The 115,343-nt window shown below is 51.4% G+C and carries 109 protein-coding genes (2 of these 109 cut by a window edge); 65 read left to right on the top strand and 44 right to left on the bottom strand.

Annotated features, from left to right (window positions below; all coding sequences use genetic code 11):
• The 4 genes from uvrD to ACJJII_RS06040 all read left to right on the top strand — a co-directional run.
• Positions 1-345, top strand: the 3' end of a protein-coding gene (gene uvrD, locus ACJJII_RS06055) for a DNA helicase II (RefSeq protein ID WP_444918622.1). 1,860 nt of this gene lie to the left of the window's left edge; only the last 345 of its 2,205 coding nucleotides appear in the window; its start codon lies beyond the left edge, outside the window; it ends in the stop codon at positions 343-345.
• 232 nt (positions 346-577) lie between these two features.
• Entirely contained in the window at positions 578-1,717 is a 1,140-nt protein-coding gene (locus ACJJII_RS06050) for a TRAP transporter substrate-binding protein (protein ID WP_444918621.1), read from the top strand.
• Positions 1,718-1,835: 118 nt separating this feature from the next.
• Positions 1,836-2,597 carry a hypothetical protein gene (locus ACJJII_RS06045; protein ID WP_444918620.1) on the top strand — a complete coding sequence of 254 codons (762 nt, stop codon included), beginning with the start codon at positions 1,836-1,838 and terminating at the stop codon, positions 2,595-2,597.
• A 50-nt stretch (positions 2,598-2,647) separates the two neighbouring features.
• Positions 2,648-3,562 (top strand): hypothetical protein, encoded by a 915-nt coding sequence (locus ACJJII_RS06040; protein WP_444918619.1) that lies wholly within the window; start codon positions 2,648-2,650, stop codon positions 3,560-3,562.
• Positions 3,563-3,669: 107 nt separating this feature from the next.
• On the opposite strand, the gene ACJJII_RS06035 is transcribed toward ACJJII_RS06040, so the two are convergent.
• The 3 genes from ACJJII_RS06035 to ACJJII_RS06025 all read right to left on the bottom strand — a co-directional run bounded on the left by ACJJII_RS06035 (position 3,670) and on the right by ACJJII_RS06025 (position 6,178).
• The gene (locus tag ACJJII_RS06035) at positions 3,670-4,059 is read right to left on the bottom strand and encodes an acyl-CoA thioesterase (protein ID WP_108735392.1); all 390 of its coding nucleotides are present in this window, start codon (positions 4,057-4,059) and stop codon (positions 3,670-3,672) included.
• A 188-nt stretch (positions 4,060-4,247) separates the two neighbouring features.
• The gene (locus ACJJII_RS06030) at positions 4,248-5,609 is read right to left on the bottom strand and encodes a TRAP transporter large permease (RefSeq protein ID WP_444918618.1); all 1,362 of its coding nucleotides are present in this window, start codon (positions 5,607-5,609) and stop codon (positions 4,248-4,250) included.
• Entirely contained in the window at positions 5,606-6,178 is a 573-nt protein-coding gene (locus ACJJII_RS06025; protein WP_444918617.1) for a TRAP transporter small permease subunit, read from the bottom strand. Before ACJJII_RS06025 ends, ACJJII_RS06030 begins: the two co-directional genes overlap by 4 nt.
• A gap of 183 nt (positions 6,179-6,361) precedes the next feature.
• On the opposite strand from ACJJII_RS06025, the gene ACJJII_RS06020 reads away from it, so the two are divergent.
• The 7 genes from ACJJII_RS06020 (at position 6,362) to ACJJII_RS05990 (ending at position 13,483) form a co-directional block, all read left to right on the top strand.
• Positions 6,362-7,414, top strand: a complete 1,053-nt coding sequence (locus ACJJII_RS06020) for a PstS family phosphate ABC transporter substrate-binding protein (RefSeq protein ID WP_282930607.1) — start codon at positions 6,362-6,364, stop codon at positions 7,412-7,414.
• Positions 7,415-7,575: 161 nt separating this feature from the next.
• On the top strand, positions 7,576-8,955 hold the full coding sequence (gene pstC, locus ACJJII_RS06015) for a phosphate ABC transporter permease subunit PstC (protein WP_444918616.1): 1,380 nt from the start codon (positions 7,576-7,578) through the stop codon (positions 8,953-8,955).
• The gene (pstA, locus tag ACJJII_RS06010) at positions 8,948-10,234 is read left to right on the top strand and encodes a phosphate ABC transporter permease PstA (protein WP_444918615.1); all 1,287 of its coding nucleotides are present in this window, start codon (positions 8,948-8,950) and stop codon (positions 10,232-10,234) included. Before pstC ends, pstA begins: the two co-directional genes overlap by 8 nt.
• Positions 10,235-10,336: 102 nt before the next feature.
• On the top strand, positions 10,337-11,146 hold the full coding sequence (pstB, locus tag ACJJII_RS06005) for a phosphate ABC transporter ATP-binding protein PstB (protein ID WP_282934617.1): 810 nt from the start codon (positions 10,337-10,339) through the stop codon (positions 11,144-11,146).
• Positions 11,147-11,169: 23 nt separating this feature from the next.
• On the top strand, positions 11,170-11,871 hold the full coding sequence (gene phoU / locus ACJJII_RS06000; RefSeq protein ID WP_282930610.1) for a phosphate signaling complex protein PhoU: 702 nt from the start codon (positions 11,170-11,172) through the stop codon (positions 11,869-11,871).
• Positions 11,872-11,956: 85 nt separating this feature from the next.
• Complete coding sequence (locus ACJJII_RS05995; protein ID WP_444918614.1) at positions 11,957-12,271, top strand: antibiotic biosynthesis monooxygenase family protein; 315 nt, start codon at positions 11,957-11,959, stop codon at positions 12,269-12,271.
• A 291-nt stretch (positions 12,272-12,562) separates the two neighbouring features.
• Complete coding sequence (locus ACJJII_RS05990) at positions 12,563-13,483, top strand: putative porin (RefSeq protein ID WP_444918613.1); 921 nt, start codon at positions 12,563-12,565, stop codon at positions 13,481-13,483.
• Between the two features lie 53 nt (positions 13,484-13,536).
• On the opposite strand, the gene ACJJII_RS05985 is transcribed toward ACJJII_RS05990, so the two are convergent.
• On the bottom strand, positions 13,537-14,823 hold the full coding sequence (locus ACJJII_RS05985; RefSeq protein ID WP_444918612.1) for a M48 family metalloprotease: 1,287 nt from the start codon (positions 14,821-14,823) through the stop codon (positions 13,537-13,539).
• 72 nt (positions 14,824-14,895) lie between these two features.
• On the opposite strand from ACJJII_RS05985, the gene ACJJII_RS05980 reads away from it, so the two are divergent.
• The 4 genes from ACJJII_RS05980 (at position 14,896) to ACJJII_RS05965 (ending at position 17,201) form a co-directional block, all read left to right on the top strand.
• The gene (locus ACJJII_RS05980) at positions 14,896-15,375 is read left to right on the top strand and encodes a DUF4265 domain-containing protein (RefSeq protein ID WP_444918611.1); all 480 of its coding nucleotides are present in this window, start codon (positions 14,896-14,898) and stop codon (positions 15,373-15,375) included.
• Positions 15,376-15,454: 79 nt separating this feature from the next.
• Positions 15,455-16,231: a peroxide stress protein YaaA gene (yaaA, locus tag ACJJII_RS05975; protein WP_444918610.1), complete on the top strand. Its 777-nt coding sequence runs from the start codon at positions 15,455-15,457 to the stop codon at positions 16,229-16,231.
• On the top strand, positions 16,228-16,839 hold the full coding sequence (locus ACJJII_RS05970; protein ID WP_444918609.1) for a DUF938 domain-containing protein: 612 nt from the start codon (positions 16,228-16,230) through the stop codon (positions 16,837-16,839). The genes yaaA and ACJJII_RS05970 overlap by 4 nt, the downstream gene beginning before the upstream one ends.
• Positions 16,840-16,841: 2 nt before the next feature.
• On the top strand, positions 16,842-17,201 hold the full coding sequence (locus ACJJII_RS05965) for a hypothetical protein (protein ID WP_444918608.1): 360 nt from the start codon (positions 16,842-16,844) through the stop codon (positions 17,199-17,201).
• A gap of 12 nt (positions 17,202-17,213) precedes the next feature.
• Here ACJJII_RS05965 and phoR read toward each other — a convergent pair whose 3' ends face one another.
• From phoR to ACJJII_RS05945, 4 genes are all read right to left on the bottom strand, one after another.
• The gene (gene phoR / locus ACJJII_RS05960) at positions 17,214-18,593 is read right to left on the bottom strand and encodes a phosphate regulon sensor histidine kinase PhoR (protein ID WP_444918607.1); all 1,380 of its coding nucleotides are present in this window, start codon (positions 18,591-18,593) and stop codon (positions 17,214-17,216) included.
• Positions 18,594-18,677: 84 nt separating this feature from the next.
• The gene (gene phoB, locus ACJJII_RS05955) at positions 18,678-19,382 is read right to left on the bottom strand and encodes a phosphate regulon transcriptional regulator PhoB (protein ID WP_108735044.1); all 705 of its coding nucleotides are present in this window, start codon (positions 19,380-19,382) and stop codon (positions 18,678-18,680) included.
• Positions 19,383-19,492: 110 nt separating this feature from the next.
• On the bottom strand, positions 19,493-20,374 hold the full coding sequence (ubiA, locus tag ACJJII_RS05950; RefSeq protein WP_444918606.1) for a 4-hydroxybenzoate octaprenyltransferase: 882 nt from the start codon (positions 20,372-20,374) through the stop codon (positions 19,493-19,495).
• Positions 20,371-21,084, bottom strand: a complete 714-nt coding sequence (locus ACJJII_RS05945) for a chorismate--pyruvate lyase family protein (RefSeq protein WP_444918605.1) — start codon at positions 21,082-21,084, stop codon at positions 20,371-20,373. Before ACJJII_RS05945 ends, ubiA begins: the two co-directional genes overlap by 4 nt.
• Before the next feature lie 37 nt (positions 21,085-21,121).
• Between ACJJII_RS05945 and ACJJII_RS05940 the strand changes: the two genes are divergently transcribed.
• Positions 21,122-22,438, top strand: a complete 1,317-nt coding sequence (locus ACJJII_RS05940) for a dicarboxylate/amino acid:cation symporter (protein ID WP_413665904.1) — start codon at positions 21,122-21,124, stop codon at positions 22,436-22,438.
• A gap of 10 nt (positions 22,439-22,448) precedes the next feature.
• On the opposite strand, the gene recG is transcribed toward ACJJII_RS05940, so the two are convergent.
• Positions 22,449-24,554: an ATP-dependent DNA helicase RecG gene (gene recG, locus ACJJII_RS05935; RefSeq protein ID WP_444918604.1), complete on the bottom strand. Its 2,106-nt coding sequence runs from the start codon at positions 24,552-24,554 to the stop codon at positions 22,449-22,451.
• Complete coding sequence (locus ACJJII_RS05930) at positions 24,533-25,456, bottom strand: hydrogen peroxide-inducible genes activator (protein WP_282930624.1); 924 nt, start codon at positions 25,454-25,456, stop codon at positions 24,533-24,535. The genes recG and ACJJII_RS05930 overlap by 22 nt, the downstream gene beginning before the upstream one ends.
• A gap of 189 nt (positions 25,457-25,645) precedes the next feature.
• On the opposite strand from ACJJII_RS05930, the gene ACJJII_RS05925 reads away from it, so the two are divergent.
• Entirely contained in the window at positions 25,646-25,906 is a 261-nt protein-coding gene (locus ACJJII_RS05925) for a GlsB/YeaQ/YmgE family stress response membrane protein (protein ID WP_108735039.1), read from the top strand.
• Between the two features lie 142 nt (positions 25,907-26,048).
• Complete coding sequence (locus ACJJII_RS05920) at positions 26,049-26,933, top strand: sugar nucleotide-binding protein (RefSeq protein WP_444918603.1); 885 nt, start codon at positions 26,049-26,051, stop codon at positions 26,931-26,933.
• Positions 26,934-26,980: 47 nt separating this feature from the next.
• Here ACJJII_RS05920 and ACJJII_RS05915 read toward each other — a convergent pair whose 3' ends face one another.
• From ACJJII_RS05915 to ACJJII_RS05880, 8 genes are all read right to left on the bottom strand, one after another.
• Positions 26,981-27,364, bottom strand: coding sequence for a Rid family detoxifying hydrolase (locus ACJJII_RS05915; protein WP_413663831.1), 384 nt, complete (start codon positions 27,362-27,364; stop codon positions 26,981-26,983).
• 144 nt (positions 27,365-27,508) lie between these two features.
• Positions 27,509-29,626 (bottom strand): bifunctional GTP diphosphokinase/guanosine-3',5'-bis pyrophosphate 3'-pyrophosphohydrolase, encoded by a 2,118-nt coding sequence (spoT, locus tag ACJJII_RS05910; protein ID WP_444918602.1) that lies wholly within the window; start codon positions 29,624-29,626, stop codon positions 27,509-27,511.
• Positions 29,627-29,678: 52 nt separating this feature from the next.
• On the bottom strand, positions 29,679-29,942 hold the full coding sequence (gene rpoZ, locus ACJJII_RS05905) for a DNA-directed RNA polymerase subunit omega (RefSeq protein WP_444918601.1): 264 nt from the start codon (positions 29,940-29,942) through the stop codon (positions 29,679-29,681).
• A 98-nt stretch (positions 29,943-30,040) separates the two neighbouring features.
• Positions 30,041-30,661 (bottom strand): guanylate kinase, encoded by a 621-nt coding sequence (gmk, locus tag ACJJII_RS05900; protein WP_413663829.1) that lies wholly within the window; start codon positions 30,659-30,661, stop codon positions 30,041-30,043.
• Between the two features lie 223 nt (positions 30,662-30,884).
• Entirely contained in the window at positions 30,885-32,129 is a 1,245-nt protein-coding gene (locus tag ACJJII_RS05895) for a sterol desaturase family protein (protein WP_444918600.1), read from the bottom strand.
• Positions 32,130-32,463: 334 nt separating this feature from the next.
• A complete protein-coding gene (locus tag ACJJII_RS05890; protein WP_444918599.1) occupies positions 32,464-34,215 on the bottom strand; it encodes a S8 family peptidase in 1,752 nt (583 codons plus the stop codon).
• Between the two features lie 529 nt (positions 34,216-34,744).
• Entirely contained in the window at positions 34,745-35,299 is a 555-nt protein-coding gene (locus ACJJII_RS05885; RefSeq protein WP_444918598.1) for a rhomboid family intramembrane serine protease, read from the bottom strand.
• Between the two features lie 88 nt (positions 35,300-35,387).
• On the bottom strand, positions 35,388-36,275 hold the full coding sequence (locus ACJJII_RS05880; protein ID WP_444918597.1) for a YicC/YloC family endoribonuclease: 888 nt from the start codon (positions 36,273-36,275) through the stop codon (positions 35,388-35,390).
• Positions 36,276-36,384: 109 nt separating this feature from the next.
• On the opposite strand from ACJJII_RS05880, the gene rph reads away from it, so the two are divergent.
• A complete protein-coding gene (gene rph / locus ACJJII_RS05875; protein ID WP_444895659.1) occupies positions 36,385-37,104 on the top strand; it encodes a ribonuclease PH in 720 nt (239 codons plus the stop codon).
• Positions 37,105-37,170: 66 nt separating this feature from the next.
• On the opposite strand, the gene ACJJII_RS05870 is transcribed toward rph, so the two are convergent.
• Positions 37,171-37,938 (bottom strand): exodeoxyribonuclease III, encoded by a 768-nt coding sequence (locus ACJJII_RS05870; RefSeq protein WP_413663823.1) that lies wholly within the window; start codon positions 37,936-37,938, stop codon positions 37,171-37,173.
• Positions 37,939-38,052: 114 nt separating this feature from the next.
• Between ACJJII_RS05870 and pyrE the strand changes: the two genes are divergently transcribed.
• The gene (gene pyrE / locus ACJJII_RS05865; RefSeq protein ID WP_413663822.1) at positions 38,053-38,706 is read left to right on the top strand and encodes an orotate phosphoribosyltransferase; all 654 of its coding nucleotides are present in this window, start codon (positions 38,053-38,055) and stop codon (positions 38,704-38,706) included.
• Between the two features lie 47 nt (positions 38,707-38,753).
• Positions 38,754-39,350, top strand: coding sequence for a hypothetical protein (locus ACJJII_RS05860; RefSeq protein WP_444895661.1), 597 nt, complete (start codon positions 38,754-38,756; stop codon positions 39,348-39,350).
• A 64-nt stretch (positions 39,351-39,414) separates the two neighbouring features.
• Here the strand turns inward: ACJJII_RS05860 and slmA are convergent, their stop codons facing one another.
• The 4 genes from slmA to coaBC all read right to left on the bottom strand — a co-directional run bounded on the left by slmA (position 39,415) and on the right by coaBC (position 44,845).
• Positions 39,415-40,023: a nucleoid occlusion factor SlmA gene (gene slmA / locus ACJJII_RS05855; RefSeq protein ID WP_444918596.1), complete on the bottom strand. Its 609-nt coding sequence runs from the start codon at positions 40,021-40,023 to the stop codon at positions 39,415-39,417.
• A gap of 111 nt (positions 40,024-40,134) precedes the next feature.
• A complete protein-coding gene (gene argB / locus ACJJII_RS05850) occupies positions 40,135-41,052 on the bottom strand; it encodes an acetylglutamate kinase (protein ID WP_413663820.1) in 918 nt (305 codons plus the stop codon).
• A 146-nt stretch (positions 41,053-41,198) separates the two neighbouring features.
• Entirely contained in the window at positions 41,199-43,574 is a 2,376-nt protein-coding gene (locus tag ACJJII_RS05845; protein WP_444918595.1) for a phosphomannomutase/phosphoglucomutase, read from the bottom strand.
• Positions 43,575-43,639: 65 nt separating this feature from the next.
• Positions 43,640-44,845 carry a bifunctional phosphopantothenoylcysteine decarboxylase/phosphopantothenate--cysteine ligase CoaBC gene (gene coaBC, locus ACJJII_RS05840; RefSeq protein ID WP_444919260.1) on the bottom strand — a complete coding sequence of 402 codons (1,206 nt, stop codon included), beginning with the start codon at positions 44,843-44,845 and terminating at the stop codon, positions 43,640-43,642.
• A gap of 148 nt (positions 44,846-44,993) precedes the next feature.
• Here coaBC and radC point away from each other — a divergent pair, with 148 nt between their 5' ends.
• The 7 genes from radC (at position 44,994) to ACJJII_RS05805 (ending at position 49,686) form a co-directional block, all read left to right on the top strand.
• Complete coding sequence (radC, locus tag ACJJII_RS05835) at positions 44,994-45,668, top strand: RadC family protein (protein ID WP_444918594.1); 675 nt, start codon at positions 44,994-44,996, stop codon at positions 45,666-45,668.
• Positions 45,669-45,883: 215 nt separating this feature from the next.
• Entirely contained in the window at positions 45,884-46,120 is a 237-nt protein-coding gene (gene rpmB / locus ACJJII_RS05830; RefSeq protein ID WP_020413982.1) for a 50S ribosomal protein L28, read from the top strand.
• A gap of 36 nt (positions 46,121-46,156) precedes the next feature.
• Positions 46,157-46,312 (top strand): 50S ribosomal protein L33, encoded by a 156-nt coding sequence (gene rpmG / locus ACJJII_RS05825; protein ID WP_020413983.1) that lies wholly within the window; start codon positions 46,157-46,159, stop codon positions 46,310-46,312.
• A 97-nt stretch (positions 46,313-46,409) separates the two neighbouring features.
• On the top strand, positions 46,410-47,225 hold the full coding sequence (gene mutM / locus ACJJII_RS05820; protein ID WP_444911810.1) for a bifunctional DNA-formamidopyrimidine glycosylase/DNA-(apurinic or apyrimidinic site) lyase: 816 nt from the start codon (positions 46,410-46,412) through the stop codon (positions 47,223-47,225).
• Positions 47,226-47,296: 71 nt separating this feature from the next.
• Positions 47,297-47,449, top strand: coding sequence for a DUF5993 family protein (locus ACJJII_RS05815; RefSeq protein WP_444895664.1), 153 nt, complete (start codon positions 47,297-47,299; stop codon positions 47,447-47,449).
• An 11-nt stretch (positions 47,450-47,460) separates the two neighbouring features.
• A complete protein-coding gene (locus tag ACJJII_RS05810) occupies positions 47,461-48,009 on the top strand; it encodes a disulfide bond formation protein B (protein ID WP_444918593.1) in 549 nt (182 codons plus the stop codon).
• An 84-nt stretch (positions 48,010-48,093) separates the two neighbouring features.
• The gene (locus ACJJII_RS05805) at positions 48,094-49,686 is read left to right on the top strand and encodes an amidohydrolase (RefSeq protein ID WP_444915168.1); all 1,593 of its coding nucleotides are present in this window, start codon (positions 48,094-48,096) and stop codon (positions 49,684-49,686) included.
• Positions 49,687-49,732: 46 nt separating this feature from the next.
• Here ACJJII_RS05805 and ggt read toward each other — a convergent pair whose 3' ends face one another.
• From ggt to rsmD, 3 genes are all read right to left on the bottom strand, one after another.
• On the bottom strand, positions 49,733-51,457 hold the full coding sequence (ggt, locus tag ACJJII_RS05800; RefSeq protein WP_444918592.1) for a gamma-glutamyltransferase: 1,725 nt from the start codon (positions 51,455-51,457) through the stop codon (positions 49,733-49,735).
• A 62-nt stretch (positions 51,458-51,519) separates the two neighbouring features.
• Positions 51,520-51,996, bottom strand: coding sequence for a pantetheine-phosphate adenylyltransferase (coaD, locus tag ACJJII_RS05795; protein ID WP_282930647.1), 477 nt, complete (start codon positions 51,994-51,996; stop codon positions 51,520-51,522).
• 86 nt (positions 51,997-52,082) lie between these two features.
• Entirely contained in the window at positions 52,083-52,673 is a 591-nt protein-coding gene (gene rsmD / locus ACJJII_RS05790) for a 16S rRNA (guanine(966)-N(2))-methyltransferase RsmD (protein ID WP_444918591.1), read from the bottom strand.
• 283 nt (positions 52,674-52,956) lie between these two features.
• Here rsmD and ftsY point away from each other — a divergent pair, with 283 nt between their 5' ends.
• The 6 genes from ftsY (at position 52,957) to trmB (ending at position 58,282) form a co-directional block, all read left to right on the top strand.
• The gene (gene ftsY / locus ACJJII_RS05785; protein WP_507015501.1) at positions 52,957-54,129 is read left to right on the top strand and encodes a signal recognition particle-docking protein FtsY; all 1,173 of its coding nucleotides are present in this window, start codon (positions 52,957-52,959) and stop codon (positions 54,127-54,129) included.
• 36 nt (positions 54,130-54,165) lie between these two features.
• Positions 54,166-54,852 (top strand): cell division ATP-binding protein FtsE, encoded by a 687-nt coding sequence (gene ftsE, locus ACJJII_RS05780; RefSeq protein WP_444918590.1) that lies wholly within the window; start codon positions 54,166-54,168, stop codon positions 54,850-54,852.
• Positions 54,833-55,849 carry a permease-like cell division protein FtsX gene (gene ftsX / locus ACJJII_RS05775; protein WP_108735012.1) on the top strand — a complete coding sequence of 339 codons (1,017 nt, stop codon included), beginning with the start codon at positions 54,833-54,835 and terminating at the stop codon, positions 55,847-55,849. Before ftsE ends, ftsX begins: the two co-directional genes overlap by 20 nt.
• Before the next feature lie 222 nt (positions 55,850-56,071).
• Positions 56,072-56,926 (top strand): RNA polymerase sigma factor RpoH, encoded by an 855-nt coding sequence (gene rpoH / locus ACJJII_RS05770; RefSeq protein WP_282930650.1) that lies wholly within the window; start codon positions 56,072-56,074, stop codon positions 56,924-56,926.
• Between the two features lie 108 nt (positions 56,927-57,034).
• Complete coding sequence (locus tag ACJJII_RS05765; protein WP_282930651.1) at positions 57,035-57,412, top strand: DUF423 domain-containing protein; 378 nt, start codon at positions 57,035-57,037, stop codon at positions 57,410-57,412.
• Between the two features lie 84 nt (positions 57,413-57,496).
• Positions 57,497-58,282 carry a tRNA (guanosine(46)-N7)-methyltransferase TrmB gene (trmB, locus tag ACJJII_RS05760; protein WP_444918589.1) on the top strand — a complete coding sequence of 262 codons (786 nt, stop codon included), beginning with the start codon at positions 57,497-57,499 and terminating at the stop codon, positions 58,280-58,282.
• Between the two features lie 73 nt (positions 58,283-58,355).
• On the opposite strand, the gene ACJJII_RS05755 is transcribed toward trmB, so the two are convergent.
• Entirely contained in the window at positions 58,356-59,366 is a 1,011-nt protein-coding gene (locus ACJJII_RS05755; protein ID WP_413663809.1) for a hypothetical protein, read from the bottom strand.
• A gap of 203 nt (positions 59,367-59,569) precedes the next feature.
• Here ACJJII_RS05755 and ACJJII_RS05750 point away from each other — a divergent pair, with 203 nt between their 5' ends.
• Positions 59,570-60,508 carry an outer membrane beta-barrel protein gene (locus ACJJII_RS05750; protein WP_282930654.1) on the top strand — a complete coding sequence of 313 codons (939 nt, stop codon included), beginning with the start codon at positions 59,570-59,572 and terminating at the stop codon, positions 60,506-60,508.
• Between the two features lie 86 nt (positions 60,509-60,594).
• Here ACJJII_RS05750 and ACJJII_RS05745 read toward each other — a convergent pair whose 3' ends face one another.
• On the bottom strand, positions 60,595-62,514 hold the full coding sequence (locus tag ACJJII_RS05745) for an ABC-F family ATP-binding cassette domain-containing protein (RefSeq protein ID WP_444918588.1): 1,920 nt from the start codon (positions 62,512-62,514) through the stop codon (positions 60,595-60,597).
• Positions 62,515-62,622: 108 nt separating this feature from the next.
• On the opposite strand from ACJJII_RS05745, the gene ACJJII_RS05740 reads away from it, so the two are divergent.
• The gene (locus ACJJII_RS05740) at positions 62,623-63,117 is read left to right on the top strand and encodes a TIGR02444 family protein (protein ID WP_413663807.1); all 495 of its coding nucleotides are present in this window, start codon (positions 62,623-62,625) and stop codon (positions 63,115-63,117) included.
• A 115-nt stretch (positions 63,118-63,232) separates the two neighbouring features.
• Here ACJJII_RS05740 and ACJJII_RS05735 read toward each other — a convergent pair whose 3' ends face one another.
• Positions 63,233-64,195: a histidine kinase gene (locus tag ACJJII_RS05735; protein ID WP_444918587.1), complete on the bottom strand. Its 963-nt coding sequence runs from the start codon at positions 64,193-64,195 to the stop codon at positions 63,233-63,235.
• 457 nt (positions 64,196-64,652) lie between these two features.
• Between ACJJII_RS05735 and bamJ the strand changes: the two genes are divergently transcribed.
• Positions 64,653-65,441, top strand: coding sequence for an FKBP-type peptidyl-prolyl cis-trans isomerase (bamJ, locus tag ACJJII_RS05730; RefSeq protein WP_444906864.1), 789 nt, complete (start codon positions 64,653-64,655; stop codon positions 65,439-65,441).
• A 134-nt stretch (positions 65,442-65,575) separates the two neighbouring features.
• Here bamJ and rsd read toward each other — a convergent pair whose 3' ends face one another.
• The 9 genes from rsd to rpmE all read right to left on the bottom strand — a co-directional run bounded on the left by rsd (position 65,576) and on the right by rpmE (position 72,523).
• The gene (gene rsd / locus ACJJII_RS05725; RefSeq protein ID WP_413663804.1) at positions 65,576-66,043 is read right to left on the bottom strand and encodes a sigma D regulator; all 468 of its coding nucleotides are present in this window, start codon (positions 66,041-66,043) and stop codon (positions 65,576-65,578) included.
• 169 nt (positions 66,044-66,212) lie between these two features.
• Complete coding sequence (locus ACJJII_RS05720; RefSeq protein WP_444918586.1) at positions 66,213-66,899, bottom strand: LrgB family protein; 687 nt, start codon at positions 66,897-66,899, stop codon at positions 66,213-66,215.
• Entirely contained in the window at positions 66,896-67,282 is a 387-nt protein-coding gene (locus ACJJII_RS05715) for a CidA/LrgA family protein (protein ID WP_413663802.1), read from the bottom strand. Before ACJJII_RS05715 ends, ACJJII_RS05720 begins: the two co-directional genes overlap by 4 nt.
• A 36-nt stretch (positions 67,283-67,318) precedes the next feature.
• Positions 67,319-67,810 carry a disulfide bond formation protein B gene (locus ACJJII_RS05710; protein WP_282930663.1) on the bottom strand — a complete coding sequence of 164 codons (492 nt, stop codon included), beginning with the start codon at positions 67,808-67,810 and terminating at the stop codon, positions 67,319-67,321.
• Positions 67,807-68,409 (bottom strand): acyl carrier protein phosphodiesterase, encoded by a 603-nt coding sequence (locus ACJJII_RS05705; protein ID WP_282930664.1) that lies wholly within the window; start codon positions 68,407-68,409, stop codon positions 67,807-67,809. Before ACJJII_RS05705 ends, ACJJII_RS05710 begins: the two co-directional genes overlap by 4 nt.
• A gap of 34 nt (positions 68,410-68,443) precedes the next feature.
• Complete coding sequence (gene gshA, locus ACJJII_RS05700) at positions 68,444-70,072, bottom strand: glutamate--cysteine ligase (protein WP_413663800.1); 1,629 nt, start codon at positions 70,070-70,072, stop codon at positions 68,444-68,446.
• Positions 70,073-70,112: 40 nt separating this feature from the next.
• Positions 70,113-70,544, bottom strand: a complete 432-nt coding sequence (locus ACJJII_RS05695; protein ID WP_444918585.1) for a hypothetical protein — start codon at positions 70,542-70,544, stop codon at positions 70,113-70,115.
• Positions 70,545-70,674: 130 nt separating this feature from the next.
• Positions 70,675-71,928 (bottom strand): malic enzyme-like NAD(P)-binding protein, encoded by a 1,254-nt coding sequence (locus tag ACJJII_RS05690; protein ID WP_108734997.1) that lies wholly within the window; start codon positions 71,926-71,928, stop codon positions 70,675-70,677.
• A 382-nt stretch (positions 71,929-72,310) separates the two neighbouring features.
• Positions 72,311-72,523: a 50S ribosomal protein L31 gene (rpmE, locus tag ACJJII_RS05685; RefSeq protein ID WP_108734996.1), complete on the bottom strand. Its 213-nt coding sequence runs from the start codon at positions 72,521-72,523 to the stop codon at positions 72,311-72,313.
• A gap of 353 nt (positions 72,524-72,876) precedes the next feature.
• On the opposite strand from rpmE, the gene ACJJII_RS05680 reads away from it, so the two are divergent.
• The 7 genes from ACJJII_RS05680 (at position 72,877) to ACJJII_RS05650 (ending at position 81,605) form a co-directional block, all read left to right on the top strand.
• Positions 72,877-75,090, top strand: a complete 2,214-nt coding sequence (locus tag ACJJII_RS05680) for a primosomal protein N' (RefSeq protein ID WP_444918584.1) — start codon at positions 72,877-72,879, stop codon at positions 75,088-75,090.
• An 82-nt stretch (positions 75,091-75,172) separates the two neighbouring features.
• Positions 75,173-75,751 (top strand): SPOR domain-containing protein, encoded by a 579-nt coding sequence (locus ACJJII_RS05675; protein ID WP_413663797.1) that lies wholly within the window; start codon positions 75,173-75,175, stop codon positions 75,749-75,751.
• 165 nt (positions 75,752-75,916) lie between these two features.
• Entirely contained in the window at positions 75,917-76,456 is a 540-nt protein-coding gene (hslV, locus tag ACJJII_RS05670) for an ATP-dependent protease subunit HslV (protein WP_108734993.1), read from the top strand.
• 73 nt (positions 76,457-76,529) lie between these two features.
• Positions 76,530-77,846 (top strand): ATP-dependent protease ATPase subunit HslU, encoded by a 1,317-nt coding sequence (gene hslU, locus ACJJII_RS05665; RefSeq protein ID WP_282930670.1) that lies wholly within the window; start codon positions 76,530-76,532, stop codon positions 77,844-77,846.
• A gap of 4 nt (positions 77,847-77,850) precedes the next feature.
• Positions 77,851-78,225 carry a gamma-butyrobetaine hydroxylase family protein gene (locus ACJJII_RS05660; RefSeq protein ID WP_444918583.1) on the top strand — a complete coding sequence of 125 codons (375 nt, stop codon included), beginning with the start codon at positions 77,851-77,853 and terminating at the stop codon, positions 78,223-78,225.
• Between the two features lie 265 nt (positions 78,226-78,490).
• Entirely contained in the window at positions 78,491-80,026 is a 1,536-nt protein-coding gene (locus ACJJII_RS05655) for an alkaline phosphatase (protein ID WP_444918582.1), read from the top strand.
• 16 nt (positions 80,027-80,042) lie between these two features.
• Positions 80,043-81,605, top strand: a complete 1,563-nt coding sequence (locus tag ACJJII_RS05650; RefSeq protein ID WP_444918581.1) for an alkaline phosphatase — start codon at positions 80,043-80,045, stop codon at positions 81,603-81,605.
• A gap of 55 nt (positions 81,606-81,660) precedes the next feature.
• Here ACJJII_RS05650 and ACJJII_RS05645 read toward each other — a convergent pair whose 3' ends face one another.
• On the bottom strand, positions 81,661-82,473 hold the full coding sequence (locus ACJJII_RS05645) for a CHAD domain-containing protein (RefSeq protein WP_444906875.1): 813 nt from the start codon (positions 82,471-82,473) through the stop codon (positions 81,661-81,663).
• Positions 82,474-82,596: 123 nt separating this feature from the next.
• On the opposite strand from ACJJII_RS05645, the gene ubiE reads away from it, so the two are divergent.
• The 8 genes from ubiE (at position 82,597) to tatC (ending at position 88,149) form a co-directional block, all read left to right on the top strand.
• Positions 82,597-83,346 carry a bifunctional demethylmenaquinone methyltransferase/2-methoxy-6-polyprenyl-1,4-benzoquinol methylase UbiE gene (gene ubiE, locus ACJJII_RS05640; RefSeq protein WP_108734987.1) on the top strand — a complete coding sequence of 250 codons (750 nt, stop codon included), beginning with the start codon at positions 82,597-82,599 and terminating at the stop codon, positions 83,344-83,346.
• A gap of 55 nt (positions 83,347-83,401) precedes the next feature.
• On the top strand, positions 83,402-84,031 hold the full coding sequence (locus ACJJII_RS05635) for a ubiquinone biosynthesis accessory factor UbiJ (RefSeq protein ID WP_444906876.1): 630 nt from the start codon (positions 83,402-83,404) through the stop codon (positions 84,029-84,031).
• 2 nt (positions 84,032-84,033) lie between these two features.
• On the top strand, positions 84,034-85,644 hold the full coding sequence (gene ubiB, locus ACJJII_RS05630) for a ubiquinone biosynthesis regulatory protein kinase UbiB (RefSeq protein ID WP_444918580.1): 1,611 nt from the start codon (positions 84,034-84,036) through the stop codon (positions 85,642-85,644).
• Positions 85,645-85,695: 51 nt separating this feature from the next.
• Positions 85,696-86,088 (top strand): phosphoribosyl-AMP cyclohydrolase, encoded by a 393-nt coding sequence (gene hisI / locus ACJJII_RS05625; protein WP_282934621.1) that lies wholly within the window; start codon positions 85,696-85,698, stop codon positions 86,086-86,088.
• A gap of 7 nt (positions 86,089-86,095) precedes the next feature.
• Positions 86,096-86,428 (top strand): phosphoribosyl-ATP diphosphatase, encoded by a 333-nt coding sequence (locus ACJJII_RS05620; protein ID WP_282930677.1) that lies wholly within the window; start codon positions 86,096-86,098, stop codon positions 86,426-86,428.
• Positions 86,429-86,516: 88 nt separating this feature from the next.
• Positions 86,517-86,780, top strand: coding sequence for a Sec-independent protein translocase subunit TatA (gene tatA, locus ACJJII_RS05615; RefSeq protein WP_444892350.1), 264 nt, complete (start codon positions 86,517-86,519; stop codon positions 86,778-86,780).
• Positions 86,781-86,809: 29 nt separating this feature from the next.
• Entirely contained in the window at positions 86,810-87,403 is a 594-nt protein-coding gene (gene tatB, locus ACJJII_RS05610) for a Sec-independent protein translocase protein TatB (protein WP_444918579.1), read from the top strand.
• A complete protein-coding gene (tatC, locus tag ACJJII_RS05605) occupies positions 87,400-88,149 on the top strand; it encodes a twin-arginine translocase subunit TatC (protein ID WP_413663789.1) in 750 nt (249 codons plus the stop codon). The genes tatB and tatC overlap by 4 nt, the downstream gene beginning before the upstream one ends.
• Before the next feature lie 308 nt (positions 88,150-88,457).
• Here the strand turns inward: tatC and ACJJII_RS05600 are convergent, their stop codons facing one another.
• Positions 88,458-88,631: a DUF3149 domain-containing protein gene (locus tag ACJJII_RS05600; protein ID WP_282930681.1), complete on the bottom strand. Its 174-nt coding sequence runs from the start codon at positions 88,629-88,631 to the stop codon at positions 88,458-88,460.
• 110 nt (positions 88,632-88,741) lie between these two features.
• Positions 88,742-88,975, bottom strand: a complete 234-nt coding sequence (locus tag ACJJII_RS05595) for a hypothetical protein (RefSeq protein WP_444918578.1) — start codon at positions 88,973-88,975, stop codon at positions 88,742-88,744.
• A gap of 71 nt (positions 88,976-89,046) precedes the next feature.
• Between ACJJII_RS05595 and ACJJII_RS05590 the strand changes: the two genes are divergently transcribed.
• The 6 genes from ACJJII_RS05590 (at position 89,047) to ACJJII_RS05565 (ending at position 99,964) form a co-directional block, all read left to right on the top strand.
• Entirely contained in the window at positions 89,047-90,192 is a 1,146-nt protein-coding gene (locus ACJJII_RS05590) for an aminopeptidase (protein WP_444918577.1), read from the top strand.
• Between the two features lie 220 nt (positions 90,193-90,412).
• Positions 90,413-91,831: a winged helix-turn-helix domain-containing protein gene (locus tag ACJJII_RS05585; RefSeq protein ID WP_444918576.1), complete on the top strand. Its 1,419-nt coding sequence runs from the start codon at positions 90,413-90,415 to the stop codon at positions 91,829-91,831.
• 388 nt (positions 91,832-92,219) lie between these two features.
• Positions 92,220-93,452: a BamB-related PQQ repeat family beta-propellar protein gene (locus ACJJII_RS05580; RefSeq protein WP_444918575.1), complete on the top strand. Its 1,233-nt coding sequence runs from the start codon at positions 92,220-92,222 to the stop codon at positions 93,450-93,452.
• 856 nt (positions 93,453-94,308) lie between these two features.
• Positions 94,309-96,261 (top strand): hypothetical protein, encoded by a 1,953-nt coding sequence (locus ACJJII_RS05575; protein ID WP_444918574.1) that lies wholly within the window; start codon positions 94,309-94,311, stop codon positions 96,259-96,261.
• Positions 96,262-96,622: 361 nt separating this feature from the next.
• Positions 96,623-99,430 carry a TonB-dependent receptor domain-containing protein gene (locus ACJJII_RS05570; RefSeq protein ID WP_444918573.1) on the top strand — a complete coding sequence of 936 codons (2,808 nt, stop codon included), beginning with the start codon at positions 96,623-96,625 and terminating at the stop codon, positions 99,428-99,430.
• Positions 99,431-99,565: 135 nt separating this feature from the next.
• Positions 99,566-99,964: a VOC family protein gene (locus ACJJII_RS05565; protein ID WP_444918572.1), complete on the top strand. Its 399-nt coding sequence runs from the start codon at positions 99,566-99,568 to the stop codon at positions 99,962-99,964.
• A gap of 494 nt (positions 99,965-100,458) precedes the next feature.
• Here the strand turns inward: ACJJII_RS05565 and gap are convergent, their stop codons facing one another.
• Together gap and tkt are read right to left on the bottom strand one after the other, a co-directional pair.
• Positions 100,459-101,466, bottom strand: coding sequence for a type I glyceraldehyde-3-phosphate dehydrogenase (gap, locus tag ACJJII_RS05560; RefSeq protein WP_444918571.1), 1,008 nt, complete (start codon positions 101,464-101,466; stop codon positions 100,459-100,461).
• 109 nt (positions 101,467-101,575) lie between these two features.
• Positions 101,576-103,576 carry a transketolase gene (tkt, locus tag ACJJII_RS05555; RefSeq protein WP_444918570.1) on the bottom strand — a complete coding sequence of 667 codons (2,001 nt, stop codon included), beginning with the start codon at positions 103,574-103,576 and terminating at the stop codon, positions 101,576-101,578.
• 258 nt (positions 103,577-103,834) lie between these two features.
• On the opposite strand from tkt, the gene ACJJII_RS05550 reads away from it, so the two are divergent.
• From ACJJII_RS05550 to ACJJII_RS05530, 5 genes are all read left to right on the top strand, one after another.
• On the top strand, positions 103,835-104,791 hold the full coding sequence (locus ACJJII_RS05550) for a metalloregulator ArsR/SmtB family transcription factor (protein WP_108734975.1): 957 nt from the start codon (positions 103,835-103,837) through the stop codon (positions 104,789-104,791).
• 72 nt (positions 104,792-104,863) lie between these two features.
• Positions 104,864-106,084: a methionine adenosyltransferase gene (gene metK, locus ACJJII_RS05545; protein WP_282930687.1), complete on the top strand. Its 1,221-nt coding sequence runs from the start codon at positions 104,864-104,866 to the stop codon at positions 106,082-106,084.
• Between the two features lie 107 nt (positions 106,085-106,191).
• On the top strand, positions 106,192-107,568 hold the full coding sequence (gene ahcY / locus ACJJII_RS05540; RefSeq protein WP_369974263.1) for an adenosylhomocysteinase: 1,377 nt from the start codon (positions 106,192-106,194) through the stop codon (positions 107,566-107,568).
• A gap of 64 nt (positions 107,569-107,632) precedes the next feature.
• Positions 107,633-108,463: a methylenetetrahydrofolate reductase [NAD(P)H] gene (metF, locus tag ACJJII_RS05535; RefSeq protein ID WP_444918569.1), complete on the top strand. Its 831-nt coding sequence runs from the start codon at positions 107,633-107,635 to the stop codon at positions 108,461-108,463.
• A 151-nt stretch (positions 108,464-108,614) separates the two neighbouring features.
• A complete protein-coding gene (locus tag ACJJII_RS05530; RefSeq protein WP_444918568.1) occupies positions 108,615-109,280 on the top strand; it encodes a pseudouridine synthase in 666 nt (221 codons plus the stop codon).
• Positions 109,281-109,342: 62 nt separating this feature from the next.
• On the opposite strand, the gene ACJJII_RS05525 is transcribed toward ACJJII_RS05530, so the two are convergent.
• Positions 109,343-111,697, bottom strand: a complete 2,355-nt coding sequence (locus tag ACJJII_RS05525; RefSeq protein ID WP_444918567.1) for a Tex family protein — start codon at positions 111,695-111,697, stop codon at positions 109,343-109,345.
• Between the two features lie 293 nt (positions 111,698-111,990).
• Between ACJJII_RS05525 and ACJJII_RS05520 the strand changes: the two genes are divergently transcribed.
• Both ACJJII_RS05520 and ACJJII_RS05515 read left to right on the top strand, forming a co-directional pair.
• A complete protein-coding gene (locus ACJJII_RS05520; protein WP_444918566.1) occupies positions 111,991-113,241 on the top strand; it encodes an efflux RND transporter periplasmic adaptor subunit in 1,251 nt (416 codons plus the stop codon).
• Positions 113,241-115,343 carry the 5' portion of an efflux RND transporter permease subunit gene (locus tag ACJJII_RS05515; protein ID WP_444918565.1) on the top strand. The gene runs 1,029 nt beyond the window's last position, so only the first 2,103 of its 3,132 coding nucleotides appear in the window; its start codon is at positions 113,241-113,243; the stop codon falls past the right edge of the window. The genes ACJJII_RS05520 and ACJJII_RS05515 overlap by 1 nt, the downstream gene beginning before the upstream one ends.

Here is a 115,343-nt window from a genome sequence, read left to right as displayed (position 1 = left end):
GCGGAAAACCGGCGTCTGTTTGGCAGCGAAACCTATAACAGCCCTTCCCGCTTTATCGGCGAAATTCCGCCCAAGTTTGTACAAGAAGTGCGCCTGAAGACCGAAATTTCCCGCCCGCTCTACCAGGCGGATTACGGCAAGGTAGGCCAGTTTTCCGACCCGGCGCCAGACTTCGATGATTTGCCCCCGCTGGTCCTGGGCGGGCGAGTGGACCATGCCAAGTTTGGTGAAGGAACTGTCATTGAGTTTGAGGGAACGGGTCCTCGAATGCGGGTGCTGGTTAATTTTGACGATGTTGGCGACAAGAGGCTGATACTTTCGATGGCCAAGTTGCAGCCGCTTTAAGTGATGGCTTGAGCTGGCACTAAGCATTAAATACTGAGTGCCGGAGCATGTCGGTACTGAGAGGCATGCAGAATTGAAAGTTAGATAGTGGTGAATGGATTCCAGCTATAGCGGGAATCCATCCAAAATACCAGGGTCAGATCACAGAGGACTTCCCCTGAAGACCTAAGTTGGCGACCAAAGCGTCTGCCGATAATTTGTACAATACAAAAATAACGATAAATTAGTAGCAATGAAAAAACTCAATTGGTACCCGGCTATCATTCTCGGGCTCTTAGCCCTGCTCGCCATAACCTTCGCCGCCCTGGTAGCTTCTCGTGCAGAAATGGGCCCTGCCCAGCACTTTTCCGCAGAGGGTAATAAAGAGCTGTTCGAGTGGAAATTAGTTACTACCTGGCCCAAGAACTTCCCTGGCCTCGGCAGTGCGCCGGAGCGTTTTGCCAAGAAAGTCGAGGCGATGTCAGCCGGGCGTCTCAGGATCAAAGTGTACGGTGCCGGTGAGTTGGTACCTGCCCTGGGCGTATTTGGTGCTGTATCGGAAGGCGCCGCGCAGATGGGACACGGTGCTGCCTATTACTGGAAAGGCAAGGTGCCCGCTGCCCAGTTTTTTACTGCGGTGCCTTTTGGCTTGAATGCCCAGGAAATGAATGGCTGGTTGCATCACGGCGGTGGTCTCGAACTCTGGGAGGAGATCTACGAGCCCTTTAACCTGATTCCACTTGCGGGGGGCTCCACCGGCGTGCAGATGGCGGGCTGGTTTAACAAACCGATTGAGTCGGTGAAGGATTTAAAGGGCCTAAAGATGCGTATTCCCGGCCTGGGTGGTGAGGTTTTAAACCGCGCAGGCGGCACTGCGGTGACCATTCCCGGTGGAGAACTCTACACCGCCCTCCAGACTGGAGTGATCGATGCTACCGAATGGGTGGGGCCCTACAACGATCTCGCATTTGGTTTCCACCAGGTCGCTGAGTATTACTACTACCCCGGGTGGCATGAGCCGGGCTCTATCCTGGAATTTATCGTTAATAAAAAAGCGTTCGAAAAACTGCCTGCTGATTTGCAGGAAATAGTGCGAGTTGCCGCCCGTGAAGCTAACCAGGATATGCTGGACGAATACACGGCACGCAATAACCGGGCCCTCAAGGAGCTGGTAGAAGAGCACGGGGTAAAAGTGGAGCGCTTGCCGGAGGATGTTCTGTCTCACCTGAAGAAGATCAATAACGAAATTATGCAGGAGACGGCGCAGCAGGACCCGGAGTTTGCCCGTGTTTACAAAGCCTTTAAAGAATTTGAACGGGATGTGAAGCCCTACCACGAGATCAGTGAAGAGGCTTACTACCAAACGAGAGATACAGCTAAAGAGACTAGATAGACATTTTAGTTAAGGTTAAAAATTACCTTTTTACCCCAAATGATTAAAATAACTTTAAATTTTTCGGTTAATGAGAATAATAGCGCCGGCATTTACAGGCTATTTTTTTGGGGAAGAAATGAAGTCATCATTGCAAGTAGCATTTGTTTCGCTACTTATACTATTAACCGGTTGTGTCTCTCAACAAGTTCCTGTTCCATTAGAGCAGTCTTTTTATAGCTCTGAAAAGAAAGCAGTTGGTTTGGTACTTGAAGTGCCAGCGGTCCCTTCTCTTTCTTTTGAAGGTAATATAGGTCTGCTGGATTACGCAATTATCTCAGCAGCGACTGCTCCAATTTCAAAGCACTTGGAAACACTGGATACTAAAGAGTTTGTCGCAATTTCTGGGGACTTGAGCCAGAGCTTGGCAGAGGAAGGCTTTAGTCTAATCCAACTGGATACACTTGATAAAGACTTAAAGCTGGCGAAATTTAAGGATCCTGATACCAAGGATACCGTGTATTTTGCAAGAAGTGACTACCGCAGCTTTACTGAAGAGCATAAAGTTGATTACCTTTTGAAACTTTCAGCCAGACGAGTAGGTTTGGCACGACCATATTATGGCTTTATTCCGACAGATGCCCCGAGAGTTGTTTTCGAAATTACGGGTGAAATGATCGATTTATCGTCGAATCAGTTACTTTGGTATTCCGATGTTGTCCAGACAGCTTATGCTGCAGGCGAGTGGGATGAAGGGCCTACCTATCCTGGATTAACTAATACTTACTATATTGTTATGAATAATGCTAAGCAGGAGATTATGACTGCATTAGCTAAGCATGAAGCTGAAAGTAACACCCCTCTCTCGAGTGAAGATACAGTTCCTTCTGTATCTGAGTAAAATTAAGTAATAAATAATCTATTGACGGCACGTGAGTGCCGTCATTTTCTATGAAAAATATAATACTTTTATTAGTTTTTGCTCTGTTTAGTTCAGGGTGTACGAAAACGGCAACTTATCATATAGCCACTATTGACGCCGACAAGGTTAATCAGCTTAAAAGTATCTCTTTAAAAGTTGACTCACTAGAGAATGGCCCACTAACTGTAGATATACATCCAGAGCCATGGCGCTATACCTCGATATCATCGAATATGGCAGCAGCGCAATATTCAGCTCCGCCTCCCCCCCCTGGGACCAGTCCTGGGCAAGCTGCGGCAGCTGGTGTCGCTGGCTCCTTAATAGGAACACTTATTGCTAGTGAAATGGCCAAAAGCCGAGCTCAGAAAGAGGCGCAATTACCAGCTCAATCACTATTAGATGAACTATCAGCCCTGAATGTTGAAGGATTGAGTCAGGATAGGATCTATAATCGTTTTTTATTATCGAATTTTTCCCAGGGTAGAAGTGTTGTTACAGGGGAAGGGCAAAATAAAAAAGATATTCGCCTGATGATATCCCCCTCTATTAAGTTAACCAACTCTTTGGATGTTCTAAAATTTAATCTGAATGCTGAATTGAAAGATAAGAATAATAAATTGATTTATAAGAATTCAATTGAGTATTGGTCAGAAGGAACTACAAGTATCTCAAAATCTGAGAGTTTAGATTACTGGCAAAGAGAGGGGTTGGAGGCTTTTTTAAATGAGCTTGATATTGCGATCGATTTTACGGTTGAGTATTTAACTGACTCTCTAAATAACTCTTTGCCTATCCAGGAAGAACAACAGAAAACTCACAAAGTTACAAGTGGTAATAGCTGGGTATTGGTGCGTGGTAATCTCTTGGATGGTAGCGATCGTGGCTATGTAATAATCAGAGACTTGCGTGGGAATATTAAAATTATCCGCGGAATATTGATGTGATGACTGTTTGTTCATCAGTCAAACTTTAAACATTAAAACATACACAAGGTAGTTCGATCAAAACGCCATTGATCGAACTATCTAGAAGCTACACTATTAACGAGGGACTATGGCAACGGCCTGGTACGGCCGGCGTCGTCGATAGCGACAAATACAAACTCACCCTCGGTGACCTTGACCTGCTCACCAGAATCCACCCGGGTCAGCCAAACCTCAACCATAGTGCGAATTGAGGAGCGCCCTTCTTCAATGGCTTCCGCATAGCAGCTGACTGTTGAGCCAACCGGAACCGGGCGCAGGAAAACCATGCTGCCCACCGCAACAGTTGTGACACGGCCGCGCGCCATGGTTTGCGCGAGAATGGCGCCAGCGAGGTCCATCTGCGACATCAGCCAACCGGCAAAAACATCCCCCTGCGGATTGGTATCGCGGGGCATAGCCAGGGTTTGCAGGGTTAGCGTGCCTGTGGGTTGCGGATCTTCATCGAGAGCTGACAGTGCGGACATCGGGTACTCACAGATTGTTAGAGTTATTGGTTTCCACTACTGGAATGGTGGCGCATTCTAGCACAATTTGGCCAGTAATTGACCAGAATAAATTTCGGCCTTTAGTCGACCGCAGACGCGTTTTTGGCCGTTGGTGCCGCCTCTCAGTCTATGGATGGCTCTCCACGTGTCGCAGATCACTATTGCTGAACCACCCCCGGCAACCAAGTGGCCAGGGCTGGCCAAATTGCCAGCAGGCAGAGCAGTAAAAGTTGAATGGCAATAAAAGGTGCTACCCCGCGATAGATGGCCGATGTGGCCACAGAACTGGGGGCCACCCCGCGCAGGTAAAAGAGGGCAAACCCAAAAGGAGGCGTTAGGAAAGAGGTTTGCAAATTGATGGCAATCATAATGCCGAGCCACACTGGATCGACGCCCATTGCCAGCAGTACCGGCCCCACAATTGGTACCACTACAAAGGTGATCTCGATAAAGTCGAGGATAAAGCCCAGCAGGAAGATTACCAGCATCACCAACAGGGTCGCGCCGATTACCCCTCCGGGCAAGCTGTGGAAAAATCCTGTCACCAACTCTTCGCCGTTGTAACCGCGAAATACCAGAGAAAATAATGAGGCGCCAATTAATATGGCGAAAACCATTGCCGAGACCTGAAGCGTACTGCGGCCGATCTCCCCGGCGCGTTTAAAGCTCAGTGCTCCGCGACTGGACGCCAGTAACGCCGCCCCCAGCGCGCCGACAGCAGCAGCTTCTGTGGGGGTGGCAGCGCCAACAATGATCGATCCGAGCACAATCAGCATTAAGGCAATCGGGGGCAAAAGACTGCGAAGTAGCTGGGCCTTATCCACTTCTGGAGGCTCGCTGCTCTCCGTGGGTTTGGGGCGACGGGCAATAAATAACAGATAAATGATATAGGCGGCCACCAGCAGTAAGCCGGGAATAATTGCCCCTACAAACAGATCCCCTACGCTGACTGGCTTGGGATTGAAAATGCCCGCAGACAGTTGTGCCTGTTGATAGGCATTGGAGAGGGTGTCACCCAACAGAACCAAGGCAATAGAGGGAGGGATAATTTGCCCGAGGGTACCGGTGGCGCAGATAGTGCCGGTGGCCAGTTTGGGGGAGTAGCCATTTTTTAGCATGGTGGGCAGTGACATCAGCCCCATGGTGACTACAGTTGCACCGACGATGCCAGTACTGGCGGCGAGCAGGGTGCCTACTACCACTACGGAAATGGCGAGTCCTGAGGGAGCCCCCATAAAGGCTTTGCTCAGATTAACCAACAAATCCTCGGCAATCTTGGCTCGCTCCAGTATTACCCCCATCAGCACAAATAGCGGAACGGCAACCAGAGTGCCGTTTTGCATAATGCCGTAGAGGCGATCGGGGAAAGCGCGCAGCAACTCAGCATCAAATACGCCATACACAATACCCAGGCCCGCTGATAGCAGGGCGGTACCCGCGAGGGTAAAAGCTACTGGGTAGCCGAACATAAGCAGAGCGCAGACGGCTGCAAACATCAGAAAGGGGATTAGCTCAATCACACTTCGGCCCCTTCTACCTGCTTCAGTACTGCTTTTGACGACGACATTGGAGTGGACTGTTGTTGGGGCAGCATCAATTGCACCAGCGCGCGAATAAACTGGGCCAGCCCCGCCAGAGCCAGGGTGACGGCGGACAGAGGAATCAGGCTCTTCAGTAAAAATACTCCAGGCAGGCCGCCGGCGTTCGCACTGTCTTCAAAAACTGACCAGCTATTCAGTACAAAGTGCCAGCTGCTTGTAAATAGAAAGACGCAAAGCGGTAAGAGGAATATCAGATAGCCAATTGCATTGACCCAGGCTTTGGCCCTGGCGCTCATCCTGCGGTAGATGACATCCACCCGCACATGGGCATCGGTCTGCAACGCATAGGCCAGCCCCAGCATAAAGGCGGCACCGTGCAGGTAAATCACAGATTCCTGTAGGGCGATAGAACCGGTATTGAAGCCGTGGCGCATCACCACAACACAGCTTTGTAACAGGACCATGGCCCATGTGAACCAGGACAGCAGTTGCCCGGTATGACTGGTCAGGCGCTCGAGTGCCTGCGCGCTGCACAGCAGAAAACGCATGGGGGCTTCTCTCTTTACATCTTATTGTTATTTATGTTGCTCGAAGGTTAACCCTTTGCCCGCTCTCATGCCAGCAGGGTAAAAATACAGCTGTAACCTTTTTGTAATCTTTTATTCATAGAATCGTCACCCGTTGTTCCTAGCATCGCCGCGTGAAATAAAAACACTCATCGGAGTTACACAATGAACAAGCAAATTCTGGCGACTTCTCTGGCAGCCCTGACCCTGGCAACTTCACAGGTTGCTATGGCGGCGCGCGACTACATTAGTGTTGTAGGTTCCTCAACTGTTTACCCGTTTACTACGACTGTGGCGGAGCGTTTTAGCCGCGCAACCCAGTTTAAAACTCCAGTCGTTGAGTCCACTGGTACTGGTGGTGGCATGAAATTGTTCTGCCAGGGTGTTGGAGAAAGTACTGCGGATATCACCGGTGCCTCCCGTCGCATCAAGCAATCCGAATTGGAAATGTGTAACAGCAACGGTGTTGATGTTGTTGAAGTACAGATCGGTTACGACGGCATTGTTCTTGCGAATGCTAAGAAAGCGGCTCCCTTTAAGCTGACTCGTAAAGACATCTTTCTGGCCCTGGCTAAGGAAGTACCTAACCCAGACGGTTCTGAAACTCTGGTAGCGAACCCCTACAAGACCTGGAAGGACGTAAATCCAGCCCTGCCCAACACCAAAATCGAAGTTTTGGGCCCGCCCCCCACTTCCGGTACCCGCGATGCTTTCGCCGAGCTGGCAATGGAAGGTGGCTGTAAGAAGTTTGGCTGGATCAAAGCCATGAAGAAAACAGACAAGAGCGCTTACAAAGCGATCTGTCACAACGTTCGCGAAGACGGTGCTTATGTTGAAGCCGGTGAGAACGACAACCTGATCGTGAACAAGCTGGTTGCCAACCCGAACGCCCTGGGTATCTTCGGCTTTAGTTTCCTCGACCAGAATGCTGACAAGGTACAGGGCTCTCTAATCGAAGATCAGGCCCCTACTTTCGACTCCATCGCTGACCAGAGCTACCCGGTTTCCCGTCCGCTGTTTATCTACGTTAAGAAGCAGCACGCTGACGTGGTTCCCGGTGTTAAGCAATTCCTGGCTGAATTCACCAATGAGCGTGCTTGGGGTGAAGACGGCTACCTGGCCGACAAAGGCATGATTCCTCTGCCCACTGAGAAGCGTCAAAAGATTGCTACTGATGTGCGCAAGCTGAACGCACTGAGTAATCTCGCAGCCAAGTAAAAAAATTCTGGAGTTGTACTGTCAAAGGGAATTGACGGCCAAGCTCGAAAGGGCTTGGCCGTTCTTTATAAGAAGACTCACAAATTGTCGCCCCCCTGTGATGGAACGCGGGGATAAAGTCTGGATAATGCCAGCGACGATATTTTTAGTACGGTAATTCAATGCAAACCCCCACACTGTTCGCACTTTTGCTGCTCCTGATATTAGTGGCCTACGGCACTGGCTTTCGCCGTGCAGTGAACGCTGCTCGCAGTCTTGGCGGCGTTCGCAACCTGGCCGCCCTGCCCAGTTACTACGGATTACTCACCGCCCTTTGGTGTGGTTTGCCAGCACTGATATTACTCTGTGGCTGGTTGGTGTTTGACGATTCGATCATCCGTGCGATGGTCATGAATAGTATTGCCGATAAGCCGGAGAGCATCTCCGGGCAGAACCTTCTCTACGCGCAGATCCAGAATCTCGCGGCGGGCCACCTGATAGGTGAAAAGTCCCCACAATTGCAGAGTGCTGCGGACTACCTCAGTCAGTTGCGTTCCAGCTCCAATAATTTACAGGCCTTCCTGAGTTTGGTGCTGGCCAGCGGCCTTGCCGCTTTTACACTGCTGCGCTTTTCTCCCAAGCTGCGCGCTCGCGAAAAAGTTGAAAAAGTGCTGCGCACGGTGCTGATTGCCTGTGCCAGCGCCGCGATTCTAACCACAGTCGGTATTTTGTTATCGGTATTGTTTGAATCCTTGCGCTTCTTCCAGTCCGTGCCGGTGAGTGAATTCCTGTTTGGTTTGCATTGGAGCCCACAGATGGCCCTGCGCGCAGACCAGGTGGGATCGAGTGGTGCTTTTGGTGCTGTCCCGCTGTTTACCGGAACCCTGATGGTGTCCGCGATCGCCATGTTTGTGGCGGTACCTGTGGGATTGATGGCGGCTATTTATCTGGCCGAGTACGCCAGTAAGCGCGTGCGTTCCCTGGCCAAGCCAGTACTCGAAATTCTCGCCGGTGTACCCACCGTGGTATACGGCTTTTTTGCTGCCTTAACCGTTGCTCCATTTATTCGCGAGTTGGCCACCTCTATGGGCCTACAGGCCTCCAGTGAAAGTGCACTGGCCGCTGGCCTGGTGATGGGAATCATGATCATTCCCTTTGTTTCCTCTCTGTCCGATGACGTGATCAACGCGGTGCCCCAGTCCCTGCGCGATGGCGCCCTTGGCTTGGGCTCCACCCAATCCGAGACAGTGCGCAAAGTTGTGATTCCTGCGGCACTACCCGGCATCGTCGGCGGTGTATTGTTGGCGGTTTCCCGCGCAATTGGTGAAACCATGATTGTGGTGATGGCCGCCGGACTCGCGGCGAACCTCACCGCAAACCCGCTCGAATCGGTCACGACTGTGACGGTGCAGATTGTGACTCTGTTGGTTGGCGACCAGGAATTTGACAGTCCCAAGACCCTTGCCGCTTTTGCTTTGGGCCTGATGTTGTTTATCTCCACTTTGGTGCTGAACTTTATTGCCTTGCACGTAGTGAAAAAATACCGGGAGCAGTATGACTGATCTTACTCAGGCGCAGGTTCGCGAGCGCATAGAAAAAAGCCTCGCCAGCCGTCACCGCAAAGAAAAGCTGTTTCGTGGGTTGGGTATCGGCAGTATTGCCTTTGGTGTAATCGCCGTACTGATTTTGTTCACTGACATTATCAGCAAAGGCAGTGGTGCCTTTGTGCAGACAGCTATCCAACTGGAGGTGCACTACGACGAGCAGGTTCTGGGCATCGATAAGGTCGATGATGAAAGTCTGACCTGGGCAAACTTCACCGGTGTTATTCGTCAGTCCCTGCGCGAACGCTTTCCCACTGTGACTGGTCGCAGTGACAAGCGCGAGCTCTACAGCCTGGTCTCCTCCGGAGCACCTTTTACCCTGCGCGATCGCTTAGCTGCGAATCCGGAACTGTTGGGTAAATCCGAGAAAGTCTGGCTGTCAGTCGATGACGATGTGGATACTTTCGTCAAAAGCCTGAAGGATTCCAAAGAGGGTTTCCGTGGTCGTACCTCGGACCAGAAGGCCGGTTGGATTGAGCAGCTGTTGGACAGCGGTGAACTGAAGAAGCGGTTCAATACCATCTTCTTTACCAATGGCGACTCCCGTGAACCAGAGCAGGCGGGCATCCGCGCAGCCTTGATGGGCTCCCTGTTTACCCTGTTGGTAACTCTCGCACTGTCATTCCCTATCGGTGTGGCGGCGGCGATTTACTTGGAAGAGTATGCGCCCAAAAACCGTTGGACCGATTTGATTGAGGTGAATATCAATAACCTCGCGGCAGTGCCTTCTATTGTTTTCGGTCTTCTGGGCCTGGCGATATTTATTAATTTCTTTGAATTGCCGCGTTCGGCACCTCTGGTAGGGGGCTTGGTACTGACACTGATGACCTTGCCCACGATTATTATTTCCAGCCGCGCGGCTTTGAAGGCGGTGCCACCCTCAATTCGCGAGGCGGCAATGGGTATGGGGGCTTCGCGTATGCAGGTGGTTTTCCACCATGTGCTGCCCCTGGCGATGCCGGGAATGTTGACTGGCGCGATTATCGGTATGGCCCAGGCCCTCGGTGAGACGGCGCCCCTATTGATGATTGGTATGGTCGCTTTTATTGTCGACGTACCTGCTGGGGTAACCGACCCGGCCACCGTGCTGCCTGTGCAGATTTTCCTGTGGGCAGACAGCCCGGAGCGCGCCTTTGTCGAGCGCACCTCCGCAGCCATTATGGTGTTGCTGAGCGTGCTGATTGTGATGAATACCAGCGCGGTATTGCTGCGCAAGAAACTTGAGCGCCGCTGGTAACAGAGCGCGGATTATCAGAAAGCGGGATATTATATGAGTACCATGACCCTGGATGCCGCCAGCCAAACTGATGCGGCGCAATCCGATGTTGCGGGTAGGCAAATGATGAATGATCGGGCTGATGTTAGAGAAACAGTTGGCCAACCCTTCTGTGACACCGCCAAGTTGCGTATGCGCAATGTGAATGTTTTCTATGGTGAAACCCAGGCGATCCACTCGGTCGGTCTCGATATCGGAAAAAATGAAGTGGTTGCCATGATCGGTCCCTCCGGCTGTGGTAAGTCGACGTTTTTGCGTTGCCTCAACCGCATGAATGACACTATTGAAGGTTGTCGTGTCGAGGGCGAGTTAAGTCTGGATGGTGACCCCATCTACGGCCCCAAAGTGGACGTGGTACCCCTGCGCGCCCGCGTTGGCATGGTATTCCAGAAACCAAACCCTTTTCCCAAGTCCATTTACGAGAATGTGGCCTACGGCCCAAAAATCCACGGCATTGCCAGCCGCCGTGCCGATCTGGATGAGATCGTAGAAAACAGCCTGCGCCGCGCCGGTCTGTGGAATGAGGTTAAAGATCGTTTGGATAAGCCGGGTACGGGTCTGTCCGGTGGTCAGCAGCAGCGCCTGTGTATCGCCCGCGCTATTGCGGTGAGCCCGGAAGTAATCCTAATGGATGAGCCCTGCTCTGCCCTGGACCCGATTGCAACGGCGCGAATCGAAGAGCTGATCGATGAGCTGCGCCAGAACTACACTATCGCAATCGTTACTCACTCGATGCAGCAGGCTGCGCGGGTGAGTCAGCGTACGGCTTACTTCCATTTGGGGCATTTGGTGGAAGTTAATGATACTGAAACGGTGTTCACCAACCCCGAGCACGAACTCACTGAAGCCTATATCACCGGCCGCTTCGGCTAAGGTTCCTGCTCGGAGGGAAAACTATGGAAATGCATTTCGATCAACATATCTCACGCCAATTTAATGAAGACCTGGAAAGCTTAAAGACAGAGATGCTGGAAATGGGCGGTATGGTCGCCCGCCAGGTTGCCGATGCGGTTGATGCTCTGGCCAATGCGGACAGTGAGCTGGCCGAGGAAGTGCTGCGTATTGAAGAAGTCATCGATAAAAGTGAGATGGCCCTGGATGAGCACGCCACGCTAATTATTGCCAAGCGCCAACCGGCGGCATCCGATCTCCGCATGGTGCTGTCTGTCATTCGAATTGCCCGCGACCTGGAGCGCATTGGGGATGAGGCGAGCAAGATTGCCAAGATGGCCATAGCATTGACGGATGAAGGTACGTCGCCGCGCGGGTATACCGAAATCCGTCATATTGCCAATGCCGTGCGGAAAATGCTCAATGACGCCCTGGATGCCTATACTCGTTTTGATGTGCAGTCGGCTCTGCAAACTCTTGCTGAGGACCAGCAGGTTGATATGGATTACCGTACGGCCGTACGTGAGCTGGTGACTTACATGATGGAGGACCCGCGTAGTATTTCACGGGTCATTAATGTGTTGTGGACCCTGCGCTCACTGGAGCGGATTGGTGACCATGCGAAGAATATTTGTGAGCAGGTTGTTTACTTGGTGGAGGGTGCTGATATCCGGCATGGGCACCAGGAAAATCTACGCAAGTCCTAAAGGGTTTTGCTAATTTAAAAAGGCCGCCTAGTGCGGCCTTTTTTTTTACGGAAAACTATTTGTTAGTCGTTAGGTAATACAGAGCATGAAATTTATCTTCGAAGTTCATCTACAAAATGGGGTTAAAGCTGAGGATTATGCCGATGCCTGGATGCGCGCTTCTGAGATTATCCAGCGCTCCCCGGGAGCGATGGGCACAGAGCTTCATCAAAAAATTGATGACCCCAATGTGTTGATAGCCATTGCTAGCTGGCGATGTAAAAAAGATCGGGATGCTATGCAAGCTGAGCACAGTAAAAAAATTGATGAAATCATTGCCAGTGTGGCCCCTTTTGTAAAAATTAATCTAATAGGGGAGTTTTATGACCCGCAATGGGTTGTAAATATTAATAGCGATTGATGTTAATCAATTCAACCTGAACACAGCCTGAATAAATATATGTTCGAATATTAAAATAAAACTTTTTATTTTATTCTTTTTAGCTGGAATTTATTTGTTTGGTGCATTACAGCCAATTACAGCGTTTGTTTTTTCTGGTTGATACGTTCTTTTATCGAAAAAAAATATTCGCTTTACCGCAAATTTGGCTCTAATTGCTTATCGTGTAATTTGCTGTTGTTGCGCACCAAAAAACTTTTGCTACAATCCGCAGCCCAATTTGGATCGCTACGTTAACGAAGGATTTATCAAATGAGATTCAAGCTTGCTGCTCTGCCCCTAATGCTCGTTGCCGCAACTGCTGGTGCCGAGGAATACAATTCAATTACTACAGTTGGATATTCTAACTTGGATTATGAGTTCGATATTTTTGGTAGTGAATTTGATGCTGATGGCAATCAGTTTGTTGCTGAGACAACCTATTACTTCAGTGGGAAGGAGTCTCTCGGTCCCCTTAAAGAATTTGAATATATTAACAAAGCTAGCAATGTATCGGCTGCCTTCTTCCACAATGAAATAGAAGATAATAATGAGGATAGCTACGCTTTGGCTGGTGAATATTTCACCAAAAGTGGCTTTGTTCTTGGTGCAAGTTTGACTGAAGTTGATGATGACAGTATCAATACAGCTTCTCTTGGTTACTTATTTACCCCAAATTTTTTGGTAGAAATATCTCACACTGATTTTGATTTAGAATTTGATTCTACTGAAGAGACTTACGTTGAGTTTCGATATAATTATCAGTTGAGTGGTTCTGATTATATCGGTTTTGATTTGGTAACTGATGATGATCTTGATGTGGGAGTTTTCTCCTCCAAGTATTTTACCAGCCTAGGTGGGAGCCGTTACTTGACTGCGGAACTCTCTTACGCAGACTATGACAGTGGCGACGATTACTGGCAGATCGGTGCGGATTATTACTTTAATCAAAATACGTCTCTCGGTATTAAATTGGATGAAGAGGACGATATGAAGTTGGCATTTACCCACTTCTTTAGTCGCAACGTTGCTGTAGAAGCTGCTTATAGCACTATGGTAGCTGATAATGGTATTAATATTCGCAGTTTTGGTAGTGATACCTATCGTGCAGGGTCCCCCTCTCCATTTGACATTATTCCAGCCCTTGAAACTGATGTGGAGAAATTTGAACTTGGTTTAACAGTTCAGCTGTAAGCAATTGTTAGAAAAAGGACTATCTTAGATAGTCCTTTTTTTACTGAATTATTTTATCCTTTGCTGTTTATCGCTTTAATTCTATTTTGCGCCATAATGCCAACCTCCCCTCCAGCTCCAGCCGCCTCTTGATAGTGCTTGTAAGCACTTTGCTTATTTCCCTGTCTCTCATAAGTCTGGCCGAGGTAGTAGTGAGCGTAAGCGGTATCCAGATAGCGTAGTGATCTAGTTAGGTCGCCCTCTGCAGAGCTATAATTTTTTAATTGGATATTAGTGATTCCCCGCTTTAGCCAATACGAAAATAGCGCCGGATTCTTTTGAATGGCACTGTCGTATGCCTTTCGGGCATTTTTATATTGTTTCTTTTGGCTGAGTAAATCGCCTTCTAGCGCAAAAAAGGCAGCTTCTTTGGGTTGCTGTTTTTGAGCTTTTCTCACAAGCTTTAGTGCAGCGTCAAACTTTTTATTATTGGCTGCGGCAACCGCATCGTCGTAATTCTTGTAAGCATCGGCATCGCGCTTTAGTTGCGCTATGGCTTTTTGGTAGGCGGCCCGGTTGGTGATTCCCCCTTGGGGTAGAGATTGACTGTGCTTGATATTAGCGCTGACACGAGATTGGGAAGGGGGATGGCTGGCAAAGAGCGCTTCCAGTCCACCAGTTTGCCGCCCCTCCGACAGTTCAACAAATTTTCTTTGTAGGCGTACGGCCCCCTGGGGATCATATCCCGCAGCGGCCATATACTTCATACCGTATTGATCTGACTCTAACTCATTGCCACGACTGTAACGGGCAATATAGGCAGAGCCCCCCAGCTGAGTTCCGGTTGCGATCAAATCAGAGTAACCCGTGTTCTGGGTGGCAGCTCCCACGATTGCCAGGCCTGCGCCCAGTAATTTTTGCTGGGACATCGCAGTTGCGGAATGGCGCGCAGCAGCGTGAACTATCTCATGGCTCAGTACGGCGGCGAGCTCAGCTTCGTCATCGAGTAACACCAGCAGGCCTCGATTGATAGCGATTTTGCCGCTGGGCAGGGCCCAGGCGTTGGGAACCGAGTTGTTCAGAACCACAAACTCGTAAGGTAGCTGGGGGCGGTCTGAGGCCCGCGCCAGCTTTTGGCCAACCTGATTGACGTAGTTTTGCAGGGCCGGATCAATCGTGTATTGGCCGCCCTGTTGCTGTTGGTTGGCAGCGTAGTGCTGTTGCCCCAGTTGAACTTCCTGCTGCGGAGATATCAGCGAAACCTGTTTCTCACCGGTGACTGGATTGACAACGCATCCTCCGAGAATCGTGGTTGTCCAAAACGCGACACATGCCGTAAGCGCTTGGGTACGCGAGATCATTGCCTCCCTCCCTGTATAATGTTGAGTCATTAGAATGGTTACTCATTGTACACAGTACGGGAACTGAGGTTTATGACGGCACTTCAAGTCATTGAGTTATTTGCGGGCAACAACCCCGAAGGTGAGCCCGTGGTGGAACGGCTACAGGTTCGTGTGAGCGAGGATGATAGCTGCCAATTGGTGCGATCCCCTGTCTTTATTAAGGGAATCGCCAGTGGGGATTACATTAAGGTCGATAAAGACACCCAGCAATTTGAGTTGGTAAAGCGCTCGGGGAATTTGGCAGTGCGTATTTTTTGTCGCGGCAATAGCACGGAACTGTCTGATAAGTTGACCCCACAGCTGGAGAAGCTCGGGGGCGAGCTGGATCTGGAGGCACCGCGCGTATTGGTCTACAGCATTCATGTCAGTTGTGGATTCGATAAGATTGAGGAGATCCTCAACAGTGCCTGCGATGGGGCTAACAGCGTTTGGTATTACGGCAATGTTTATGACCCTAAAGACGGGCAGACTCCACTCAATTGGTGGCAGGACGTTCTAAAGCCGGAGTAAACATCCGCGATATATTTGGGCCAGCCACAATAGCTTGGTAGTGTGTGGTTGAGGCGATAGCGAAGCGAGAAGGCACCCGATGTTAATAGTTATTTCACCGGCGAAAACCCTGGACTATGAAAGTGATATTCCCTCACTGGAAACCACCCAGCCGGACTTTTTGAAAGAGTCAGCAGCCCTGATCAAAGAGTTGCGCGAACTGAGCCCGCAGCAGGTTTCCAGCTTGATGAAGATTTCAGATAAGTTGGGAGTCTTGAATTACGATCGCTTCCACACTTGGAAGCGCCCGTTTACCGATAACAACGCCCGCCCCGCCCTGCTCGCCTTTAAAGGTGATGTTTATACTGGATTGGAGGCGGAGACTATGGGTAAGCGGGACTTTGCCTATGCGCAAAAGCACTTACGTATGCTCTCTGGCCTTTATGGTTTGCTGCGCCCGTTGGACTTGATGCAACCCTATCGCCTCGAGATGGGCACTAAATTTGAAAATGCCAAGGGTAAGAATCTCTATGAATTTTGGGGAGATAAGATTACCGAAGCATTGAATGCGCAGTTGCAGGGCGTGAAGAATCGCGAGTTGGTAAACCTGGCATCCAATGAATATTTCAAATCAGTCAAAACCAAGCAGCTTGATGCTCAGGTGATCACCCCGCATTTTAAGGACCTGAAAAATGGTCAGTATAAGATGATTAGTTTCTTTGCTAAGAAAGCCAGAGGCATGATGAGTCGCTGGGCGATTGACCAGAGGGTAAAGAAGGCGGAAGAGCTGAAAGGTTTTGATGTGGCTGGTTATGGTTATAACCCAGGTTTGTCCACTGAGTGGGATTGGGTATTTACCCGGGATGAGCCGCAGTGAGTAGCACTGAATTGCCCAATGCGCCCTCCTGCGGGCGCAATCGCGAGCCAATTCTCCAACAACTGACTCGCCTGTTGGCTTCAAGTCGTAAAGTGCTTGAGGTTGGCAGTGGTACTGGTCAGCACGCAGTATATTTTGCTCCGCAATTACCGCACCTTGAGTGGCAAACTTCAGAGCGATCGCAACAGCTGGAGGCAGTAAAGTCCTGGCTGGCGGAAGTACCCAGTAGCAACCTGCCGCAACCGCTGGCGCTCGATGTTGGTGATTCTTGGCCTGAGATTTCGGCTGATGCTATTTTCACTGCAAACACCTTGCATATTATGTCGGCTGAACTGGTACAAAAGTTCTTTCTGCATAGTGCCGATGTTTTGGAGCCGGAAGGTTTGTTGATCGTTTATGGTCCCGTGAAAATTGCAGGAGAGTTTCTTGGCCCTACTAATGCTGATTTTGATATTGAGTTGAAGGAGCGTGATCCCAAGCGGGGAATTCGCGATCTAGAATGGCTCGATCAGCTGGCGGAGAGTGCGGGGTTCAGTCGCGCAGAACTAAATTACCTGCCAGCCAATAACCAATTAATGGTCTGGCGCAAAAGTGATAACAAGGAGTAACCATGCCCGAGTGGTTGGAAATAGTGGTAATTGTGGCTTTTGCCATTGGAGCGGTATTCTTTTTTGCCAAATACCGAGAGACAGCGGCGGCACTGCATGAGAGTGAGCGCATGAAAGCCCGTTTGTCGAATGACTTGAATCGCTATCGCGATGTGCCCAAGCTGCGCGCTCTGCGAGATGCCCTCATTGGTGTTAAGGCCCTGCCTACCGATGATGAGGGCAATGAGCACCTACTGCTGCGCGATGGGGATTTGCAGTTGCACCATTTGGTTTTGCGCCGGGAAGCAAACGCTCTGGGTAAAGAGGGCAAGGCCAGCTATATCAAAGAAGGTAAAGAAGTAGAGCTGCAGGAACTGGAGTAAACGAAAGCCGCTTTAATTAGCGGCTTCAGAACTCAACCTGGATGCTGGCTTTTGAGCCAGCTTTGCTGGCGGAAAGTGAAGCGTGAAGAGACTGCCCTGCCCGGGCGTGCTTTCTACACTCATTTCTCCATTGTGTCGCAGCAACACATGCTTAACGATCGCCAACCCGAGACCTGTGCCGCCACTGTCCCGTGAGCGGCCTGGATCAACTCGATAGAAGCGCTCAGTCAGGCGGGGAATATGGATCGAATCGATACCGATACCATTGTCCTCTACGGAAAAGTGCCCGCCTTTGTCATCCTGCCACCAGCGCAATTGAATTCCGCCCTCTTCGGGAGTGTATTTCACTGCATTTAAAACTAAGTTGGCAAACGCACTGTGTAATTCGCCGGGGTCTCCATTGAGGTAGCAATCCCCTTTGCAATTAACTTCGATATGATGATGCCGATCGCCACTGAAGCTGCGCGCTTCCTGGGCCACCCTCTCAATCAGTTCTGGTACGGCTACAGCCATATCCCCGCTTTTGCGTTCTGAGGTCTCCAAGCGAGCCAATAGCAGCAGGTCATTGACCAGCGTACTCATGCGGCCAGTCTGCTCCTCCATTTGAGCCAGGGGTTTCCTCCAGGGAGGCGGTGCCATATCACTGCTTTGCAGTGTTTCCAGGTAGCCGGCAATTACCGTGAGGGGGGTGCGCAGCTCATGGGAAACATTGGCGACAAAATCCCGGCGCATCTGCTCGAGATTGTGTAAACGGGTGATGTCGCGAACAATGACCAAAGCCTCATCTTTACCGTAGCGGGTGACTTCCAGCTGTAACATGCGGGCTTCATTGCCAGGTGCGGGCAGAGTGAGGGGTTCTCCGCTGTTATCACCGTGCATATAGCTGACAAAGCCAGGGTCGCGGACAAAGTTGACTAATGACTGGCCGGAATCACTGGCTTGCAACCCAAGGAGTTCACCCGCTGCAGGGTTCCACCAAGCCAGGTTATCGCCGTCTTCCAGGGCTACAATGCCTTCGCGCAGTGCGCTGGTGCTGTCTTGCACTCGGCGCAACATCACGTGCAGCTTCTGCTTCTCGCGGCGGTGGCGCCGCTGCATACGGTAAAAGTCGTCGTAGATTTCACCCCAAATACCAAAGGCGGTTGGGGCTGGGCCGCGTCTGCCGTTTGCCAGCCAGCGGTTGAAACGTTGCTGTTGCCACAGCACTGAGATCAGATAGCTGGCCAATCCCGCAATCAGGGCGAGAGACCAGCTGCCGGAGGTGACACCGAGAATGGTGCATCCCAGGGCGATAATTACGAAACGCGAGAACTCGCCAATACTGCGATCCAACATAGAGTTGCCGTGTTGCCTGATAGATGGCGGCAGTGGCACAGCCTCTTCCGCCCGCATTCAATACCTCATGGAACCAGGCCCGCACCCGTTAAGCGCGGAGGTTTGATTCTGCAGGGATCGGTACCGATCCAGAGAGGATTGTCACACTTTTTCTGCGGTTTGCACAGAAAACCGATACCCGGTGCCGCGAACTGTCTGGATATAGCGGTCGTGGCCATCAATGGCCAGGGCTTTGCGCAGACGGCGGATATGGACATCCACGGTGCGCTCCTCCACATAGACATTCCCACCCCATACATGATCGAGGAGTTGGGTGCGTGTATAGGCGCGCTCCTGGTGGGAGAGGAAGAAGGTGAGAAGGCGAAATTCTGTTGGCCCCATATCCACCGGCTGCCCTTTGATAGTGACTCGGTGACTCAGTGGGTCCAATATCAGTGCGCCGGCGCTGAGGGGTTCTTCCGGGGTTGCCGGGCCCGCGCGGCGCAGTACGGCCTTTAAGCGTGCAACCAGCTCCCGGGGGGAGAAAGGCTTGGTGATGTAATCGTCGGCCCCGGTCTCTAACCCTTTGATTTTATTGTCTTCTTCACCTTTTGCCGTGAGCATGATGATCGGCAATGAGGTGGTGAGTTCATCGCGCTTGAGGCGCCTTGCCAGCTCTACCCCGGAAACATCCGGCAGCATCCAGTCGAGCAGCACTAAGTCTGGCTTCTCGTCGATAATCAGGGCGTGAGCTTCCTGGGCGTTTTCCGCCTCAAGGCAGCGGTAATCCGCCATTTCCAGTGCGACCCGCAGCATATCGCGCACTGCGGATTCGTCATCGACAATCAGGATCGTTTTACTGTGCATTTGCCTGCCATACCCGCTCTGTTGTCAGGGTTTCCCCAGTTATGGCCGAGGATTAAACGGGATTTATATGACAAATATATGACGCTCCACTTCTAGGGCCCACTCATCTTTCAATTCAGCAGAAAATGCAGCGATATGCCGGCGAAAATGGCAAACCCTACCCAATTATTGTTGATAAAAGCCTGAAAACAGCCCTCTCGCCCTCGGTCCCGAATCAGCCACTGCTGATAAACGAATAAACTGCAAACCGGCAATAGCGCCAAGTAGTAAAAAATACCGAGTGAGAACCTTGATCCAATAAGCAGCAGGGCTATTAAAACTAAAAGTTGTAAGGTTCCGGTGATGATCTTGTCCATCTCCCCAAACAAAATGGCGGTGGATTTAACGCCGATCTGAAGATCGTCATCGCGGTCCACCATCGCATAGAAAGTGTCATAGCACAGGGTCCAAACCAGGTTGGCGGTATAGAGCAACCAGGCCTCTGCTGGTACTTCTCCTGTAACCGCTGCGAAAGACATGGGGATTCCCATACTAAAGGCGGCGCCCAGGACCATCTGGGGTAGGTGTGTGTGGCGCTTCGCAAAGGGATAGCCGAATGCCAGAGCCAGAGCTAAAAACGAGAGGAGAATCGTGAGTCTGTTGGTGGTGAGTACCAGAAGGAAGGCGGCAGCGCTGAGGCCGGCGAAAAGCGCCAATGCAGACTTTGGCGTCAGTGCGCCGGTGGCCAGAGGACGCTCCGCAGTGCGCTTTACATGGGCGTCAATTTTGCGATCGGCGAAATCATTGACTGCGCAGCCAGCCGCTCGCATCAGGATCACACCGAGTGTAAATACGATAAACAAGTGGAAGCCCGGCCACCCCTCAGCGGCTAGCCATAGTGCGCACCAAGTGGGCCAGAGTAACAGCAGTGAACCTATGGGTTTGTCCATCCTCGCTAATTGCCAGTAGGGCAGCGCGGTGGGCCAGCGTTGTGCGATCTGTTGGCTGATCACAGTGAATCCTCAGTTGCGATAGTTTTGGCTGCTTCTTGCGCTATGGGGTCACCTGCCGGTGTGAAGTTGGGAAGAAAAGCCTCCGACACCAGTAAAGGCTTATCCCGCAGCCAGAATACCGAGCGGCGACCCCAGACTTCAGAATCCTTTTCCCCAAGTTCACGATCGGCGCAGCCAGGGGATTTTTGCAGCAAATTGAGGGCGATCTCCCCCCTGCGAATACCCGGTTCACTAAACAGCAGCTCCCCCAGCGGGCGGGTATCCAGGCTGCGCAGATTGCGAGATTTTCCTTGAAGGCTGCGTTCGGGCAAAACGCTGCGGGCATACACCCAGGGCTGTCCGCAACCGTAGAGCAAAACTTCCCGAATCAGGGCCCGGCTACCATTGTGTAAACCCAGTACAAGGCATTCTTCTGGGCGAGGTGTCTGCCAACCCTGATACAGCACGCGAACATAAAAGTCCCCGTCACTTTGCTGCTTGAGAGCGGCGGTGAGTGATCCGGAATAGGTCAGCCAGGGCATCAGATTTTTGGGTGGTTGCTGCTGGGTTTCAAGAGGCAAACTCTGCCAATCGCCAGAGGGCACAAATGGTGATTGGTGCAACGATAACTCCGCAGTCTGGATAAAGGCCCCATTGTATCCCGGCCGGTGCAGCAGGTCTCTCCCTGTTGCATTTTTGCTCCCCAGCACGGCAATGGATATAGTGCTCACTGCAATGAAAACAACGATTCATAAAGAGAAGCTTGTTATGGGGCTTACTACCAAAATCTTAGTGGGGATGTTTGCGGGCATTACCGTTGGGGGGTTAATCAACTCCTTGAATGAGACCCAGCTGCTCGGTGCTGGCGTGAACAGTGCTATTAATCTTTACCTGACCGAAGGCCTGTTCGATGTTATCGGCCGTATCTTTATCGCGTCACTAAAGTTGATGGTGGTACCTTTGGTTCTGGTCTCGCTGATCAGTGGCGCCTGTGCCCTATCGGAAGGCAGCCGAATTGGACCGCTGGCGGGTAAAACCGTCCTGCTTTATATGGCGACAACGGCCATTGCCATTACTCTGGCACTGTGTCTGGCATTAATCTTCCAGCCTGGAGTTGGTGTTAATGAAGCCGCAGCTGAAGCCGCTTCAACATTTGTGCCGAAGGAGTCCCCACCTCTTTCAGAGGTACTGGTCAATATATTCCCGACCAACCCTGTTGCCGCTATGGCTGAGGGAAATATGCTGCAGATTATCGTTTTTGCCCTGTTGATGGGCTATGCGATCTCTCGTTGCGGGGAGCCGGGTCAACGTATTGCCGCTTTCTTTAATGACCTCAATACCGTTGTTTTGCGCATGGTCGGTGTACTGATGGTTTTTGCCCCCTATGGCGTTTTTGCGTTGCTGGCGAAAACCTTTGCCGGTCTTGGGTTAGGAGGCTTGATACAACTCGGAAAGTATTTCCTGGTCGTGGTCTGTGCCCTGCTTCTGCATGCATTGGGTACTTACTCGGTGATTCTGAAGCTGCTGAGTGGGCTCAATCCCCTAGAGCTACTGAAGAAAATGTGGTCGACCATGTTATTTGCCTTCAGTACCGCTTCCTCTGCTGCCACTATCCCGGTGACTTTGTCGACGGTAGAGAAGCGCCTAGGTGTGGATAATAAAATTGCTGCATTCACAGTTCCCCTAGGTGCGACTATCAATATGGATGGCACGGCGATTATGCAGGGTGTGGCTACGGTCTTTATTGCCCAGTTCTTTGGAATTGAGATCGGCCTGACCGGCTTTCTGACGGTGATCCTGACAGCAACTCTGGCGTCTATTGGTACTGCTGGGGTGCCCGGCGTCGGCCTGATTATGTTGGGTATGGTATTGCAGCAGGTGGGTCTGCCACTCGAGGGGATTGCCATTGTGATCGGCGTAGATCGCCTGTTGGATATGGTGCGCACGGCGGTCAATATTACCGGTGATGCGGTAGTAAGTAGTGTGGTGGCGAAGAGTGAAGGTGCCCTGGACGAAGAGACTTACTACGATGCCAATTACAAGAGTGTCAGCATTAACGACAACAACACAGTAGGCGCCCACTAGGGCGCTCTCCTCAAGCCTCGGCAAATCGGGGCTTGTTCTGTAACCAGCGTTTAATCAACTGCTGTCGCATCCCCTCTGTCAATTGAGGGGAAATAGCAATTTTTTGCACTTGCGGCAGCAGCTCAGCATCCCGCTGCAAGTCTGCGATACGGTGCTGGATCTCCCCTGTCTGGCGGGTGCCGAGGATTTCACCGGGACCGCGCAGACGAAGATCTTCCTCCGCAATAGCGAAACCATCACTGTGTTGACGCAGCGCTTGCAGGCGGGCTCGGCCATTCTGTGATAGCGGTGTGCCGTACAGCAGCACGCAGTGGCTGGCGATGGAGCCACGCCCGACCCTGCCGCGCAACTGGTGCAATTGGGCCAGGCCCAGGCGTTCGGGATTTTCGATAATCATCAGGCTGGCATTGGGCACGTCTACGCCCACTTCAATGACCGTGGTGGCCACCAGCAAATCCACTTCCCCGGCCTTGAAGGCGCTCATCACCTGCTCTTTTTGCTCTGGCTTCAGGCGGCCGTGTACCAGGGCCACGCTAACGCCTTCGAGCATTTCGGCGAGTTCTTCAGCGGTGGATTCTGCGGCCTGGGCCTGCAGGCTTTCCGACTCCTCGATAAGAGTGCAAACCCAGTAGGCCTGGCGGCCCTCGGCGATGGCGCTTTGCACCCGTTCCATAACCTGGTCGCGCCGATCATTGGCAATGGCAACGGTGTTGATGGGTTGGCGCCCCGGCGGCAGCTCATCGATGATTGAGCAATCCAGGTCCGCGAAGGCGGACATCGCCAGGGTCCTGGGAATCGGAGTAGCGGTCATAATCAGCTGGTGGGGTTGCAGCCTGCCGGTAGCTCCACTTGCCGCCCCTTTCTCACGCAGCTCCAGGCGCTGCTGTACGCCAAAGCGGTGTTGCTCATCGATAATCACTAACACCAGGTTGTGGAAAGCCACCTCTTCCTGAAAAAGTGCGTGGGTGCCCACCACTAACTGGGCATCGCCACTGGCGATCTTGCCCAGCTGTTTACGCCGCTCGGCAGCCTTTAAGCTGCCCGTTAGCTGAGCAACTTCAATACCCATAGGTTCCAGCCAATTACAAAAATTGATCCGGTGCTGCTCTGCCAGGATTTCTGTCGGTGCCATGACTGCTACTTGAGCGCCGGCCCCGATGCCCTTGAGGGCAGCCATAGCGGCGACCAGGGTCTTTCCCGCGCCCACATCCCCCTGCAATAAGCGCATCATAGGGGTTTGCTGAGCCAGATCCTCAGCGATTTCCTCGCAAACTCTCTGCTGTGCGCCGGTGAGGGAAAATGGCAGGCGCGATAAAAAGTCTCGCTCCAGGGATCGGTTAACGGACAGAGGTGGTGCCGCTACCCTAGCGCTATTGCGCCTCAACTCCAGCAGACTAAGATGGTGTGCCAGTAACTCTTCCAGGGCCAGACGCTGCTGGGCGGGGTGAGTACCTGCTGCCAGTTGATCTAGCTGGGTGCCAGCCGGAGGGGCGTGCAAATAAAGCAAGGCGTCTCTGAGGGGGTAGCGCAGAGATTTGGGTAACAGCTCTGCCGGCAAGAACTCGGTAACAGCGCCGTTTTTCAGTAGAACCAGTGCCTGTTCCACCAATCCTCGCATGCGGGCCTGGCTCACACCTTCTGTTAGCGGGTAAACCGGCGTAAGGGTATCTGCGGTCTCCGCGTTTTCGATACCGACGATTTCCGTTTCCGGGTGGTAGAGCTCCAGGCCGTTGGCTCCGCGACGGGCCTCCCCAAAGCAGCGTATTCGGGTTCCTCGGGCAAAGCGGCTTTTCTGTGCGGCAGAAAAATGAAAAAAGCGTAGGGTTAAGGTGCCGCTGCCATCCTGTAATCTGACCACCAGGCTGCGGCGGCGGCCGAATACGACATCGGCGGCACTGACCTCTCCTTCGATTACCACATCCATACCGGCGGTGAGGCCGGCAATAGGCACCACCCGGGTGCGGTCTTGATAGCGTAGGGGCAAGTGGAAAACCAAATCCTGTAGGGAGTTGATATGGAGTTTGGCCAACACCTGGGCAAATTTATCCCCCACGCCTTTGAGGGTGGTAACGGGCAGCTCGGCCAGGTTGTTATCTATCCCACTGTCAGGTGACACTGGCTGATGGCCTCTCGCAGTATGTCGATTGCGCGGTGTCGGGGGAAGCTTGCCCGCCAGGCCAGAGCTACGGTGCGGCGTGGGCCCGGTGCGGTAAAGGGGCGGGTCTCCAGCAGGCCACTGGCGTACTGTGATGCGGTGGCGGCTGAGAGTGGCAATACGGTAATCCCTAGCCCTGAGGCCACCATATGGCGGAGTGTTTCCAGTGAGCTGCCATCTGCGGCTGTGCGTATGCTGCCGCCGCCCGCTTCTTTTTCCATGGTTAGTTGCAGGTGCGGACAAGCTTCCAGTACCTGATCACGGAAGCAGTGGCCCTCACCCAGCAGAAGCACATTGTCTTCAGTGAGTTGATCCGGGGAGATAACCTCCTGCTTTGTAAGTGGATGGCCTGCGGGCATCAATACAACAAATGGCTCGTCGTACAGGGGTTGGGTGACAACGTCGGGCTCGGTAAAGGGGAGAGCAATAATGATGGCATCCAGTTCGCCCTTGCGTAGCCTCTGTCTCAGCGTGGCGGTATATCCCTCCTCAACATAGAGTGGCATTTCTGGTGCCAAATGCTGTAGTTGGGGAATAAAGTGTGGGAACAGGTAGGGCCCAATAGTAAAGATGGCGCCAACAGACAGGGGGCTAGCCAGCTGGTCCTTGCCGGCGCTGGCAATGTCTTTGATGGCTGCTGATTGTTCCAGAACCAGCTGGGCCTGGGCGACAATTCTCTCGCCCAATGGTGTTGCCTGCACTCGAGTTTTTGAGCGCTCAAACAGGGCGACACCGAGCTCTTTCTCCAGTTTCTTTACTGCGATAGAGAGTGTCGGTTGGCTGACGTAACAGCGCTCGGCGGCACGGCCAAAATGCTGTTCCTGGGCGAGAGTTACGATATAGCGCAGTTCATTGAGAGTCATGGTCGAGGCAATTAGATGGCCATTAGTAATAGTAATTATTCATAAATAATCGCCGCTGGCCAATACCCTGTCTCAATCTGTAAGCTGAGAGCGAATATTGGGAAAATTTACTAGTTTTGGGAATTCAGGTGGGATTGAGGCGCAAAATTTTGCTATATCTGTAAGGGGCACACCGAACGGAGATACGTCATGGGAGTTCTGTCCTGGGTCATTCTCGGGTTGATTGCCGGCGCTTTGGCAAAGTGGATTATGCCCGGGAGAGATCCTGGTGGTTGGATAGTCACTATGGTCATCGGCATTGTCGGTGCCTTTATTGGAGGCTGGCTGGGTGCCCTGATTGGGTTCGGTGGCCCAGTGACTGGTTTCGGAATAGGCGACATAATAACGGCTACGATTGGTGCGATAATTTTTCTTGCGATCTATCGCATGTTCAAAAGGCGTGGCAACTAGTCCGCCTTTGGGGAGAGCCTCGGTGGCGAACTATAAGCATTCCGAATTTGATATTTGCCCAAATGACCCCAGCACCTTAGGACTGAATAGCACTGAATCAAGGGAATAAGGTGGACAGCAAAGATTGTTCACCGGGAACTATATGACACAACAAGAAAAGCTTTGGATCCTTGGGTGTGGTGACCTCGGGGCGAGACTGGCACTGCATATAGACCGAAAGCAATACGCGGTTTATGGGATGCGGCGCAATCCCTTGGTAGCTCTGGCGAGTAAGCGCAGGGCAGATGTGGTGAATTGGCGCCGGGGGGATGCCACTAAGAAAGAGGATATTGAACGCTTGTTGTCTACAGGGGCCGATATCATTCTCGCAACATTTACCCCCACTGAGCACACGCCAACCGGCTATCACCGCGCCTATGTGGAAACGGCAAAGGCAGTCGCTGAAGTTGTTCCGCACCTTCCATCCCCACCGCGCTTGGTTATTTGGGTTTCATCTACTCGTGTTTATGGCCAGAGCGGCGACGACTTTATCGATGAGCAAACTTTACCCCTGCCCAGTGGTTTTCAAGGGGATAGTTTGCTGGCAGCTGAAGAGATCATTCGCAACGCAATTCCCAACAGTTGCATTGTGCGCTTTGCGGGAATTTATGGGCCTGGTCGAGATCGATTGCTGTCGCAGGTTCGCGCTGGTCGCTGCGCTCCTCCCCAGCCACCGCAATATAGCAATCGCATCCATGTCGATGATTGTATTGGTTTTTTATTGCACCTTATTGAAAGGCACAAACAGGGGTGGGTCCCGGAGCCTCTTTATATAGGCGCCGATAGCCAGCCTGTGCCGATGTACGAGCTGCAACAGTGGTTGGTAAAAGCGATGGGATATACCAGTGCCCACCTGCGCGAGATTGTGCAAACGAGCGAGCGCCGCTCGAAAAAGCTCAGCAATCAGTTGATGCTGTCCAGTGGTTACGAATTGAAATATCCAGATTACAAGGTGGGCTATAGCGCTCTGTTGGAGTCGGAGGGCTGAGCTGCCCTCCTCAATTATTGCCACAGCATCGGCGAGAACTTCTTGCCTCAGGTCACCATAATCGCTTCGGCCTCAAACAAGGCTCCCCGCGGCAACTCCTTGACGACGACGGTTGCCCTGGCGGGATAAGGCTCTTCGAAAAACTCTGCCATTATCTCATTTACAGCGGCAAAGTTGCTGCTGTCGGTAATGTAGAGATTGAGTTTCACAATATGCTGGAGCGATCCGTCAGAGGCCTCACAGACTGCGCTGAGGTTGCGAAAGACCTGGTGGACTTCATCGCTAAAACCTCCGCCAATCATCTGTTGTGTCTCTGGGTCCAGGGCGATTTGTCCCGACAGGTAAACAGTATTATCCACTTTTACTGCCTGGGAATAGGTACCAGCTGCGGCGGGTGCCCGGTCGGTTTTAATAACGGCTCGATTGGGCATGGGGTACTCCATTACTTATCAATATTGTTGGAAAGGAAGGCCTAAACGGGGCTTCCGAATCATCCTTCCATATTCTGGGGAGTTTTCAGAAGCTCGTTAAATATATCGCGCTTTGCCACCGTATGTCAGTTCCTCTTGGAACGATCAGGGGCGGGCGATACGAATAACTGAAGGAAGGTTGCGCAACCTCTTCATAACCCGTGCCAAGTGCACGCGGCCGCTAACCTCCAAAGTCAGGGAGATCACGCTGTTATGCGCATCCTTCTCATCCACATTGATCTGCTCGATGCTGGCGCCCTCTTCCGTAATACGAGTAGCGAGTCGGGCAATAATCCCTCTCTCTGACTCGACTTCTACCCGCACATCACCGAGGAACTCCCCTGTAACATCCGGTGACCAGTTCACCAGCATGATGTTTTCCGGATGTTCGCGAAAATCACCGGTATTGCGGCAGGTGTCGCGGTGTACTACTACGCCTTTGCCGGAGCTGATATGGCCAATAATGGTATCCCCGGGTATGGGCCGGCAACAGCGAGCGAAGCTGATCATCATGCCTTCTTGGGCATCGATTGTCAGTGGGGAGGAGATATTGCTGGCTTCGGTTTCCTCACTGGTAACCGGTGCTAGTAATTTGGCGGCAGAAAATGCCACTTTACTACCCATGCCAATCTCTTCCAGCAGCTTTTCCAAGGTGGCGCATTTGGCCTCTTTGAGCCCCGCCTCCAATTGCTCTGGTGTTAGCGTATCGAGACTTGTTTCGAACTTACTAAGCGCTTTTTCCAGCAGGCGCCGGCCCAGGGTAATGGAATCGTGGTGTCGCTGGTGCTTGAGGAAGTGACGGATAGCACTGCGCGCTTTGGCAGTTACTACAAAATTGAGCCAATTGGGGTTTGGCTGTGCAGTTTTGCGCGTGAGAATCTCAACTTTTTGCCCGCTTTCCAGAGGTTGGGACAAAGGGGCCAGGCGCTGATTGATACGCACGGCGACACAGGAGTTGCCGATATCCGTGTGTACGGAATAGGCGAAGTCCACGGCAGTGGCTCCTGCGGGGAGGTCGACGATCTGCCCTTTAGGGGTAAAGACGTAAACTTCATCCGGGAACAGGTCAATTTTTACGTTTTCAATAAACTCTAACGAGTCGCCGGCGCGCTGCTGCATCTCCAGCAGTCCCTGGACCCAGCGCCGTGCGCGCACCTGGCTGGTGCCACCGGTATTGATCACCTCATCGCCGGAGGCTTTGTACAGCCAGTGGGCGGCAATGCCACTATTGGCCATTTCATCCATTTCCTTGGTGCGGACCTGAACTTCAATGGGCACCCCGTGCATACCCAGCAGCACTGTGTGCAGTGACTGGTAGCCATTGGATTTGGGGATGGCGACGTAATCTTTAAACTCGGAGATTACCGGTTTGTACAGGCTGTGCATAACACCGAGAACCCGGTAACAGGTATCCACACTGTCCACAATGATGCGGAAAGCGTAGACATCCATGATCTCCTTGAAGGACTTCTTCTTGGCGCGCATCTTTTGGTAGATGCTAAATAGGTGCTTCTCCCGGCCAATCACCAGAGAGCTGATGCCCTCCCGTTGCAGGCGCAGTTCTATAGCATTCTGAATTTGTTCCAGCAGCTCTTTGCGATTGCCGCGGGCGGCGACCAGGGCGGCGCGCAAGCGGCTGGCACGCAGTGGGTAGATGGCAAAAAAAGCGCGATCCTCGAACTCGATACGAACGTCGTTCATACCCAGTCGGTGGGCGATGGGTGCGTAGATCTCCAGCGTCTCGCGGGCAATACGGGCACGCTTCTGCGGTTTCAATGCGCCGAGAGTGCGCATGTTGTGCAGGCGGTCGGCCAGTTTGACCAGAATCACGCGGATATCGCGGGCCATGGCCAGCGCCATCTTCTGGAAGTTTTCCGCCTGCTTTTCTGCCGGGCTGTCGGTCTCGAACTGGGTTAGTTTGGAGACCCCATCGACCAGGTCGGCAACCTCTCCACCAAACTGCTCAGCCAGAGCTGCCTTGGGGATACCCGTATCCTCGATCACATCGTGCAACATGGCTGCCGCCAGGCTCTCGTGATCCATATGCATGCCCGCGAGAATAGTGGCAACTGCCAGCGGGTGGGTGACATAGGGCTCGCCGGAACGGCGCTGCTGACCATCGTGAGCCTGCTCCGCGTAGAAATAGGCGCGGCGGACGATTTGGATCTGGTCGGGAGGAAGGTATGAAGAGAGGCGGTGGGCCAAACTATCTATGGTGTGCAATGCCGCGCGCGCCTCTCGTAAAACTCACAAAATACTCAGTTAGAAACTCGGATCAGATTTCCTGATCTGACAGGTAGTTGGGGGCCGCCATGGCTGCAGGGGCCTCTTCGCGCTCCGGCTCGTCGAGGATCGCGGCATCCACCAGGCCCTCTTCGATTTCACGCAGGGCGATTACCGTAGGTTTGTCGTTCTCTTCGGGAACCAGCGGGTCCCTGCCGCCTGTAGCGATCTGACGGGCGCGTTTGCTGCCGACGATAACGAGCTCGAAGCGGTTGTCCACATGCTCAAGGCAATCTTCAACGGTAATACGTGCCATAAACTTTCGTTTCCATTTGCTGTGCCCGAAGGCAAATTCTGTACAGGGGACCGGCTATTTTACCGGACCGGGAAATGTATGCAATTCGATCAATTGGTTCAGTGGCGCAACAGTGCCTGAAGTAGGTCGCCGTGGCGCAGTTGCTGCAGCTCTAAGCGCTGTCGCTGGGCAACGATAATGGCACGCAGCTCTGTTAACGCTTGGTCGAAGTTGTCGTTGATTACCAGGTAATCTGCGGCGACATAATGGGTCATTTCGTCGATGGCCTGGTCCATACGGCGATCAATGACCGCTTGATCGTCCTGACCGCGTCCGGTGAGGCGCTCGCGCAGGGCTTCCTGGGACGGAGGCAAAATAAAAATACCCACTGCATCAGGGCGCAGGCGACGAACCTGTTCGGCCCCCTGCCAATCGATTTCCAGGATAACATCGCGACCACTGGCAAGAGTCTCTTCGATCTCAGCTTTGGCGGTGCCGTAATAATTATCGCCATAAACTTGGGCGTGCTCAAAAAAAGCATCACGCTCCAACATTGCCAAAAATTCTTCTCGCTCGACAAAGTGATAGTCAACGCCGTGAGTTTCGCCTGGGCGCATGGCACGAGTGGTATGGGAAACCGATACGGTAACCTGGCTGTCGCTGTCTACCAGCGCTTTGACCAAGCTGGTTTTTCCTGCACCGGAGGGAGCGGAGACGGTGTAGAGGGTTCCTGTTTGCACAACTGATCCTGTTCGCGAGCAAAGAGCCCATTATAACCGAAGCTTGCGTCTGGAGATGAAAGAGTGTCATGAAGGGACAAGGCTAGCCCCCGACCGGAGTGGGGGTATCTGTTGGGAGATTCAGGGCGCGTTACCACCTGCGCGCCTGGGCCCGGCCGGGATAGCCTCGCGGGAGTTTCTCAATCACCGCCAACCACCTGTGATTAAGGGGACCTCCCTGTTGTTAATCGCTAACGAAAGTGACTCTATCCTCTTTGCGCCGGGTTGCCAACCACCACCATACCAAAGAGCTTGCGAGCAAGTAGGATATGAAGAGTGGTACATATGTATTGTTTAGTAGCGGAATAGCGCAGATGAGTGCTGCGAGTCTCAAAGTTTCGAGGCGCCCTGAAATAGGATGACCATCCAGTATCCTTCCATTAATTGCCAGGCAAATAATCAAGGCAATAACTGCGCCCATAAGTTGCCAGAAACTAAATACGCTGGTGAACCAGAGGAGAGATAAGGTTGTGGCGGTGTAACAGAGGTGTTGTGCGAATGCGTAGTTGCGCAAACCAGGGCTAATTTCAGGGTTGAAACGTTTAAAGTTTGTCAGATCGGTAGAGGCTACTGGCATGGATTTTTCTACATCTGTGGGCCTGTAGCCGGTGGGGCGGAACCAAAGAGTGAACTTGTCCCACCAGCTTTTCGTGTGCCAGGCATCAATTGCCATGCGCTTTAAGTGTTGTAAATTGGCTGCTACAGGATCAAAGGTATTCAGGGGCTTACGCACACCGTAAAGACAGGGCTCAGTTTCGAGTTCCTGCTGGTAGGTGCCAAATAAGCGATCCCAAAGTATTAATATTCCGCCGTAGTTTTTATCTACGTAGACAGCGTTCTGGGCGTGGTGTACCCGGTGATTCGAGGGGGTAATGACAAACCACTCCAACCAGCGGATCTTGGGTATTTTTTGTGTGTGAACCCAAAACTGGTAAATAAGATCAATTGCTCCGGCGACAATAACAATTTCTGCCGGCAAACCAATCAATAGAAGCGGTAGATAAAATATCCAATCCAGCTGTAGCCCCCCCGAAGACTGGCGCAATGCTGTGCTCAGGTTATAGTCCTCACTCTGGTGGTGCACCAGGTGTTCTGCCCAAAAGATGTTTACCTCGTGACAGATACGGTGCTTCCAGTAGTAGCAGAAGTCGTATGCGAGAACCGCCAGGGCCAGGTGCCAGACATTGTCGATAGACCAGTTGAAACCAACCCATTGATAGTAGGGTTGTAGCAACGTAAACAGCGGGATATAGATAACGAGGAATAAGCTTTTATAGGTAAGCCCGATAATACGATTGAGAATCCCCGTGCTGAGATTGCCAATAGTGTCATTCAGCCTGTAGAGCCCCCAGCCTTTCCAGCGATCCAGGGCGAACTCCATAAGCATGGCAGTCAGAAAAAATGGAATGGAGAAAGTAAGCAGGTCCACAGAAACCCCATATTTTTATTATTAGATAGCGTATCTATCGAACTCTGCCACACGGCTACTGGGCCGCATATGCCAGTGAAGCATGGATTCTGAAATCAGTCAGTATTCGCTGAAGGGATTTTGACGTAATTAACTTTCAGGTTTACAAAAGTGGTGCCTAATTGGCACTAATCAAAAGATTGGCAAGAGCATGCGATACGTCGAATTGGTACCATGGCTAGGTGCGACTTTTGATGTTTAGGCATGGTTTTCTTCGTGAAAGGATTTTCTTTGGAGTTTATAAATAGAAAGACCGGCAAATGCCGGTCTTTTTTTACTCTGAACGGGTCGCTATTTACTCGCTAGCTTCCGCTTCCAAAGTCACACCGCTGTAGGATTCATACCCATAGACACTGATGTACCAGGTGCCGGAATCCGGGTTACTAATGGTGCAGCTCTCCTCGTTACCCCAGAGGTATGGACGACAGTCATATCGACGCAGGGTAGGATAGTTACCGTGGCGCACGTAGAGATCAACTTCGCCGGAGCCACCGGACATCTCTATAGTAAGGGTGGAAGTCCCCGACTCAACATCAATGGTGAAGTCATTCCAGCTGCCCTGGCTGCCAGAAAGGTTAGTTTCAGTCCAACCTGAACCATTGCTGCCACTGTCGTCATCGTCGTCGCCGCCATTACCACTATCGTTGCCGCTCGCCATAGCTACAGCTGCTGCCGCGTCCACAATACCGGAGCCGCAGTTGTTGCACGAAGAGGGGAAGCTGCGAGCGGTGCTGGTGAGGATCGACTCAACTTCATCCGGAGTAATGTCGGGGTTAACCGAATAAATCAGCGCTGCTGCGCCGGCGACATGGGGGGCTGCCATACTGGTGCCCTGGCTGTAATAGTAGCTATCGCTGCCCGCATCGGTAGAGCCGTTGTTGTAGGTGGAAAGGATACCGTCGGAATCGTTTGCGAAGCTCTGTGCGCCACCGGGTGCAGCGACATCAACCACATTGCCATAGTTGGAGTAATAAGAGCGGCCGCCGGTACGGTCAGTTGCCGCAACGGTAATAACCCCATCACAGCTGGCAGGCGAGTATTGGCTTGCGTTGGCACCACTGTTACCAGCGGCGACAACCACGGTAGCGCCGAGGCTGCGCGCAGTGTCGATAGCGCTTTGCGTGGTAGTGTCACAGCTACCGCCACCGCCGAGGCTCAGGTTCAATACTTGGGCTGGGTTTTGGTTGCTTGGTAATCCGCTGACAGAACCACCGGCACCCCAGATAATGCCGTCGGCAATATCAGAGGTATAGCCACCACAGCGTCCAAGCACACGAACGGGCACTATCTTCGCATCATAGGCTACACCGGCGATACCCATGTTGTTGTTAGTAACCCCGGCAATGGTGCCGGCTACATGGGTGCCGTGCCAGCTGCTGTCGCTCTCGGAGGGGATGCTCGGGTCGTCACCGCAGGCTTTATCTGTATACCAATCCCCTGGGTCAGTGGGATCGTCATCACGTCCATCTCCATCTACGGAGACGAAAGTGTCAGAAATCATATCGTAGCCCGGCAGGATATTGTCTACCAGATCGGCGTGGGGGAGATAACCGGTATCGAGTACGGCAACCACTACGCCATCGCCTTGGGTAACGTCCCAAGCTGAGGGCAGGTTCAAGCCGCCGGTGGACTCGTAGTAATGCCACTGGCTGAGATAGCTCGGGTCATTGGGCTCGGCCATCGCTTTCATAATCAGGTCCGGCTCTGCGTATTCCACATCCGGATCCTGTTTCAGGCGATCGATGATCGCGCTTACTTCAGCTCTACTTTTACGGCCTTCCAGGCGCATTACCTGGGCGCCAGTGGCCATACGGCGGAGGTGGCGCATCTTGTGGCCGGCGCGACGGGAAGCTTTTTCGACCGTCTCTGTGGCCATGGTGGCCGCCTTCCCAACTTTAGCGCTCTCCTTGTACTTTACGATGATGCGGTCGGTTAGCAGTGTTTTTTCCGCGTCCGCTGCGTGAGCAGCGAAAGGGGTAGCACACAGTAACGAAAACGCACTCGCCAGAGTCGTCTTTTGCAAAAGACTTTTCAATGATGATTTCATTATTGTTATATCTCCGAGATATTTTAAATCCGGCTATCAGTATTCCGATAGGCCGGAGACTCCTGAAAAACTCCGCACTAACAAAATAAATTTGCTTAACGGATAGGCCTAGAAACTGTCTTTCTCACAGTCGGTAAGTCAGTTTGACCAAAATTGGTACCAAAGTTTCAAAATGGTACTTCTTTATAACGTTCGTGAAATTATTATCCTCAGCTTAAGCCTTTAAATTTGTGTGGCTTTTGGCGACAAATTTATAAGTTTTGGGAAAAAAATCTGATAGTGAGAATTTATCTACGGAAGAGATGTGGAGGGGTTCACAGGGGAGAAATTGGATAATAAACGAATATTTTCAGATAAAAGAATTATCGTGCGTAGAAAAGATGAATCGCTAAACGCTTCTTAGTGACGTGTACGTAGCATTTACGTAGCTTGGCTTTGGGGCCTGCTTCCTGAGGGTACCCCAGTAATGAAAACCTTTGCTGGCTACTACTGGGGTTTGAGGTTAAAAGGTTGGTGTTAGGACTTGTGTTTATCTGGCCTTGCTATAACTGGGAACTTTGGCCCACAGCTTTGCAGCCAGCAATCCAAAGATAAATCCAAATAGGTGGGACTCCCAGGAGATAAAACCACCCCGTGGCAAGACACCGAAAATAAGCCCTCCATAAAGGACGGCTACCACTATAGATATTAATAAACGGCTAAATTTCCTGCTGATAAATCCCGCAAGAAGTAAAAAGCCGAAATAGCCATAGATAACTGAGCTAGCTCCCAAATGATTGCCCCTGCCAGCAAAAAGCCAAACGGCCACTCCGGTGGTAATCACAACGAACAGGGTCACTTTCAGGTAAGTTTTTACCCCGTACTGCAGCACTAAGAAACTGAAGATGCACAGAGTGAATATATTCGAGAAGAAATGCCAGCTATTTCCATGCAGTAATGGTGCAGAAAAGATATGGGGGAGGTGGTTGATTGAGCGGGGAACAATACCAAAGTAATTAAGCGATCGGCCGCTCAGAATATTAATAATCTCAATTGCAGCAAGCACTAAAAAAATAGCGCCGACCCACTTCAGGTTGTGTCGCATTAATATTCCTTAAAGGGTGAGCTATCACAAATCCCCCTGTCTGGTGACAGAGGGGCATTCGCAGTCTCGGTGAGAATGCCCCAGAGGGTTATTCGATGTTTTGTACTTGCTCGCGCATCTGCTCGATCAATACTTTGAGCTCTACCGCAGCCTGGGTTGTGTCAGTAACCACAGACTTTGAGGAAAGGGTGTTGGCTTCACGGTTAAACTCCTGCATCAGGAAATCCAGCCGCCGGCCGATTGATCCACCGCCGGCTAAAACCCGACGTGTTTCAGAAGTGTGTGCACTGAGGCGGTCGAGCTCTTCATCCACATCAGCCTTCTGGGCCAATAGGACGATCTCCTGCTCGAGCCGGTCCTTGTCCAGCTCCACTTGCAACTCTTCCAGGCGGCTGCGCAGCTTGTCTCGCTGTGCCTCAAGGATTTGGGGAAGCAGTTCTCGAACTTTGGCCACCTGCTCTTCGATTCCCTTTAGTCGGGCCTCAATAAACTTGGCTAGCTCAGCGCCTTCGCGTTCACGGTTTGCGCGCAGTTGTCCCAGTGCCTCGCGAAAAGCCTCCAATATCGTTGCCGACTGTTGATCGGTATCCGCCTCCGGTTCACTGATAACACCGGGCCACTGGAGAATTTGCAAGGGATTGAGCGGTTGAATATCCTCGCCACCCGCTACCTGTTTTGCCGCTTGAATCAGCGCCTGGGCGAGGGGTTGGTTGATTTCCAGCCCAGTACCTTCGGCGCTATTGGTCTTCAGGCTCAAGGTTAATTCAACTTTGCCGCGGGACAGCGTCTTACGCAGCGTATCGCGCAGTTGTGTTTCCAGGGAGCGAGCCGCTTCGGGTAAACGGAAATGTGGTTCCAGGTAGCGATGGTTGACCGAGCGCAGTTCCCAGATAGCAGTGCCGCTTGCGTAATTGGCCTCGGCGCGTCCAAAGGCTGTCATGCTGCGCACTTTGTTCTGTTCCCGTTGACTGGCCATAGCTGATCCCCTACAGGCGTATTAATCGGCCCGGCATAATAACACAGCGTTTGGATCGCCATGCTGGGGTATATAATGCGGGGCTTTCATTCAATATTTGAGGTGGACTATGCAGCGTCCCAGTGGCCGCGCCCCTGCGCAATTGCGCCCGGTAAAAATTACCCGCAACTATACCCGTCATGCGGAGGGGTCTGTATTGGTGGAGTTTGGTGATACCAAGGTTTTGTGTAATGCCTCTCTCTCCAGTGAAGTCCCAAGGTTTTTACGCGGCCAGGGCAGCGGTTGGATTACTGCAGAGTACGGCATGCTGCCACGCTCCACAGGCTCTCGTATGCCCAGGGAAGCGGCCAAGGGCAAGCAGAGTGGCCGCACCGTGGAAATTCAGCGCTTGATCGGGCGCTCACTGCGAGCGGCGGTAGACCTGGAGAAGCTAGGTGAGAATCAAATCACCGTCGATTGCGATGTTATCCAGGCCGATGGCGGTACCCGGACCGCAGCAATCACAGGTGCCTGTGTGGCGTTGGTTGATGCCTTACGTCATATGCAGAGAGAAAAAATCATTGCCGATGATCCGCTCAAGAATATGGTAGCAGCGGTATCAGTGGGAATTTATGAGGGGGAGCCGCTACTGGACCTGGATTACCCGGAAGACAGTTCAGCGGATACCGATATGAATTTGGTGATGGCCGAAGATGGCGGCATGATCGAGGTTCAAGGCACTGCAGAGGGTGAGCCATTTACTGAAAAGCAGTTTGCGCAGATGCTGGGGTTGGGCAAGGCGGGTATCGATGAATTGATCGCTTTACAAAAGCGGGCGCTGGACGAGTAAAGCTGCCGCCCCTTGGTTTGTATCCGGCCCTCTCTCAATAGGGAAGGGGCCGGAACTCCGTGTGATTCAGACTTCGATTTCGTAGTCCATGATGACCGGCAAGTGGCTGGAGAATTTCACATTCTTATTGATTGCACCGTACTCAATGCGATTTTTTAGACCGTGAGAGACGATCTGCATATCAGTACGCCAGCCATCTCCTTCTCCGACAGTACCGCTGGGCCACCAGCTAAATTCGTCGGTATCTTTTACTACACGGCGAAAAGCATCGACATAGCCAACATCATTAAACAGTTGGTCCAGCCAGCGCTGTTCGTGACGCATAAAGCCGGGAGAATCCTGATGATCCTGCCAATTCTGTACGTCTGCACGACGGTGAGCCATGCCCCAGTTACCACAGAAAATAAAGTCGCGGCGTTTGCGGCTTATTTTTAGCAAGTGCGCCTGCATGTCCTCAAAGAATTGGACTTTTTTCTCTAACGACGTCTCATCGGAGGCGACTGGCGCGAGCAGGGAGCCAACGCTCAGTCGCTCGAAATCCGCCTGTAGATAGCGGCCGTACATATCTTCACCATTGGCGAAGCCCATGCCGAATATGATGGCTTTGGGCTGGCTGCGGGTGTAGATAGCCACACCATTTTCGTGGGGGGTTCCCGAGTCGAAAAAGTAACTGTAATAACCGTCGGGGTGAAATATTGGGTGGTCCAATTCAGGCTCGAGAGAGCGCAGGTCCTGAAGGCAGATAATATCTGCGTCCTGCTCCGCCAACCAATCGTAGAGACCGCGTTGGGCGGCCTGATGAACGCCGTCTACCGACAAGCTTACTATTCGCATTATTAGCCCCTTACCAGCGGACTGTGTATCATTAGAAACATTATATGCATGCCTACCCCCGGGAATGCTACGGGGAGGTCTCCCTTCACCTTAGCCAATAGTTAACAATTTTCCATGCAGCAATATCAGCGCGATTTTATCCAACTTGCCCTGGATCATCAGGTTTTGTGTTTCGGCGACTTCACATTGAAGTCGGGCCGTCAAAGCCCCTACTTTTTCAATGCCGGCCGTTTCCACACCGGTGCTGCACTGGCAGCGCTGGGGCAGGCCTATGCCGAGGCGATAATCGCTTCGGGAGTGGAGTTCGATGTCATTTTTGGACCGGCCTACAAAGGTATCCCGCTGGGTGCGGTGACTGCTGTGGCTCTAGCCCAAAAGGGGATCGATAAGCCTTTCTGTTACAACCGAAAAGAAGCCAAGGATCACGGTGAAGGCGGAACCTTAGTGGGTGCGCCGCTTAATGGCAAGGTTTTGATTATCGATGATGTTATTACTGCGGGCACAGCCGTGCGCGAAGTGATGCAAATTATCGAATCTCATGGCGCAGAAGCAGCGGGAGTTGTGATTGGTCTCAACCGCCAGGAAAAGGCTAGTGAAGATTGTGAATTCTCCGCTATCCAGCAAGTTGAGAGACAGTACAATATTCCTGTGGTCGGCATCGTGCAGTTAGACGATGTGATCAGCTTTCTCGAGCAGGAGTCGAATGACAGCGATACTCTGCAGAAAATTGTGGACTACCGGCAGCGCTACGGTGTCGCGGGTCAATAAATTTTGTCCCCCCTAGCTGTGGGCCGGTTAATTTAGAGAGAAGAGCGATGCGAGTCGCCCCTTTAGTACCTCTATTGGTCAGCACCCTTTTGATGTTGGCTGTAGAGGCTTATGGCAACAATAGCCGGGTTTTGTATCGATACACTGATCACCAGGGAGTCCTGGTGATCAACGATGTTATTCCACCGGAATTTGTTCCAAATGGTTATGAGATTCTCACTCTTACCGGTCGTGTAGTTGAAGTAGTTGCACCGCAGCTCAGTCCCGAAGAGTACCAAGCCGAACTTCAGCTAGAGGCCCAGCGGGAAGCGGATCGAAAGCTGCTAAAGCGCTATAACAGTATTGCGGATATTGAGAGTGCACGGTCGCGCAAGTTGGCTGTCGTTGAGCAGGATATGGCTATCATGCGGTCAAATATCAGCAGTCTGCGCCGGCAAATTGCCCAGGAAGAAGCCTCTGCTGCACGAACGCAGCGGGGCGGCCGTGAGGTGGCTCCCGAATTGTTGCAGAGAATTGCAGATCTACAAAAAGAAATGGAAGTGCTTGAGGAGCGCCTCAGCCGGCGTGCGGCTGAAGCGGATACCATAGGGGTTGATTTCGATAAGGCGGTAGCCCGCTACACAGAGCTTAATGTTGAGAGCTAACTGATTTTTCAATACCTGAATAATTTCGGAGGGCTACCGCCAAACAGCCCTCATGAGGAAATGGTTATCTGGCTACAGCCACTGTCTCACGGAAGAAACCAGCCGTTAATACGGGCCACTGTTCTGCCCAGTACTCTGTAGGCTTACGCTTAAAACCACTGCGCACGTATTGGACGATACGCCCCTCCGCGCTCGCCAAAAGCAGGTTGGCAGCACCACCGAGAGGAAGAGTCGGGCGCAGGTGTTCGCGCAACTCGGCTTCGCGCAAGATCTGTCTAATTTGGGTTTCCAGTCGATCAAATAACTGCAGGATTCGTCCATGTAGCCTTTCAGTTTCACCGGTAAGCGCGTCGCCTGTGAGCAGGCGAGTGATTCCAGGGTTTCGCTCACAGAAAGCTAGCAGGAGCTGCAGAATTTTCTGGCAGCGATTGAGAGCCGAGGGCTCCTCCTGCAGGATCATTGCGATACGGCTGAAAATGGTCTCCTCAATAAATTCGATCAGCCCTTCAAACATCTTGGATTTACTGGGGAAGTGACGATATAGCGCGGCTTCAGAGAAACCAACTTCCTTGGCCAGTGCTGCTGTTGTAATACGTGCGCCGGGACTGACTTCCAGCATATGTGCTAGAGCTTCCAGGATTTGTTGACGCCGATTGATTTTTTCGCTGCTCATTGACTGCCTTTGGTCCGCTTGGGGGGCGGAATTTAGTTTTGCTCTTGTCGTCTTATTTTGACGGCGGCGGAATCCTACCGATTCGCCGGGCTGTCTTCAATTGCCAAGGGGCTAGTGGTCCACAGTTTGCGCTTCTATGTTGGTAATCAGGGTACCCACGCCTCGATCTGTAAATATCTCGAGCAATATGGCGTGGGGCACACGGCCGTCGATGATGTGAGCGGAATTTACCCCATCCTGAACAGCGTCCAGAGCGCAGGTGATTTTTGGCAGCATGCCGCCATAGATGGTGCCATCCTGAATTAAGCTCTCTACTTCATTGGTAGTCAGTCCGGTGAGAACCTCCCCCTCCTTATCCTGCAGACCGGCGACGTTGGTGAGTAACATGAGCTTTTCTGCTTTCAATTCCTCGGCGATTTTTCCAGCGACGAGATCGGCATTAATATTGTATGAAACCCCATTGCCGTCGACTCCGATCGGCGCGATAACCGGGATAAAGTCGCTGTGAACCAGCATATTGATCACATCAATATTAACTTTCTCGACTTCCCCTACCTGGCCGATATCAATGATTTCAGAGGCATGTAGTCCCGCACTCTCATTTTTTCGGGTCAACTTTCGCGCTTTAACCAGCAATCCGTCTTTACCGGTGATACCTACCGCGCGGCCCCCATTTTTGTTAATCAAATTGACGATCTGTTTGTTGACGGTGCCCCCTAACACCATCTCTACAACATCCATGGTTTCGCTATCGGTGACTCTCATTCCGTCTACGAATCGGGACTCAATACTGAGCTTGTTTAGCAGCTGCCCGATTTGAGGTCCGCCACCGTGCACTACCACTGGGTTCATACCTACCAGCTTCATCAGGATAATGTCTCGCGCGAAACTGTTTTGTAGTTGCTCATCCACCATGGCGTTGCCACCGAACTTGACCACAATAGTTTTGCCTGTAAAGCGCTGGATATAGGGCAGTGCTTCATTGAGGACCTGGGCACTTTTCAGCGCAGAGTTTAGATCTAGGGACATGGGCAGTTCCTTACACAGGGCGAAAGGGAATCAGGTTTGGGGTCCTGAATTGAGTCGCCAACGATTTAAAGCAAATGTGGTGGATTGTTTTCTAAGCAATAGGGGCAGTGGCCCGATGGCGGCGCAGTCTATTCCGCCGTTTTATCTTAATCGAGCAGCTGCCAGTCGGGTACAGTAATTGCGGGAGCAATCTTTCTGAGCTGTCCCATCACCTCAGTACGGATGCGCTCCAGGGCCTGTTCATTTTCAGCCTCAAAGCGCAGGGTTAGTGCGCTAGTGGTATTGGAGGCACGTACAAGCCCCCAGCCATCGGGAAACTCTATACGCAGGCCGTCGATAGTATTGATATCGGCATTGCCAAAATTCCCCTTATCGCGCAGCTGGTCTATCAGTGAAAACTTCTCAGTTTCCTCTACTGGTAGCAGGATCTCAGGGGTGCTGTGCATTTTCGGCAAGGTGTCGAGGAGTTCATCAAGACTCTGTTCGCGCAGTGCCATAATTTCTAGTACCCGCGCAGCAGCGTAGATACCATCGTCGAAACCAAACCAGCGGTCCTTAATAAAGATATGTCCGGAAAGCTCGCCGCCCAAAATGGCTTTGGTCTCCAACATCTTGGCTTTCATCGGAGAGTGTCCGGTCTTCCACATAATGGGGCGGCCCCCATACTGGCTGATTAGCTGGGATAAACTGCGACTGCTCTTAACGTCGAAGACAATATTTTCTCCCGGATTGCGCGCAAGGATATCCCTTGCCAGCAACATAACCAGTTGGTCTGCCCAAGCGATACGGCCGCTGCTTGAAATCAGGGTGACACGATCACCATCACCATCTAGGGCCACGCCCAGATCTGCTCCTGTAGCCAGAACCTTTTCAGTCAAGGCTTCGAGGTTTTCTGGTCTGGAGGGGTCCGGCGCGTGATTGGGGAAGTTGCCATCCACCTCACAATAGATTGGTGTTACTGCACAGCCGAGCTGCTCAAAGAGGCGGGGAGCCAGGTTAGAGGTGGCGCCATTGCCAGCATCGATAACCAAGTGCGGTTGCCCGGCGAGGGCGACATTATTGAAAACTTCATCGATATATTTATCGGTGATTTCTTGCTCCCGATTGGCGCCTTCCCCACTTTTGAATGGGCCTTTTTTCATCAACTGGTAGAGTCCCTGCAGTTTGTCTTCCGCCAGGGCGCGACCTTTCAGTACGATCTTAAAGCCGTTGTATTCCGCAGGGTTGTGGCTTGCGGTAACAATGACCCCACTACTGGTATTTTTTCCTTTCGCACAAGCGTAATAGAGAAGTGGTGATGGAATCAGGCCGAGATTAATAGAGTTGCAGCCACTATCTAGAATTCCCTCAATCAGGCACTGGCTAAGTGTCTCACTGCTATTGCGTCCATCTCGGCCAACTAGTAAGAGATGTTCTCCAGTGTGCTGTGCCAGGGTGCCGAGCGCTCTGCCTAGCTGATAGGCAAAAGGTTCATTGATTTCCTGCCCGGCGATTCCACGGATATCGTAGGCGCGGAAAACATGCTGGGGATACTCAGAGGTAAGAGGCAGCTCGGGCTTGTCATCGTCACTTTCTGGCAAGTCCTTTGAACTATTTTCTTTTTCTTCGCTTTCTGAGTTCTCCGAATCAGAGTCCGAGATACTGGGTGCTGAGGCCAAGCTCTGCGGCAGAAAATTTGTATTGGAAGCCTGTGTAGTTCCTCCATCAGAGGCTTGTGGGTGCGCCTTATTAAGCTCGCTGCCACTAGCATCCTTACTTCTTTCCCATGGGGCTCTCGAATCGCGAGGTAGGAATTTCAGTAGGGCGAATAGGCTCACCAATATTCCAATACCGGCTCCGATGTAAATCCAGGATGTGGGCAGACTGTGCTGTTCGACAAAGGTTTGGGAGGGACTGAAGTGGAGGCTTAAATAGCTGTCCTCAAGTTGCTCTACAGTGTTGTAGCCTTTTCCTATGCCTGCGCGCCACAGTGTTTGTCGGTGGGCATCGGGAAACTTCTGCATTAACTGAACTTGTCCATGACTACCGCCCAGACTTTTTAAAATGTTTTCCAGCACGGAAAAGGGTTGGGTAGCCAGTAGTTGTTCATTTTCCAGGGTGATAACACTATGAAGTTGCCAGCTATTTTCCACACCTGTACGCAGTACTTCCATCGGTTGCTCAGGTGTTTCCTGACTGCGCTTTAACAGATCGACCAAGGCAAAGTTCAGGGAGGGATTTTGCCCTGAGCCCACTCGAACCTGTTCGGAAGAAAAGGCCTGGAGGGATACCTGCTCAGGTAGTTTGGTAGATTCAATCAGTGTTGCTGCAGGGAGCTTCCTTGATCCAAGGGCCTGCAGGCGCTTCGAATAGTCTGCGACGTAAGACTGCACGACTTCAGCTAGTTCGGCAGTTTTTTGCTTGGCGGCTAGCTCAATCTGCGAATGATTGTGGGGTATTACAAGATACTGGATTAACAGATAGGCACCGCCCAGCCAAGCGACAACTACTAATAATAACGGTAAAAATAACCCTTTCTGCATGGTACCGCCTGGTTTCTTTTTTTTGTTGGAGCCCACAGATATCCCTGATTTGAGCGTAAATGTTGTCACTGAGCCTTGGAGGCGATGAGTTCAATGAGCTGTCGGGCTAGGTCGGTCTTTAATGCGGGAGCCAGTCGGCTCTGACCATTCGCATCTATCACAGTGACAGCGTTGTGATCGCTGTTAAATCCCGAATCCGATTGGCTCACATCGTTGGCAATGATCATATCGAGGTTTTTCCGCTGCAGCTTGCTCTGGGCGTGGGCGAGAACCTGTTCTGTCTCTGCGGCGAACCCGATAGTGAAAGGCCGTAGCTCAGTACGCGTGGCTATGGCTGCAACAATATCGGGATTTTTGATGAGGGCAATTGCATCATCATCTTGCCCGTCTTTCTTTTTGATTTTCTGCTCAGCGACTTGGGCCGGGCGGAAATCAGCAACGGCTGCTGCACTGATAAAGATATCGCAGTGATCGGCGGCACTTTTGGCGGCCTCATACATATCCTGGGCGCTGATAACATCGATACGATTGACCTTTGGCGGCGTATCCAAATTTACGGGGCCGGCAATCAACGTCACTTCGGCACCGGCACTCTGCGCCGCCGCAGCTAGGGCGAAGCCCATTTTTCCAGAGCTGTGGTTGCTGAGGAATCTCACTGGGTCAATGGCTTCCCTGGTAGGGCCGGCAGTGATTACTACTTTGCGGCCCTGCAGTGAGTGGCTTGTGTGAAACAGGGATTCAGTGTGTTCCGCCAGGTTTTCTGGTTCTAACATACGGCCGGGGCCCACGTCGCCACAGGCCTGGCTACCCGCGCCTGGGCCCCAGAATATGACTCCGCGCTCCTTTAGGGTCTGAGCATTGGCTGAGGTAGCTGCGTGGCGCCACATGGCTTGGTTCATGGCTGGTGCCAGGGCCAGGGGGGCTTCGCTGGCCAAACAAAGGGTGGTTAAGAGGTCATCAGCCATACCGGCAGCCAACTTTGCCATTACCTGGGCACTGGCTGGAGCAATCAGGATAAGATCAGCCCATTTCGCCAGTTCGATATGACCCATAGCGGCTTCTGCCGAGGGATCCAACAAGTCTGTATGCACCGGGTTAGCGGATAGCGCCTGAAAGGTCAGTGGCTGTACAAACTCCTGTGCTCCGGCGCTCATTACCACTCGGACATCGGCACCGCGCTCTTTGAGCCGGCGAACCAGGTCGGCACTCTTATAGGCGGCAATTCCACCGCTGATACCTAAAAGTATGCGTTTGTCGGCCAGAGAGGACATAAATGCTGTTTCCGGTTTGGTGCGAGCCGGTAAGATTAGCATTTCTATGTCGTTTCTTATAAGACTGCAGTAGTGCTTCAAAGGCGCAGCGTGGAAGAGGTGTTCAGTAGATGTGCGATAGATAAGACACTGACTAACTGGGCTACAAATGAAAATAAAGGACTGGCCGGCAGGTGAGAGGCCTCGGGAAAAGCTGTTGGAGAGAGGAGCTGAGGCTCTGTCGGATGCAGAGCTATTGGCAATTTTTCTGCGCGTGGGGCTCCCCGGCCTCTCAGCCGTGGATTTGGCCAGAGGGCTTCTCAATGATTTTGGCGGCTTGCGCCCTCTGCTGGAGGCTGAGCGAGACGATTTCTGCCGAGCGCGAGGGCTCGGCGACGCCAAGTTTGCCCAGTTGCAGGCGGCGCTGGAAATGGCCAAACGGCACTTGGCGGAGACCATACAGCACGGCAGCGCACTGTGCAGTCCCGGAGCGGTCAGGGATTACCTGGCAATCCAGCTCAGGCACCGGCGCAGGGAAGTGTTCTGCTGCCTCTACCTGGATAATCAGCACCGGGTAATCGCTTTTGAGGAGTTGTTCGAGGGGACTCTGAATGCGGCGAATGTCTACCCGCGCGAAGTAGTACAGCAAGCGCTGCTGAAGGGAGCTGCGGCGGTTATTTTGGCGCACAACCACCCGTCTGGTGTCAGTGAGCCCAGCCAGGCAGATATCTGGATTACCGAGCGTTTGACCCAGGCACTAGAGCTGGTGGATATCAAGGTTCTGGACCATTTGATCGTCGGTGAGGGCAAGGCGCTATCCTTTGCAGAGCATGGATTGATGTAAAGGTGTCGTTCCCGGCGTTGAAATGTTGTACAAAACTTGCTCCCTACGGGCTCTTTTGGTATAAAACGCCGCTCTTTGCGGCCGGGCCAGATTCTGCACAGGTTCCGCCGCCATCCAGGAACCGGATTAGAATCCCGATTTTTATGTTCCCGCACTACCTTTTCCTCTTCAGGATTGGCGCCATGCGGGCACAAGCGTTTTGAAGAGGCCAACAGATGTCCAAGGTATGTCAGGTAACCGGTAAGCGTCCGGTCACCGGAAACAATGTATCCCACGCTAAGAACCGCACCAAGCGTCGCTTTGTGCCGAACCTGCACAGCCACCGTTTCTGGGTTGAATCCGAGAAGCGTTTTGTGAAGCTGCGTGTTTCCGCGAAAGGCATGCGCGTTATCGATAAGAAAGGTATCGACGCTGTGCTGACTGAGCTGCGCGCCCGCGGCGAAAAAGTGTAACGGCTGTAGCCCAGCTAATAGATTGGAGATAGAGCAATGCGTGAGAAGATTCGTCTGAATTCCAGCGCCGGTACTGGCCATTTCTACACCACTACCAAAAACAAGCGCAACATGCCTGAGAAAATGGAGATCAAAAAGTACGATCCCGTTGTACGCAAGCATGTAATGTACAAGGAAGGCAAAATTAAATAATTGCCTACCGCTACTGTACAAAAAGCCCGGTTCTAACCGGGCTTTTTTGTGCGTATTGGAAATTGAGCAGCCAGTTTACACAGGGTAACTCCAGAAGATGCCAGAGCTCCCAGAAGTAGAAACCACTCTCAGAGGCCTGCAACCTCACCTGGAGGGGCATAAAATTCGCTCCGCAAAAGTGCGCCAGCACCAGTTGCGCTGGCCCGTGGAAGCAGACTTTGAGCGCCGTGTCCGCAATGCCCGGATACTGAAGCTGGAGCGCCGCGCCAAGTACCTGCTGGTGCACACCGATAAAGGCTGCGCTATCTGGCACCTGGGGATGTCTGGCAGCCTGCGAATGGTCGAGGCTGCACAGGCACCGGAAAAGCATGATCATATCGACTGGCGCCTGGATAGTGGTCTCACACTGCGTTACCGCGACCCGCGCCGTTTTGGTGCCCTACTGTGGACAGTGGCGGACCCACTGGCCCACGACTTACTCAGCCATTTGGGCCCAGAGCCTCTCTCGGAAGAATTTAGTGGTGACTATCTGTTCGAAACTTCGCGCAAGCGTAAGCAGTCTGTCAAAACCTTCGTCATGGATGGCCGTATCGTTGTGGGGGTGGGTAATATTTACGCCAGTGAATCTCTTTTCCTGGCGGGCATTCGCCCAGATCGACAGGCCGGTTCTATTTCCAAAGCCCGATACCAGCGCTTGGCTGAGTCCATAAAGCAGGTTCTCAGTCAGGCAATCGCCCAAGGTGGGACTACCTTGCGGGACTTTATTGGCGGCGATGGAAAACCTGGCTATTTCGCCCAACAGCTAAATGTTTATGGCCGTGCGGGTGAGTCCTGTCCCTCTTGCGGCCGAGCAGTCAAAGATATGGTTTTGGGCCAGAGAAATACCTTTTTCTGCTCTAGCTGCCAACGTTAAATCGCATCCTTCTGGCAGCTTTAGGCAATACTAATATCATCGTATTGCCGATAAGGAGCTGCTTAGTGGTCATGATATTGCCTTTTCTTACGGTCACCCTGTCGATTTGGGCCGTTTGGAATGGTCGTCGCGGCTCTGCAATGGGCTGGTGGTTGTTGACCTTGCTAATCTTCATTATGTGGTGTGGATATCATATGACGCGAGCACTGTCGCTGTCTTTCTAGGGACCGTGCCCATGATGGTGTTTATGGTCAGAAGGCTGGATAGCTTGGCGCTGTTAGCGGTAAGCATAATCCTATGGATTGCCTTGATCATGGAGTTGGTATCTCACCAACACCCCTGCCCTCTCTGTCTCTTACAACGTGTTGCCTTTGCCATGATTGGCATGGGATTGATGTTGAACCTGCGCTTTAGTATTCGTGCAGAGCATTACGGCGTTGTTATTCTTTCGTGTCTGGCCGGTCTGTCTGCTGCTGTCAGGCAGGTATTGCTGCATATCACCCCTGGCGATCCAGGGTTTGGCAGCCCAGTATTTGGCTTACATTTATACACTTGGTCTGCGCTGATTTTCTTTGTCTTACTGATCTACTGTGGCGTTGCATTAATGTTTGGCTTTAAGCGGCGAAGTTTTGCCACGAGAGAGTTTACTTTGATTGAAAAGTGCATTGCCATCTCGTTCTTCACTGTCGTGTTGGCCAATTTAGTCGCGGTTCTCCTCGAGTGCGGTCTGGGTCCCTGCACCAGTGGGTCATTTGGGTATCACTGGTTGTGGTCTCGAGGTTAGGCACACAAATGTGTCCGAGCTTTCTACACTTTTCCTGATAAGACCCGAGTCCCGGGGAATTGCGGAAAACTGTGAGGAGTCCCTATGCGTCTGGCCTGCCTGCTCATTTCACTATTGTTAATTGCTTGTGAACGAGCTGAATCCCCCTCGCCGGCCACCAGTGTTGAAACCGCCCAGCACGTTTTAAGGAATGCGTATATCTATACCGTCGACCCGGCCCGCAGTGTTGCCTCGGCAATGGCTATCCGCGATGGGCGCATTGTTTATGTGGGTACAGATCGGGGGGCAGAAGCCCTTGTAGGAGAGGGAACAAAGGTCACTGATCTCAGTGGAAAAATGGTATTGCCCGGTTTTATTCAGCAAATACCTGATGTTGGTATCAGTGACAGTTTGGATTTATCCACATATAAAACTGTAGAGGGGTATGAGAATAGCGTTCGTAAATTTATTCAGGCCAACCCCGAGAAGCAGCTTGTCGTTGGCAGCGGCTGGCGTCATGTCATTTTTGCACCACACAGACCACATAAAGCAATACTGGATCAAATAAATGATTTGATCCCCATTATTCTTTTCTCAGAAGATGGCGCCAGTGTATGGACTAACTCTGAAGGTATTGCCGCAGCTGGGATTGATATGGAGTCTAATTTTTCTGAGGGCGGTAGAATCGAAAAAGATGAAGATGGTCTTCCCATCGGTATTTTTCATGGTCGTGAAGCGGTGGAGGTTTTTTCCCGTCTGATACCCGTAAATAATGAGGGTGAAAAACCAACTCGAAGTTTTTCAGAGATTAAGAATATTGCGGCCCAGAGAGGCGTAACTACTTTTTTTCAGGCTGTAATGCCGCTTAATGATTTAAATAAATATCTCAGCGCCTTCGATCGCCCACTATCGTCAGAGAAATTGAGTTTGCGTATCCGAGCATCCTTTGAAATAGCGATGGATGTCACTGGTAAGAAACTTAGAGAATTGCAGAAGGTTGCAGAAAAATATTCCGGTGATGATTTCAAGATCAATTCGGTCAGCTTGAAAGCTGACAAGGTAGGTTTAGGTGATCAACGTGATTCAGGCCTATCGAGTGAACTTATTTCCAAGATAATTACTCGTGCTAATTCACATAATTTCCAGTTTTACCTGGATGCTAAGAGTAATAAAGAGTTGGCAGCTCTACAAAAGCTCATACAGATATCCCTGGATGGTGGCAGGGAGTTGGGATTGCGTAACACCCTGCTTAATATTAGTTCGGATAATGCTGGGAGTGTATTGTCAGCTGATAAGGAAAAACCGATTTTATTGCTGTCAGTAGCAGCGCGCTCAAAAGTTTCTCCAGATGATAAAAGTTACTTAACTGAAAGTCGAAAATCTAATACAGAGCCTCGTCATATAGCCGTGGTTATGGACTCGGGATATGTTGCCGGGCGAGAGGTGTCACCAATCCAGAACATCCATGCTGGAGTCAGTAACCAGATATCATTGGAGACAATGATTGAAATGTTCACTTTTACCGGTGCTGTTACGAATCACCTGGAGCAGGATACTGGTAGTTTGGAGGTGGGAAAGTGGGCGGACTTTATTGTTTTGGACAAAAACCTGTTTTTAATTCCGCAGCGAGATATTGGTAGTGTCCGGGTGATACAGACTTATTACAAAGGTCAGAAAGTCTATGACCGCAGGCGCTAAGGAGAGGAAGAAACCGAGGGGCAGTGCGCCCCTCGGTTGATCAATGTTAACGCCCTTGGGCGCTGCCCTCGCGGCGGGGGTCGGCTCCCCCGTACAGCTTGTTATTTTGCAAAGCGATTGCATGGATACCACTGTTGAGGCCCCTTTCGACAACCTCGTGCCCACGGGCTTCGAGTTTCTCGATAGTATCGGGGCTGAAAAAGCCGGGCTCCAATTCGACCCTCTTACCGATTGCACCGATATTTCCCGCAGAAATCGCTTCGGCAATCGGCATATTCAAGCCCAGGTGGTAGAGAATGGTGCGCGCGGTGTAGTCAATAATTCGTGAGCCGCCGGGGGAACCCACCAGAAGGCGCATGCTGCCATCTTTGTTGAAAACGATAGTGGGGGACATGGAAGAGCGTGGTCTCTTGCGCGCTTGAATGCGGTTGGCCACCCGCTCCCCACTACTGTTTTTTGGAGTGAAGGAAAAATCGGTGAGCTGGTTGTTGAGCAGGAAGCCCTTTACCATCAGGCGCGACCCGAAGCCGGTTTCAATACTGGTCGTCATACTGACGCCATTACCGTAGCGGTCGACAATCACTAAATGACTGGTGTTGGGCAGCTCTGGCGACTGGGCCATCACCCGCTTCAATCCGAGTTCGGCTGGGGTACCCGGAGTCGCAGCTGTGGCGGAGTCCGGGTCGATTAACTGCGCGCGGCGAGCCAAATAATCCCTGGACACCAGTGATTTACTGGGTACTTGGACAAAGTCGGAATCACCGGAGTAGGTGTTGCGATCGGCAAATGCCAGTTCCGAAGCTTCGATAAATAAGTGGGTGAGCAGATCACTGCCAGGCTCGAAGCGCTCCAGTGGAAACTGTTGCAGCATGCCCAGGATGCCACCGACGGTGGTGCCGCCGGACGATGGGGCATCGGCACCGCACACACGATATTCGAGAAACTCCGAACACAGGGGCTGGCGCTCCTTGGCCCGGTAGCTAACCATATCTTCGAGGCTCAGGAGCCCTGGGTTGGCACTGTCATAGCGCACAGCTTTGACGATAGCCTTGGCAATGTCGCCGTGATAGAAGGCATCCGCACCGCCCTGGGCAATTGCCTCCAGAGTTTCCGCGTAAGCCGGGTTCTTCAAGTTGTGACCCACCGGTAGAGGTTTGCCATCACTGTTGAAGAAGTAGCTGGCAATTGCCGGTCGAGCAGCCACCTTTGGCATGCGCAGTAACAGCTGGTGGAGGCGCGGTGATATCTGAAAGCCGGATTTGGCCAGGTGTATGGCCGGCTGAAATAACTGCTCCCAGGGTAACTTGCCATCGCGCTCGTGAGCCATTTCCAGCATTCGCACAACACCGGGAACGCCGACCGAGTAGCCGCCAATTACAGACTCAAAAAATGAACGCGGCTTGTTATCGCGGATAAAGTAATTTTCGTCTACCTGAGAGGGGGCTGTCTCGCGCCCGTCGTAGTACTTGAGCTTCTTTGCCGCAGCGTCATAGCTGAGCATAAATGCCCCGCCACCAATCCCGGAGGATTGTGGCTCTACCAATCCCAATACCATCTGAGCGGCAATGGCGGCGTCCACAGCGCTGCCGCCCCGGGCGAGAATCTGCTCGGCAGCCCGGCTGGCGTGGGGGTTGGCAGTGACTGCCATATAGAAGTTGGCCGTTGAGGACTTAACGGCAGTACGACCGGTATCAAACTCCGGTTGTGGTTCATCGGCAAAAGCGAAAGCGGGACTCAGAACCAGTGCAAAGGCGGCGAGAAAGTTGCGCACGTAACACTCCGCGGATTGTGGATAAATCCGCTCGAGTGTATCAGAAATAGCCAGATTCAGGCTTAACGAAATTTCTCTTCCAGCGCGCTTTGTACAGCAGCCGGAACAAACTTGGTGACATCGCCGCCCAGGGAGGCAATTTCACGTACTAAAGAGGATGAAATGTAGGACAAATGTTCTGCCGGTGTCAGGAACAGGCTTTCCATATTGGGCGCTAACTGGCGGTTCATATTGGCCAGCTGGAATTCGTATTCAAAGTCGGACACCGCGCGCAGACCGCGCAGTACGCCATAAGCATCTACCTGGCGCACCAGGTCGGCGAGCAGGATATCGAACCCAATGACTTCGACATTGGGCAGGTGACCGAGAACTTTTTGTGAAAGTTCTACCCGCTCCTCTAAGGTGAACAGGGGGTTTTTGCGATTGCTGGCAGCCACAGCCACGATAACGTGGTCAAATAAGCGGCATGCGCGCTCCACCAAGTCCAAGTGACCATTGGTGATGGGATCGAAGGTTCCGGGATAGACGACTTTTTTCATACGCCAGGGCTTAAATGCGGGCCGAATGGGATGCGAATGGTAAACAATTTACGGCTAAGGTCAAAACCGAATCTTTTTATTCTTTCCTAACCTGACGGGCCAGCACGGCGAAACAAGCGCATACACACCTGTCCCGCACGTTTTTCTTTTTCCTGTTCCCAGCCAGGTACTGATGCAACCACTGTGTCTCGCGGTGTTTCCACATAGATTAATGCATCCTGCGAAAGATGGCTGGACAGGGCGCCTAGAGTTGCCTGCCAAAGATTGTCAGCAAAAGGGGGATCGATAAATACGAGGTCGTATTTACTTCCATTACTTCTGAGGAACTCTTCTGCACTACAGTTATGGACTTTGGCTTCCCGGGCGTTTAACTGTTTTAACTGTTCCGCCAGGGTTCGCGCAGCGCGAGTATTCAGCTCGACAAAATCTACCGAGCCAGCGCCTCGGGATAGCGCCTCCAGACCCAGGGCACCTGAACCGGCAAAGAGGTCCAGGCAGCGGGCGTCGGGCAGGTAGAACTGTAGCCAGTTAAACAGAACCTCCCGCAGTCGGTCGCCGGTAGGTCTCAAGCCCTCCACTGGGGCAAACTGTAATTTTCGCCCGCGCCACTGTCCGCCAATGATGCGTAACTGTGAAAGGTTTTGCGGGCTTTGCTTTCGGGATGAACTTCTGGCCAAGGTAACTCTCTACTGGGGGCTTAGCGATGCTAAGATTAGCGTCTTTCTGCAAGCGGTACATCCGGACATACGAATGATTTTTGACTTCCTGCGCAAAAAGAAGAAGCGCAAGCCCGAACAAAGTGAACCCCAGCAATCCCAGGCGGAGGTCACTGCTGCGTCTGAAGAGGAATCATCGGCGCAGAGCCCAGAGCCTTCAGCTCAAGATAAAGAGTCCTCAGCGCTGGATAAAACGCCCTCAGACATAGAGGAAAAGTCGCCTGCCCAGGGAGAAACTCCCGCTCTGGAGGAGACAAAGGCCTCTATCGATGAACCCACTGCCCCAGCTTCTGCGCCCCAAGAGGAAAGTGCCAGCTGGGCGCAGCATACCGATGCCGCGGGCGAGCCGGAGGCTGTTGTCGAAGCCCCCCAGGTGGCTGTAGCAGCAGAGCCTGTAAAAGAGGAAGACGAAAAGCCAGCCCCGATTCAGCCCGAGCCAGCTCCAAAACCCAGAGCCAAAGAGCAGCCGAAACCGGAAGCCAAAAAGAAAGAGGGCTTCTTTGCGCGTATTCGTCGCGGCCTCAGCCGCACCAGCAACCAGTTTGTCGAGGGGATGGGAAACCTGTTCCTCGGGGCCAAGGAGATCGATGAAGATCTACTGGAAGAACTTGAAACACAGCTGTTAATGGCAGATGTGGGAGTTGAGGCCACCAGCGAGATCGTCGAGCGCCTGACCGAACGGGTATCCCGTCGGGAACTGGCCGATGGCGATGCACTTTACAAGGCATTGCAGCAGGAGCTGGCTGACTTACTCGATAGTGTTGATGCTCCCCTGGAAATCGATATTAGCAAAAAGCCTTACGTCATCCTGGTAGTGGGCGTAAACGGTGTGGGTAAAACCACAACAATCGGCAAGCTGGCTCACCGCTTTCTCGGTGAAGGCAAGTCGGTGATGTTGGCTGCCGGTGATACATTCCGTGCCGCAGCAGTTGAGCAGCTGCAGGTTTGGGGGCAGCGCCACGATGTACCGGTTGTAGCGCAGCATACCGGTGCCGATAGTGCGTCAGTTATTTTCGATGCGGTTCAGTCTGCCCAGGCGCGCGGCGTCGATGTGGTAATTGCCGATACCGCCGGGCGCCTGCACACCAAATCCAACTTGATGGAGGAGTTGTCCAAGGTGCGCCGGGTGATGGGCAAACTGGACCCCAGCGCGCCCCACGAGGTGCTGTTGGTACTGGATGCTGGCACTGGCCAAAATGCGATTAACCAGGCCTCTCAGTTCCGTGAGGCGGCCGGCGTTACTGGCTTGGTGCTGACCAAATTGGATGGTACTGCCAAAGGCGGCGTTATCTTTGCCCTGGCTCGTCGTTTCGGCATCCCGGTGCGTTTTATCGGTGTGGGTGAGCAGGCGGAAGATCTACAGCCATTCCGTGCTCGTGAGTTCGTATCCGCCCTGTTTGGCCGCGATAAGGCCTGATAATTCGCCTAGGAAATAACAAGAACAACAGAAGCCGTGATCACTTTCGATAATGTGAACAAGCGTTACGCATCGGGGCAGGATGCCCTGGTGCGAGTCAGCCTGGAAATCCCCCGTGGCGATATGGTGTTTCTAACCGGTCACTCCGGTGCGGGTAAAAGTACTTTGCTGAGACTCCTGACCGCGATTGAACGCCCTACTAAGGGCAGTATTCTTGTCGCCGGACAGAATCTCAACCGCCTGCGCAATGGCCAGATCCCCTACTACCGTCGCAACCTGGGTATTGTCTTCCAGAATCACCAGCTGCTATTCGACCGAAGCGTTTTTGACAATATTGCCCTGCCCTTGTCTGTTGCTGGTTGCAATAAGCGCGAGGTGGGGCGTCGGGTTCGCGCAGCCCTGGATAAGGTCGGCTTGCTGCATAAGGAAAAGCAAAATCCCATTATGTTGTCTGGTGGTGAGCAGCAGCGGGTTGGGATTGCCCGCGCAGTCGTTAATAAGCCCGTGATACTGGTTGCCGATGAGCCCACCGGCAACCTGGACCCAACACTCTCTCAGGAAATCATGCAGTTGTTCGCCGACTTTAACGCTGTGGGGGTTACGGTGCTGGTGGCGAGCCACGACTTGGAGCTGATTGCACGGATGCGCCGACGGGTATTGACCCTACAGGCTGGCCAATTGATTTACGACGGAGTTCCGAGCCGTGAAGTACACCCAAGCTAAAGCGCAACGGCAGGCCAACCCTGCCGCAGACAAGCGTGTGCGCAGCACCGGCGCTGTTGTTGCGCAAACAGGGCTGGGCGATCGATGGAATAGCTGGTTGGGGCATCACCGTGAGATGGCTGCCGACTCTGTCAGTCGATTTTTTAGCGCACCCATGGCCAGTGCAATGACGGCGCTGGTGATTGCTATTGCCCTGGCCCTGCCGGCGGCATTGCAATTGGGATTGTTGAATTTCCAGCGCGCGGTGGCTGGTTGGGATGGGCAGCCACAAATTTCTGTTTTTCTACACAAAGATGCGAGACAGGCTGCGGTTAATTCCCTGGCCGACAAATTGCGCAGTGACCCCGCTATCGCGGAGGTAACTTATGTCTCCCCGGAAGATGCACTGGCAGAGTTTGAACAGGCCTCGGGGCTTGGGGATGTATTGGTTGGCCTGGATGCCAACCCCCTGCCGGCAGTGCTGTTGCTGCGGCCAAGGGATGCGAAGGACGGCGATAAACTTCAGGCTTTGGTGGAGAACCTGAGAGCCCAGGCACTGACGGATTCAGTGGTCTTGGATCTCGCCTGGGTCCAGCGCCTCGCCCAGATCACCGAACTGGGGCAGCGTCTCTCCGCAGGTCTAGCCCTGTTATTGGCACTGGGAGTGGTATTGGTGGTGATCAATACCATACGACTGCATATCGAAAGTCGTCGGGAGGAGATCCTGGTAGTAAAGCTCGTTGGCGGCACTAATGCGTTTGTGCGACGGCCGTTCCTTTACAGTGGCATTTGTTATGGACTATTTGGTGGGCTGTTGGCGTGGCTGTTGCTTGCAGGTGGTGTGGCTATGTTGTCTGGTCCAGTTGAGAGTCTGTCATCAAGTTATGGCAGTAGCTTCGAACTGAGAGGGCCGGGCGCCAGTTACTTCTTTCAATTAACTTTGGGGGCCTCCTCTCTGGGCCTATTAGGGGCTTGGCTTGCGGTAGCGCGACACACTCGCAAGATAGAACCCCGCTGACCGTTCAGTCTGATCAAGAAGGGTAAAGTGTTCTGGCAAAGGGAACCTGAGGCGTAAAAAGCCCCTCTAATTCCGCGAAATACAACAGAATACGGTAGTTGTTGGCGGGCTTTCTTATCTGCCCGTGCAAGTGCTACACTGAGTCCAGCTTGTCGCCGGATACAGTATCCGCCGGCAGCGGCCGGTAAGATCGGCCGACTAATAATGACAGGAGAGACCTGAATGGGAACCAGCCTACAGCCAGTGCATACGCTGTCTCCGGGCGCCAACCTGGGAGCTTATATCCAGACCGTCAGTGGTTTTGACGTACTGACCGCTGAACAGGAAAAGCACCTGGCAGAAGACCTCTATTACCGCGAAAATCTCGATGCTGCACGCCAGTTGGTCATGTCACACCTACGCTTTGTAGTGCATATCGCCAAATCTTATTCCGGCTACGGGCTCAATGAAGCCGACCTGATTCAGGAAGGTAATGTCGGTTTGATGAAGGCCGTCAAACGCTTCAATCCCGAAAAGGGAGTGCGCCTGGTATCCTTTGCGGTACATTGGATTAAAGCTGAAATCCACGAATTTATCCTGCGCAACTGGCGTATTGTCAAAATTGCCACCACCAAGGCGCAGCGCAAATTATTCTTCAACCTGCGCGGTCAGAAGAAAAAACTCGCCTGGTTGACCAATGCAGAAGCTAAAGCCGTCGCCAAAGACCTGAATGTGGATGTTACCCAGGTCCATGAAATGGAAGGCCGCCTGGCTGCACACGATGCGGCTTTTGATGCGGGTGTCGATGACGATGACGATACCGCCTGGCAGGCACCGGCTCACTACCTGGAAGACCGCAGTTTTGATCCGGCCGCCCAGCTTGAGCGGGATAACTGGCAGGAAACCAACTTGACCAGCCTCGCCAGTGCCATGGCACAACTGGATGATCGCAGCCGCGATATTATTCAGGCCCGCTGGCTCAGTGAGGAGAAATCCACATTGCATGAGTTGGCTGATAAGTATGGTGTTTCCGCTGAGCGAATTCGCCAGCTGGAAAAAAATGCCATGAAGAAAGTGCGTGCTGCTATGGAAGCCTAAATCGGCATTCTGGTACACGGGTAAAAAACCGCGCAGTAGCGCGGTTTTTTTTGTCCCGCCTGTTACAGGCATACCTGTCACCACTGGGTAAAACAAAAAGGGAAGGTAATGGCCAAACTCTATCTGCTGCTGTGTGCATTCTTTGGCGCTAGTGGTGTGGCTCTGGGGGCGTTTGGGGCTCACGGCCTGCGCGGTAAAGTGGCAGAGAACCTGTTAGAGGCCTATAAAACCGGAGTCCAGTACCAGATGATCCATGCCCTGGCGTTGTTTGGTGTGGTACTGCTAATGCAAAACTGGGGAAACCGATTATCGCTGACCCTGAGCGGTGCTCTTTTTACTTTCGGTATTATCTTCTTCTCCGGCAGTCTCTATGCCTTGGCACTGGGAGGCCCCCGATGGTTAGGTCCAATCACTCCTCTCGGTGGGCTGATGATGATTGCCGGTTGGGTAGCCCTGTTTTTTGCCGCATTTAATTTCTCTAAGTAGCCACCTTTACTGGGCTTACACTCAGATACCGAGCCCGAACAAAACATCAAGATATAAACCGTTTCGCATAAGAGGTCGCGAATAATGCAAGACGAATCTGCGGAAGATTTTCCCTACCGCACAGAATTTAAGAAGAAATCTATCCGCAGCTATGTGATTCGCGCGGGGCGAATGACAGAGGGGCAGCGCAATGCCTTTGACAATTATTGGGGGCAGTATGGACTCTCCCTATTTGATGGACCTCTGGATCGCCAACAGGTCTTTGGCCGCGAGGCGCCACTGGCGTTAGAGATCGGTTTCGGTATGGGTGACTCCCTGCTGACCATGGCTGAAGCCGAGCCAGATAAGGATTTTATTGGTATTGAAGTACACCCGCCGGGGGTTGGCCGGTTGATCAATAATGCCGGCAAGGCAGGTATCAAAAACCTGCGTGTTTACATGGCCGATGCGGTCGATGTCCTAAACGATTGTATTGCCGATGGGAGCCTGGATCGTTTCCAGCTGTACTTCCCTGACCCCTGGCACAAGAAGAAGCACCACAAGCGCCGGATAGTGCAGCCGGAATTTGTTCGCCTGATTTGCAGCAAGTTAAAAACCGGCGGCCTTATGCATATGGCGACAGATTGGGAGAATTATGCCGAGCATATGCTGGAAGTATTGCAGGGTGAAAACCTGCTAGAAAATACCGCCAGTGAGGGTGATTATGTTGCCCGGCCAGAATGGCGCCCAGAGACCAAGTTTGAGCGTCGAGGGCAGAGACTGGGGCACGGTGTTTGGGATCTGGTATACCGCAGGTTACCTGGTGAAGCGCTGCCGCTAACTACCACTAAGGTAGATGCGTCAACAGTTGAAGAGTCCAAAGGCGAATAATTCGCACTGACGATCGATGTTTGCCACCGGTGCTAACATGGCACCAGTGGCATGCAACAGCCTACCTCTATTGTTAGAAAAACTCATTCCAGTTTTTCTTGGCCGCTTCCCATCGGCGCTTGTCTTCGACAACATTCAGGTTGCGGATGGTGTTACTGTCATAGGACATCCAGTCCGACAGTTCAATATTATTTTGGGTGCCTGCAAAATAACGCATGCGAAAGCGGCGAATAAATTGGTTGGGAATAGCCATAAAGGCAACTTCACGTCCCTGGGTGACAGTGGAAACCTCTACGCATTGGTGGTTTCTTTTATCGAGCTCATAGATAAAACCGGTAGTGGCTAAGTCACCCTCATTTGTTCCATGCACAAAATAATACCTTTTTGGGCAATAAGTTTTGTTGTGCCAGGCAAAGCGCGCAACAATATTTGCATTGGTAGTGGTTGAAATGACTTGGTTAGATGCTCCGGTACCCAGGTGCGGATCAAAGCGGCCATTTTGATTCATCCAGGGAAAGAATCCCCCGGCTTGCCACAGCTTCTGTGGTGGGCGGGTATCGCCACGGTATAACAGTGTTGTCACTGTGTGCAGATTAAAACCACTGCGGCTAAATCGGTAATTAAATAGTGAGAAAGGGACGTCCAAATGGGCTTCGATGTTGGATATTGCTCTCCTCTCAGAGCTGAAAGCTTCACTGGCTTGTCGATACCAGCAGTAAGCTCCACCGAGTAAAGCTAAAACGGCATCTTTACGGCGTGTTATTCCATCGCTATCGAGTAGCTTGGTGGGTGTGGAGGGATCAAATCCAGTAAGCCAGGTATATAGGGTTTCCACTAGTACTTTGGCGACACGGGTAATCCTTCCGTAATCATTTGTTTGAATTTGTACTGCCTGGCTTACTAATTGGTCGATCCGGGTTAGTCCATCACTACTGCGCTTGTGATACCACTTACTGTTGCTATTGGAATTATTTTGGAAGTCCTGTGCGTACTCACGGATACTTTTGGGGACATAGCAGGTGGTTTGTATGTTTTGTGGGTGAACCAAGTTCCTAACATAGTTATCGATATTGGGTGCCAGCAAGGGTTAACTCTCCTGTCTTTATTACTGTTTTTCGCCACTAGCCGTCTATGCTTCTAGTGGTGCTGTGATTATCGAATTTTATTTCCAATAAGAACCGGATTCAGGAAGCATCGCGAAAACAAAACCGAATTATTTTTATTAATAGATATTGATGTTAATAATAATTTGGGGGGTTGATCAAGGAAGGAATCTTGGTGTTTCTAATGAGAAGGCGTGACCCTCTGCTTTCATTTCTCTATAGCCTGCCGTTTATCTTACTCTTTACAGTTTCTGAAGTCCGTGCTGATTTTGTTGGAACTTTAAACCTCTATGTTAATGGGGGTAAGCATTGGTTTGATGGTGACCGCCTACAAGGCACGCCATTTCGCGGTTTTGAAATGCGAGATACCTCAGGTGTCGGTGCCGGTTTTGGCTTTAACATGACAAATCATTGGGCGATGGAAGGGGTTGTCGACTATTTCGTCGTGAGTGTTGCGGATACGCCCGAGAAAGTAGATGTGTATAACTACCGCATAGATCTCCTATATCAATTTGGAGGGCAGTTCTGCGGTAATTTTTGTTGGCAGCCCTATGTCGCGTTTGGCCTGGGTGAAATGCGTATTAATTACGACCGGCGCTACCGTAAAAAGCACTGGCATCCAGATGACCCAAAGTATGTCTATGATCCGGATCATCCCTACGACCCATACTATCCCTATCCTTGGGATTGTCGTAAGAAATTCTATGTCCCTGAGGATCGGCCAGACGGCCACCATTATCCCTACCCGCCCTACCATTGTGACTGGCATGACCGGCAAAATATGGTGAATGTGGGAATGGGAATTAAATATCACCTGGGGCCCCGTTGGCAGGCCCGCGCAGATATACGGCTTTTCCAGGGGGTCGAAGAAGGTGGTGTCGATGGTTTTGCCAGCTTGGCGGTCGGCTATCAATGGCTTGAATATCCGGATTTCTGGTATGACGAAGATGCCGATGGTGTTATTGATGCCACTGATCAATGTCCGCAGACGCCAGTGGGAATCGATGTGCAATTAGATGGCTGCCCGCTGGATACAGATTTTGATGGTGTACCCAGCTATATCGATCAATGCCCAAATACACCGATTGGTATTGCAGTGGATGAATACGGTTGCATTCGTTAAGGACAACTAAAATCGATTTCTTCAGCGGGCGGCAGAAAGGTTCTGAAGCCCGCTGAAGATATTGTTTAAAATGATTTTCTATAAAGTTACTCGCTGCGAATTTCTTCGAGCTTCTCAGAAATTTCCAGCCATTCCATTTCCAGTTCTTCCATTAATTCCTGCTGCTCCGACTGCTCTTTATTAAGTCGAGCTATTTCCTCCTGCTGGCCGCCGCTATATAGCGCCTCATCGGCAAGTTTTTCCTGTACTGCGGCCAATGCCTTTTCTGCCGCAGCCATCTGTCGCTCAATATTTTTGAGTTTGTTGGTCAGGGGCTTCAGTTGTTCGCGTAGTGCGGCGGCGGCGCGCCTTTGGGCCTTCTTATCCTCAGGGGCTTTTTCCTCTGTGCCTGTATCAGTGGAGGCGCTCTCCTCTTTGCGTTTCTTTTCCCGGTTAAAGCCGAGCAGCCACTGTTTGTAGTCATCAAGGTCGCCGCTATAGGGTTCGGCGCGGCCATTGGCCACCAGAATAAATTCGTCGGCAGTATTGGCCAGTAGATGACGATCGTGGGAAACCAATATGACGGCACCGGGAAACTCCGCCAGTGCCAAGGTCAGGGCGTGGCGCATTTCCAAATCAAGGTGGTTTGTCGGTTCATCGAGAAGCAACAGGTTAGGTTTTTGCCAGGCCAGTAGCGCCAGGGCTAAACGGGCTTTTTCACCGCCGGAAAAGCCCCCTACGGTTTCGAAAACCCGATCGCCGATAAAACCGTAGCCGCCGAGAAAATCCCGCAGCGATTGCTCTGAGGCATCGGGGCTCAGCCTTTGCAGGTGCAGCAATGGGGAACCGTTGCTATCCAGTGCTTCCAGCTGATGCTGGGCGAAGTAGCCGATGGCCAAGTGTTCGCCACATTGGCGCTCGCCGCTGAGGGGGGCGAGTGTGCCAGCCAGGGTTTTGATTAGAGAAGACTTGCCCGCACCATTGGGGCCGAGCAGGCCGATACGGCGACCCGGTTGAATACCCAGCTGAACGTTCTTTACCACTATTTTTTCGGCATAGCCGATATCCGCCTCGCGCAGGTCGATTAACGGATTAGAGGTTTTCTCTGAGGATGGCAAAGTAAAATGAAAAGGGGAATCCACATGGGCTGGGGCAATCAGAGCCATCCGGTCCAGGGCTTTCAGGCGGCTTTGTGCCTGCTTGGCCTTGCTCGCTTTGGCGCGAAAGCGCCGCACAAAGTCTTCCATATGTGCGCGTTCGGCCTGCTGTTTTTCAAACTGTATTTGCTGCTGGGCCAGGCGCTCAGCGCGAGCGCGCTCGAAGGCACTGTAGTTGCCGCTGTACAAGACCAGTTTTTGCTGTTCAAAACTGACAATGCCGTCGACCACTGCATCGAGAAAGTCGCGGTCGTGGGAAATAATCAGCAGGGTACCGGGGAAGCGTTGCAGCCACTGTTCCAGCCAAAGGGTGGCATCCAGATCCAAGTGGTTGGTGGGCTCGTCCAACAGCATAAGATCTGCGGGGCACATCAGGGCACGGCCCAAATTGAGGCGAATACGCCAGCCACCTGAGAAGCTGCGAACGGGGCGCTGTTGCTCTTCGTGGGAAAAGCCGAGCCCGTCGAGGAGTTGCGCGGCGCGCGCTGGGCCACTATAGCCATCAATACTGGCCATGCGCTCGTGCAGTTCTGCCAGTTTGTGACCGTCGGTATCGCCGCTTGCTTCGGCCTCTGCCAGTTGCTTTTGCAATAGCCGCAACTCGCTATCGCCGTCTAAAACGTAATCCAGTGCTGACTGCTCACTAGCTTCTACCTCTTGAGCCATATGGGAGATACGCCAGGTGCTGGGGAGGTCTACCCGCCCTGCATCGGTTTCCAGTTGTCCAAGCAGCAGTTTGAACAGGGTTGACTTGCCACAGCCGTTGGCACCGATAATTCCCACTTTGTGGCCGGGGAAGATTCTGCAATCTGCGCTGTCAAGCAAGTCGCGCTCACCTCGGTGCAGAGAAACCCCTTGTAAATTGATCACTGGAAAAACCTCATATGGATAGGCCGATGAATGCTAGGCTATTGAACAGACCCGGACTCCACAGAGACTGGGGCACTATGCCGATCAGCAAAGGGTCGGGATTCTAACGTGACAAATACTTCACCTCCATCTTCCCCCAAGGAAAACCCCCTCTGGCAGTTCAGCTTGGACTTTTACGCCTACCAGGATGTCGAGAAGTTCCTACTCGACTGCCAGGACAGAAATGGCGCTGACGTGTGTCTTCTGCTGTGGGCGAGCTATACAGCCGTTTGTGGCAAGGAAATCAGTGAAGAGGGATGGAGAGTCGCAGATCGAGGCGTTGCGCCGCGCAGGCGAATGATTCGCAGTGTGCGACACCTGCGTCGTTGGTTGGGGAGTTTGCGCCCCCATACCCAGCGGGCCTACGCACTGTGTAAACGCTATGAATTGAAGCTGGAGCAGTTACAGTTGGCCGCGCTGTGGAAAATTTATGCTGAGGACTGGCCGGGGGATCGTTCTGCACTGGAGCTAGCATCCCAGCAATATGGTTTGCAGCAAAAAGATCAGGCCCGCTGGGCGGGCCTGATCGAAAGCTACTTGGCTCACAGGGGGGCAGCGGGTTAAGCCACTGTTACACCCCTCTGGGCACTGTACTTTTCTGGGGTCGCCGGTAATACAGTCGTGAAAAGTACAGAGCCCAATTAAGCAGCACTATATTTGGCTGCGAGGAGTCCCGAGACTACTCGCCGCTGGGTTGCTCCGAAGAAAACAGGCTGTTTGCCGGAGTGCTAGGAGTAATCGTTGCTGCTGGGCGCGGAGCATCCATCGGTTTCTGCTGCTCAGCTGGAGCCATGGTTTTTGAATCGTCTTTGGGCTTCTCTACGGTTTCTGGCTTGCTGGCAGCCTTCACCTTTGGAGTTTCTGCGCTTGGCTTGACTGTTGCAGGCTTGGCTTCCGTAGAGGGTTTGCTCGCCGCTGGTTTTTTGGCAGCAGTAGTTTTAGCTGGAGCTTTCTTCGCTGGAGTTTTTTTCTCGGCAGTAGAAGCTTTCTTGGCTGGCGCTTTTTTCGCAGCAGTGGAGGCTTTCTTTGCGGGAGTTTTCTTTACAGCTTTAGTGGTAGCGGCGGTTTTTGCCGGTGCTTTCTTGGCACTAGTTTTCTTTTCTGTGGCTTTTTTTGCCACTGTCTTTTTTGCTGTTTTGGTGGTGCTGGTAGTGCTTGCTTTAGTGCGGCTCTTTGCTGCGGTTGCTTTAGGAGCAGCTACTTTTTTTGAGGTGGTAGCTTTACGGGCTTTTGGCTTGGATTTGTTCAGCAGTTTTTCTGCTTTTACACCGGCCTTACGTACAGCTTCGGCAGCTTTCAGCTCGGCTTTTGCCTGGGACTCAGTACCCTTTGCTTCGGCGTGTGATGCCTTTGCTTGCTGGAGTACTTCGTTATGCTTTTCTACATTGGCCTTGGCGGTTTCTACACGCTTTTGAGTGGCAGCTGTCTTTCGTGTCTTGGCTGCAGTTCTAGCGTCTACTAGTTTGGTTTTCGCTTTAGCTAATTTTTCTTTTGCGGAAGTCAGTGCTTTTCCGGCTTTTAAAACACTTTTGCCGGCATCGGTAACTTTCTTGTTGCGGGCTTTGTCCAGCTTGACGGTTAGCTTGGAAATTTGTGCTTCCAGTTCTGCGACTGAATTGACAGCTCTTTGTTTGGCAGCCATGAGTAAATGTCCTGACGTTTATTATCAATTGGAACATCCGGACAGTGTACGGATCAGATCTATATGTAATAGACATATTTAAATCGGGGATCTGAACACTGTAAATTGTTCTGAAACTGAAAAGCACCTCAAACAGTCCGGAACAATAACCGGCGACTGGTCGATAATAGCGCTGTTTTTAAAAAAAATGTATGCCGTAAGCAGCGAAAATAGTGCTGTAAATGTATTTTTTTCTCGCTGGTCCCTGGAACCTTAAGGTGGAATGTGGTGTCCTGCACAGTGTGCGCGTCATCGGTATGCACTTGCAGTCGCCTTAGGTTAGACTTGAGCGGACTGGCGGAAAAGGTGCGCCTGGAGGCTAAGGGCCGAATCAGGATTACTTGATAAGCCGCCGCAGGCATTGACCCAGGGTCAAGCGCGAATCATTCAACGCAATACGGACAAAGAGACAACACCCATGAATAAATACCCTTTGGCTGCAGCAATTGCCCTTGGCCTGGCGCTGACCGGCTGTAACGAACAGGGATCTAAGCAGGAAAAAGAAGTTGCCCTGGACACCCAGGAGAAGAAGGTCAGCTACATCATTGCCGAAGATATGGCGAAGCGCCTTGAAGCTCAGGATGTGAAATTAGATCCCCAAGTGGTGATGATGGCTCTTAAGGATGTCTCCAGCGGCCATGAATCCCGTTTGACTGAAGAAGAAAAGCAGCAAACTATCGCTGCCTTCCAAGAGCAAATGCAGAAGAAGCAGCAGGAAATGCTGGCTCAGCAAGAGAAAGAATTCAAAGAGACTGCTGATAAAAACTTGCAGGAAGGAAAAGCCTTCCTCGAAGAGAATGCCAAGAAAGATGGTGTTGTTACCACTGATTCCGGTCTGCAGTACAAAGTGATTACTGAGGGTTCCGGCGGCCAGCCCAGTGAGAACAGCACTGTTGAAGTGGACTACAAGGGTACCCTGATTAATGGTGAAGAGTTTGATAGCTCTTACGCCCGTGGTGAGCCGGTCCAGTTCCCAGTTAATGGTGTTATCAAAGGTTGGACCGAAGCGTTGCAACTGATGAAAGAGGGTTCCAAGTGGGAGCTTTACATTCCCTCCGAGCTGGCATATGGCCCGGGTGGTGCAGGCGGTAAGATCGGCCCTAACGCAACGCTGATTTTTGAAGTGGAGCTGCACAAAGCCAATGTTGGCAAGGAAGATGGCGCCGAGAAGAAAGAAGAGAAAAAAGAAGAGCCCAAAAGCGAGTAATTAAATTTACTACTTTGGATTCAATAAAGGCGCCCAATGGGCGCCTTTATTTTTTACCTTGAAAAATCAACAGCAAAAATATTCGATTAAAGGCGCCGGCTTCCCATCGCCTTTACAGTGATGAATTCAGTTTTTTAGACCAGCTGGTTTTTATGGGCTGTGTGCAAAAGTGCGATCATTCGATCCTCGGAACTAAAGCGGGTTTCCAGTGCTTCCCCCAGCTGTGACAAATCTGGGTTCAGGCTGGATAGATCGTCGGTTTCCTGGTACTTATCATTGAAATCGACAGCGACATCAGTGGTCACATCAATATCCCGGTAGAGTTCCCGCGCTTGTTGCAGCCCCTGTTTATCATCAAAAGCCTGGCCTTCAAGTATGAGCTGTTCGTATACCTCAAAGTGTCCTGCAGAGACGTAGTCCACCAGCAACTGGCAAAGATGACGAACACCGTTTTCGGTCTCCGAATCCCCATCGTTAAATTCTTTCTTCTCAGATAGATGGTAGTAACTTACCAGCAGGATTTGTCGGGACTGTAGCCAGCGGTCAATGATTTCACTGACGCCACCCCAGCGCTCGCGCGCAGATTTACAATTTTCCAGCATCTCCAAGAATCCTTTGGTTACTTTTGCCGTGATAGCCAGCTTTATTGCTGATCCCGAAGGCCCTAAGAAGATAGGAGATTCCCCCGCCGACGGCAAGGTGCAGAGTGTGATCTACGCCAGAATACAACGATGCCTGCGGCGATCTTCGGTGGAGCAAATCTAGGGTGTTTTATCCACTGATAATGAGCGGCAAAATCAGCGCTGTGAGCGCACCGCAGGTACCCATCGCCAATGCTGCACAGGCGCCGCACAGGGCGCTGATTTCTAATGCTCGTGCGGTCCCCACCGCGTGGGCATTGATGCCGAGTACGATACCAATAATGCGCTCATCGTGAATATTGAGCCTACTCATTAAAGCTGGGCCAGCGATAGCACCGACCACCCCGGTCAAGACCACAATAGCTGCAGTGAGGCTGAGAGAAGCGTGGATTGTTTCCGCCAGGGCCAATGCGATGGGTGTGGTAATAGATTTGCCACTCAACGCCAGTAGTACTGACTTGCCTGCGCCAAATACCAAGGCGATTAATACCGCTATAACCGGGGCCAAAATCGCACCCACAAAAATAGTGACAAGTAGCGGCCAACCGGCTTTGCGGATAATCACTAGATTTTGTTTGAGAGGGACAGCCAGGGCAACAACTGCTGGACCTAACAAACTGTACAGTAATGCACTGGAGCCCTGATAACTCTCATAGGGGATATGGAGAACACTCAATGTTATTGCGGTCAAAATGCTAGCGCTGATGATAGGGTGTAGCAGAACAGTCTTGTAGCGCCGGTAAAGGGTAACGCCGACAAGAAAAGCTATGACATTCAAGGGCAATACAAAGATTGGGCTCGCCAGAAGTTCATTCACTCTCTATTACCCCCAGAGCGAATCAGCAATTTCTTTAGTAGCTGTGCGCAAATAGCGATACTGATCAGTGTGCCAATCACAATAGCGGCGATTAAGGCTAGCCAGTCGGATAGAGTCAGGCCCTGGAAAAAAAATACCCCGACAGCCGCGGGTAGCAATAACAGCGGCAATAGGTAAAGCAGTTGTGAGCTGACTTTGGCAAGGCCTGCGGGAGCCCCACCATTGAACACGAGAATCACCAGTAGCATCAGCATCCCTATGACAGATCCCGGAATGGGTAGTGACAGGCTTGAGCTGGTGAAATTGCCCAGCCAGGTACAGGCAACCAGAATGGCAGCTCCCCCCAGCCAGCGGAGTATGTTGTGCAGCGTGGATTTTGACATGTAGGAAATGGCGGCCGGTAAAGCCGCCGGAGATTGTTAAGCTCTGCGGAATGCTTGCCAGCCACCGAACAGGATCAGACCGGCAAAACCGATAGCGGCCCAACCGGGGATACTCAGGCCCATCATGGTCCACTGTACTTCAGCACAATTGCCATCGCCGCTCAGCAGCGCCTTGAGCACATCGGCCATCGGGAAAACTTCAATCATATAGCTGACGCTTGGACCACAGGCCGGCACTTGGTCTTCCGGCAGGCTTTGTAGCCAAAGCTGGCGACCGGCAAAGTAGAGACCACCCATTGCCCACAGGGATACCAGCAGGCCGTAGACACGACGGCCAATGGTGGCAGGGTTGTGCAGGAATGCGATCAACGAAACTACACCAACACCCAATAGCATTACCCGCTGGGTAATACACAATTTGCAAGGCTCCAACCCCTGCACGTACTCGAGATAAAAGGCGGAGCCGAGTAAAAAGGCCACCATTAGGAAGACCAGAAGAAAAGTGATGCGCGGGTTGGGTAAGGTCATGGTAATTCGGGTCCTGAATAGTGCTGTCGAAAGCGGTTCGCTTCGAGATTCAAGTCGGTTAATAGTTTATTGAAATTGCTTTCCAGTTTGTTCCGCCCGGCGATAAGTTCAGGCAGTAGCTCCTGCAGTGCTACCGGGCGGCGCAACCGCTGCCCAACCCGCTCCAGGGTCAGCTCGATTACCCGCTCCTCGCGGTAACTTTGCAGCAGTTTAATTTGCTCGGCGCGCTCAATAAATGCCATTGCGCGTGGCGGAATATACCGGCTGTCGAAATGAAAGTCTCTCCAACAGCGCCGGCAAAACTCATCCAGCGCTTCAGGGTGCCACTGCTGCCAGTTTTCTGCCAACAGGTGATCAAACCATATATCCAGTGCGATGCCGGCATAGCGACGCCAGCGCGGGTCCAGTTGCGCCAGGGCATCCCTGTAGGCCGGGTGAGCATCGGTGATGGCATCGATGCGACGGTGCAGGCGAATACCATGCTCAATATCCGTTGGCCAACTGTCATCCAGGGGACCTTTAACAAAGTCCCCCAGGAGCCCACCCAGTCGCCAGCGCGGTTTGGGCCCGGACAGTAACAGGTGTGCCAGATAGTTCATAAGCCTCGCTCAGGCTGCGGCACTGTATCAGCCGCTAGTCCTGGCAGCAGTTGTATTGGGCATAGTAACGGCTCAGGAATGTTTCAAAAGTACCGCTATCCTGCGCTTCAATTTCTTTTTGCTTGAGCAGTGAGGTTTCTGCCTGCTGTAAGAAGTCTTGCAGATAGTCGCTGTCCAGAGGGCGCTCCAGGAAGTAGCGGCGGTGCTGTTCGGCTTTATCCATAGCCCACTGGGAAAAGGTAATGTTTTGTTCGCGCATCTCTGCCAGTATCTGCTGTGCCGGTGTGAGGATATCCCCTTTCACCTTGGCCTTCTGCACGCCCACTGAGCCGCGGTATTGCGAGCCGCCCCAGGCGTTATCCAGCAGTTCTGCCACTGAGTCGACCTCTTCCAATAACTGGGTGGCCCAGTCGCTCAGTTTGCGCTCGCCACCGTTATCCAACAGTGTTAGTTCCGGCTCGTGACCCCGGTAGACGATACGCTGTTGGTTCTCCTGGGTACTGCGGTAATCGGCATCACTGGTTTTGGGGCTGTCAGTGAGCAGGCAGTGCAATAGGAAGCTATCGAGAAAGCGCATCTGCTGGGCGTCAATTCCCAGGGGGGCGAAGGGGTTCAGGTCGAGACAGCGCACCTCAACATATTCGACACCGCGATTATCCAGGGCTGACAGCGCTGTTTCGCCCCGTTTGGCGGGGTTCTTGGGACGGATCGGTGAGTAAAACTCATTCTCGATTTGCAGTATGCCTGTGGACAATTGCTGGTAGTCGCCGCCTTCATTTTTAACCCCCATTTCCTGGTAGGGGCCGTAGGAACTGCTGATCGCTGAACAGAGCGTCGATAAATAGCTGCGCAGGTCGTTGTAGCAAACCACCAGTGACTGCTGCACGTTGCTGTTGTAGCCCAGGTCGCCCATACGCAAGGACGTAGCGTGGGGCACGTGCAGAGTGTGGTCATCCCCATTGAAGGGCTCAAGACTGTGCTCGCGGCCATCGACAAAAGAAGCGCATACCGCAGGTGCGGCGCCAAACAGGTAAATCAGCAACCAGTAATTGCGGCGGAAATTGCGAATCAGATCGAAGTAGCGACGGGTTTTAAAACTCTTTAAATCCTCGCTGCTGCCTTCGATTTCATGCAGCCACAGCCAGAACTCTTCAGGAAGCGAAAAGTTGTAGTGGATACCGGCAATGGTCTGCATGGCTCGGCCGTAGCGCAGCCCCAGGCCCAGCCGGTAAATAGTTTTCATTGTGCCGCTGTGAGAGCTGCCGTAGCGGGCAACGGGAATATCTTTATCTTCGCCAATCGCACAGGGCATGCTGTTAACCCACAGACGCTCGTCACCGATCTGGTTGTAGGTGTAGCGGTGGATACGGTCCAAGACCTGTAACGCTTCCTCTGGGGTTGCTACTGGTGGCGTAATAAATTCCAGTAGGGCCTCAGAGAAGTCGGTAGTAATACTTTCATGGGTAAGTGCGGAGCCCAGTGCTGTGGTATGCGGCGTTTGCGCAAGGGCACCATCGGGAGCGACACGCAGGCTCTCTTTCTCGACACCGCGGAGGATGCCTTTGAGCAGTTGGGCTGGTTTGGCTTGCGATAGCGCGGCCAGGTGGGAAATGGGCACTCGAATCTCCTTGGTACTACCGGAACGCTTCTTTATCGCTGCCATCTCGGGCGACTCTCTGTGCCGGTGCTGAATGTTCTGGCGCTCAGGCGGCGGATTCAGATTTGTTTTCGTCAGGCTGTGCGGGCGTTTCAGCGGGCGCTGGTTCCGGGGCAACCTCAGGCGCTTCTTCCGGTGCGACTTCAGGCGCAGGCTGGGGTTCTATCTCTGGGTTGGCCTGTTCTGGCAGTTCCTCAGGTGTTGAGGGGGGGATTTCAGGGTCACCCTGACTCACATCACTGGATACCGGTGCCAGAGCTTCCTCGGGGATCTGGGGCTGCCCCTTAATGCTGAGTTCGCACAGTAGCAATTCAATGCGTAGGCTCACATTGCGAGTATTAGCCTCGAACATCTGGTTGATAGCGACGTCTTTATGCTCGCTGCGAAACAGTTTGTTCGGTTCGCGGCCATCGGTCCATTCGCCGCTTTTACTCAGGAACTGCTGGTGCTGATTGGTCAGCACGTACACATGACTCATTATGTTGGGCAACTTTGATGCTGTGACAGAAAGGCAGTTTAGCGACGGGGGCTTTGTGGCTCAAGAACTCCGTTAGAGCGAAAGCGGTAAATGCCTGCTCTAACGGGTTAAGTGAGGAAATCTGTGATCTTTACAGGGTTTCCAGGGGATAGTTGTCCGGGTAGGGCAGGCGCGCGCAGCCACTGTCTACGGCGGCTCGTGCTACGGCCGAAGCCACCTCAGGCAGTAAACGCGGGTCGGTTGGCTTGGGCAGGATATAGTTGGGCCCGAAGCTGAGCTCGATACCGCCATAACCTTCGCGCACTGAATCCGGTACCGGCAGGTGGGCAATTTTGCGGATCGCCTCGATCGCTGCCAGCTTCATCTCTTCATTAATGCGCGCAGCGCGAACATCCAGGGCACCCCGGAAAATAAACGGGAAGCAGAGGACGTTGTTAACCTGGTTTGGGTAGTCGGAACGGCCTGTGGCCATAATCAGGTCGTCGCGCACACTGTGAGCCAGCTCGGGTTTAATCTCCGGGTTGGGGTTAGAGCAGGCGAAGACCACCGGTTTTGGGGCCATGCGCTGTAGCTGCTCGGCGGAGAGCAGGTCCGGGCCGGACACACCAAGGAATACATCCGCACCGGCGATGGCATCGTCGAGGGTGCGCATATCGGTATCCCGTGCCCACTCACCTTTGTAGGCGTTGATATCCGTTCGACCCGAGTGGATAACCCCACGGCTGTCGAGCATGGTGATCTGCTCTTTGCGCGCTCCGGCAGCCAGCAGCAGTTTGCAGCAGGCGGTCGCAGCGGCACCTGCGCCCAGGCAGACCATATGCACTTCACTAATTTTCTTACCCTGAATCTCCAGAGCATTGAGCATACCGGCAACGGTCACAATGGCGGTGCCGTGCTGATCGTCGTGGAAAACCGGTACCGGGCAGCGCTCGATTAGGGTCTCTTCAATATGGAAGCACTCTGGCGCCTTAATATCTTCGAGGTTGATACCGCCGAAGGTGTTGGCGATCGAGGCCACGGTCTGAATAAACTGCTCCGGGCTGCTGGCATCAACTTCGATATCTACTGAGTTGATATCGGCAAAGCGTTTAAACAGCAGTGACTTGCCTTCCATCACGGGTTTTGAGGCTAGCGGCCCCAGATTGCCGAGGCCGAGAATGGCACTGCCATTGGAAATGACTGCTACCAGATTACCTTTGCCGGTGTATCGATAAGCTGCTTCTGGGTCCTTGGCGATTTCTCGCACTGGTTCGGCGACGCCGGGACTGTAAGCCAGGGACAGGTCTTCCTGGGTTTCGGCAGGGGTCGTCAGTTCTACTGAAAGTTTGCCGGGACTGGGGAGCGCGTGGTAATCGAGCGCTGCCTGGCGCAATGAATCCGTCATTTGGGGGCTTTTCTCTCGAATACTGTGGACAACACTTAAGTGTTATCCCGGTTACTGCGGGGGCCAGAGAATAACCGAGGGAAGCTTGGCGCTACAAGCGTGAAAATCTGCAATATATGGTACGGACTTCTATTTTTATCGTGCTTGTCGACGATTTTCGGGATAAATAGCCGCAATATTTTGATTTATAAGGATAAAATGGTCGCCAATAGCGGTAAGGTTAAGCGATTCAAGTCGATTTTGATTTTGTACACAGACGCTTACGGCTGCTGGGTATGATGGGGAATGAATAGATACAAAAAAGGCACCATCGCAGTGCGAGGTGCCTTTTTGGAATGGACCCTGCCGCAAGCGGCGGGCCCACTCGAGCGAAGAGCCCGGATTATTTGCCGATACGGCTGCCGAAACGCTTCTTGAAACGGTCAACACGACCACCAGTGGTAGCCTGCTTTTGCTTGCCAGTGTAGAAAGGGTGGCACTGGGAGCAAACGTCGATTTGCAGGTCTTTGCCCAGAGTGGAACGGGTTTTTACAACATTGCCGCAGGAACAGGTAGCGGAGATGTCGGTGTAGTTAGGATGGATATCTGCTTTCATGATTGCCTCTTTTCGAAACCGCCACTCGATCTTTTGCCGAGCACGGCATCGTCATTGGTGCAGGAACCAGTATGGTTCCAGGCTGTTTAAAAAGTCGGCGCATACTATCAGATTAATGTCGCGGTTCAAGCACAATTGGGTGGCGAAACAACTGAGGATGGCCACTTGTTAGCATTGCACAATAGCTTTGATAACAATTGACCTCACTAATTCCTCTGTGACGCCTAAGTCGCCAATTCGGCCTTACGGAGTTATTCAGAGGCTCCTTAACAGTCATTATCCCCGACGAAGCCCTGCAACTTGCCACATCTGCCATTACACTAGCGCCTTTTGCTTGAGTGAGTGGGGGCCAGGTGCAGGAGTCAGTCCAACAGAGAGTCATTTTAAGGCTGGCAGTGCCCGTGCCCCTGAGGCGCTTGTTTGACTATTTGCCGCCAGAGGGACTGTCGCCGGAGTCACTGCGGCCTGGCCAGCGCCTCTGGGTGCCCTTTGCCGGGCGCAAGTTAGTGGCAGTACTGTTGGATATAGTGCAGGAGTCGCCGCACAGCAGTTTGAAGCCAGCGCTGGAACTGGTGGATTCGGAGGTTCTGTTTGGTGATGGCAGCCGCAAGCTGCTGTCCTGGATTGCCGACTATTACCAGGCGCCCCTCGGCGAGGTCTACGCTGCAGCCCTGCCCGTGGCACTGCGCAAAGGTAAGCCGTCTGATCATTGGGCGGAGCAGTGGCTTCAGCTCACGACAGAGGGAAAGGGCTTACCGGAAACTGCACTGGCGCGCGCGCCCAAGCAGCAGGCTCTGTTCCAGTTGCTGTTGAGTGATGGCAAGCAGAGCCGAACCCACCTTAAGGCCCTCGGCCACAATACCCCCGTGATTCGCGCCCTGCAGGATCGCGGCCTGGTGGAGTGGATTCCAGGCCCTACCGTACCTGCGCCGCTACCCGCAGCAGAGAGTACACCGGCTCCGGAGCTGAATAGCGAACAGCAACAGGTGCTCGACAGTATCGATTGCAGCGGCTTCTCAGCTTCATTACTGGAGGGCACCACCGGCAGTGGCAAGACCGAAGTTTATCTGCGCCTGATGCAGCGGGTTCTGGATAGCGGTCGCCAGGCATTGTTATTGGTGCCGGAGATTGGACTTACGCCGCAAACGTTGAGGCGTATTGCCGCACGATTTCCCAAGCACAGTATTGCGGCGTTGCACTCTGGCTTGGCCGACGGCGAGCGCGCTCAATCCTGGTTGGCGGCCGCAGGTGGGCAGGCAGATATTGTGATCGGCACCCGTTCAGCCATTATGACTCCCCTGCCCAGGCTCGGCGTTGTGATTGTCGATGAAGAGCACGATGCCTCTTTTAAACAGCAGGACGGTGTGCGCTATTCGGCCCGGGACTTGGCTGTGGTTTTGGGCCGGAACAATAATGTACCGGTGGTTTTGGGTTCGGCCACGCCCTCTCTGGAAACCCTGCACAACGCTCTGAATGGGCGCTATCAACACCTGCGTATGCGCTATCGCGCCGGTGATGCCAAGCCACCGCAAATTCACGTAGTGCCGACACTGCGAGAGCCTCTGGAAGAGGGATTTTCTCCCCAGGTGCTGCGCCATATCGGTGATACCCTCGAGCGAGGTGAGCAGGCTCTGGTGTTTATCAACCGGCGCGGCTTTGCCCCCGCATTGACTTGTGATGATTGCGGCTGGCTGGCGGATTGCCCACACTGCTCGAGCAAGCTGACTATGCACCGGCGGCAACGCCAGTTGCGCTGCCATCACTGCGATTACCGCCGCCCGCTGGTTGATAGCTGTCCACAATGTCACAGCCGTTCGATCTCGGCCCTGGGTGCCGGTACGGAACGCAGCGAGGAACTGTTGGCCCGTCGCTTTGCCGACTACCCGGTGATACGTGTGGACCGGGATACCACGGCGAGCAAACAGGCGCTGGATAAATTGTTAGCACCGGCGCGAGAGGGCGAGCCCTGCCTGTTGTTAGGAACCCAGATGCTGGCCAAGGGGCACCATTTGCCCAAGGTCACTTTGGTAGTGATCCAGGATGCCGATGGCGGCTTGTTCAGTGCAGATTTCCGCGCGCCAGAGCGTACCGGCCAGTTATTGGAACAGGTGGCAGGCCGTGCGGGGCGCGGCAGTCTCAGTGGGCGGGTATTGGTTCAGAGCCGCTTTCCCGAGCACCCGCTTTTACAATTGCTGCTGGAAAAAGGCTATGGCGCTTTTGCGCGCCAGTTGCTGAGGGATCGCTCGGTTGCACAGTTGCCCCCCGCGAGTGCTATGGCGCTGGTGAGAGCGGAGTGTGAAGAGCCCGGTTGGGCCGAAGAGTTTCTACAAAATGCGCGACTCTTTATGCAGTCCCTGGCACCCCCATCGCCACAGATCCAATATCTGGGGCCGGTGCCGGCACTACTGGAACGCAAATCCGGGCGCTTCCGATTTTATATTCAGGTCACCGCACAAAACCGAGCCCACCTACAGCCGTTGCTGGCGCGAGTGTGTGCCTGGGCGGAGGGCAATAAAAATCGCCGCCTGCGCTGGGCCGTGGATATGGATGCGCAGGAATTATCGTGAATATGCGCTGGGTTACGCGCCTGGCACTAAATTGGCGGTACAATTCACAAACCGCTAAAACCTTGCAGGGAAGAAATTTTCGATGAGCCGTCGCACCAGTAATCGCCGCAGTAAAAAAGCCGCAGGCAAACCCGCATGGGTTTGGTTTGTCCTGGGGAATTTTGTCGGTGGCTTTGCGGTGGCCGTACTGTTTCTTCAGGGCATGGACAAGGACAGCCGGGGAATAAGCAGCATTAAGCCAAAGGCGGTGCAGCAGCGAGAGGAAACATCGCCTCAACCGCGTTTTGATTTTTATACAAAATTAAAAGAAAACGAAGTCACGGTACCCCCGCCCAAAGTGGCACAACCGGCGCGCCGCAGTGACTCCACCAACAGTTCCCAGAACAGTAGCTCATCGGAACCCGATCGCAGCACCCCGGCACAGGTATATATCCTGCAGGCGGCATCGTTTCGCGATGCCTCTGAAGCGGAGCGCTTGCGCGTTGAGCTGACCCTGGCCAACCTGGATGTCAAAGTGGAATCGGCCACCGATAGCCGGGGTACCTGGCACCGGGTATTGGTGGGCCCTTACAGCAACCGCTCCCGGATGGCCAAAGCGCGCCAAACATTGGCTGAGCATCGCCTGATGCCGCTGGTGCTAAAACGCCCGGCGACCCAGTGACCATCAATTCCGTTTATTAAGGTGTGTTGCCCCACTCAGTAATTGTGACCTCTCTTATTGAAATCGGCGCGTACCGTCCTCACTTACCTAGTCTGAAGACAATTCCCCGGCGCGGGCACTTCGATGCCCGCTGCCAGAGTACACGCGCAATCCGAGAGGTCTCCATTGGAACAGTATCGCGGAACTACTATTTTATCCTGTCGCCGCAACGGCAAAGTTGTGATTGGCGGCGACGGCCAGGTGTCCATGGGCAACACCGTTATGAAAGGCAATGCGCGCAAGGTGCGTCGCCTGTACAAAGATAAGGTTATTGCCGGTTTTGCCGGTGGTACTGCAGACGCTTTCACCCTGTTCGAACGTTTTGAAGCCAAGCTTGAGGCCCACGGTGGCCAGCTGACCCGCGCCGCTGTGGAGTTGGCCAAAGATTGGCGTACCGACCGCGCCCTGCGCCGCTTGGAGGCCCTGCTGGCGGTTGCCGATTCCACTGCCAGTTTGATTGTGACCGGTAATGGCGACGTGATTCAGCCGGAAGACGACCTGATTGCTATCGGTTCCGGTGGCCCCTTCGCCCAGTCGGCAGCCCGCGCGCTGCTGGACAATACCGATATGGATGCCCGCTCTATTGTGGAGCAGGGACTGAAGATCGCCGGTGATATCTGTGTTTACACCAACCAGAACCACACCATCGAAGAACTGGCTTATTGATTATCGGGTACACCCTAGAGTGACCGGCTGGCGGGCTGTTTAAGCCCCCGCAAGAATTTTTGCAGGAATTTGTATGTCCCAGATGACACCCAGAGAAATTGTCCATGAACTCGACCGCCATATTGTCGGCCAGCAGGAGGCCAAGCGTGCGGTAGCCATTGCGCTGCGTAACCGCTGGCGCCGTATGCAGGTTAGTGAAGACCTGCGCGCCGAGATCACGCCGAAAAATATTTTGATGATCGGCCCTACCGGCGTGGGCAAGACGGAAATTGCCCGCCGCCTGGCTAAACTGGCGAACGCGCCCTTTATCAAGGTAGAGGCGACTAAATTTACCGAAGTGGGCTATGTCGGTCGGGATGTAGAGTCGATTGTCCGCGATCTTGTCGAGATGGCAGTGAAGCAGGAACGCGAGCAGGCCATGGCTGGTGTTGAGCAGCGCGCTATGGATGCCGCAGAAGAGCGCATCCTCGATGCCCTGTTGCCGCCGGCGCGCTCCACCGAGCCCACCGATAAGGATTCCAGCACTCGCCAGCTGTTCCGCAAGAAGTTGCGCGAAGGTGATCTCGATGACAAAGAGGTTGAGGTGGATCTGGCCGCTGCGCCCATGGGCGTAGAAATTATGGCCCCTCCCGGTATGGAGGAGATGACCAACCAGCTCCAGGGCATGTTCTCCAATATGTCCCAGGGCAAGACTCGCAAGAGCAAGCTGCCGGTCAAGCAGGCCCTCAAGCAGCTCACCGACGAGGAAGCGGCCAAGCTGGTCAACGACGAAGATGTTAAGACCCGTGCGATCCGCGCTGCTGAGCAGAATGGCATCGTATTTATTGATGAAATCGATAAAGTCGCCAAGCGCCAGGAGAGCGGCGGTGCCGATGTTTCCCGCGAAGGGGTACAGCGCGACCTGCTGCCACTGATTGAAGGCAGCACGGTTAACACCAAGTACGGCATGATCAAAACCGATCACATCCTGTTTATTGCCTCCGGTGCCTTCCACCTGTCCAAGCCCTCGGACCTGATTCCCGAGTTGCAGGGTCGCCTGCCCATTCGTGTGGAATTGAATTCGCTGAGCTCCGCAGATTTCGAGCGTATCCTCACCGAGCCGTCCGCTTCCCTCACTGAGCAGCAAAAAGCATTGCTGGCCACTGAGGGGCTGGAACTGCAATTTAGTGAAGACGGTATTCGCCGCATCGCGGAAGTGGCTTTCGAGGTGAATGAGCGCACCGAGAATATCGGTGCACGCCGTCTGCACACGGTATTAGAGCGCTTGCTGGAGGAAATTTCCTTTGATGCGGGCGATGGCAATACTTCGCTGAACATTGATGCCGCCTATGTGGACAGCCATCTGGGCGAGCTGAGCCAGAACGAAGACCTGTCGCGTTTTATTTTGTAAACCAATGAAACCGCAAAAAATCCGATTAAATCGCGCAGAGAAAAGCCTGCACCTGGTATATGGCGATGCTGAATTTACCTTGCCGGCAGAGTACCTGCGCGTCTACTCCCCCAGCGCTGAGGTGCGTGGCCACGGTGCCAGCGAACCGGTGCTGGTCAGTGGCAAAATGCATGTGGGTATCGATACGGTGGAGGCGGCTGGCCGCTATGCGCTAAAAATCGATTTCGACGATGGCCACGACACCGGTATTTTTACCTGGGAGTATTTGCACGAACTAGCTGAAAACTATTCGTCCAACTGGGAGGCTTACCTTCAGCGCCTGCGCGATGCCGGCCAGGGCCGCGACCCGGATGAGAGTGTGGTGAAGTTTATCGGCTAGTGGCAAATTGATCGGTAATGACAACCGCTCCCCAGGGGGCGGTTCCACCTTTCTTTCTCTTAATATCCCCCCACTCTTCTCAATAATTTATTACCGAAATAATTAATTTTTGGTACGTCTTTGCCAAATATTGCCAAGTTTATGTAATTCTTTGATATTCATTGATTTTCAGAGCAAAGATATTAACAACGTAACCGGCGCGTAATTCTTTTGTCACATTTTGGAACTCTAATGCTCGCCAAATTAACGAGTTTCGGAGGCCCCCATGGCAAAAACAATTGTCCGCGCACTGAGCGCCTTTTGTCTGATTCCTCTCGCTTCCGCTGTTTCAGCGGCAACCCTGCCCGACTACCAAACCAATAGTGCCTGGTACACGGAAAGTGCTGACCGATTGGAAGAGCGCGCTTCGCTTTCCCGAGAGGCAAAAACTGCGAAGAATGTAATTCTGTTCGTCGGCGATGGAATGGGCATTTCCACACTAACCGCCGCCCGTATCCTTGAAGGCCAGCTAGTCGGTGAGAGCGGCGAAGAAAATGCACTCTCTTTTGAAGAGTTTCCGTATACCGCACTGATCAAAACCTACAACACCAATCAGCAGACTCCGGATTCTGCCGGTACCATGACCGCCATGATGACCGGTGTAAAAACCCGCGCCGGTGTAATTAATATCGACGGCGATGCACTGCGAGCTGATTGCGCCAGCACTGAGGGTAAGGAATTAAATACCTTCCTGGAAATGGTGGAGAGCCGTGGCAAGGCCACCGGCATTGTTTCCACTGCGCGCCTGACCCACGCCACGCCCGCAGCTACATACTCCCGCAGCCCGGAGCGCAATTGGGAGTATTCCGCCGAGGGTGATTGTTCCGATATCGCCTCGCAGATGGTTGAGGTGTCTGCCGGCGACGGTATCGATGTCATGCTCGGCGGTGGCCGCCGCAACTTTGTTACCACCGACAACGACGGTAGGCGTGAAGACGGCCGCGACCTGACCAGTGAATGGCTGGAGCGCTATGACGGTGAGCAGACTGCTGTGTACGTGGAGAGTGGCTCCGAGCTGGAAGGCGTCGATATTGCCTCCACCGATAAGTTATTGGGGCTCTTCACCAGCAGCCACATGAGTTACGATGCGGACCGCATCGCCAAGGACAGCGATGAGCCGAGCATTGCCGAGATGACTGATACCGCCATCGAGCTGCTGGAAAAAGACAGCGATGGCTACTTCCTGATGGTAGAGTCCGGGCGTATCGACCACGGCCACCATGCCGGTAATGCCTACAACGCCTTGCACGATGCCATCGCCTTTGCGGATGCGGTACAGGTTGCTTTGGATAAAGTGGATCTTGAGGACACCTTGATCCTGGTGACCGCCGACCACAGCCATGTGATGACTATCGCCGGCTATCCGACTCGCGGTAACCCGATACTCGGTAAAGTGGTTGAGAATGACAGCAGCGGTGCCGCAGAAGCGGAAGAAGGTCTCGCTGCGGACGGTAAACCTTACACCACCCTGAGCTATGCCAATGGCCTGGGTTATGCCGATTTAGGTGAAAATACCGACGCGGATGAGCGTTACGATATCGCCGCCGATACCGGACGCAAAGATCTCTCCGGCGTGGATACCGAAGCGCCGGGCTTCCACCAGGAAGCAATGGTGCACCTGGAGTCTGAGAGCCATGCGGGCGAGGATATCAGCCTGCACGCTATCGGCGCCGGCGCCGAGCGGGTACAAGGTAGCCTGGAGCAGAGTGCAGTCTTCCACGTGATGACTGCTGCGACCGACCTGTCGCTGACAGAAGAATAACTGGGGGTAATTCACCATGAGACATTTTAAGAAAACAGTACTGGCTTTCTCTGTCGCCCTACTGGCCACCGCCTGTAGCGACGACAACTCAAACTCTGACGACGTAGTGGAATTACCCGAAGAGGAGCATGTCGGTGTTTCCTCTGCTCAGAGCAACAGTAGCTGGTTCCAGGAAGCCCAGCAGGCGATCGAAGAAGCGAGCGCTGTAGAAATCAACAACACCCCCGGTGCGGCCAAGAACATTATCCTGTTCGTTGGCGATGGTATGGGTATCTCCACAGTGACCGCCGCCCGTATCCTGGCAGGTCAGCAGCAGGGCCTCGATGGTGAGGAATACCAGCTGAGCTTTGAGAAGATGCCGTTTGCCGGTCTGGTCAAAACCTACAACACCAACCAGCAAACCCCGGATTCTGCCGGCACCATGACTGCGCTGGTTACCGGTGTTAAAACCAAGGCCGGTGTATTGAGCGTTGCTGAAAATGTTGCGCGCGGCGATTGTGCTGCCAGCCTCGAGTACCCGCTGACGACGGCAATTGAGCTGGCTGAAGACCTGGGCAAGAGCACCGGTATTATCAGTACCGCGCGTATCACCCACGCCACTCCGGCGGCTACTTATGCCAAAGTACCTGAGCGCGGCTGGGAGGAAGAAGCCCCGGATGGCTGTACCGATATCGCCGCTCAACTGATAGAGTTTGAAGCCGGTGATGGTATCGATGTGGTAATGGGCGGTGGTCGTCGCAACTTCCTGCCCACCGATATTACCGATATTGAAGGTGAAGCGGGGCGCCGTGAAGATGGGCGCAACCTGGTGGATGAATGGAAGGCCCGTTACGACGATGGTGTAAACAATATTGCCTACGTTGAAGACACCACTGCTTTTGAAGCCGTAGATGCCTCCGCAACCGACAAGCTGTTCGGCCTGTTTAATTCCTCACACATGGAATATGAAGCCGTTCGCGAGGACGACAAAGCCGGTGAGCCCTCCCTGTCAGAGATGACCGCCAAAGGTCTCGAGATGTTGCAGAAAAATGAGGACGGCTACTTCCTGATGGTGGAATCCGGTCGTATCGACCACGGTCACCACGCCGGCAACGCCTATCGCGCCCTGACCGATGCGGTGGAATTTGCCGAAGCGATCCAGTACGCCATGGATAATACCAGTGCAGAAGACACCCTGATTGTTGTTACTGCGGACCACAGTCACGTGATGACTATCGCCGGCTACCCCACTCGCGGTAACCCCATTCTCGGAAAAGTGATTGGCAATGACGGCCATGGCGAAGCGGAAACCTCCCATGCCCTGGCGGAAGATGGCCTGCCCTACACGACTCTGAGCTATGCTAATGGCCCGGGCTACAGTGCCGGTGATAGCGGAGCGCGTCCGAGCCTGGTGAGCACAGACACTGCCGCCCTGGATTACCAGCAGGATGCCCTGATTCCCATGAGCAGTGAATCCCACGCCGGTGAGGATGTGGGTGTTTGGGCGCGCGGACCGGGTGCGCACCTGGTGAGCGGCACCAACGAACAAAACTTCCTGTTTCACGTAATGGTGCGTGCTGGCGGATTATTGGAACAGTAATTCCATCAGCTGTCGGTGTGGATGGCATGTTCATCCACACCGACACTTTCCCCGGTTAGATCTTGAATTGAGGCTTGGAGAAAAGCACCTCACAGAGCGCTTCGGTCTTTTTCATTAGTAGGCTTTGTCGGTGCCGGATAATTTTTAGCACCGTGCCAAACTCACTTTGCAGCTTGTCTCCCTGAGTGATTACCAGCCGTGCCAGCAAATGGAGATCACGCCAGTCACCCAGAACTTCTCCCAACTCCTTTAGTGACTTACAGCGCTCGCCCACAGTGAGCGGATAACGCTTCCTCAATAAGCGGCTCTGGTACCAGTGATCCTTGGCTCTTTTACGCAATAGATGCAGGCGGTTTGCATTTTTGTGCCTGCGCACTTTACGCCATGCGCTTGCGGCTTTTCGGTAGCCGCGCAGGTAACCGGCTTCCGCATCATGCCAGCCGAGCTGTTCAAGCGGCCACGATGGAATTCTTATTTGACCTTTATCGAGGAGTTTCAATGCCGCTTGAACCGCTGAGTGGTTTTGCTCTGCCTGGATCAGTTCGTCGAGGAGATGGTGTAACCGGTGAAAGTGATGTGGCGGTGCCAATCCCAGTAAAGCGATGCGCAGTGCTGTGAGGTCGCGGGTGTGGGCGAGAGTGTTTGCCAATTTTCTGTAGTGGGTATTTTCGCGCTGAAAAGTGCTACCGATTTGTGGGCGGACCAGGCGCAGTAGCGCGCGAATTTTCTTGCAGCGTTTGCGCAGTTCGTGGACGGCAGTTTCCCCTCCGTTGCGGAGCAAGTATCCGTTTGCCGCCGTTACTTCTGCCTGGGCGATAGATTTGATTTGCTCGGGAAAAGGAGACTCACATTGGAATTGGTAGCTCATAGAACAGTCCCGGGTGATCCCATTAAATTTTAGTGGTTTCCGCTCTGCTTGATTTCAAGCGGTGCCCCACTGGCTCCGGCAATGTACAATGGCCTTTTAAAGTTTTCGCTCAGCAGGCATAGCATGAAGGATCGCAAGACCACCCACTTCGGCTACCAGGAAGTGCCGGTGGAAGAAAAGGCCGGTCGTGTGGCAGAAGTGTTCCACTCTGTAGCAGCCCGTTACGATGTAATGAACGACTTGATGTCTGGAGGTGTTCACCGCCTCTGGAAGCGTTTCACCATCGAATTGTCCGGGGCCCGACGGGGCCAAAGTATTCTCGATATCGCCGGGGGTACCGGTGACCTCACCGCGCGCTTCTCCCGCATTGTGGGGGCCAGCGGCCAGGTAGTATTGGCGGACATCAACGAATCGATGTTGCGAGTGGGTCGCGATCGCCTGCTCGACCGGGGAATCGCCGGCAACGTGGTACCGGTGCAGGCAGATGCCCAGTACCTGCCCTTCCCGGACAATACCTTTGATTGCATCACGATCGCTTTCGGCCTGCGCAATGTCACCGATAAGGACCTGGCACTGCGCTCCATGTTGCGCGTGTTGAAACCCGGTGGCCGATTGTTAGTGCTGGAGTTTTCCAAGCCCCAGTCGAAGCTGTTGGAGAAAGTCTACGATCAGTACTCTTTCCGCCTGTTGCCATTTATGGGCAAACTGGTTGCCAATGATGCGGACAGCTATCGCTACCTGGCGGAGAGTATCCGCATGCATCCAGATCAGGAAACCCTCAAGGGGATGATGGCGGATGCCGGTTTTGTCGATTGTGAATTCCACAATATGACCGGCGGAATTGTCGCCTTGCACCGGGGCATCAAGCCCTGAAAAACTGCATAAGCCTATTTTTTCTCTGAGCGCAGGCACGAGGCCGTAAACCGCCATGAGCGACCCCACTTTTCGCGCGGGATTTGATGCCGCGCTGGAAACCACAATTAATGCTGCCCTCCAGTATGACCCGGCGACACGCGAGCGCCTTTCCGCACTGGATGGGAAAACCATGGCGCTGGATTTAACCGCCCCGCAACTACAGTTTTGCCTGTGTATCGAGGGTGACCAGGTGCGGGTGCGCCAGCACTGGGAGGGGGAAGTCACCACCCAGTTGAGCGGTTCAGCGCTGTCTTTTGTACGCCTGATCAAAGACCCGGATGCAACTCCTGCCGGGCTGGGGGTGTCAGTGAGCGGCTCCAGTGCCCTGCTGGCAGAACTGCAATGGATCTTGAGTGACCTGGATATCGATTGGGAAGCGCCGCTGGCACAAGTGGTTGGCGATATTCCCGCCCACTCAATTGGCAATGTCCTGCGCGATGCTGCCCGCTGGTTGGGAGGCAATCTGAATCGAGCGCCTGAAGTGGCGGTGGAGGCTATTAGTGAGGAGTGGCAGCTGACTCCGCCCCAGGCCCAGTTCGAAGCATTTGTCGAAGAGCTGGCCGAGGCCTCTCTAGCTGCTGAACGGCTCGAGGCGCGCGTGCGCTTGCTGGAAGAACAATTTTCCCGCGGGGAGGCTGAGTAGTTTTGCCTGTTCGTCGAAGTCTCACAATCGCGCGGGTTTTTCTGCGCTATCGTCTCGATCAATTATTGCCGGCCGAGGAGCGCCCACTGTGGTTGCGGGGATTGCTGCTGCCGGTGAAGTTGCTGCCGCAGTCCAAGATGCCACGGGGCGAAAGGCTGCGCCGAGCCTTGGAAGAGCTGGGCCCCATTTTCGTTAAATTCGGCCAACTTCTCTCCACTCGTCCCGACCTGCTGCCGCCAGATATTGTCGAGCAATTAGATTATTTACAGGACAAGGTGCCGCCCTTCCCCAGTGACCAGTGCACGGCTCTGATCGAAGAAGCCCTTGGTGCCAAGGTGGATGAGGTCTTTGCCAAATTTGATCAGCAGCCACTGGCAGCGGCTTCAGTTGCACAGGTGCATGCGGCTGAATTAAAGAGCGGCGAATCAGTGGTCGTCAAAGTACTGCGCCCGGGCATTGATGAGGTAATCCAGGAAGACTTGAAGCTCCTGGGGGTGATCGCTCGTGGAATTGAACGCTTTGTGCCCGAAGGGCGCCGCATGCGCCCGGTGGAGGTGGTTGAGGACTATCGGCACACGATTGAAGGTGAATTGGACCTAACTCGTGAAGCGGCCAACGGCACCCAGCTCCGCCGCAACTTTACCAACTCCCCGCTGTTGTATATCCCCGAAGTGCACTGGGATTACACCCGTGAAAATGTCCTGGTGTTGGAGCGTATCGACGGTATCCCCGTCACCGACCTGGCCCAGCTTCGCGCCCAGGACACCAATATGCAGCTGCTGGCTGAGCGCGGTGTTGAGATCTTCTTTAAGCAGGTATTCGAGTACAACTTCTTCCATGCGGATATGCACCCGGGCAACATTTTCGTTTCCAGGGAGCACCCGCAACGCCCGCAATATATTGCGATTGATACCGCAATCGTCGGCAGCCTGACACGGGAAGATCAGTACTATTTGGCGCGCAATCTCCTGGCGATGTTCCGCCGCGATTACCGTATGGTGGCGGAGCTGCACGTGCAAAGTGGTTGGGTTCGCTCCGACACGCCGATCAATGCCTTTGAGTCCGCTATTCGCTCGGTCTGTGAGCCCATTTTTGAAAAACCCCTGGGAGAAATTTCTTTCGCTCGGGTGTTGATTAGTCTGTTCCAGACTGCGCGCCGATTCGATATGGCGGTGCAGCCACAGCTGGTACTGTTACAAAAGACCCTGTTGAATATCGAAGGTTTGGGTCGACAGCTTTATCCGCAGCTGGATCTGTGGAAGACTGCTCATCCATTTTTAGAGCGCTGGATGCGCGATCGAATCCACCCCAAAACAATTTTGGGTGAGATAAAGCGCTACGGTCCGGAGTGGCTTGAGAAATTCCCGCAGATGCCACAGCTGGTGTACTCAGCTCTGGAGCAGTCGCGGGAACTGGCGCCCCAGCTAGAGGTAATTGGCGAGCAGTTGGCGGGCTCGCAACGCCGAGGCTTGCGCCAATATATTCGGCGGGTCGCCGGAGTTGTGTTGGGCGTTGGCGCCATCGCTGTCAGTAAGCCGGAATGGCTGGCTCAGTTGCCGCCGACTGGTTGGGTACTGGGCGTTGCTGCACTAGTGCTACTGCTGTGGCCCTAGGGCGCTTCGGCCTACACTGGAACTTCTAAGGATTGTTAGACATTGACTCAAATTCAAGCAAAGGCCGGTTTTCTCGATAAAGTCAGCTGGAACAGTGATGGCCTGGTTCCTGCGATTGCGCAGGATTTCAAAACCGGGCGGGTGTTGATGATGGCCTGGATGAACCGCGAATCGCTGGCGCTCACTGCCAGTGAGGGTTACGCAGTCTACTGGTCCCGATCCCGCAAGGGCCTGTGGCGCAAAGGAGAAACCTCTGGTTTCCTGCAGAAGGTGCGTGAATTGCGCCTGGATTGTGACGGGGACACCGTATTAATGTTGGTCGAGCAGGAAGGTGGAATCGCCTGTCATACCGGACGCAGTAGTTGTTTCTATCACCTCCTTCAAGATGAAGAGTGGCAGGTGAATCAGCCGGTGATTCAGGACCCGAAGTCCATTTATAAGTGAAACAATTATGAAAGATGTGCTGCAACAGCTCGATGCGGTGTTGGAAAGCCGTAAAAATAGCAGTGATGCTTCTGAATCCTATGTGGCCAGTCTACATAGCAAAGGCCTGAACAAGATTTTGGAAAAAGTCGGTGAAGAAGCCACTGAAGCTATTCTTGCAGCAAAAGACGCACAGAGTAGTGGCGATAATCGAGACCTGGTTGCTGAGACAGCGGACCTATGGTTTCACTCGTTGGTCATGCTATCTCACTTGGGCGCTGATTCTCAGGACGTGGTTCGAGAGCTTGGGCGCCGGTTTGGTCTTTCTGGCCTGGAAGAGAAAGCGGCGCGAACTAAGTAAAATTTGAATCACTTGTGGCACCACCCCTGATGGCGGGAGTGCCCGGTAAGAAACTCAAGCCATCCTATTGAATGTAATGGAGACAATTATGGGATTCGGTGGAATTAGTATCTGGCAGTTGTTGATTGTCCTGGTCATAGTCTTACTACTGTTCGGAACCAAGCGTTTGAAAAACCTTGGAGGCGATCTGGGTGGCGCAATTAAGGGTTTCCGCAAAGCGGTTAAGGATGAAGACAAATCCAAGGATGCTGATGAAGACAAAGATGTCGAGCGTCTCAAGCACGATGAGGAAGAGAAGCCAGGCCAAGACAGTACTGTCAAAAATAAAGATAAACAGTCTCAGGACAAATAATCGGCAACGACTAAGGCGAGTGTCACTCTGTGTTTGATATCGGCTTTTTAGAACTATTGGTAGTTGCTGCCGTGGCCCTGTTGGTGGTTGGCCCTGAGCGACTGCCCGATGCGGTGCGTACCACTTCCCGCTGGTGGTCCGGTTTGAAGCGGACCTTGCACAGTGCTCGCGAAGAATTGGAGCGAGAGGTTGGAGCCGATGATATACGGCGTGAACTTCACAACGAGCGCATTATGCGTGAGATTGAGGAGAGTCGTCGTGAGATGGAGCAAACCTTTAGCGAAGCCAATAAGGAAGTTCACGACGCGCTTAATCAGCCTGAAAAACCACAAGTTGCAGGGACACCAGTAGAAAAACAGGCAGCTGGAGTGAACCATCCTGAGTCACCAAAGCCTGAAAAGGCGATAGAAGAACCTGCTCATCCTCGTGCAGAGCAGGAGGATTATTTGCCAGAACAGGATGAAACTGCCGAGGAGTTACAGGATCCGGAATACCCGGAGCATTGGCATGATTTTGGGGACCCGGATTTAAACCCGGACCATCCTGAAAACATCGATGAAGATGAAGAAGAAAAACAAGGCGAGAAGAAAACATCGCAACAGGAAAAAGATAGCCAGTCATGAGCGATCAGTCCCAAGATAAACATCAGCCTTTTATCGACCACCTGATCGAACTGCGTGATCGCCTACTGCGAATCCTCTTAGTCGTATTGGTCTTATTTGTCTGCTTGATGCCGTTTGCGTCTGAAATTTATAATTTTATTGCCCACCCACTACAGGAGCGTTTGGCGGGTGATGTTGGAATGATCGCTACAGAGGTGACTTCCACGTTCCTTACTCCGTTCAAAACGACCTTTATAGTTTCTTTTTTTATTGCAATCCCTTTTGTGCTTTACCAAGTTTGGTCATTTATTGCCCCGGGACTGTATAAAAATGAAAAACGTATTGCTATTCCATTATTAATTAGTAGCGTCGCACTTTTTTATATCGGCATTGCATTTGCGTATTTTGTGGTCTTTCCCCTTCTTTTTGATTTCTTTGTTGGAACTGCTCCAGAAGATATTAAGGTAATGCCAGATATGCGCAGTTATCTGGATCTGGTGCTGAAGCTTTTCTTTGCTTTTGGTTTTGCTTTTGAAATCCCTATCGCGACAGTCCTACTGATCTGGAGTGGGGTCGTGGATGCCAAGACCCTGGCAAGTAAGCGCCCTTATGTGATTGTGGGATGCTTTTTAATTGGGATGCTACTGACACCGCCGGATATAATTTCCCAATCCTTATTGGCCTTCCCCATGTGGCTATTGTTTGAGATTGGCATTTTATTTGGGCGTTGGATGAAGTCTTCACCCAAAGACAAGCCTGCTACCTGAGATAAAAAGTCACCACTGGGCTTTCAGCGGTTAGCTTCACAGGTAGCGCTTGAGGTGTTGCAGTTGCGCTCTCGATAGGGTTACTCACCTGAGAGCGCTAGCTATACGGGCACAACGCCGCACTCTCTTCTCAGTAGAATCAACTCCACCTCTTCCATGACAAGAAGCTTGATTACACGGTTATTTCCCAGCTACAGGGAGGTTGACCACCCTACCGGCTGTAGAAAGCCCGCTATTAGATACCAGATCGAGAGATAAACGCTAAACTAGCTTGTGCTTGGTTGCTTACAGCAACGATGGAAGCCTAGCTATTTATTGGAACCGGTTGCTTGTGCTGCGATGCGTTCCTGCTCGGCAACAGCTTTTTCAACATTGTTGCGAACCAAGCGAACGAAAAACGCTGCCATCAGGAATATAAAGGCAATAACGGCCAAGCTGAGAAGGCCAGAAAAGCTGGTAAACAGGTCAATTAAAGCATCCATTTTTCTCTCCAAATAGGCTAATGCTTCACCTATGCAGTCTAGGGAGCTGTAATGGAAATCTCTTGACCTAAATCAAGCTGGATCGACTTATTGTAAGAACGACGGGTTGGTCAACGCAGGGTCAGGGCTGCTAGCAGGCAGAGTAAGGACGTGCCACATAAAGAATAAAGATCGCTATTTTCTCGCCTGTCAGGCAGAAGCAGCAAAAGCGCCAAAGGTGGCATAAATAGTGCTATCAGCCCCGACAAGGGGTCGCGACTAAAACCAATAAATAGCAGTCGCAACCAGGCAACAGCACCTAAAACCAGGGCAAATACTGTTAAGACGGCTGCCACTGGTGACATGGAATAACCTTTTGCACATGGAATCGTTTGACTGGTGGGTTTCTCTAAGAAAAATACTAATAGGAAAAAGAGTGTATATCAGTATTTCTGATCTTAGGTTTTTAGCGCGCCCCAGAGTTTGGCTGCTCGTATTAGTATTGTTAGGGCTCTACGGGTGCGAGACTGCGGGCTATTACTTCCAGGCTGCAAGCGGTCAATTGCGGATACTCTCTGCCCGGCAGCCGATTGAAGAGCTGGTTCAAGACGGCAATGCCAGTGATCAACTCCAGAAGCAATTACAGCTCGTTCAGGAAATCCGTGCCTATGCAGCACAGGAGTTAAAACTACCAGTGGGGCAAGCCTATAGCTCCTATGTGCAGCTCGATGATGAGTACCCCATATGGAATGTCTTGGCCGCACCAGAGTTTTCCCTGAGCCCCAAACGATGGTGTTACCCCATAGCCGGTTGCGCTAGCTATAGGGGCTACTTCCGCAAATCAGCGGCTATTGCCAAAGCAAATAGCCTGCGCAACCAGGGTTACGATGTCTACCTGGGAGCTGTTCCGGCCTACAGTACCCTGGGTTGGTTTAATGACCCTGTGTTATCAAGCTTTGTGAATTGGACACCGGAGAGACTAGCCGGACTCTTATTTCATGAGTTGGCCCACAGAAGAGTTTATGTGCCGGGTGATACCCGCTTTAATGAGAGCTTTGCTACAGCAGTGTCCGAAATTGCCCTACCTGATTGGCTTCGTAGTCAAGGTCTCTCGAGTTCTGCTGAGGAGACTAAGGCTCAGGCACTGGCGGTACGACAGTTAATGACAGCGACGCGTAAAGAGCTTCAACCAGTTTACCAATCCAACTTGCCGGACGAGGAAAAGCGCCAAGAAAAGGAGGAAATTCTGAGTCGATTGAGGCGTTGCTATTGGCGTATGGCAGCAGAGTGGTCTTACCCCGCGCGCTACCAGGCCTATATAGAGAAAACCAATAATGCTACTTTGGCTTTGGCTGCAGAATATGAATCTTTGGTTCCAGCTTTTCGTCAGCTTTATATTGATAGTAATGGTTGGGAGGATTTTTATAATGCAGCTGAAAGATTGGGTGAGCTTGACCGCCAAGAGCGAGAGCAATATTTATTGGAGTTAGCGTATGGATACAAAAAAGAGAGGAGTAAGACGCCGATAATAGTCGAATTTGACTCTCAGTTTTGTATGCGGCAGGAGAGTGAAGTTCAATAAGTAACTCTTAAAAATACAATAATTTTCAACTTTAATCTCCTATTTAATAAAAATGACCTAACTTAACTTAGTACATACTTGGAAATAAAATTAACGTGGAAAACACATCTTTTACTTAACAAATTTTATTTTTAAGCGTATATTTACTTTTATTTTTTATATTCAAAGCTATTCTGGCCGTGAAAATTACTTGCTTGTAAGTTTTTCAGTGTAGAAGTTTATGAAAGTAACAAGAAATATTAAATTAGGACGGTGGATTTTAAATGAAGAGCAAGGTTATTTGCTGTGTGGTGAGGATAAAAATCAGCTAGACCATATACCACTTCAGGTCTTATTAGAGTTAGTTAATCATCAAGGCTGTCTGGTGACTAAGAAGCAGCTTCTCTCTACTGTTTGGGCCAATAAGGTCGTAGGGGATGAAGTACTTACTGTGGCTATTAGTCAAATTAGAAAAGCTCTTGGAGATAAAGCGAAGCAACCGGAATACATTAAAACTATTTCAGGTCAGGGTTATCGCCTAATTTGTACAGTGGAGGATATAGAGTCAAACAATAAAGCGGATGCTGTAGATAGCTCTTGGTGGTTCAGTCAAAAATATATTGTAGGATTGATTGCTAGCATTTTTTTACTTATTGGGCCTCTACTATGGTTTTCTTTCCATGCAGACCCTATTCCATCATTATCCATTTCTCAGAATGAGAAATTCCAAAAGGGACGCTATCTCTTAACGCTACAAGATTACGCTAAGTGGCGACAAGCTCAAACTTTATTTGAGCAAATAATAATAGAGTCTGAGGAATTCTCTCCTGCTTACCTAGCTTTAGTAGAGAGCAAGTTATTAATTGATCAAGGAAATACTCAAAAACTTTTTAATAATTGTAAAAGTTTGAATAAATTAGTTGATAAGGCAATTGATCTATCGCCATCAAACGTGGATGCTTACCTACTTAAAGCTCGTCTTGCTTTTCACGTCGAATGGAACTTTGATATGGCAGATAAGTATTACCAAAAAGCCTTATCACTGGAGCCGATGAATGGGAAAGTTCACCATGATTATTCACAGTTCTTGTTAGCTAGGCGAGATTACCCTGAAGCGCTACAACATGTTTACAAGTATATAGACTCAGATCCCTCAGCTTATTCCAAGCCAATGGTTGCCTGGATATATAATATGTCGGGAAAGTATAAGGAAGCAAATGAAGAGCTAATTAAAATTGCCAAAATCGCTCCACGCTCAATAGCGTATCACGTATCAGCGCACTCGACGTTTGAGAATATGAGGCGAGATACTGATGCATTTAGTCATTTGAAGGCTATCTTGTCTCATGTTGGCTACAGCAATGATGACTTGAGAACAGTAGAAGAAAAATTCCAGATGGGCGGCCTTGCAGCAGTAAATAAGTGGCTATTAGATATAAAGCAAGAGGCAGGTGATATTGGCCAGTATAGACCTCCATTAGCTTATGCGCGATATGCTGCGACAGCGGGAGATATAGAAAGAACCCTATACTATTTGCAGCAGGCTGTTGAAGAAAGGCAGTTGGAAGTGTTGTGGGTTAACACTGACCCCAAGTATGAGTTAGTAAGATCTCTTCCTGCTTATACCAAATTAATGAGAAAAGTCGGGCTGTCTGAGTAAACCTCTAAGGGTTTAATGGGATATATGTAAAGCTAAAATAATATATACAATTAATTGGAGCAAGTTCTCCCTTTTGGAACAGCTGACGGTTCATCTCTTAATATATCCTGGGTTCGTTGCTCCTCGTATCATATAAAACTAACTGTTGTCCCACAGACCCGCTATCAATTATTTGGGACCTTGGTTCCTATAATACATATCAAAGAAAGTATGAATTAGTATTTATATAGATATAACCTTTAGCTCGAAGCGATAAATTAATAGTTTATTGGTGCTGATGTATTAGTTACGCAACCTTAATTGGAAAATTTAAGGATTTCTTAGATATTCTTCAGGTATTTTTGTCAATCATCTTTTAGATTCCAAGTTGATAATTTGGAGTCTTAGTATGGATTGTATAAATCAAATTAAGTTGTACGTATGTATAGTTTTACTTATATTTTCAGTTAATCTACATGCTCATAGTACTTGGCGATATAAATTGCCAGGCCCAGTTGCAGGAGCCCCACTTGTTCTAAAGGATCAAATTATCGCCACTGGTGGATCACTTGTAGTGGGCCTTAATAAGGAAGGAAAGCTCCTTTGGCAATGGAATCTAGGCTCTACCACAGCTGCATCGGCAGCTACAGATGGAGAATATCTATTTATTAATGCAGATAATGGCCTTCATACATTAAGCCTAGATGGGAAGCCTTTGTGGTATTTTAAAAGTGAGGACAGTAAAAATCTTATTGATGGCCGTCCTATGGGGTGGGGAGAGATATTTGTTCCAGATGCTTGGAGCTTTTATAGGTCTTCTCCAATAGTAGCTGGTGGTAGAGTTTACTTTGGTAATCAGCAAGGTACGTTTGCTCTGGATGCTAAGACCGGTAAGCAATTGTGGCATCTTAGTACTGGAGTTACGCATACTACTCCGGCTATATACAAAGGGGTGCTAGTTGTTGGATCGTGGAATAATACGCTTTATGGCATAGATATAATTAGTGGATCTATTAATTGGACCTTTAAAGGAAAGCAACCATACGGCCAGATCATATATGAAGGATTCAATCAATCTCCGGTTATTTCTGATGGTACTGTATATACAGGTAATCGCGATACCTATTTTTATGCCATTGATGCTGAGACAGGGAAGCAAAAGTGGAGTTATAAACACCCTACTTCTTGGATTGGTTCTCCAGCAATTGAAGAGGATGGAGAGCTTTATTTTGGTATGTCGGATGGTTTAACACTGATAAGATTAAATGCAAAAAGTGGAAATCAGAGCATGAATTTTAATGCCAATTTTTTTATCTTTGCTAAACCTCAAATGACCGATGCTCAGGTTTTTGTTGCCACAATGGCTGGTCAAGTTTTTGCAGTAGATAAGAAGAGTAATAAAGGTCAGCTAATTTTTACTACACCAGATTGTTTAAAAAAATGTGAAAGTTTGATAAAGCCAAGGGGGGGGATGAAATATATAAATGATACCTCTGCCGACGGTATGGCTAGGAATGTTGAGTATATGGTTGATGTGGCTGATTCACTCCTGAGTATGACATACAGTGACAACACCCTTTATCTGGGGAGTGCCAAAGGTCACATTTATGCACTAAACCCACATATAGAAATTACTCATTAATATACAAGTTAGCCCATTAAAAAATAATCTAACCACTACGAATTGCTAAAATTTTCTGCTTGTTATAGGTATACAAAGATTTATATTTAATCATGCCCCCGAACCTCTCTTGATAGTCCATTGACTAGCCAGTTCAACTAATGAGCTGGTTTTTTTTGATTAAACATCTGATAAAAAAGGATGCGCAATTATTAAATTCTATCTAACAAAGCAACGCTAATATATCGTGTCAGGTGATTTTCATCCGTAGTAAGTGGATGATAACAATTAGTTTTTCATAATAATATACCTACTCTCAAAATAATTGAGAGATAGATATATTTTTTTAACTTCGAGACTAGCAGGGTTTTACTAGAAATATACGTCCTTAGAGAGTACGCCTTAAGTAATCAGTATTTTTAATAACAATGAGTAGCTGATTATTGAAAGTTCAAGCTAAGTAGAGTGGGCCTTTGTATATGGAGAGTGGCAACTCAATACTCTATCGCCTCATTTTTTTCCTAAAACCTATCGCGGCCTCTAACATATCTAAAAAATGTACCAATAGTTTAGAATACGTTATTGGCTGTAAGATACTGTTGTTTATAGAATTTTATTTTTTTTAGAATTTTTTTAGGATTTTTTTGTTTTATTTCAGGTCTTTTTATATTCCTATTTTTAGGATAGATGCATTACTCGTAGTCAAAAAATAATTGGCATTTTGGAATTTGTATTTTATTGCTGGCAAAAAAACTGATGGTGGGTGAAATAAAATATGAAAACATATTTGTTGATGGCATCAAGAAATCGTGCAAGGTTTTGAGGTGATTTATTAGCCTAATTTTTCGTCATGGCTGTTTAAGGGAGTATCCAATATATGTTCGAATATAGATGTACCAAAGTGATGGGATTGATTACTGCTCTTGCTCTATCTGGATGTTGGAATAAAGGTGAGGATAGTAATTATAGGGATAGTAATATTCCAACGTCTGATAATTACTTATACATCCAGGGGGAAGTGATTGATGGACTGACAACAGGTACAAAACTTGAAGTTCTTGTTGGTGATAATTTGGTCTATACCACAATTATAGATCGTGATAGATATTCAGTTGAAATCAATTTGGATAAGAGCAACTCTGATGGTTTGGTAAAGCTTATTGCCACTTCCGAGACTAATGAGAGAATTAAACTTGTAAGTACATTGGGATTCTTACATGCGCTTCAGGAGGATGCAGGTTCTGATAGAACACTTGTTTATTCCGAAAATAAATTTGTCCAAATTAGTGGAATATCAACAGCAATTTCAGCGACATTAGATAATTCAACTAATGAGTCGTCAGGCTGGAATAACATTACTAGGCCTATAGAGGCAAGTGAAGTTTTTGCTAAAGCCACTATGATTAAAATGTTAGTAGAGCATTCACAGGAAGGAGTGGCAATACCTTCAGATATTCAAGATACTTTCCAGCTAGCATCAGATTTTAATCTCTCTTCGAAATACATTAGCCTCTTTAGAAAGGCGCTTAAAGATATTTATCAGGAAGTACAGGCAGATATATATGAGAGTGGAAAGTATTTGCATGTAATAGATGAAAATTTAATAGCGGATACTTATTATGTTGATAGTGGAATATTAACACTTAATGTAGACGGTACTGGAGAGTACATTGAAAACGGTGAAGTGGTTGATCTTACCTGGGAGAAAACACAACAAGGCGTTGACTTGGAATCAGACAGTAGCATTGTTTTTACCGATACGATTTTAGTTGAAGGCCAAAAGATTGAGTTTGAGCGACACAGACAGACTAATAGAATTTCATGGATGTTCAACTCTACTGCTCAATCGATGTTTGTTTTTGAGGTAAATGACAGATTTCATTACCCTAGTGGAGAGCTTCAGGATTACATGGAAAATGGGTATGAAGCTGTTTCAGGCGCTCGAGCGAGTAATTTAGTAGACCCGAAAGATTTAATAAGCATTGGTAAAGTGTATAGCATGCCTATACCAAATAGTCGCGGGGAAATCGCTGGTAGTGTTGATAGCGAAACCCCACGATTTAGTTTTAAGGCGGTGGAAATAAGTTTTTCTGGAGACTTCTCGAATGGTGGAACCGCCAGTATAAAAGTACCTTCAATCTCAGCTTCCGGAGAAGCTCTCTATACTGAGATATCTGCTACTTGGCAGCTAGATAATAATAGAATAGATTTAGACTTCCCTGATGGTTCAAGTCTTGAATATTCAATTCTTAGTTTATCTAGTCATGGCTTTGCTAAAATTCACGTTATTTATCAGTCGGAACAAGGAGAGAAAAGCACTTATTCTTCATATGTTTTAGAAAAAGAGGGAGTTAGCTGGTCAGATATAGATATACCAGGAATATACACTCTTCCATTGAGCTTGTTGGATAATCTCAGTAATTACTTCTACGACTTTTCATCAAATGGAACCCTAGAAATTGTATCTGTCCAAGATCTTAATTTAAACGGGAATATTGACGATGGAGAGTACAGCGAGGTACCTGCTTATTGGAATATTGATGATGGGGGACATCTTACAATAAGAGTTTATCAAGGAGCGGAGGGATACTGTTTGCCTGAGGCTTTGGATATCACTGATAGTATTTGTACATTAACTGATGAAATAAGTTGGGATCTGTACCAGATTTATAACATCGATAGTTTTGGTGTTAGGCAAACTGAAAATAGCTTCTATAAGCCATTTGGTTCCTATGCAAATAGTATAAAAACTCGGGAGATATTATTAAAGTATGGAGATATCGATAATATACGGCTAACGAAAGTGCCAGAAAGACCATTTAAAAATTAACCAAATATCTATTTGGCCTACAAGAATAATATGGACATACCTTAAAGGTTTGTATTTTATTCTTATGCTTTTTTGTGCGATAACACAAGCAACTTTTCCGACCAAATCAGTTGGCTATTAATATGTTATGGAAGTGAAGTTATAATTTTTATTTACTTAAAATAAATCTTTAATAGTTTATTCATGTCTATTCGGCTTTAGCGTCGTACGCGGAAAAATAGATACTTAAGGCCTTAAGTCACAATGAAATAGTTGCTTTTAAAAAATTGCCGGGTGAGTTTCTTTTTTTCTAATGGAGGCAATTTTAAGAATTCTTAGTAGATAAATTTAAAGTGATAATAAAATAGTAAAAGGGTTAACAATGAAAAATAATCTAATATCTATTGCCGTTAAGAGTGTTATTAGCTTGACAGGTGCAGCAATAATATTCCCTTCTATACCTGTGCTCGCTCAAGAAGATGCAGAATTGGTTGAAGAAATCGTTGTAACCGGGTCACGTATTAAGCGTGCAGATTTGGATAGTCCAAGCCCGGTAACTGTACTCGGGCGAGAAGATATGAAAATATCTGGCAAAACTGATGTGGGAGCTTTAATTCAAAGCTTGCCTTCAATGTCAGGTTCGCCGTTGGGAACAACTATCAATAACGGCGGTAATGGGGCTGTACAAATTAACTTGCGTGGACTGGGTGCTAACCGGACACTAAATTTAGTAAACGGGCATCGCTCAGTAGATATGGGGGACTATCAATCCATTCCTTCAGTTATGATTGAGCGGATTGAGATACTCAAAGATGGAGCTTCTGCAACTTATGGTGCTGATGCTGTTGCTGGGGTTGTAAATATCATAACGCGAAAGGATTTTGAAGGAGTTGAGGTTGAGCTTCAGAATGCCGACTTTATGGATGTAGACTCGATTAGCCAAAATAGTGTGAGTTTTATCGCTGGTCGAGAGTTTGATAGCGGAAATTTTGTTTTTGGTACAGAGTATATATCTCAAGAGGGTGCTTACCAATCTGACACTCCATGGGGTATCTTTCAGAATACTTATCATATTTTTCCGGAAGGTGGTTGCGAAAGTAATCCGGTTAGTTGCTATTCCGAAGGCTCCTCACGTATACCCGAGGGTCGACTCAATATTGGCGGTTCTAAATACATCAACTTGGGAGATGGCTTAGTTGAAGATGATGATCGCACCTATAACTATGCACCCTCTAACTATATTCAGACTCCGTTTGAACGGTACAACGTCTTTGCTGAAAGTAATGCTGAAATTACAAACAATGTGCGATTTATTTCCGAGGTCCGTGTAAATTATCGCGAGTCGGCCCAAGAATTGGCACCGATTCCCTATGACAGTCGCCCTGGTTTTGATCCGGCCTACAACGGTTATTTCGACTTCGATGGTGATGGTGTTTTGGAGGCTTACAATGGCATTCACCAAGACAATTATTATTTATCTAGGGCATTGGCAGATGCAGGAATTGATCACCAGCCGGCTATCGATGTACGTCGGCGTGTGGTAGAGGATCGCCGCAGAATGGAACAAAGGGTCCTCCAAGTACAGGGAGTGTTTGGCTTCGAAGGTAATATTAACGATTACGACTGGAAAATCAGCTACAACCGAGGCTATCGTACTCGAACGGACATTAATACTGGACAATTTCTTGGGGCGAGGCTGGCAAAAGCACTTGGTCCATCAGCAGATCTTGATGGTAATGGTGTTCCCGAATGTTATGCCGATATTAGTGATCAAAGTACATTGATAAGTGATTGTGTACCAATCAATATGGTTGATGGGGCGGGCACAATTACCGAAGAAATGCTTGCTTATGTGAGTTCAGATCTCACAGATCATAGGGTTACTACCCAAGAAGTTATCGACCTTAATATTAGTGGCAATGGATTTGAACTTCCTGGGGGAGCAATGACGTGGGCCCTAGGTGGAGGGTATTGGGCGCGTTCATTTACCCTCTCTCCAGACTCGGGTAAAGCAACCGGTGATGTTACCGGGTCTGTGGGGACGGGTACAGAAGGCTCTTTGTACAATACCAATCTACTTGCCGAGGTGCATCTTCCGATATTTAATAACGGTATTCAATCTATCGATATTAAAGGTGGATTACGCTATGACTCCTATAATATCTTTGGCAGCGATAACACTTGGCAATTGGGTTTGGATATGCAGGTGTTTGAAGAGCTTAAATTGCGTAGCACTTATGGAACGGTTTTCCGTGCCCCGACAATTACTAACTTATTCGGGGGGCGAAATGATAGTGCTCCATCAGCTATTGACCCGTGTTATGTCGACAGTATTAGCCAGCTTCCTGCTGGTTGCATTCAAATATCGGAGCAGGAGGATACTCAACTTCCTGCAACAGTCGGTGGCAACGAAGAGCTCCTACCGGAGTCAGGGAATACATTTACCCTAGGCCTTGTCTGGACACCGGACTTTATCGGAAGTTCGGATTTAAGCCTCACCCTGGACTACTGGAAAGCAGAAATTGATTCAGGTATTAGTTCTTATGGTGCTCAGTACATTATGGATCAATGTTACATAGAGCAGGTAGCCAGCTACTGTGACCTCATCACCAGAACTAGTGACTATACGATTCAAAATATATTGGATATTAATCAAAATGTTGCCGAACAGGGAGCGGCCGGAGTTGATTTTGAAACTCGATACTCATTAGATACCGAATTTGGACAATGGGATGCAGTCTTACTATGGACCCACTTGATTGAGCGTACCAAAATTGCTTATTCAGGGGCGGAGGCTATCCATTTAGAAGGACGTACCACTGATAGCACGGCACAAGATGGAGGGACTTACGCAGAAAACAAAATAAACTATTCCCTATCCTGGAATTGGAATGACTTCAATTTAAGTTACCGAGGTGAATATATAGGTGAGGTGAAAGGAGATCTTAACTATGGAACTTACATGGATGAAATATGGCGAGACTATAAGCAAACTATAAAAGCTCAGCTCTATCATGACCTTGTTGCTTCATATAATTTTAGTAATGGTATGGCTATTTCGGGCGGAATCACTAACCTTACTAACGAGGCTCCCCCATTTATTGATATTGGTTTCAATGCAAAAACGGACCCTTCGGTTTACCGCACATTTGGGCGAGGCTACTACCTGAGGCTGAGCCATAAATTTTAAGGAGTGGTAGTTGCCACAATTAAGGGCCGTATTTACGGCCCGCTTCATCTTCATGCACTACTTGATTTCTTAAAAAATATATAGCCCCGCTCTCAAAGGTGGCTATAAATCGTGTATTAGCCAGGGAAACTTCTAATGAACTCAATTGGCAGACTGGTAATTCTTGTCAACAGCTATGAAGAAGCTATTACCTTTTATTGTGACAAATTGGGGTTTGAAGTTTTTATAGACTATCAAGCAAAACCATATCGATTCGTTCATATTCGACTTCCGGAACAAAGAGATATGGGCATATGGTTACTTAAGGCAGATTCTGAGAGTCAGCTGAAGAAAGTTGGAGCACAAACTGCTGGACAGCCTTGCGCCGTTATTTACACCGAGAGCTTTGACCGAGAATATAAGAGGCTTGTAAACAATGGCGTCCACTTTAGCAAACCCCCCACCTCTGACGCAGATGCGGAGTTTGGTCACTTTGAGGACCTGTATGGCAACGAATTTATTTTAGTTGAATTAAAAGCAGGATCCCTGGAATAGACTTTAACTTGTCACTTTCGGTGCTTTTATAGAATACGCGACATACGGTCTTGTACTAAGAATTAAAAAAAGGGGGCATTCCAGGAGTACACCAAACTAAAGGAGTAGTCAGTTGTATTTTGCTATGAAGTTGTATATCGATACCGGTGACACTTTTGGACTATCCAATAGTCTCTGCACAACAGTGGGAAGCCGATATGATATTGCGGTATTAGGTATATTTCTTCACGTAAAAGAGAAGTGAGCCAGGGGAAATCTGACTATATAGGTGAGGAAAGCTGAGAAAGACTAAACTTAAAGATACAGAATTATGTATTGTAGAAAGGATGAGGTACTTGAAGCACTGCCTGATTTATAAAAATATTTTTAGGGATTAAAAAATACGTTATCGAGAGCTAGTAAAAACACTTCAGGCTTATTTCTACGGGCAGGTTTTACCAGCCTGCTTATTAGAATATGGCACCTTTTGATTTAAGATAAATGCACCTTATCTGCTAAAGCAGGGCTTTTGTCACATCCAGCATCCGATTCGCAAATCCCCATTCATTATCAAACCAAATCAAGATCTTGGCTAAGCGATTCCCCGCTACACGAGTTTGGCTTGCATCAATGATGCCGGAGCGGGGATCGTGATTAAAATCACAGGAAGCGAGAGGTTCTTGGGTAAAACCTAACACACCATTAAATTCAGATTTAGAAACTGATTTTAATAGGGCATTAACATCTTCCCGGCTAACTTCTTTTTGTAGTGAGACTGATAAATCAATCGCGGAAACGTTGACTGTGGGCACTCGCAGGGCTTGTGCCTCAAACTTGTCTACTAAATTAGGTAATATTCTCTCAATACCCCGGGCCAAGGCCGTATCAACAGGAATAACTGAGCTTACTGCTGAACGCGTCTTTCTCAGATCAGTATGATGATAGGCATCACTTACTGGCTGGTCGTTCATCGCAGAATGGATAGTAGTAATAACTCCAGCTTCTATTCCGAAGGCCTTATCCAGAGCGGCGATAACTGGCACGCTGCAATTAGTTGTGCAGGAGGCTGCCGAAATTACCCGTTCCTTGCCTGTCAAAATATGGTCGTTCACCCCGTAAACAATCGTGGCATCGACATCCCGGCTGGCAGGTTGGGAAAATAGTACTTTCTTGGCTCCTGCGGCAAGGTGCAACTCCGCGCCTTGTCGCTGCTTAAAGCTGCCGGTGCATTCCAGTACGATATCTACTTGATCCCGTCGCCAATCCAGATCTTCTAACCGCTCGCAATGAGTTACGGCAATAGAATCTCCGTTAACCACAAGGACATCTTTATGCACGGAAACTTCGCCTGAGAAGCGGCCGTGGACAGAATCGTATTTTGTCAGGTGTGCAATGGTGTCGCAGTCAGCCAGTTCATTGATGGCGACTATTTGTAAGTTATCGCGGGCGCCAGACTCATAGAGTGCGCGTAAAACGGAGCGGCCGATACGGCCGTAGCCATTGATGGCAATTCTAGTGGTCATAGCACAACTTTAGGCAGGAGAAAAAATGTCAGCTAAGCGTCCCCGCGCGGCGCTGAGCCAGTGCCGCACGGGGTTGATACCTAAATGATATTCAGTGGAGAAAACAGTACTACTTCAGCAGTTTTTCTACCGCTTCAGCCACATTGTCCACAGTGAAACCAAAGTAGCGCATCAAGTCGCCGGCAGGGGCAGATTCGCCAAAGGTTTCCATACCGATAATAGCGCCATCGAAACCGACAAACTTATACCAGTAGTCTTTGTGGCTCGCTTCTACCGCTACTCGTGCACGTACAGAAGAAGGCAGTACGGACTCACGATAAGCCTCTTCCTGCTCCATAAACAACTCGGCACAGGGCATGGAAACAACGCGAACTTTCTTGCCAACCAGTTTTTCCTGGGCCGCCATCGCCAGCTCTACCTCGGAGCCAGTGGCAATAATAATGGCTTCAGGAGTACCTTCGCAGTCGGACAGTACGTACCCACCGCGCTCAATCTGAGCCAGCTGTGCGCTGTCGCGATCTTGAGGAGCCAGGCCCTGACGGCTAAAGACCATGGTGCTGGGGCCTTCTTTGCGCGCGATAGCCATCTTCCAGCTCACTGCGGATTCAGTGGCATCACAGGGGCGCCAAGTGTGCAGGTTCGGAGTGGCGCGCAAGGCGCTGAGCTGTTCTACCGGCTGGTGAGTCGGGCCGTCTTCGCCGAGGCCAATAGAGTCGTGGGTGTAGACAAAGACCACACGCTGCTTCATCAGTGCGGCCATGCGCACAGCGTTGCGGGCGTATTCCATAAACATCAAGAAGGTAGCGCCGTAGGGCACGAAACCACCGTGCAGAGCGATACCATTCATAATGGCGCTCATACCGAATTCGCGCACACCGTAATAGATGTAGTTGCCGGAGGCATCCTCGGCGCTGACACCTTTGGAGCCTGACCAGATAGTGAGGTTGGAGCCGGCCAGGTCGGCGGAGCCACCGAGGAATTCGGGCAGCAGCGGGCCGTAGGCGTTCAGAGCGTTTTGGCTGGCTTTGCGAGAGGCGATCTTCTCTGCATTTTCCTGGCAGGCTTTGATGTACTCATCTGCTTTGCTGAGGAAATCTGCGGGCAATTCACCGCTCATGCGGCGCTCAAATTCGGCTGCCAGCTCCGGGAATTCTTCGCGGTAATCGGCGAGGATATCTTTCCACTCGTCTTCCTGGGCTTCACCTTTGGCTTTGGCATCCCAGCCGGCGTAAATATCTTCGGGGATTTCAAATGGGCCGTGGGCCCAACCGAGGGTTTCGCGAACCAGGGCGATCTCTTCGTCACCCAGCGGTGCACCGTGACACTCTTCGCGCCCCTGTTTGTTCGGGGAGCCGAAGCCGATCACGGTTTTGCAGCAGATAATGGTGGGCTTATCGGTAACAGAGCGAGCTTCTTCAATAGCGGCTTTGATAGCGGCGGAATCGTGGCCATCCACATTGGGGATTACGTGCCAGCCGTAGGATTCAAAGCGCTTGGGCGTGTCGTCGGTGAACCAGCCTTCCACTTCACCATCGATGGAAATGCCGTTGTCGTCATAGAAGGCGACCAGCTTGCCCAGGCCCAGAGTGCCGGCCAGGGAGCAGGCTTCGTGGGAGATACCTTCCATCAGGCAGCCATCGCCCAGGAATACATAGGTGTGATGGTCTACCAGCTCGTAGCCGGGGCGATTGAACTGGGCACCCATTATCTTTTCTGCCATTGCCATACCAACAGCGTTGGTGATGCCTTGGCCCAGTGGGCCGGTGGTGGTTTCTACACCAGGGGCATAACCGTATTCGGGGTGGCCCGGAGTTTTGGAATGCAGTTGGCGGAAGTTCTGCAGCTCTTCAATCGGCAGGTCATAGCCGGACAGGTGCAGCAGGGAATAAAGCAGCATGGAGCCGTGACCATTGGACAGTACAAAGCGGTCGCGATCGGCCCAGCTGGGGTTGGCCGGGTTGTGCTTTAAGTAGTCATTCCACAGCACCTCGGCGATATCCGCCATACCCATGGGCGCACCGGGGTGGCCGCTTTTGGCTTTTTGGACCGCGTCCATGGACAGGGCGCGAATGGCGTTGGCCTTTTCAGCGCGAGAGGGAGTAGAAGACATAAGAAGAGCTCTCTGGTTTCTTAGCTAGGGTGCGGCGCTGCTCTGCCGGCAGATTCCCGCAACAACAAAATGGTGGCGTATTTTCCCGTAAAGGGCGGCCCCGCGCAAAGCTTTGGTTGGGGATTTGTTGTTGAGTGCAGCAACAAACTTCTAATTCTATGCATTAGGCGGCGCCATTAACATCTATATCAAAAATATTTAATAAAGCTATATCAAAACATTTTGATATAGGTGTGCTCCCCTGCTAGACTTCGCCCCATGTCTGAAAATGAGCCAGCACCCGAACTGAGTCCAGCCGAGGCAATTCCTCAGCTGGCCTTGACCCTGAAAGCCGCCGGAGATCCCCTGCGGCTCGAAATATTGCGCCTGCTCAGCCAGGATTCTTACAGTGTTTTAGAGCTGTGCCGAATCTTTGATTTGCGCCAACCGGCCCTGAGTCATCACTTGAAAGTGCTCGCCCAGGCAGGTCTGGTGAACAAGCACCGCGAAGGTAATAACCTTTTCTACCGGCGCACTGCAGCTACTCCACTGCTGGCACAGCTATTTACAAACCTGGATCATTTGCCTCTGGCCGATGTGCGGGTGCAGGCGGTATCCCGGATTTCTGAGGAGAGAGCGGAAGCATCGCGACGTTTCTTTGCCGATTACGGCAACCGCTTTCGCGAGCAGCAGGAATTGATCGCCAGCTATGACGTATACGGACCACAAGTGGCTCAGCTGCTCAAACCTGGTCGCCATGCCTTGGAAGTTGGGCCTGGAGAAGGTGAATTTCTACAGGAGTTGGCTCAGCGTTTCGCGACAGTGACAGCACTGGATCTGTCTTCTGCAATGTTGGAGCGGGCTCAATCTTTTGCCGATGAACAGGGTATTAAAAATATCGAGTTTGTCTGTAGCGATACCCGCGCTGCTGCGGCACGGCCGGCCAGTGCCGACACCATCGTGGTGAACATGGTGCTGCACCACACTCCTGACCCGGCACAAATTTTTCACGACTTGCACGGCGCCCTAAAAAAGGGCGGGCAGCTTTTAATTGCAGAATTGCAAGAACACAGCCAGGACTGGGCCAGAGAGGCCTGCGGAGATTTATGGCTGGGTTTTGCTCCAGAGCAGTTAAGTGACTGGGCCGCGACTGCCGGCCTGCAAGATGGGCGCAGTATTTACAGCGCCCTGCGCAACGGCTTTCAGATCCAGATAAGAGAGTTTATTAAGCCCTGACGGGGGTTTGTCAGGCACAGCCTGAAGTTAAAAGATATTCAACCGCTGCGGCGGGACAATGGAGACCTCAAAATGAGTGAATACAGACTGTTTACCTCAGAATCCGTATCTGAGGGGCACCCGGATAAAATTGCCGACCAGATTTCCGATGCTGTATTGGATGCTCTACTGGCCCGTGACAAGCAGGCGCGGGTTGCCTGTGAAACCCTGGTGAAAACCGGTATTGCTGTTATTGCCGGTGAGATTTCCACCTCTGCCTGGGTAGACCTGGAAGAGCTGGTGCGTAAAGTTATCACCGATATCGGCTACACCTCTTCTGACGTGGGTTATGACGGTGAGACCTGTGGTGTTATCAATGTGATCGGTAAACAATCTGTGGATATCGCACAGGGTGTAGACCGCGCTAAGCCGGAAGACCAGGGTGCTGGGGACCAGGGGTTAATGTTTGGTTATGCGACCAACGAAACCCCCACCTTTATGCCTGCGCCGATCTACTATTCCCACCGCCTGGTTGAGCGCCAGGCTGAAGTGCGTAAATCCGGTCTGCTTCCCTGGTTACGCCCCGATGCAAAAAGCCAGCTGACCTTCCGTTACGACGAACAGGGCCGCCCCTGCGCGATCGATGCGGTTGTTCTTTCAACCCAGCACAACCCGGATGTCAGCCAAAAAGATCTGCGCGATGCAGTGATGGAGCTGATTGTTCACAACACCTTGCCGCTGGAATGGCTGCATAAAGACACCAAGTTCCATATCAATCCGACGGGCAACTTTGTTATTGGTGGGCCAGTTGGGGACTGCGGTCTCACCGGGCGCAAGATTATCGTCGACACTTACGGTGGCTCTGCTCGCCATGGCGGCGGTGCATTTTCCGGTAAGGATCCCTCCAAGGTTGATCGCTCTGCCGCTTATGCGGGTCGTTATGTGGCCAAGAACATTGTCGCGGCAGGCTTAGCCAAGCGTTGTGAGATTCAGGTTTCCTACGCCATCGGTGTCGCCGAGCCAACCTCCGTAGCAATTAATACTTTTGGAACCGGTTTGGTACCAGAGGATAAGCTGGTGGAGCTGGTGCGCGAAAACTTTGACCTGCGCCCTTACGCCATCTCCAAATCCCTCGATCTGCTGCACCCGATGTATCAGTTGACTGCAGCTTACGGTCACTTTGGTCGCGATCCGTTTACCCACACTTACAACTGGATCGACAGCAACGGCCAGGAACGCAGTGAGAGCTTTACTGCTTTCCCATGGGAAAAAACCGATAAAGCGGATGCGCTCCGCTCCCAAGCCGGCCTCTAAGTTTCAGAAATAAATATTCATGCCCGCGCCAAAAGCGCGGGCACACAAAATATGCTGGGTACCACCCGGCAAGCAGATAATTTTTGGACTCAAAAACGATGAATCAAATGAGCACTGAATTTAAAGATTACAAAATCGCGGACATTTCCCTGGCCGAGTGGGGGCGCCGTGAAATTGAAATTGCAGAAGGTGAAATGCCGGCACTGATGACTCTGCGTGAGAAATACCGCGCAGAGCAGCCGCTGGCAGGTGCCCGTATCATGGGCTGTATCCACATGACGATCCAGACTGCAGTGCTGATCGAAACCCTGGTCGCACTGGGTGCTGAAGTTCGCTGGTCCTCCTGTAATATTTTCTCCACTCAGGATCACGCCGCTGCCGCCATTGCTGCGCGCGGAATCCCCGTATTTGCCTGGAAAGGTGAAACTGAAGAAGAGTATGAGTGGTGCCTTGAGCGCACTATTGGTGCCGATGTTGCCGGCTGGCAACCCAATATTATTCTGGACGACGGTGGCGACCTCACCGAGCTGCTGCACCGCGAATACCCGCAACTTCTGGATGCTTGCCACGGTGTGAGTGAAGAGACCACCACCGGCGTACACCGCCTGCAGGATATGCTGCGCGAAGGCACTCTGAAGATTCCTGCGATCAACGTCAATGACGCTGTGACCAAGAGCAAGAACGACAATAAATACGGCTGTCGCCACAGCCTCAACGACGCCATCAAGCGCGCCACTGACCACCTGCTCTCTGGTAAGCGAGCGCTGGTTATTGGCTACGGCGACGTAGGTAAAGGTTCCGCAGCATCCCTGCGCCAGGAAGGTATGATCGTACGGGTTTCTGAAGTGGACCCGATCTGTGCGATGCAGGCTTGTATGGACGGCTTCGAGCTGGTTTCCCCCTACATCGACGGCGTTAATACCGGTACCGCTGAGGGTATTAACAAGCAGCTGTTGGCCAATACAGACCTGATAGTTACTACAACTGGCAACGTAAACGTTTGCGATGCCCACATGCTTTCCGCCCTGAAGAGTGGTGCGGTGGTTTGTAATATTGGTCACTTCGATAATGAAATCGATACCGCCTTTATGCGTGAAAACTGGGAGTGGCAGGAAGTTAAGCCGCAGGTACATAAGGTAGTTCGCAATAGCGAAACCAATGATCACCTGTTGCTGCTGTCTGAAGGCCGCCTAGTAAACCTTGGCAACGCTACTGGCCACCCGAGCCGCATTATGGATGGTTCTTTTGCCAACCAGGTTCTCGCCCAGATCCATTTGTTCAAAGAAAAGTTTGCCGACTTGCCGGCAGATCAAAAGACTTCAGCACTGTATGTAAAAGTATTGCCCAAGCACCTGGATGAAGAAGTTGCACGCTATATGGTTGAGGGTTTTAGTGGTGTTATTACCCGTATGACCGAGCAACAAGCTAACTATATCGGTGTTTCAGTTGAAGGTCCGTTCAAACCTGAAAGTTATAAGTACTAATCACCCCTAACTAAAAGGTGCCGGTATCGCCGGCACCTGAATTGTGCGGGGTTGGAGAAATATAATGAAAGACTCCATTCGCATAAGTTTCGAATTTTTCCCTCCCAAAACGCCAGAGGGTCGCGAGAAACTATACAAAACTCGTGAAGCGCTGCAGGCATTTAACCCTGAATTCTTCTCTGTAACTTATGGTGCCGGTGGTACCACAAGAGAGACAACGTCGAGTATTGTGACCAATATGCGGCGAGATGGTATTTCAATTGCTCCTCATTTGTCGTTTGGTGGTGATAATGAAGAGACAATACTGGGTTTGTTAAATGATTATAAACAGGCGGGAATTAATCGAATAGTTGCACTGCGTGGTGATATGCCGTCGGGCATGGGTGCAGTGGCGCAACTGGTTTATGCGAATGAATTAGTCGCCTTTATTCGCCGACATACCGGTGATCAATTTCATCTTGAAGTAGCTGCTTATCCAGAGATCCACCCGGAGTCGAACAGCTATGATGATGATATTCGCTATTTAAAAGGTAAATTTGAGGCAGGTGCTAATAGCGCACTGACACAATATTTCTATAACCCGGATTCCTATTTTTACTTTATTGATCAGTGTGAAAAGGCGGGTATCGATGCGCCCATTTATCCAGGTATTATGCCGATAGCTAATTTTGCCAACCTTGTGCGTTTCTCTCGCAATTGTGGTGCGGAAATTCCGAGGTGGTTGGTTAAACGCATGGAAAGCTTCCGTAATCCTGAAGACATTCGAAAGCTTGGATTAGAGGTTGTTACCGACCTCTGCGAGACCTTATTAGAGGGGGGTGCACCGGGTTTACATTTTTACACAATGAATCAGGATGCAATCGTTACTAAGATTTTGAAAAGCCTCAAGCTTTAATTGAAAACTCGAAAGCTATTGCTTTCGAGTTTTCTGTTTATGAAACATTGACTGAAATTTGCATATCGTTTGTTCAGAATTTACTGACTGGAAATTTAGTATCTTTTCTGGGCCATCTGAAATATTTTTAAATTCCGGTAGGTTGGTATAAATGCGGAATTATAACCCCCCCCTGAAACCATTCCTCTCAATACTATATGAGGATGAAGCACTACTGGTTTTAGAAAAACCCAGCGGGCTTCTCAGTGTTCCGGGAAGAAGTGCTGATCATAAAGACAGCTTAGCTAGTCGAGCGCAATCACTATATCCAGATGCATTAACTGTCCATCGATTGGATATGGATACTTCAGGACTAATCGTAATGGCGCGCAGTGTTGAGGTACATAAGGCGCTGAGTACTTTATTTCAAAATCGTGAAGTTGAGAAAGCCTACTATGCGCGGGTATGGGGTGTGCCTGAAAATGTAAGTGGTGAAGTGGATTTGCCCCTTATTTGTGACTGGCCAAATAGGCCGAGGCAAAAAGTAGATTTTGCCGAGGGCAAGCCATCTCTAACCCGCTGGGAGAAAGTCTTCAGCTCTGAAAACAGTAGCTTGATTCGACTTATGCCAGTTACTGGACGCTCTCACCAACTCCGCGTGCATATGCAGGCAATAGGACATCCAATATTGGGGGACCCCTTTTATGCCCATCCTGATGCGTTGAAGGGGGCTTCGAGGCTACTGTTACATGCTAGCGAGCTGAAATTTTCTCACCCTGTAAGTGGAGAAGCTTTACATTTTACTAGCGAGTTGCCCGGAGAGTTTTTAATTGAATAATATGCCAAGAGGGGTTGTCAGAGATATAAAAAGGGCGGCCATTTGGCCGCCCTTTTTATCGGTTATTTTTTATTCTTCATCGCCGCCATCAAAATATCACCCATGCTGCCACGGCCATTACCTTGGCCCCCTTTCTGGGAGCGGTTGCCCTGTTGCTTATTGTAGCGCTGGGCTTGGCGGTTTTCGCGTTGGTCATCTTTTTTAATACCGCCACTACCCTGCTCACCAGGCTCATCAGATAAACGCATGGAAAGGCCAATGCGTTTGCGGGCAACGTCCACTTCCATCACTTTAACTTTGACAATATCACCGGCTTTTACGACTTCGTGAGGATCTTTAACGAACTTCTCTGAGAGTGCAGAGATATGTACCAATCCATCCTGGTGAACACCGATATCCACAAAGGCACCGAAGTTGGTGACGTTGGTGACGGTCCCCTCGAGTACCATTGCCGGGCGCAGATCTTTTATTTCCTCTACGCCCTCTTCAAATTTGGCCGTGCGGAATTCCGGGCGCGGGTCGCGACCGGGTTTTTCCAGTTCGGCGATAATATCGGTAACGGTAGGTACACCAAATTTCTCGTCGGTATAGTCTGCCGGGTTCAGTCGGCGCAGGAAGCCGGAGTCGCCGATAAGGCTGTTAATTTCACGGCTATTTTTCTCGGCAATGCGTTTAACCACGATATAGGACTCGGGGTGCACACCGGATTTATCCAGCGGATTTGCACCGTTATTAATACGCAGGAAGCCGGCGGCCTGTTCAAATGCCTTGGGCCCTAAACGCGGAACTTCCATCAGTTGCTTACGATTTTTGAAAGCGCCGTTCTGGTCGCGGTAGCTGACAATATTGTTGGCAATAGATGTAGTCAGGCCGGAAACCCGAGCCAGCAGCGGTGCAGAGGCAGAGTTCAGCTCAGCGCCGACACCGTTTACACAGTCCTCGACTACGGCGTCCAGTGAACGAGCCAGCTGAGTCTGGGAAACGTCGTGCTGATACTGACCAACACCAATGGATTTGGGTTCGATTTTCACCAATTCTGCCAGCGGGTCCTGCAGGCGGCGGGCGATGGAGATAGCTCCACGGATAGTCACGTCAAGATCCGGGAATTCCCGTGCAGCAAATTCAGAGGCGGAGTAAACGGAAGCACCGGCTTCGTTAACCACAACTTTTTGAGCCGTCAGCTTATATTGCTTAATGGTTTCCCCGACGAATTTGTCGGTTTCGCGGCTGGCGGTGCCGTTGCCAATGGCGATCAGGCCCACATTGTATTTATTACACAGGGCGGCAATAACCGCTGCAGACTCCTGGTGACGATTCTGTGGCGGGTTGGGGAAGATGGCGGTGTGGTCGAGTATCTTGCCTGTGGCATCGACCACGGCGACTTTGACTCCGGTGCGCAGGCCCGGGTCGAGGCCGATAGTGGCCTTTTGCCCGGCCGGAGCGGCCAGCAGCAGATCTTTCAGGTTGCGGGAGAATACCTTGATGGCCTCCTCTTCTGCTTTCTCACGCAGCTCACCCATCAGGTCAGTTTCCAGTGCGGTCAGCAGCTTGATTCTCCAGGTCCAGCGCACCACTTCGCCGAGCCATTTGTCTGCAGGGCGTCCTTCGTCGGTGATATCCACATGGCGGGCAATCATGGCTTCGCAGGGATGGCTGGCGGTTGGGGAGGTCCCCTCTTCATCGGCGAGGCCCACGCTGATAGCGAGTACGCCTTCGTTGCGGCCGCGGAAAATAGCCAGGGCGCGGTGCGAAGGCACCTTGGACCAGTCTTCGGCGTATTCAAAATAGTCGCGGAACTTGGCCCCTTCCTCTTCTTTGCCTTCGAGCAGTTTGGATTTCACCTGTCCGTCGCGCTTGAGGAATTCACGCAGCTTGCCCAGCAGCTCGGCGTCTTCGGCAAAGCGCTCCATCAGGATAAATTTGGCTCCATCCAGAGCGGCTTTGATGTCTTTGACGTGAAGGGAGGCGTCTTCGTTGTCGGTGTTGAGGTATTGCTCTGCTTCAGCTGCGGGGTCGAGGGAGGGGTTGTTGATCAGTGCATCGGCCAGCGGTTCCAGGCCAGCCTCGATGGCGATTTGCCCTTTGGTGCGGCGCTTGGGTTTGTAGGGGAGGTAGAGGTCTTCGAGGCGATTCTTGGTGTCGGCACTGTTAATTTGTTGTGACAACTCTGGAGTCAGCTTGCCCTGCTCATCGATGCTTTTCAGGATGGCAGCGCGGCGCTCTTCCAGTTCGCGCAGATAGCGCAGTCGGTCTTCCAAGGTGCGCAGCTGGGTGTCGTCCAGGGCCCCTGTCACTTCTTTCCGGTAGCGCGCAATAAATGGGACTGTGGCTCCTTCATCGAGCAGGGATACTGCGGCGGTAACCTGTTGTGGTCTGACATTGAGTTCTTCGGCGATGCGAACGTTGATATCCAGCATTGATGTTTACATCCGTTTTCCGGGAAATTTCGTACCGTTAAGGGCGATGTTGGACCAGTAAGTAGCCTTTCAGTTTCCGTGGTATTTGGCGGGTAAACGAGAGGGCCCTTACAGGAGTAATTTTGGGTCGGCATTATGCGTTACCCGAGCGCAGCGAGGAAGGTTTGCGGCAGGACACAAACTTGTGCGGCAGTCTGCATCCAAATTGCCTCTTATGTGCGTCGAACTCCAGTAGAATGCGTACTAACTAAAATTTGACCAATTCAGGTCAGGGAACGGGGTAGAGGGTACCTGTGAAAGTCTCGAGTAAAAACAAGCTGTTATTCATTGTATTGTTAGTCGGGGTGGCTGTTATTGCTGCGGTGGTTGTATTGAAACCGAAGCCGGAGGAAAAACCGCCAGAGGTGGTGGTACCGCCAATGGCTGATGTTCTCTATATAGAACCCCGTCGCCAGACACTGTTGGTACCCAGCCAGGGAACCGTTCATGCCCGCCATGAAATCGATGTGATCGCGCGAGTCGGCGGTGTGATCGAAAGCGTCGATGAGGCATTTGTTCCCGGTGGCTTCTTCAATAAAGACGCCCGTTTATTGCAGCTCGAGCAAGCAGACTATCGCTACCAGGTCACTCGCGCGGAATCGCAACTGGCAAATGCCAAGTCCACCCTGGCTCAGGAGCAGGGCCATGCCAAGCAAGCTAAGCGCGAGTGGCGTGACCTGGGATCAGAAGCTGCTAATGCCCTGTTCCTGCGCAAACCCCATCTCGAAGCTGCCCAGGCTGCAGTTGAAGCAGCGAGAGCTGACCGCGATCAGGCAAAACTGGACTTGGAGCGGACATCACTCAAAGCCCCCTTCGCAGGTCGTGTAGTTGAGACTTTTGTCGACCTGGGACAGTACATTACCCCCGGCACCCCTCTGGCAAAAATTCACAGCACCGGTATCGCTGAAGTCCGCCTCCCTCTGACCGACCAGCAACTAGCGTTGCTCGATCTTCCCCTGGGTAAAACTATTGAGAATGGCCCCGCTGTGCGTCTGAAAGCTGTTGTGGCTGGACGTGAACACGAGTGGCGTGCGCAGTTGGTGCGAACCGAAGCGAGTATCGATCCCAATAGCCGCTTTATTTTTGCTGTTGCCCAGGTACAGAAACCCTATGAAGGGGATGTGCCGCTGATGAATGGCCTGTTTGTTGAGGCAGATATTGCCGGCAGAACCTTTGATGATGTTGTGGAGCTGCCCCGTCAGGCACTACATGAAGGAGATCACCTGTTGGTTCTGAATGACGAGAGTCAGCTGATCTACAAAACTGTTGAGCTGTTACAAACCATCGGTGACAGAATCTGGCTCCGCGGGGATATCGCTATGGGTGACCGAGTGATTGTTTCAAGCTTGGGCTACTCCCGTGAGGGTATGGTACTTACCGCTAATCCCCTCAATGAGCGGCCAGCGGGCCTGGGGAGTCTTCCTGAGGATTCAGCAGATCCCTCTACAGTATCCGCTGCTGGTGATGCCGGTGGTGTTAGCAATGCTTCCCAGGGAGGCAAGTGATGAGCGGAATCATCCCGTGGTTTGCGCGCAATAGCAAAGCCGCAAACCTGCTGATGATTATGATAATCATCGGCGGAATCTTTGGCCTTATGAGTATCGACCGGGAGGTGTTTCCCACGCTGCAGCTGGGGATTGTAGAGGTTAATATCTCTTACCCCGGCGCCGGTCCGGCAGAGGTGGAGCAGCAGGTAACTGTTCGGGTTGAGGAGGCTATCTCTGAAGTAAAGGGTATTAAGGAGGTAAATTCTGCTTCCCGACGGGGTAGTGCCTCTATTGAAATCCAGGCGATGGATGGCTACGACGAGCTGCGATTGCTCAACGATATTAAGGTTCAGGTGGATAGTATCAACACCTTTCCCGACGGTATTGAGCGTCCCGTTATTCGCTTGATTGAAGCCAACGCCGAGTTAATGATGATCGCCATCGGTGGGCCAGTTTCTGAGCGTCAGCTCAAGGAAACCACCCTGGATTTGCGCGATAAGCTCAACCTGATTTCCGGTGTGCGCAGAGTTGATGTTTGGGGTGATCGACCAGACGAGTTGTCCATTGAAGTTTCCGAGCTGGATTTACGTCGTTACAACCTGAGCTTTAATCAGGTTGCCGACGCGGTGCGCCGCTCCTCCCTGGATTTGCCTGCCGGCATGGTGCGCTCGGACCGCGGTGATATTCAGGTGCAAACTCGTGGCCAGGCCTATACCGCTGAAGACTTCGAGCGTATCCCCGTAGTTAGCCGTGCCGATGGCTCTGTATTGTTGCTGCGCGATGTAGCGACAGTGCGCGATGGCTTTGAGGAATACAACAACGTTATTCGTTTTAATGGCAATCCCGCCATGAACCTTCGCATTATTCAGGGCGAGCCCCTGGATGTGGTGAAAACCGCTGAGCGAATAAAAGCGTTCCTGGAGGAGACTCGCGAGCAATTGCCACCGGGCATGGAACTGGATGTCTGGTTCGACTTCTCCAAGGCATTTGAAGGCCGCATGAATCTGCTGACTACCAATGCCCTGAGCGGTTTTGCCATGGTGTTTGTCATGCTGATGCTGTTCCTGCGCCCGGCTCTGGCCATGTGGGTAACCGTTGGCATTGTTGTCGCTTTCCTAGGTGCTTTCTGGCTGTTGCCGGTGACCGGCGTCAGCCTAAATATGCTGTCATTGTTCGCCTTCCTGTTAATACTCGGGATTGTGGTGGACGATGCCATCATTGTGGGGGAGGCAGTGCATGCTGCCCACGATAGAGGTGAATCTGGCTTAGCTGCAGCTGAGCAAGGGGTGAAGCAGGTAGCTTCCCCGGTAATTTTCGCCGTGACCTCCACCATGGTGTTCTTTATCCCCATGCTGTTTCTACCCGGCATTACCGCACAGATGATGCTGGCCTTGCCGGTGGTGGTACTGCTGTGTCTGGTCTTCTCCCTGGTGGAATCCCTGTTGATTCTGCCGGCTCACTTGGTGGGCATGAAGCCAGAGAAACCTGCTAAATCGACACTGGGAATTAAATTACAAAACGTACGTAGAAGTTTTGCCGGTGCGATGAAGACGGCCGGAGATAAGTACTACCTGCCTTTACTGGAAAAGTCCCTAAGCAATAGCCGCACCACAGTGATGAGCTTTATGTTGGCACTGGGTTTGTCGATCGCTGTTTTCCAGAGTGGTTATGTGGGCTCTTCATTCTCACCCCAGGTCCCCTCTGATTTATTGCAATTGCGAATTTCTATGGCCTCAGGTGAACCCTTCAGTGAAGCTGAACGGGTAATGGAACAGGTACTCACCGCCGCTGATAAGTTGGAAATCGATGAGGGAATGCTGGAGCAGAACAAGGGTGAGTCCTTCTTGCAGAACTCCCTGGTTTTCAATTGGCGTGGCAATATTTATGTAACTTTGCAGCTTACCGATGGAGAGATGCGTGATGTCACCTCCGAGTCTTTAGCGTTGCGTTGGCGCGAATTGATTGGCGAGCTGCCGGCTAGCGTCGAGGACATGAATATTGATGCGAGCATCAACAATAGCAGTAATGGTATGAGCCTGAACTTGAGCACAGCCTCAGGGGATATGGGTGAACTGCGCGCTGCTGCTGATTTGGTTAAGGAAAAACTGGATAGTTATGTC

The organism is Microbulbifer maximicatervae (SeqCode), assembly GCF_052467825.1.
The sequence above is the reverse complement of the archived record's forward strand: the minus strand, read 5'-3'. Positions and strand labels throughout refer to the sequence as shown.

Bases quoted from the DNA above. Each gene is read 5' to 3' on its own strand.
- ACJJII_RS06050 (WP_444918621.1), top strand. From the start codon at position 578: ATGAAAAAACTCAATTGGTACCCGGCTATCATTCTCGGGCTCTTAGCC.
- ACJJII_RS06045 (WP_444918620.1), top strand. From the start codon at position 1,836: ATGAAGTCATCATTGCAAGTAGCATTTGTTTCGCTACTTATACTATTA.
- ACJJII_RS06040 (WP_444918619.1), top strand. From the start codon at position 2,648: ATGAAAAATATAATACTTTTATTAGTTTTTGCTCTGTTTAGTTCAGGG.
- ACJJII_RS06025 (WP_444918617.1), bottom strand. From the start codon at position 6,178: ATGCGTTTTCTGCTGTGCAGCGCGCAGGCACTCGAGCGCCTGACCAGT.
- ACJJII_RS06020 (WP_282930607.1), top strand. From the start codon at position 6,362: ATGAACAAGCAAATTCTGGCGACTTCTCTGGCAGCCCTGACCCTGGCA.
- pstC (WP_444918616.1), top strand. From the start codon at position 7,576: ATGCAAACCCCCACACTGTTCGCACTTTTGCTGCTCCTGATATTAGTG.
- pstA (WP_444918615.1), top strand. From the start codon at position 8,948: ATGACTGATCTTACTCAGGCGCAGGTTCGCGAGCGCATAGAAAAAAGC.
- pstB (WP_282934617.1), top strand. From the start codon at position 10,337: ATGATGAATGATCGGGCTGATGTTAGAGAAACAGTTGGCCAACCCTTC.
- phoU (WP_282930610.1), top strand. From the start codon at position 11,170: ATGGAAATGCATTTCGATCAACATATCTCACGCCAATTTAATGAAGAC.
- ACJJII_RS05995 (WP_444918614.1), top strand. From the start codon at position 11,957: ATGAAATTTATCTTCGAAGTTCATCTACAAAATGGGGTTAAAGCTGAG.
- ACJJII_RS05990 (WP_444918613.1), top strand. From the start codon at position 12,563: ATGAGATTCAAGCTTGCTGCTCTGCCCCTAATGCTCGTTGCCGCAACT.
- ACJJII_RS05985 (WP_444918612.1), bottom strand. From the start codon at position 14,823: ATGATCTCGCGTACCCAAGCGCTTACGGCATGTGTCGCGTTTTGGACA.
- ACJJII_RS05980 (WP_444918611.1), top strand. From the start codon at position 14,896: ATGACGGCACTTCAAGTCATTGAGTTATTTGCGGGCAACAACCCCGAA.
- yaaA (WP_444918610.1), top strand. From the start codon at position 15,455: ATGTTAATAGTTATTTCACCGGCGAAAACCCTGGACTATGAAAGTGAT.
- ACJJII_RS05965 (WP_444918608.1), top strand. From the start codon at position 16,842: ATGCCCGAGTGGTTGGAAATAGTGGTAATTGTGGCTTTTGCCATTGGA.
- phoR (WP_444918607.1), bottom strand. From the start codon at position 18,593: ATGCGGGCGGAAGAGGCTGTGCCACTGCCGCCATCTATCAGGCAACAC.
- phoB (WP_108735044.1), bottom strand. From the start codon at position 19,382: ATGCACAGTAAAACGATCCTGATTGTCGATGACGAATCCGCAGTGCGC.
- ACJJII_RS05940 (WP_413665904.1), top strand. From the start codon at position 21,122: ATGGGGCTTACTACCAAAATCTTAGTGGGGATGTTTGCGGGCATTACC.
- ACJJII_RS05930 (WP_282930624.1), bottom strand. From the start codon at position 25,456: ATGACTCTCAATGAACTGCGCTATATCGTAACTCTCGCCCAGGAACAG.
- ACJJII_RS05925 (WP_108735039.1), top strand. From the start codon at position 25,646: ATGGGAGTTCTGTCCTGGGTCATTCTCGGGTTGATTGCCGGCGCTTTG.
- ACJJII_RS05920 (WP_444918603.1), top strand. From the start codon at position 26,049: ATGACACAACAAGAAAAGCTTTGGATCCTTGGGTGTGGTGACCTCGGG.
- ACJJII_RS05915 (WP_413663831.1), bottom strand. From the start codon at position 27,364: ATGCCCAATCGAGCCGTTATTAAAACCGACCGGGCACCCGCCGCAGCT.
- rpoZ (WP_444918601.1), bottom strand. From the start codon at position 29,942: ATGGCACGTATTACCGTTGAAGATTGCCTTGAGCATGTGGACAACCGC.
- ACJJII_RS05890 (WP_444918599.1), bottom strand. From the start codon at position 34,215: ATGAAATCATCATTGAAAAGTCTTTTGCAAAAGACGACTCTGGCGAGT.
- ACJJII_RS05885 (WP_444918598.1), bottom strand. From the start codon at position 35,299: ATGCGACACAACCTGAAGTGGGTCGGCGCTATTTTTTTAGTGCTTGCT.
- ACJJII_RS05880 (WP_444918597.1), bottom strand. From the start codon at position 36,275: ATGGCCAGTCAACGGGAACAGAACAAAGTGCGCAGCATGACAGCCTTT.
- rph (WP_444895659.1), top strand. From the start codon at position 36,385: ATGCAGCGTCCCAGTGGCCGCGCCCCTGCGCAATTGCGCCCGGTAAAA.
- ACJJII_RS05870 (WP_413663823.1), bottom strand. From the start codon at position 37,938: ATGCGAATAGTAAGCTTGTCGGTAGACGGCGTTCATCAGGCCGCCCAA.
- pyrE (WP_413663822.1), top strand. From the start codon at position 38,053: ATGCAGCAATATCAGCGCGATTTTATCCAACTTGCCCTGGATCATCAG.
- ACJJII_RS05860 (WP_444895661.1), top strand. From the start codon at position 38,754: ATGCGAGTCGCCCCTTTAGTACCTCTATTGGTCAGCACCCTTTTGATG.
- slmA (WP_444918596.1), bottom strand. From the start codon at position 40,023: ATGAGCAGCGAAAAAATCAATCGGCGTCAACAAATCCTGGAAGCTCTA.
- argB (WP_413663820.1), bottom strand. From the start codon at position 41,052: ATGTCCCTAGATCTAAACTCTGCGCTGAAAAGTGCCCAGGTCCTCAAT.
- ACJJII_RS05845 (WP_444918595.1), bottom strand. From the start codon at position 43,574: ATGCAGAAAGGGTTATTTTTACCGTTATTATTAGTAGTTGTCGCTTGG.
- coaBC (WP_444919260.1), bottom strand. From the start codon at position 44,845: ATGTCCTCTCTGGCCGACAAACGCATACTTTTAGGTATCAGCGGTGGA.
- radC (WP_444918594.1), top strand. From the start codon at position 44,994: ATGAAAATAAAGGACTGGCCGGCAGGTGAGAGGCCTCGGGAAAAGCTG.
- rpmB (WP_020413982.1), top strand. From the start codon at position 45,884: ATGTCCAAGGTATGTCAGGTAACCGGTAAGCGTCCGGTCACCGGAAAC.
- rpmG (WP_020413983.1), top strand. From the start codon at position 46,157: ATGCGTGAGAAGATTCGTCTGAATTCCAGCGCCGGTACTGGCCATTTC.
- mutM (WP_444911810.1), top strand. From the start codon at position 46,410: ATGCCAGAGCTCCCAGAAGTAGAAACCACTCTCAGAGGCCTGCAACCT.
- ACJJII_RS05815 (WP_444895664.1), top strand. From the start codon at position 47,297: ATGATATTGCCTTTTCTTACGGTCACCCTGTCGATTTGGGCCGTTTGG.
- ACJJII_RS05810 (WP_444918593.1), top strand. From the start codon at position 47,461: ATGATGGTGTTTATGGTCAGAAGGCTGGATAGCTTGGCGCTGTTAGCG.
- ACJJII_RS05805 (WP_444915168.1), top strand. From the start codon at position 48,094: ATGCGTCTGGCCTGCCTGCTCATTTCACTATTGTTAATTGCTTGTGAA.
- coaD (WP_282930647.1), bottom strand. From the start codon at position 51,996: ATGAAAAAAGTCGTCTATCCCGGAACCTTCGATCCCATCACCAATGGT.
- rpoH (WP_282930650.1), top strand. From the start codon at position 56,072: ATGGGAACCAGCCTACAGCCAGTGCATACGCTGTCTCCGGGCGCCAAC.
- ACJJII_RS05765 (WP_282930651.1), top strand. From the start codon at position 57,035: ATGGCCAAACTCTATCTGCTGCTGTGTGCATTCTTTGGCGCTAGTGGT.
- trmB (WP_444918589.1), top strand. From the start codon at position 57,497: ATGCAAGACGAATCTGCGGAAGATTTTCCCTACCGCACAGAATTTAAG.
- ACJJII_RS05750 (WP_282930654.1), top strand. From the start codon at position 59,570: ATGAGAAGGCGTGACCCTCTGCTTTCATTTCTCTATAGCCTGCCGTTT.
- ACJJII_RS05735 (WP_444918587.1), bottom strand. From the start codon at position 64,195: ATGGCTGCCAAACAAAGAGCTGTCAATTCAGTCGCAGAACTGGAAGCA.
- bamJ (WP_444906864.1), top strand. From the start codon at position 64,653: ATGAATAAATACCCTTTGGCTGCAGCAATTGCCCTTGGCCTGGCGCTG.
- rsd (WP_413663804.1), bottom strand. From the start codon at position 66,043: ATGCTGGAAAATTGTAAATCTGCGCGCGAGCGCTGGGGTGGCGTCAGT.
- ACJJII_RS05715 (WP_413663802.1), bottom strand. From the start codon at position 67,282: ATGTCAAAATCCACGCTGCACAACATACTCCGCTGGCTGGGGGGAGCT.
- ACJJII_RS05710 (WP_282930663.1), bottom strand. From the start codon at position 67,810: ATGACCTTACCCAACCCGCGCATCACTTTTCTTCTGGTCTTCCTAATG.
- ACJJII_RS05705 (WP_282930664.1), bottom strand. From the start codon at position 68,409: ATGAACTATCTGGCACACCTGTTACTGTCCGGGCCCAAACCGCGCTGG.
- gshA (WP_413663800.1), bottom strand. From the start codon at position 70,072: ATGGCAGCGATAAAGAAGCGTTCCGGTAGTACCAAGGAGATTCGAGTG.
- ACJJII_RS05695 (WP_444918585.1), bottom strand. From the start codon at position 70,544: ATGAGTCATGTGTACGTGCTGACCAATCAGCACCAGCAGTTCCTGAGT.
- ACJJII_RS05690 (WP_108734997.1), bottom strand. From the start codon at position 71,928: ATGACGGATTCATTGCGCCAGGCAGCGCTCGATTACCACGCGCTCCCC.
- rpmE (WP_108734996.1), bottom strand. From the start codon at position 72,523: ATGAAAGCAGATATCCATCCTAACTACACCGACATCTCCGCTACCTGT.
- ACJJII_RS05675 (WP_413663797.1), top strand. From the start codon at position 75,173: ATGAGCCGTCGCACCAGTAATCGCCGCAGTAAAAAAGCCGCAGGCAAA.
- hslU (WP_282930670.1), top strand. From the start codon at position 76,530: ATGTCCCAGATGACACCCAGAGAAATTGTCCATGAACTCGACCGCCAT.
- ACJJII_RS05660 (WP_444918583.1), top strand. From the start codon at position 77,851: ATGAAACCGCAAAAAATCCGATTAAATCGCGCAGAGAAAAGCCTGCAC.
- ACJJII_RS05655 (WP_444918582.1), top strand. From the start codon at position 78,491: ATGGCAAAAACAATTGTCCGCGCACTGAGCGCCTTTTGTCTGATTCCT.
- ACJJII_RS05650 (WP_444918581.1), top strand. From the start codon at position 80,043: ATGAGACATTTTAAGAAAACAGTACTGGCTTTCTCTGTCGCCCTACTG.
- ACJJII_RS05645 (WP_444906875.1), bottom strand. From the start codon at position 82,473: ATGAGCTACCAATTCCAATGTGAGTCTCCTTTTCCCGAGCAAATCAAA.
- ubiE (WP_108734987.1), top strand. From the start codon at position 82,597: ATGAAGGATCGCAAGACCACCCACTTCGGCTACCAGGAAGTGCCGGTG.
- ACJJII_RS05635 (WP_444906876.1), top strand. From the start codon at position 83,402: ATGAGCGACCCCACTTTTCGCGCGGGATTTGATGCCGCGCTGGAAACC.
- ACJJII_RS05620 (WP_282930677.1), top strand. From the start codon at position 86,096: ATGAAAGATGTGCTGCAACAGCTCGATGCGGTGTTGGAAAGCCGTAAA.
- tatA (WP_444892350.1), top strand. From the start codon at position 86,517: ATGGGATTCGGTGGAATTAGTATCTGGCAGTTGTTGATTGTCCTGGTC.
- tatC (WP_413663789.1), top strand. From the start codon at position 87,400: ATGAGCGATCAGTCCCAAGATAAACATCAGCCTTTTATCGACCACCTG.
- ACJJII_RS05600 (WP_282930681.1), bottom strand. From the start codon at position 88,631: ATGGATGCTTTAATTGACCTGTTTACCAGCTTTTCTGGCCTTCTCAGC.
- ACJJII_RS05595 (WP_444918578.1), bottom strand. From the start codon at position 88,975: ATGTCACCAGTGGCAGCCGTCTTAACAGTATTTGCCCTGGTTTTAGGT.
- ACJJII_RS05585 (WP_444918576.1), top strand. From the start codon at position 90,413: ATGAAAGTAACAAGAAATATTAAATTAGGACGGTGGATTTTAAATGAA.
- ACJJII_RS05580 (WP_444918575.1), top strand. From the start codon at position 92,220: ATGGATTGTATAAATCAAATTAAGTTGTACGTATGTATAGTTTTACTT.
- ACJJII_RS05575 (WP_444918574.1), top strand. From the start codon at position 94,309: ATGTTCGAATATAGATGTACCAAAGTGATGGGATTGATTACTGCTCTT.
- ACJJII_RS05570 (WP_444918573.1), top strand. From the start codon at position 96,623: ATGAAAAATAATCTAATATCTATTGCCGTTAAGAGTGTTATTAGCTTG.
- ACJJII_RS05565 (WP_444918572.1), top strand. From the start codon at position 99,566: ATGAACTCAATTGGCAGACTGGTAATTCTTGTCAACAGCTATGAAGAA.
- gap (WP_444918571.1), bottom strand. From the start codon at position 101,466: ATGACCACTAGAATTGCCATCAATGGCTACGGCCGTATCGGCCGCTCC.
- tkt (WP_444918570.1), bottom strand. From the start codon at position 103,576: ATGTCTTCTACTCCCTCTCGCGCTGAAAAGGCCAACGCCATTCGCGCC.
- ACJJII_RS05550 (WP_108734975.1), top strand. From the start codon at position 103,835: ATGTCTGAAAATGAGCCAGCACCCGAACTGAGTCCAGCCGAGGCAATT.
- metK (WP_282930687.1), top strand. From the start codon at position 104,864: ATGAGTGAATACAGACTGTTTACCTCAGAATCCGTATCTGAGGGGCAC.
- ahcY (WP_369974263.1), top strand. From the start codon at position 106,192: ATGAGCACTGAATTTAAAGATTACAAAATCGCGGACATTTCCCTGGCC.
- metF (WP_444918569.1), top strand. From the start codon at position 107,633: ATGAAAGACTCCATTCGCATAAGTTTCGAATTTTTCCCTCCCAAAACG.
- ACJJII_RS05530 (WP_444918568.1), top strand. From the start codon at position 108,615: ATGCGGAATTATAACCCCCCCCTGAAACCATTCCTCTCAATACTATAT.
- ACJJII_RS05525 (WP_444918567.1), bottom strand. From the start codon at position 111,697: ATGCTGGATATCAACGTTCGCATCGCCGAAGAACTCAATGTCAGACCA.